The sequence below is a fragment of the Glutamicibacter sp. BW80 genome, assembly GCF_002332385.1.
Classification (GTDB): domain Bacteria; phylum Actinomycetota; class Actinomycetes; order Actinomycetales; family Micrococcaceae; genus Glutamicibacter.
Genome location: NZ_NRGV01000001.1, coordinates 56,885 through 172,227 on the forward strand (window position 1 = coordinate 56,885; position 115,343 = coordinate 172,227).

Genomic DNA, 115,343 nt, shown 5'->3' on the forward strand with positions numbered 1-115,343 from the left:
GACGTACACGGTGTGGATCGGCTGGCGCGCGCCGGAGTCTCCCGGGTAAGAGGTTTCCAGCAGCCGGTCGGTGGCGGCCAGCTTTGCTTCTACGCTGGCTAGCGTGGTCTCATCGAAGGTGCTGCTCATGGCTTGGTCACGTATTCCTTTTCCAATAGTTCGTAGGCACCGGTGGTGAGGAAGTCTGCGAAGTCCTCGTCCTTGCCGCTGGTCAGTTTGGCGATCAGCTCCGCTGCCGGCTGGTAGTAGGCATTGAAGTGCTCTTCATTGCCCACCTCGCCGCGCAGGCGTTCAACTTCTTCGGCAAGAATGCCAGCGACCAGTTCGGCGGTGATGGTGTTGCCGGTGTCGGCCGCGACCACCTTGTTGCGGATCTGCTGCCAGATCTGCGAGCGGGAGATCTCGGCGGTGGCGGCATCTTCCATCAGGTTGTGGATGGCGACCGCGCCGTTGCCCGAAAGCCAGACGGCCACGTAATTCACTGCCACGTAGAGGTTGGCTCGCACCCCGGCTTCGGTGACATCGCCCGGTGCACTGGCCACATCCAGCAGCTGGGCTGCGGTGACCTCTACCTCCGGGCGCTGGCGATCGAGCTGGTTCGGCTTTTCGCCCAGCTTCGCGTCGAAGATTTCCTTGCACAGTTCCACCAGGTCCGGGTGGGCCACCCACGAGCCGTCGAAACCGTCATTGGCCTCGCGGGTCTTGTCCTCGCGGACCTTGTCGAAGGCGGCAGCGGTGACTTCTGGTTCGCGGCGGTTCGGGATGAAGGCTGCCATGCCGCCCATGGCGAAGGCACCACGCTTGTGGCAGGTCTTGACCAGCAGTTCGGTGTAAGCGCGCATCATTGGCGCGGTCATCGAGACCGCGGAGCGGTCAGGCATGATGAACGCTTCGCCGGCTTCACGGAAGGTCTTGATAATCGAGAACAGGTAGTCCCAGCGCCCGGCGTTCAGTCCCGAAACGTGGTCGCGTAGTTCGTAGAGGAATTCTTCCATCTGGAAGGCTGCCGGGATGGTTTCAATGAGCATCGTGGCACGCACGGTACCGTAATCAATGCCGAGCTGTTCCTGAGCGAAGGTGAAGACCTCATTCCACAGGCGCGATTCCAGGTAGTGCTCCATTTTGGGCAGGTAGTAGAACGGGCCTTGGCCGGACTCGGCGAGCACCTTGGCGTTGTGGAAGAAGTGCAGACCGAAGTCCACCAGCGCGCCCACGGCCGGCTTGCCGTCGATGCGCACATTGTTCTCCGGCAGGTGCCAGCCGCGCGGGCGGACAACCACGACAGCACGTGGCGCGTCGGTGCGCAGCGCGTAGGACTTTCCGCTCTTCGCATCGGTGAAGGCCAAGGTGCCGCGGGCGGCGGCCGAGAGGTTGGAAATCGCGTCGATGACGTTGAACCAGCTCGGGGTCGAGGCATCTTCCAGGTCGGCCAACCAGACTTTCGCACCGGAGTTCAGTGCGTTGATGGCCATCTTGGCCGGGGAGGCCGGGCCTGTGATCTCCACGCGGCGGTCGCGCAGCGCCTCAGGGGCTTCGGCGACCTTCCAGTCGCCGGTGCGCACGGATTCTGTTTCCGGATCGAAGTCGATGGACTTGGCGGCGGAGAATTGCTGGCGACGCACGCCGCGTGCGGCCAGCAGCTCGTCGCGGGTGCCGACGAATTTCTGGTGCAGCTTCTCGATGAAGGCCAGTGCTTCGGGCGAGAGGATCTGCTTGGCATCTGCGACGTCGGGGATGGCGGTGATTTCAATACTCATGGATTGCTCCTTGCTTCTTGTGCTCTGTTCCAATGATCGGTGCGTTGACGTGCACCTTGAAGGTCTTGCGCGCGGGGCCTACTTGCCGGCCGCCGCTTCTTGCACCGCTGTAGCGACATCGGCAGCGACCTGTGGGTCGAACACCGACGGGATGATGAATCCGGGGTTGAGCTCTGATGCGCTGACCCGGGCGGCAATGGCATCCGCTGCGGCTAGGAGCATGGCGTCGGTGATCTCGATGACCCCTGCATCCAGCAGCCCGCGGAAGAAACCTGGGAATGCCAGGACGTTGTTGATCTGGTTGGGGAAGTCGCTGCGGCCGGTGGCGACGACCTCCGCATGGCGGCCGGCAATCTCCGGGTCCACCTCGGGATCCGGGTTAGCCATGGCGAACACGATTGCGCGCTCGTTCATGGCGGCAATGTCGTTCTCATCGAGCACATTCGGTGCCGAAACGCCGATGAAGACATCCGCGCCGACCATGGCTTCCTTGAGGGATCCGGTGAAGTTTTCCGGATTGGTGTGCTGCGCCAGCCAGCTGCGATGCGCATCGGCATAGCTTTCGCTGCGGTTGATCGCCCCAGCCCGTCCGCAGGCGATGATGTTCTTCGCCCCGCGGGCCATCAGCAGCTGGATAATCGCGTTGCCGGCGGCGCCCACGCCGGAGAGGACGATGCGCAGGTCGGCGATCTTCTTCTCCACGACCTTCACCGCATTGAGCAGGGCAGCCAGGGTAACGATGGCGGTGCCGTGCTGGTCGTCATGGAAGACCGGGATGTCCAGTTCTTCGCGCAGCCGGGCTTCGATTTCGAAGCAGCGCGGTGCCGCGATGTCCTCGAGATTCACCCCTCCGTAGACCGGGGCCAGAGCCTTGACGATCTTCACGATCTCATCGGTGTCCTGGGTGTCCAGGCAGACCGGCCAGGCATCGACGTCGGCGAACTGCTTGAACAGCGCGGCCTTGCCTTCCATGACCGGCAGGGCGGCGGCTGGGCCGATATTTCCCAGGCCAAGGACGGCTGAACCATCGGTGACCACAGCGATGGTGTTGCGCTTGATGGTCAGGTTGCGTGCATCGGCGGGGTTCTCGGCGATGGCCAAGCACACGCGGGCAACACCAGGGGTGTAGGCGCGGGAGAGGTCATCGCGGTTGCGCAGGGCCACCTTGGGGGTGACCGAGAGCTTTCCGCCCAGGTGCATCAGGAAGGTGCGGTCCGAAATGTTGCGCACGCTCACGCCGTCGAGGTTGTTCAGCGCATCGCGCACGATTTCGCCGTGGGAGACGTCGGTGGTGTTGCAGGAAACGTCGACCACCATGTGGGTGTGGTGCGATTCAGTGACGTCCAAGGCGGTGATGTGGGCGCCGGCCGAGCCAACAGCACTGGCCAGTTCGCTGGTCGCGGTGATCGAAGCTGGCGTCTGTACGCGAAGCGTCAATGAATACCCCGGGCTTGGTGCTGCCATCAGTTCCTCCTGTAAAAAGTTTCCGTATAGTGGATACTATTATCCTCAAAATGAAAATGCAAGAGTGTTTTGTGGTGCGGAGCACGATTTTTTGACGGCTCAATATCGGATCGTGGAAGAAATGGCTGTTTCTGCGCTATTCTTGGGACTAGGATTTCGCATCGTAGAAGAAAAGTGCAGTCCGTTTCCGAAAACCAAGGCCTTTACGAGGAGCAAAGATGACGCAGACTGCCAGCAAGTCCACCACCGGCGGCGTCCAGTCAGTCGAACGTGCTTTTGAGCTCCTGGAAGTCATCGCGCGGGCCGGCGGCGAAGCGGCGCTCAGCGAGCTTGCCGCCGACACTCCTCTGCCGCTGCCGACCATCCACCGGCTGCTGCGCACCCTGGTGGGCGTCGGCTATGTGCGCCAGCTGCCCAACCGCCGCTATTCGCTGGGCCCGCGGCTGATCCGGCTCGGCGAGGTAGCCAACCGCCAGCTGGGCGCCTTGGCCTCCCCTGCCTTGAAGGAACTGGTCGCGAAACTGGGCGAATCGGCGAATATCGCTGTGCTCGATGGCGACATGGTCACCTACATCGCCCAGGTCCAGTCAGCGCATTCGATGCGCATGATTACCGAGGTCGGCCGCCGCGCCATGCTGCACAATTCCGGGGTCGGCAAAGCCGTGCTCTCGGTCCTCGACGACGAGCGCGTGCAGCGCCTGGTCTCGCAGGCCGGCATGCCGCCGAAGACCGCCAACACCATCACCACCCTGGGCAAGCTGTTCACCGATGTCGAGGCCACCCGCGAACGTGGCTACGCCATCGACGAGGAAGAGCAGGAACTGGGCGTGCGCTGCATCGCGGTGCCGGTACCGGGCGCGCCAACGCCCATGGCCATCTCGGTGTCCGGCCCGGTGACCCGAGTTGATGAGGCCTTCACGAAGAGGGCCGTGCCGGTATTGCAGGAAGCCGCCCGTGAACTGGGCCGTCAGCTGGTGGCCGCCGCGGACTGATCCCGCATCCGGCAGTTCCAGCTGGTACCTGATCACCTCCGGAACCTCCGAACCGGCGCGCTACTGCGCGAACTGGGTGGCGTGCAGCTCGCTGTAGCGCCCGCCAAGTGCCAGCAGGTCGCTGTGGGTGCCGCGCTCGACGATGCGCCCGCCCTCCACGACCAGGATCTGGTCGGCGGAGCGGATGGTCGACAGGCGGTGGGCGATGATCAGCGCAGTGCGGTGCTCCAGCGCCTCGCCCAGAGCCGCCTGCACCGCCGCCTCATTCGACGAGTCCAACGCCGCGGTCGCCTCATCCAGGATGACCACCTGGGGCGCCGCCAGCAACAGGCGCGCAATGGTCATGCGCTGGCGTTCGCCGCCCGACAGCCGGTAGCCGCGTTCACCCACTACGGTATCCAGGCCGTCGGGCAGGGACTGGATGACCGGCTTGAGCCGGGCACGTTCCAGCGCTTCCCAAATCTGCTCTTCGGTAGCTTCGGGCCTGGCCAAGGTGAGGTTGGAGCGGATGCTCTCGTGGAACAGGTGGCCATCTTGGGTCACCATGGACACCGTGGACCGCAGCGATCCGAGTTGCAGCTGGCGGATATCCACGCCAGCCAATTCCACGCTGCCCGAATCCACGTCATACAGGCGTGCCAGCAGCGAAGCGATGGTGGACTTACCCGCGCCCGAGGAGCCGACCAGCGCAAAGGTCTGCCCGGCAGGAATCTCGAAATTAATGTCGTGCAGCACTTCTTCGCCCCCGCGGGTATCCAAGACCGCCACTTCTTCCAACGAAGCCAGCGAAACCTTATCCGCACTCGGGTAGGAGAAATTGACCTGGTTGAACTTCACGCTGACCGGGCCGGCGTCCAAGACGCGGGCATTGGGCGCATCGGCAATCAGCGGCTCAAGGTCAAGCACCTCGAAGACGCGGTCAAAGCTGACCAGTGCACTGGTGATTTCCACGCGGGCGTTGGCCAGCGCGGTCAGCGGAGTGTAGAGCCGAGTGAGCAGCATGCCCAGCACCACCACATCGCCGGCGGCCAAATCCCCGCGCACCGCGTACATGCCGCCCAGACCATAGACCAAGGCCAGGGCCAGCGCGGCAACGAGGGTCAGTGCTGCCACGAAGTAGAACTGGCGCATGGCCATCTTCACGCCGATGTCGCGGACCTTGCCCGCACGCAGGGCAAACTGCTCGGACTCGTCCTTGGGGCGGCCGAAGAGCTTGATCAAGGTGGCGCCGGGAGCAGAGAAGCGTTCGGTCATCTGGTTGCCCATGGTTGCATTCAGTTCCGCAGATTCACGACGAAGCAGTGCCACGGACTTGCCGAAGTGGCGGGCTGGAAGCAAGAAGATCGGCAAGAGCACCAGCGCGATGAGCGTGACCTGCCAGGAGGTGCTGAACATGACCGCCGCGGTGAGAATAAGCGCCACGGTATTGGACACCAAGCCCGAGAGGGTTCCGGCGAAAGCGGACTGCGCACCGATGACATCGTTGTTCAAGCGGCTGACCAGTGCACCGGTACGGGTTCTGGAAAAGAATGCGACCGGCATCTTCTGCACATGGTCGAAGACCGCGGTACGCAGGTCGTAGATGATTCCCTCGCCCAATCGCGACGAGAACCAGCGGACCACCACGGAAACCACTGAGTCCAGGATCGCGATGACCGCCATGATCAACGCGAGATTGATGATGATCCGAATCCCGGACTGGGCCACGATTTCATCGACTACTCGGCCGGCGAGCACCGGCGTGATGACGGCGAGCACTGCGGCCAGGATGGAGAAGAGCACGAATACCAGCAGGCGTGATTTGTAGCCGGCGGCGAAGCCGAGCACTCGTTTAGGAGTGGTGGAAGCGTAGGCCTTGCCCTTGTCGCCTGACAGTTTCCAAAGGGAATGCCAAGCGGCACTTTCCATGCTCATTCGTTGGTGCTCTCTATCATGCTTGGGAACTCGGTGGGATCCACCTTTGACCATAATCCCAGCAAGCCACCTGCGACTTCTAGGTAGGTTCAGCTTACGTGCGCAAGGTACCCAAGCACAGCGATCTTGCCTAGGGCGCAAAGATCCGATCATCAACCGTTTGTTCGGCGGAATTTCCGGTGCCTCAGGTCATGCCCAGCTGAGGATTCTCAACGGCCTACCCCTTTGACGAACGCCTTGGAAGTACTGCGCTTGCCTCGCTCAGCGTGCAGGATCAGGACTTCACGGCCCACTTGTCGTCAATCATCGCAGCGAAATCGAAGGCCTCATCCAAGACCTCGCGCAGGGTGCGCTGCGGAGAATCAAGCCAGCGTACAAGCGCATGATCGAACAGGGTCAGAGCCAGAAGGGCCGAAGTTTCGGCCAGTCGGTGATTCGCGCAAAAGGGCGAAAGCGCCTGAGCTAGGGACATCTGCTGTTCACGCCGGGATTCCTGCCAGCTGGATCGCAGCGCAGGGGTGCTCCAGACCAATTCAACGCGGCCGCGCATGCTCTGCGGATCTTGCTCCGCAGCCACGACGGTTGCTTCGAAACTACGGCGCAGCAGTTCGAGCAGGCTTTCACCCGAGTGCGAAGACATGGAGGCAACCATGTCGGAAAAGTGGACGTTCATCGAACGCAAGGCAGTTACTACGGCATCTTCCTTCGATGAGAAGTACCGGAAGAAAGTCGCCCGGGAAATGCCGATTGCCTGGGCGGCCTGCTGTGCGGTGACATTCTCCATGCCGCGCTCGGCGAACACGGCGTATGCCTGTTGCGCCAACTCGGCTTTCATCTTCTCGCGCACCCGATCGCGAACCACATTGCCCATGGGCAAAATTTTACGCTGAGATCATCACACCAAACTGAGACACCGTCTCTTACTCCATGTCAGAAGTTATTCAAGCACGGCGTGTCGCCAGGGTTAATGTTCATTAAGCTAAATAGTTTCGCAGATTAGTGCCATGTGTCCGCCCCTTCGCTAGGCTCGACTTCGGACTGAAATGACAACGAGAAGGATCCTCATGACCAATCAGCAGATCGCAACTCGCATCGACCTCGGCCAAGGGTTGAACGTCAACGCCTAGGGTTTTGGCTGCATGTCGCTGAGCGGACCCTACGGTTCTGCAGATGATCAAGAGTCCTTGCGCACGCTGAACCACGTGTTGGATCGCGGGGTCGCCTTCCTTGATACTGCCAATATCTACGGGGAGGGCCACAACGAGAAACTGCTCGCGCAGGTTCTGAAGATCCGACGCGAGGAAGTCACGCTGGCCACCAAAGCGGGAATCGTCAGGCCAAAGAATCCGGGTGATCCCCGCGCCAACGGCGATCCGGAATTCATCAAGAACTGCGTTGACGAAAGCCTGCAGCGGTTGGGTACAGAGCACATCGACCTCTACTACTACCACCGGGTGGATTCGCGCGTGCCGATCGAAGACACTGTCGGCGCATACAAGGAATTGGTTGAAGCTGGCAAGATCCGCCATATCGGCTTGTCCGAGGTGACTTCCAATGAACTGCGCCGCGCCCACCAAGTCCACCCGATTACCGCGATCCAGATGGAGTACTCGATCTTCAGCCGCGATATCGAACGCTGGCTGCTGCCGACCGCCAGCGAGCTCGGTGTGGGGCTGGTGTCCTATGCATCGCTGGGCCGCGGATACTTCACCAGCGAAGTGGATTCCCTCGCGCAGCTCGAAGCCCATGACATCCGGAGGAACTTCCCGCGTTTTGAAGCTGCCCGCATGGAGCAGAACGAACCCTTGCGCCAGGTAATCCGTGATGTCGCGCAGCGCGAGCAGATCACTGCCGCACAGGTGTCGCTGGCGTGGGTCTACGAGCAGGCCCGCCAGTATCAGGTCGACGTTTCCCCGATCCCGGGTACGCGCTTCATTGAGCATTTTGATGAGAATCTGCAGGCCTTGGACATCCGGTTGTCCAACGAATCAATGGGGCAGCTGAATGATCTGGCCGCCAAGGTTGACGGCGAGCGCCAGCAGGATGTCATGTCGGTGTCCAAGGGTCGCGAAGAACAGCAAATGGCCCAAATGTAGCTTCGCGCACCGCTACTGCGTAAAGTCGACAAGTGGGTGCATATCCCCTTATTAGCCGCAGGAAAGGAACCCACCATGAGAATCGCTTTGGCACAGGTGCTTAGCACCGCAGACCCGCAGCGCAATCTGGTGACGGTACGCGACTACGCACGCCAGGCCAAGGAGGTTGGTGCTTCACTGGTGGTCTTCCCCGAGGCCATGCAGGTGTCCTTTGCCCACGATATTTCCAAATACGCCCAGCCGCTGGATGGCCCGTGGGCAACCCTGCTGCGGCAGCAGGCCCGCGAAATCGGCATTACCATCGCGGCAGGAATGTTCACTCCCGGAGTTGATCAGCGGGTACGCAATACCCTGCTGGTTGCCGGCTCGCAGGTAGATACGCACTACGACAAGATCCATCTCTACGATGCGTTCGGCTACCTGGAATCGGACTCGGTAACCCCCGGGGATGCTCCGGTGCAGTTTGAGCATGAGGGCGCGAGCATCGGCCTGGCCACGTGCTACGACCTGCGTTTCCCGCAGCTTTTCGTGCATCACGCCAAAGCCGGAGCCAGTGTATGCATTGTCAGTGCATCGTGGGGTCAGGGCGAAGGCAAAGTCCAGCAGTGGACCACGCTGGCCCAGGCCCGCGCCCTGGACTCGACGACGTTCGTGCTGGCGGTAGACCAGGCGGATCCAGAAAGCGTGGGACGCAAGATCAGCGGTGCCGCGCCGCTGGGCGTGGGGCACTCCATCGCAGTGGATCCGCTGGGCCGGGTCATTGCCCAGGCTGGCACGCAGCCCGAGTTGCTGGTGGTTGATCTGGATCTGGATTTGATCGATACCGCGCGCAAGCAACTGCCGGTGCTGGCTAACGCGGTGCAGTTCTAGAAGCTACTGTGCCTTCTGGCTTGCATCCTGCAGCCAGGCAAGAATTTCATCTCAGGCTCCGGTGCCGACGCCTCGGCGCATCAGTCCGTGATGGCCGATGCTCTTGACCGAAAGATCTGCCGGCGTATAGGTCTTCCGCTCTACCTTCGCTGCGCTGAGCTGGGCGGTGAGAAGATCCATTTGCCGCGGTGAAGCCCAAAGGTCATCGCTGGCCCCTGCGGCGAGAATCGGAACGGTAGTCCGCGCGGCCCGTTGGGCAGCGTTCATGCTCGGATCATCGAAGAAGTAGTTCTTCTTGAGCGCCCAGCCAGACCATTCCATCATCGCCGCACGGGGCATGTCCTCGCCCAGTCCCAGCTTGGCACCGGGCATGTAGCCGAATATCGTGCTGAGTACCGGGCCAAGCACTTTCAGCACCATGATGACGCGCAGCCCTTCCTGCCATGGGTTGATGGTGCGGATTGAAACGACATGGCTGGAAATGATGGCCGCTGCATCCAGGTGCTCGGTGCCGAAGCCCAGCACCAGCGCGTGGCCGCCGAGGCTGTGCCCGATAGCGTAGTGCGGCAGGTCCGGGTACCGGTCTTTGGCCCAGTGCGCCACCGCCGGTGCGTCCTGCTGGATCCAGTCGCGCATTTTGAAGCGGCTGTTCTGCTTGGGCGGACCCGAGCGCCCGGTACCGCGGTAGTCATAGGTAATGGCCACCAGCCCGTTGGCCGCCGCATGCTGCGCAAAGGCGCGGTAGAAACCCTGCGGGGTGGCGGTGGCCGAGTGCACAAACCAGCACCGCCTTGGGAGCAACCGCGGGGACATACACCGTGGCTTGGACAGTGTCCTTGGCGGTGATCAGGATGCGCACCATTTCGGCGCTGGAGTACTGGGCCCGCATGCAGCCATCCTAGCCACAAGTTACCGACCGGTAAATAGTTGATCGGCGTTCAAAATCCCCTTTCCCGCATGGGCTGGCTGAACTAGTCTGAGTAGTAGTCACCCTGCTTTTCCTGCCATCGGAGATCCCCCGTGAGCCTAGCGCTGCCCCAGTCCGTTCTGCCCCATCCTTCTACGGCGCCGGCGCTGAACTGGGGGATCCTGGGGCCGGGCTGGATCGCCTCGCAGTTCGCCACGTCGCTCAAGGAGCTGACCAAGAGCAAGCTTGCCGCCATCGGATCGCGCACCCTGGCACGCTCGGAGGATTTCGCCCGCACCTACGGGGATGACGGCACGCGCGCCTACGGCTCCTACGCCCAGGTGCTCGAAGACCCGGCAGTAGATGTGCTCTACATTGCGGTCCCGCACAGCGGGCATGCAGATCTTGCGCTTCAGGCGATCGCGGCGGGCAAGCATGTGCTGGTGGAGAAGCCGTTGAGCCTGAACGCCCAGCAGAGTGCCCAGATCGTCCAAGCCGCCAAGGCCGCTGGGGTGTTTGCCATGGAAGCCATGTGGTCGCGCCTGCTGCCCATCGGCAATGTGGTTTCCCAGGTGATCGCCTCCGGGATGCTGGGGCAGGTCATCACCGTGCAAGCCGACTTCGGCGCCAAGTTCCCGGTTGACTACGAGTCGCGGATCTACGACCCGGCGCTGGGCGGCGGGGCCTTGCTGGATGTGGGCATCTACCCCATCGCCTTCAGCGCCATGGTCTCCCCCGCCAAGCAGCTCCTGCATGCCTCGGGGCGCCTGGCCAAAACCGGTGTTGATGCGTCCTTCACCGCGGTCCTTGCCAATGAAGACGGTTCTACGGCCACCGTGTTCAGCAGCATCGAAACGGAATCGCCGCAGAGCGCATGGATTGCCGGAACCGAGGGAACCTTGGAACTGCAGCGTCCGATTTGCTGCGGATCAGGTTTGGTCCTGCGAAGTGCCGACGGGAATATCGTAGATAGCCGCGAGTTCACCGAAACTTCCCCTGCCGCAGGCCTGGGCTGGGAGGCGGCCCACGTGGCCCAGTGCATTGCCGATGGCCTGGCCGAGTCCCCGGTCATGCCATTGGCTCAGTCTCTGGCCATCGCGCAGACCATGGATGAGATCGCCGCACGGCTGCGCGCCTAGGCCCAAGCAGGGCCCGGACGCGTCAGCCTCGTGCTGGGTGCGTCAGCGGCGGGCCGAAGCCTTCCACGCGCTGTGCACCATCTGCTCAAGACTATGGCGCATCTTCCAGTCCAGGTCGCGGGCGGCCAATGTGCCATCGGCAACGATGCGCGCCGGATCCCCGGGGCGGCGGGCCTCTTCGAGGGCGCTGAACTCGATGCCGGTCACCTTGGCCACCGCGTCCATGATCTGGCGCACCGAAACGCCATCGCCGGAACCCAGGTTGTAGACCGGCTCCAGCGGCGCATCGGCCTCAAGCTTCTTCGCGGCCTCGACATGGGCCAGCGCGAGGTCTGCCACGTGCACATAATCGCGCACGCAGGTGCCATCGGCAGTGCCGTAGTCGGTACCGAAGATCTTCGGAGTCTTCCCCGCATTCAATGCCTGGAAGACCAGTGGAAACAGGTTGTGCGGGCTGGCGTCGTAGAGCTCGTCGCTGCCCGAACCGACCACATTGAAGTAGCGCAGCGAGGTGTGCTTCAGCCCGGCGGCAACGCCCTGATCACGAATCAGCCATTCGCCCACCAGCTTGCTCTGCCCGTACGGGGATTCGGGGAAGGTGCCGGTGGCTTCGGTAACCAGGTCCTCATCCGGGGTGCCGTATACGGCGGCCGAAGAGGAGAAGACCATATTGTGCACGCGGGAGCTCTCCATGGCTTCCAGCAGATGCGCGGTGCCCGTGACGTTCTGCTCGAAGGCCAGCAACGGGTGCTTCACCGATTCGCCCGCGTACTTGTAGCCGGCCAGGTGGATGACCCCGGAAACGTCATGGCGCTTCATGATTTCCACGAGCTTTTCGGTCTGCAGGATGTTCAGCTGGTAGAACGGAACCTGATCGGGCACGAAGCCGCGCACGCCACTGGCCATCGAGTCCACGACCACCGGGTCAAGGCCCGCAGCGGACAGCGAGCGAACCACATGCGATCCGATATACCCGGCTCCGCCGGTCACTAGCCAACTCATGCTTTTCCTGCTCCCTCGTCTGCGATCACGGTGAAAATAGCCGGTTCAACATAGCCGGCCTGGTCAAATGCTTCACGCACCGCCTGGCTAACCTTATCGATGTGCTCGCGCTTGATCAATGCGATGGCGCTGCCGCCAAAACCTCCACCGGTCATGCGCGCGCCAATGGCTCCGGCGGCCATCGCAGCTTCCACGGCAACGTCCAGTTCCTCACTGGAGATCTCATAGTCATCGCGCATGGATTCGTGGGACTGGTACAGCAGTTTGCCCACGGCTTCCAGGTCCCCTTCGCGCAGTGCGAAGACGGTGTCCAGCACGCGGCGGTTCTCGGTCACGATGTGCATGGCCCTCCGCTTGGCTACCGGATCCTCGATGGCTTCAAGCTCGGCCACGACGGTGACTTCGCGCAGCGACTGGACTTCCAAGGCGGCGGCGGCCTGCTCGCAGCTGGCTCGCCGGGCGGCGTACCCGCCATCAACATGCGAATGCTCCACCCGGGTGTCCATCACCAGCACCACCGCATCGTGCTGTGCCAGCGGCAGTGGCACCGCCTGGGTTTCCATGGAACGGCAGTCCAGGAACAGGGCGTGCTGGGCGTGGGACATCAGCGAGGCGCTCTGGTCCATGATGCCTGTCGGGGCGCCGACGAATTCATTCTCGGCGCGCTGGGTCAACTGCGCCATCTGCACCTTGGACAGGCCCAACTCGTAGAGGTCATCCAACGCCACGATGGTTGCCACTTCCAGGGCGTGCGAGGAGGACAGTCCCGAACCCACCGGAACATCGGAGTCCACCAACAGCTGGATCCCGCCAAGTTCCACCCCGTCGAGCTGGTTCAGCGCCCAGAGCACGGCCGCCGGGTACGCTGCCCAGCCGGGAACCGCGCGCGGCACCAGCTCATCGAAGGTGATGGAGGTGATCGGCGGGTGTTCCCCTGACCCGTAGGTAGACGCGAAATCCAGTGTCTGGCGATCCGCGTCGAGCTGCGTCTTGCGGCGCACAGCCACCAGCGCATTCTTGTCGATGGCGAAGGGCAGCACAAAACCCATGTTGTAGTCGGTGTGCTCGCCGATCAGGTTAACCCGTCCCGGGGCGCGCCAGATGCCTTCTGGCTGGTGCCCGTAGATCTTGGCGAACTTCTGGTGCAAAGCGGCCATGCGCTGCGTGGTTTCCTTGGAGTCGCTGATGCTCATGGCATGACCTCGCGCAGTCGTGCCGCGGTCTGCTCGGCTGGAACGTCGTTGATGAATGCACCCATGGCCGCTTCGGAGCCGGCCAGGAACTTGAGCTTGTCGGCGGCCCGGCGCGGGCTGGTCAGCTGCAGGTGCAGGCGGGAAGCTTCACGTTCCTTGCCTGCCACCGGCGCCTGGTGCCAGGCGGAAATGTACGGGGTGGGAGTCTCATAGAGGGCATCGAATCCGCGCAACAGATCGCGGTACACCACGGCCAGCTCGTCTTTCTCCGCCTCATTGAGCGCGGCGAAGTCCGGCACGTGGCGATGCGGCACCAGGTGCGCTTCCAACGGCCAGCGTGCAGCGAAAGGCACGAACACGGAGAAGTGCTCGCCGGCAGCAACCATGCGCGTACCTTCCTTGCGTTCGAAGTCCAGGATGTCGCCCATCAGGGTGCGTCCGGTCTTCTCCAGGTGGCCCACCGCTTGGGCGGCCATCTTGGTGGCGGTCGGGGTCAGGTAGGGGTAGGCGTAGATCTGTCCGTGCGGGTGGTGCAGGGTCACGCCGATATCCTGGCCTCGGTTCTCGAATGGGAACACCTGGGCAATGCCTTCCATCGCCGACAGGGCCGCGGTACGCTGCGCCCACGCGTCGATGACGGTGCGCGCCCGGGCATCATCCAGCGAGGCGAAGGAACCCTCGTGCTCCGGGGTGAACACCACGACTTCGCAGCGGCCATAGGCCGGGGCAGGAACCTGCACCGGAGCAGCGGCCGGGATCCGGCCCAGATCCGGTCCCAGCGAGGGGAAGCGGTTCTCGAAAACCACCACGTGGAAATCCTCGGCCGGAATTTCGCTGTGGCGGCCCTGGGTACTAGGGCACAGCGGGCATTCTTCCTTGGGCGGAAGGTAGGTGCGCGACTGCCGGTGGGCCGCGACGGCTACCCAGTCTCCGGTCAACCGGTCGTAGCGCAGCTGTCCAGGTTCCCCACGCGGATCCAGCGCCCTGGCGTCGGGTGCCGGTTCGGGGGCGATGGCATTGGCATCGGCGAAGAAGATCGCCTCGCGGCCATCGGCCAGGTGATGGACCCGGTGTGATATCAGGCCAGAAGGGATCCTGCCGGTAACGCTCATGATTCGACCACCTTTTCAATTTTCAAGTTCTCGATGTGCTGGCGGAGTTCCTCGACGGCCGTCTCGTCCAAGCCGTCGTCGCTGACGAGTGTGTCGATTTCGTGCAATGGAGCACTGGAGTACAAACCGGCCAAGCACCATTTGCTGGAATCCGCGACGACCACGCGGCTGTCACAGCGTTCCAGGAAAAGTCGATTGACTTCCACCTCGAGCATGTTCGGTGTCGTGATTCCGTCCTGGACGCTGAACCCGTGGACCCCCATGAAGCATCGGTCGACGTGCAGTGTCCGCAGGGCCGCAGTGGCCAGTGGACCGACCAACGCGTCGGATACCGTTCGCAGGCCACCGGTGAGCTGCACGGTCTGGCCTGCAGCCGGGGCATCTTGTAGGAGGTCGGCGATGCGCGGAGAGTTGGTCACAATCGTGAGGTCGGGGACTGCCCGCAGCAGACGGGCCACCTCATAGGTCGTAGTCCCCGACGTAAGGGAGATGGACATTCCTGGTTCAACCATTTGCGCCGCCGCACGGGCAATGGCCGCCTTCTGCGGCAACTGCAGAGTTGACTTGCGCTGGAATCCCGGCTCTTCAGCAGACGCAGATTCCTGGAGCAGTGCGCCTCCGTGGACCTTATGCAATTCGCCGTCCTTGACCAGGCGGTCCAGGTCACGGCGCACTGTCATGTGCGAAACGCCAAATTCCTCAGCCAACTGGGCTACCTTGACGGCACCGTTGGCACGAACTCTATCCAGAATCCGCCGTCGACGCTGGGTTGGGAAGTTCTCGCTCATCGGGACTCCTTGGCAGACAGGTTGAAATAACACGCTTCGTAAAGCGATACACCCCTAATTCAAACACACTCAAACATATTTGAACACATTTGAACATATTTTCAACCAGACCCGTCCACTTGCCGGGCAGCCCGAGAACGTAGATATCAGCCCCGGAAATACTTCGGGACCATCGCTCCGGCGTGCCGCTGCAAGTGCTTCGCCCTGCTTGCGCCAAGTCCGCGCGCAGTGGGGAGCTGGATTTTCGCGCGGCTACGGCGCCCCGGAGCCAATTTCGGCAAACACCCCTCATGATTCAGGCAAAATGACCAGGTCCAGATACGCCTTGAGGGTGCCAGCCATGTCAACATCGTCGGGAGACAAGAGCCACTGCACTTGGATCCCGTCCCACAGGGCCAGCAGCGACGCTCCCGCCACATGCGGGTCCACCCCGGGGCGCAGCCGACCAATGCTCTTCATGAATTCGAATTCAGCGCCGTACTCGCCGCGCAAGCGCTCGAAGCGGGCCTCGAAATACGAGCGCGCCGGATGATCGGAAGTGGTTGATTCCCCGCAAAGGGCTGCGTAGAGCTCGATCAACTCCGCGGCACCCTCGTTGAATTGCGCTTGCTCGACAATGGACTGGGCAAAGCACTCACCAGTGCCCGGCGTGCCGTCGGTGACGGCGTCGCGGCGCTTGAGAGCGGCAATGAGAAGTTCCTGCTTGTTCGGATAGTGGTGCAAAACGCTGGTTTGGCTCATGCCTGCCGCGTCGGCAACATCCTGCACAGTTCCGCCGCGATACCCCCGCGCGCCGAATACCTGGAGGGCAGCCTGGGCGATCTGTTCCCTTCGGGCTGCAGATTTGGCATATGGACCGCGCCGGCGGCGGCCGGATTCATTGCTCGTCACAGTTACTCAGTGTAGGTAGGCCCAGCAGTATTCGAAAATGATGCATCGGCCTAGCAAGCCAGCATGATCGGCAAACAAGAAATTTGACCAAAACTGAGTAATCACTCTATTTTTGCAGTAACCTATTTCACATGCCCTCGTCCCGGGCACCATAAAGAAAACTACTTTTAAGTGAGCACGGATGCCATTGACAACAAGACGCCGCCTTCTCAAGGCCGGCCTGGGCGCCGCCGCCCTGGGCGTAATGACTGCATGCGGCACCGCAGGCCCCCGGTCTGCAGATGCCATGCCAACCATTGCGCCGGCCGCCCCAGGAGAAAAAGTCAGGCTGACATATTGGAGCTGGCTCAAGGATATCCAGCGAGTCGCAGATGCTTTCAACGCCATGCATCCGAATATCCATGTTGAGGCGGTTTGGATCCCCAGTGGAAATCAAGGCGGATACCCAAAGCTCTACTCTGCTCTCGCAGCAGGCGGAGGACCCGATCTGGCCCAAATCGAATTCCGCACCCTCCCGGAGTTCATGCTCGTCAATGGCGTCGTGGATCTCGCGGCGTACGGTGCGCAGCAGTACGCTCACCGATATGATCCGTCACTGTGGGGCCAGGTCAGTTTTCCCAACGGAATATTCGGCATGCCTCAGGATTCCGGGCCGATGGCAATGTTCTACCAGCCAGAAACTCTGGACAAAGTCGGCGCCGTCGCCCCGGAAACATGGGCGCAATGGGCCGAGATCGGGTCAGAACTGCGTCAAGCCAACAGCTACATCGACTGCTTCTCCCTCAGTGATGCCTCCTACTTCGTGTCCTACGCGGCACAAGCAGGAGCCCAATGGCTTCGGCCATCCGACGACGGCTGGGTCATTAATATGACCGACGACGCAACACTGGAAGTCGCCAGGTTCTTCGACCGGGCCATCGACGAAGATGTCGTAACTACCGCGATCTCGCCCTTCAGCCCGTCTTGGTATGCTGCGGCTGCATCCGGCCAGCTCGCCTCTGTCACCAGTGGGAACTGGGCTGATGCGCTTGTCAGCTCTGTCGCTGGCGGACAGGGCAAATGGAGGGTCGCATCGATGCCGAAGTGGACCCCGGGCGGATACGGCTCCAGCTACCTGGGCGGATCGACGGTTGCGGTTCTGGCTAATAGCCGCCATCCGCATGAGGCCTTGGAGTTCGCCGCCTGGATGACGTCCACGGAAGCCGGGATCAGCAACGAAATCGCGCACAGCGGCATTGGCTGGTCACCGGTTCCGGGCATCATCGGCGAGTCGCGCGAAGGCCCCTCCGAATTCTTCGGCGGGCAATCGTACAACAAGCAAGTAATTGTCCCAGCCAGCAAATCGCAGAATCCCAATTGGAGCTGGTGGCCGGTCACCCAGCAATCCTTCAATATCCTTTCCGACGGATTCCGCCGGAAAGCCGCCGGAACCAGCTTGGTCGATTCGGTGGTATCCGCAGAGCAGGAAATCATTGCGGTATTCCGCAACAAGGGCCTGAAGATCCGCAAGGAGGCATCGTGAGCACGCCGACCATCACCCGAGGCACCCGGAGAAAACGTGGTCCCTCACCAAGCAGGTTTGAGCTCGCCCCGTGGCTGTTGCTCGCGCCTTTCCTCGCGCTCTTCACCCTGACTTTCATCTTGCCCATCATTGCAGCCATACAAGCCAGCTTCACCCGTATCACACGGCGCGGATTGTTCGGCGAAGCCGGCGTGCACAGCGAATTCGCTGGATTCGGCAATTACGCGCAAGCCCTGGGAGACGAAGCCTTCGTTGCTTCGATTGGCCGCATGATCGTGTTCGGCATCGTGCAGGTTCCCATCATGATCCTTCTTTGCACGGTCCTGGCTCTGCTGCTTGAGTCGGCGAGCGCCAAATGGCCGGCCTTTTTCCGGGCGGCGTACTTCCTGCCCTACGGCGTGCCGGGGGTCATTGCCACTATCCTCTGGTCATTCCTCTATGTTCCCGGCCTGAGCCCGATCATCGATGCCGCCTCAGCCGTCGGCTTGGAAGTCGATTTCCTCGGGCCACAGAGCATCTTGTGGTCCATCGCCAACATCGTGACATGGAGCTACACGGGCTACAACATGCTGATCGTCATCGCGCAGCTCAAGGCAATTCCCGGCGAGATCTACGAAGCCGCACGCTTGGACGGGGCGGGTCCACTGCGTGTGGCATGGCATATCCAGCTGCCGCTCATCAGCCCGGCACTGGTCTTGACCACGGTCTTCTCCATCATTGGCACCTTGCAGCTTTTCGCCGAAGCGCAAGTTCTCATGAGTGTCGCACCCGCCATCGACAGCCAATACACCCCTAACCTTTCCGCCTACACAACCGCGTTCGCCTACAACGACTACAATGTTGCGGCTGCGCAATCCGTTCTCATTGCCTTGGCCGCATTCGCGCTCTCATTCGCCTTCCTGCGCCTGACCAATAGGAAGTCCTCATGACCCTGATCCGCCGCCAGTCCTTCGAAAAGCCCTCCTCTTCAAAACCAGCGGCTCTGATTGTCACGGCCTTGCTGACCATAGCCGCATTGTATTTCCTGGTCCCGGTCTACTGGGTCGTCGTTGCAGCAACGAAATCGACCCAGGACTTGTTCAGCACAAATGGTTTCCTCCTCTCCGGTGACTTCGTCCTATGGAAAAATCTGGGCCAGGTTCTGGCCTATGACGGCGGAATTTTCCTGCGCTGGTTCATGAACTCGTTGCTATACGCGGGGGCAGGGGCGCTGATTGCCGCTTACCTTGCTGCAGCTGGCGGATACGCCCTGGCCAAGTACCGTTTCCGCGGAAGCAATCTGGTCTTCGGTGTGGTCTTGGGAGGCGTTCTCGTGCCTGGAACCGCAACCGCCTTGCCCCTATTCCTGTTGTTCAGCGAAATGGGGCTGTCCAATACCTATTGGAGTGTCCTGCTGCCATCATTGGTGTCCCCGTTCGGCCTGTTCCTCTGCCGCGTTTACGCTTCCAGCACCGTGGATAGCGCGTTACTCGAAGCCGCGCGCCTGGATGGCGCAAGCGAACTGCGGATCTTCCACACGATAGGACTCAGAGTCCTGTCCCCTGCTCTGGTGACGGTATTCCTGTTCCAGCTTGTCGGAATCTGGAATAACTATTTCCTTCCCCTGGTGATGCTGTCCGATTCGGATCTCTATCCAATTACCCTGGGCCTGAACACCTGGCTGGGACAGGTTGACCGCCTGCCAGAATTCTACGAGCTGACCACCGGCGGCGTCTTGCTGTCCACTATTCCCTTGGCCATTGCCATGATCGTCCTGCAGCGCTTCTGGCGCGGGGGCCTGACCGAAGGATCCGTTAAATGACTTCCCCAACAGCCTATCTGTCCGATACCGCCCCGGGCGGAGGCCGGCGCCTGCCGGCAACGTCCTGGACCCACAGTGATGCCCCTGAACTGAGCCTCGATGGACAGTGGAAGTTCCGCTGGCTCCCTGGCGTACCGGGCACGCCCGGAGGGCGCGGACTGCTGCCGGCAGGCGAGCTTCCCGAGTCCATGGCAGATGCTGGCTATGACGACTCGAGCTGGGACAGCATCGCAGTCCCTGGGCACTGGGTATTGCAGGCCGATGGCGCCTACGGACGCCCTTCGTACACGAACGTCCAATTTCCCTTCCCTTGCGACCCGCCCTATCCACCGGATGAGAATCCTACCGGCGACTACCGGCGGACCTTCGAAGTGCCCCAGAGCTGGACTTCCGGAATGGAGCGGCTGGTGCTGCGCTTCGACGGCGTTGAATCCCGGTACAAGGTATGGGTCAATGGGCAAATGATTGGCTGGGGTACCGGTAGCCGCCTTGCCCAGGAATTCGATGTGAGCTCGGCCGTAGCCCCCGGTGAAAATACAATCGTTGTCCGCGTGCACCAATTCTCCGCTTCGAGCTACGTCGAGGACCAGGACCAGTGGTGGCTCCCGGGAATTTTCCGATCGGTAACGCTCAAGGCCCGTCCGCACGGCAGCATTGACGACCTCTGGATAAAAACCGGCTATTCCTCCGGTACCGGAATCATTACACCGGAAATCATGGCCGCTGACGATGCGTTTCCGCTACGTTTCGTTGTTCCCGAACTGGAAATCGACGAAGTGTGGCAAAGCCGCGAGGATATCCGAGAGGTGGAAGTGCCCGCCGTTTCCCCATGGAGCGCTGAGCGGCCAAAACTCTATGGAGCAACCGTTTCCAGCACTGGCGAGACCATCAGCCTGCGGCTAGGTTTCCGCACGGTAAGAATTGCAGGCGACCAGTTCCTGGTCAACGATCGCAAAGTGGTCTTCAACGGGGTGAACAGGCATGAAACCCACCCGCTCCTCGGCCGGGCGTTCGATGAGCAATTCGCACGAGAAGACCTGATGCTAATGAAGCGCTTCAATGTCAACGCCATTCGCACCAGCCACTATCCGCCGCATCCGCGGCTCCTGGACTTGGCCGACGAGCTCGGTTTCTGGGTCATACTCGAAAACGATCTGGAAACCCACGGATTTGAACGTCACGGCTGGCAGGGCAATCCCAGTGACGACCCGGCCTGGCGAAGTGCCTATCTTGATCGGATGGAGCGGACTTTCGAACGGGACAAGAACCATCCCTCAATCATCATGTGGTCGCTTGGCAACGAGTCCGGCACCGGGGCCAACCTTGCCGCGATGTCCGCATGGATCCATGCGCGGGATAGCAGCCGCCCGGTGCATTATGAAGGCGACTACACCGGAGAATACACCGATGTGTATTCGCGAATGTACGCTTCGTTCCCCGAAGTGCAGACAATTGGAGAGGACCGGATGACCGCTCCGCTGCTGGGATGCACCACCGCAGAGGCCGCGCGCCAGCGGACCAGGCCCTTCCTGTTGTGCGAGTATGCGCACGCCATGGGCAATGGGCCCGGAGGATTGCAACGGTATGCGGATCTGGTGGACCGCTATCCCCGGTTGCATGGAGGCTTCGTCTGGGAATGGCGTGACCACGGGCTGCAGGCCAGCACACCGGATGGCAAGAGCTTCTATGCTTACGGCGGCGATTTCGGCGAGGAGCTCCACGATGGCACCTTCGTCATGGACGGACTGGTCCTCTCCGATTCCACTGCCTCACCGGGGCTCCATGAGTTCAAGCATGTAGTCGCCCCGATCAAGTTCTCCCTGTCCTCCGTGGACGGGCACCGGGTGCGCTTGGGCATCCGGAATGACCGCCACAGTGCCGACAGCGGCGACCTCGCATTCAGCTGGCGCTTGGAAGCGGCCGGGCATCCGGTCGCTAGTGCAGAATTCTTGGTATCCGGCTCTGACGACGCGCTGGAAGCTGGCGAAACTGCCACGGTTGAATTCGCCTTGCCGTACCCCCTGCCCGCAGGCGAAAACTGGTTAACCGTGGAGGCGCGGCTGGCCGAGGATGCAGCGTGGGCGGCCGCGGGCCATGAGGTGGCCAGCGCCCAATGGCCGATAGCTGCTCCATCCACCGCAATGCCGGGGCCGCGACCCGCACGGTTGCCCTCTTCGGCTGATGCGGGCGGAGCATCGATCCCTCTGGACAATGGCCGGATGCAGCTTGGTGCCGCAGTTTTCGCCGAGGGCAAGCTCATGGAGTTGGCCGGGCAGCCGGTGCATGGGCCGCGGCTGGAGTTGTTCCGCGCACCCACCGACAATGACCGTGGCGCACACTTCGGCAGCTATAACCATTCTGATCCCTGGCAGGAAGATGAGCACGGAGTCCCGGGCAATGGAGAACCCGGTCCGTCAAATGCGGACCTCTGGACGGCGGCCGGATTGGACCGGCTGAAGGCGCGGGTGCTCAGTGTCGCTACCGGTCCGGGCCGTGTGCAGGTGGCGACCAGGTATTCAGCAGCGGACCAGGCCTGCTCCATCCGAGTCGACGAGCAATGGAGCCTGGACGAGTCCGGCCTGTGGCTTCGCATCGATATGGTTCCAAGCCGAGGCTGGACATCGGTGTGGCCCCGATTCGGCGTGCGTTTCCAACTGGGCAAGGAGGTCGATTCGGCATCCTGGTACGGCTTGGGCCCGCACGAATCCTACCCGGACAGCCGTCTGGCGGCACGAGTAGGCCGCTACAGTGCAAGCATTGACGATTTGCCGGTCGAATACGCACGTCCGCAGGAAACAGGGCACCGCAGCGATTTGCGCGAATTGGAGCTCGGCGTGGGCGGTGCGCCGTGGCTGCGCATCGAGGCCTGGCCCGACGGATTGGACCGCCGCCCCGGTTTCACGCTCAGCCGCCACACGGCACAGCAGCTTGCCGGCGCTGCCCATCCGCACGAGCTGCCGGAACCAACCAACTCCTGGCTGTACCTGGATGCGGCCCAGCATGGCGTAGGTTCCCGGGCCTGTGGTCCCGATGTCTGGCCGGAAGACGCGCTGCGCCCCGAGGCGCGCTCCTTGCTCCTGCGGATCACCGGATTGACAGGGAACGAAACCTCGCGGAGCGGGTAGCGCCGCGAACTTCCCTGCCGCTCATCGCGGCTGGACCGGGCCAATCAGCCAGCTGGCTTCATGGCTGGCGCCCGGGGCCAGCGCGATGACGTCCTGGCCGGAGTTGAAGCCGCCGGGCGGGCAGGTCATCGGCTCGATGGCCAGCCCGGTGCGGTCAAGCGCCGGGTCATCGCGGTCTGCCGTGTGGATCTGGACCCACGGGCAGGCTTCGTCCCAGGTGATCTGCGACCCGAGGCCCTTGGCGTCGGTGATCGACGCGCTGAACAAGCCGTCCGCGCCGGCGGCCAACCCGGTGTAGGCATGATCGATGAAGAGGTCCCCGATCGGCTTCGGGGTGCGGAAATCCAGCTCGGTGCCGGACACCTCCACCACTTCCTTCGGCAGCAGGCGCGCGCCGTCGGTGAGCTGCACCTTGCCGGCTGGCAGGGTGAAAGTCCATTCATCCGCCTTCTTGCCCGGTGCGACCAGGTAGGCGTGCGAACCCCAGGCGAAGGGCGCGGTGCCCTGCCCGAGGTTGGTGGCGGTGGCGATGGTGCGCAGCCCGCCGGCTTCCAGCCGGTAGTCGATCACCAGCTGCACCTCATAGGGGTAGCCGGGGTTCGGGACGATCACGGTGCGCAACTGGGCGGAGCTGCCGCGGCGCCCGGTGATCTCGAAGCTGGTATCGGCCACCAGGCCGTGCAGCGCGTGGCCGCGCTCCGGCTCGGTGATCTCAAGCTGCTGGTCCTGGCCCTGCCAGGAGTAGGCCCCGTCGATCACGCGGTTGGGCCAGGGTGCCAGGATGGCGCCGGAAAAGACCGGCCGCGGGCTGCGCGGGTCGAACGCACGCACCAGCGGGCGGCCACCGTAGTCCAGGGACACCAGTGTGGCGCCCACCGTGGCCAGCTGCGCGGTGAAGCCGTGGGCTCGCAGCGTGAGCACCGTTCCGTTGGCGGTGTCCTGCTGCGGCATTGCTTGGCGATCCATTTCGTCATCCTTCTGCTGTGCTGGGAAACCATCGGGCACGCACAGGCCCTCCCGCAATTGCGTGCGAGAGGGCCCCTGGCGCTAATCAAATGCTAGTTGCCCGCACCTGCGCGGCGCTTGTTGTAGATGTCGAAGGCGACTGCCAGAAGCAGCACGACGCCCTTGACGATCTGCTGGGTGGAAGCTCCCACGCCCATCAGCTGCATGCCGTTGGACAGCACTGCCATGACCAGGCCACCGACGATAGCGCCGGTAACGCGTCCGACACCGCCGGTGGTCGAGGCGCCGCCGATGAAGCAGGCCGCGATGGCGTCGAGCTCGAACATGTTACCCGCACCTGGCTGGGCGCCGTTGGAACGCGAGGAGAAGACCACTCCGGCCACGCCGGAGAGCAGGCCCATGTTGATGAAGATCCACATGTTGATGCGCTTCACGTTCACGCCTGAGAGCTTGGCTGCCGACAGGTTGCCGCCGATGGCGTAGACGTGGCGGCCGAAAACGGTCTTGGTGGTCAGCACGTGGTAGCCCAGGATCAGGGCAGCCAGGATGATCAGCACGATCGGCATGCCGCGGCTGGTGGCGATCTGCCAGAAGAACCAGAGGATGATGATGCCCGAGATGATGTTCTTGGCCAGGAACATGGCCATGGATTCAACGCTCTGGCCGTACTTGGCGCGTCCAGCGCGGTTGCGCCACTGCGAAACGAACAGTCCGGCCACGGCGATCACGCCGATGATCACGGTGAACAGGTCGAATCCGTTGCCGCCCAGCAGCCCGTTGAGGAAGCCGCCGGCGATCTGGCCGTATTCGCCGGGGAACGGCGAGAGCGAAACGTTGCTCAGCACTTCGTAGGTCAGGCCGCGGAAGAGCAGCATGCCGGCCAGGGTCACGATGAACGCGGGAATGCCCACGTACGCCACCCAGAAGCCCTGCCACAGGCCGCACAGGGCGCCCACGGCGATGCCGGCGAGCATTCCGACCCACCAGGGCAGATCCCCCTTGATGACAATGACCGCGGAGACCGCACCGGTCAGCGCCACGAGGGAGCCGACCGACAGGTCGATGTGCCCGGCGACGATCACCAGGATCATGCCCAGGGCGAGGATCAGAACGTAGGAGTACTGCAAGATGATGTTGGTGATGTTGATCGGGCTGAGCAGCAGCCCGTTGGTCAGGATGGTGAACAGCACCACGATGAGCACGAAGGCAATGTAAATGCCCGAGGTGCGCAGGTTCTTGGTGAAGATATCCTTCAGCTCGCTTGTGATGGTCATCGGGTGCTTTCCTTCTCGATGGTCATGAGTTCCATGAGGCGTTCCTGGGTGGCTTCGCTGCTGGGCAGCTGGCCGGTCATTCGGCCGTAGGCCAGGGTGTAGATGCGGTCGCAGATGCCCAAGAGCTCTGGCAGTTCGGAGGAGATCACCAGGACGGCCTTGCCGGCAGCCGCCAGCTCGTTGATGATGGTGTAGATCTCGTATTTGGCGCCGACGTCGATGCCGCGGGTGGGCTCGTCGAGGATCAGCAGCTCGGGTGCGGTGTGCAGCCATTTGCCCAGCACGACCTTCTGCTGGTTGCCGCCCGAGAGGTTCCCGACCTTCGCCATCACGTTCGGGGTCTTGATGCGCATGGACTTGCGGTAGTGCTCGGCAATCTGGATCTCCTTGTTGCCGTCCACGAAGCCCTTGGAAGAGATCTTGTCCAGGCCGGCCGCGGTGGTGTTCACGCGGATGTCCTCGATCAGGTTCAGCCCGAACTTCTTGCGGTCCTCGGAAACGTAGGCGATGCCGGCCTTGATGGCCTTGCCCACGGTGGAGGTGTCCACCGGCTTGCCGTCCATCTTGACCGTGCCGGTGATGTTCCGGCCATAGCTGTGGCCGAAGATGCTCATCGCCAATTCGGTGCGCCCGGCGCCCATCAGTCCTGCAATGCCGACGATTTCGCCGGCGCGGACCTCCAGGTTGGCGCCTTCCACCACGGTGCGGTCCTGCTGGACCGGGTGCTGGACCGACCAGTCCTGGACCTCGAAGACCACGTCGCCGATCTGCGGTACGCGTTCCGGGTAGCGGGAGGACAGTTCGCGGCCCACCATGCCGCGGATGATGCGGTTCTGGTTGGACCCGGGATCGGCCATGTCCAGCGCCTCGATGGACTGGCCATCGCGGATGATCGTGGTGGTGTTGGCAATGTCCTCGATCTCGCCGAGCTTGTGCGAAATGATGATCGAGGTGATGCCCTGTTCGCGCAGTCCGCGCAGCAGGTTCAGCAGGTGCTCGGAGTCGTCGTCATTCAGCGCGGCGGTCGGTTCGTCCAGGATCAGCAGCTTGACGTTCTTGCTCAGCGCCTTGGCGATTTCCACCAGCTGCTGCTTGCCCACGCCCAGCTGGCCTACCGGGGTGACCGGCAGTTCGTCCAGGCCCACGCGGGCCAGCAGGTCCGCGGCGCGGTGGTTGGTCTCGTTCCAGTCGATGAAGCCGCCGCGCGCGGTTTCGTTGCCGAGGAAGATGTTCTCGGCCACCGACAGGTACGGCACCAGCGCCAGCTCCTGGTGGATGATCACGATGCCCTGGGCTTCGGAGTCCTTGATGTTCGAGGCCTTGAGCTCTTCGCCTTCGAAAATGATCTGGCCCTCGTAGCTGCCGTGCGGGTAGACCCCGGAGAGCACCTTCATGAGGGTGGATTTTCCGGCGCCGTTCTCTCCGCAGATAGCGTGGATTTCGCCCTTGCTAACCGAAAGGTTGACGCCGTCCAGCGCCTTGACTCCGGGAAAAGTCTTGGTGATGTCCTGCATGTGCAGGATCGTGGTGTCCATAGTGCAGACGTCCTTGGTGTGTGCTGTGATCGGTGCATCCGGTGGGCGGGAGGGCGGCTTGCCCTCCCGCCCACCGGATTGCGGCCTGGGAGACTACTTGGTCTGGCCGGCCTTGACTTCCTCGGCCGTGTAGTACTCGGAGTCGACCAGCAGGGAGGTGATGTTGTCCTTGACGACGATGTCCGAATCCAGCAGGTAGGAAGGAACAACCTTCTTGCCGTTGTCGTAGGTTTCGGTGTCATTGGCTTCCGGCTCGCCGCCGCCTGCGTAGGACTTCACTGCCTCGACAGCCTGGGTAGCCAGCTTGCGGGTGTCCTTGAAGATGGTTGCGTACTGCACGCCATCGTCGATCAGCTTCACCGAAGCGATTTCTGCATCCTGGCCCGAGATGATCGGCAGGCCGGCCTCGATGGTCTTGCCGTAGCCGGCGTTGGACAGTGCGGTGATGATGCCGCGGGAGATGCCGTCGAATGGCGAGAGGATGCCGTCGATCTTGGTCTTGCCGCCCTGGTAGTGGGCGGTAATCAGGTCTTCCATGCGCGACTGGGCTTCTTCCTGGCTCCAGCGCAGGGTAGCTGCCTGCTCGATCTTGGTCTGCCCGGACTTGACCGTCAGGGTGCCGTCATCCAGGTAGGGCTTGAGGGTATCCATGGCGCCCTTCCAGAAGAAGTGCGCGTTGTTGTCGTCGATCGAACCGGCGAAGAGCTCGACGTTGAACTTGCCCTCCTTGCTGGTGCGCTTGCCTTCCTCATCGGCCAGGCCCATGCCGGTCAGCAGCGAGGTTGCCTGCTGGACGCCGACGTTGTAGTTGTCGAAGGTGACGTAGAAGTCGACGTTCTCGGTGCCGTTGATCAAGCGGTCGTAGGAGATGATCGGGATGTCCTGGTCCGCTGCGGCCTGCAGCTGGGTGGACAGCGCGGTGCCGTCGATGGAAGCGACCACGAGGATGTCTGCACCCTTGGTGATCATCTGGTCGATCTGCTGCTGCTGGGTCGGGATGTCATCGTTGGCGAACTGCATGAAGACCTCGTAGCCGGCTTCTTCAAGCTGCGACTTCACGGCCTCACCGTCGGCGATCCAACGCTCGGAGGTTTCGGTTGGCATTGCGACGCCTACCTGGATGTCCTCCGGGGCCGTGCTTTCGCCTTCGGCACCCGCGCCACCGCCGGCACCGCTGCCGCCACATGCTGCCAGTGCGCCAACGAGCGCGAGGGATCCAAACGTGGCTACCGCTCGACGAGCCCAGTTATTCCGTGCCATCTTTTCCTCCTGCGTATTCCGATTCATCCCGGCAGTGCGACCGGGCTCACACCATGTTAGCGCTAACAACGTGAGTTGCGCCACCCCAGATGATAACAATTTGATATTAACCGGACAAGACAGCCTAGAGGTTCCAGCATGTTGACGTGGATCATGAGCGAATGACCGCCTAACTGCCCCCGGGTGCAGTGCGGCCAAGGGGCTTGCCGAAGCGCCTTCAGCGTGTGTAATGGCAGGCTCGGAACACCCAAGGAACGACAAGGTAAAGCTACTACGGCCATGCTTGTCACGGCAGCCCTCGCAGTTAGCCCTGCGAGAATGGCCTTTGCAAGCCCGTCGACGCGCAGTGCGCGTGGCGGCAGGGATCCCGGACATAGTATTGGGCCATGACTACACAAAGGTCCAGCGTTCTTCCGGCACCCCCGGACGAGGTATCCGCCTGGTTTGCCCGGCCGGGCGCGATTCGCCGGCTGCTGCCGCCCTGGCTTCCGCTCAAGGTCATCGAAGAAGCCGGCTCCTTGCGTGGGGGAACCGCGGCACTGGGGCTGCCTGGCGGCCTGCGCTGGTACGCCCAGCACAAGCCCTCCGACTACCTCGAGAATCGGCGGTTCGTCGACGAGCTGCAGGCTCGCGGCGTGCGGGCGGCCCCCACGCGCGTGGCTCATTGGCGTCATGAACACCTCACCGAGCCCGCGGGATCCGGGCACACCACCGTCACCGACCGCGTCAGCTCCAATCTGCCCGCAACGCAGATCGAACGGATGCTGGACTACCGCCACCGCCAGCTCGCCGCCGATTTCGCCGCCCATGAGCGGGCGTCCGAGGCCGGACTGGAACCGTTGACCATCGCGGTCACCGGAAGCAATGGCATGGTCGGCACCGCGTTATGCGCCTTCTTGTCCACCGGCGGGCACCGAGTCATCAAGCTGGTGCGCCGCGCGCCGCAATCCACGGACGAACGACGTTGGGATCCGCTGGCTCCGGAGCACGACCTGCTAGACGATTGCGACGCGGTCATCCACCTCGCCGGAACAAGCATCTTCGGCAGGTTCAGCGACTCGCACCGGCAGGCGATCGAGGCAAGCCGCATCGAACCCACCCGGGCTCTGGCTGAGCTGGCGGATCGCTCCGGCGTCTCCCGATTCATCAGCGCCTCGGCCATCGGCATCTACGGTGCCTCGGCCGGAGCCGCCCCGATTGATGAGCAGTCGCCTCCTGAAGTAGGGGGCGCGGACTTCTTATCCGGCGTGGTCCAACGCTGGGAGCAAGCAACCGGGCAAGGCGAGACGAGCATGCGCCGGGTGCAGATCCGCACCGGCGTGGTGCTCAGCCCTTCGGGTGGCATGCTCGCGGTGCTGCGCCCGATCTTCGCCGCCGGCTTGGGTGGCCGCTTGGGCACGGGAGAACAGCGCCTGTCCTGGGTTGGCCTCGACGATCTCATTGATATCTACCATCGGGCTTTGTGGGACACGCAGCTGAGCGGCCCGGTGAACGCGGTGTCCCCTCACCCGGTCAGCAACGCCGAATTCACCAGCGCCTTGGCCAAGGCACTGCGCCGCCCGGCCATCATTCCGGTGCCTGCAGCCGCCCCGAAACTGCTGCTGGGAACCCAAGGCGCCAAGCTATTGGCCATGGCAGATCAACAGGTGGTCCCGCAGAAGCTGCTGGATGCCGCGCACCACTTCCGCTTCGCACAAATCGAGCAAACTCTGGCCCACTGCTTGGGTTCACCGACCCGGGGAGACCGAGCCGAGGCAAACTCGCTTCCGCCCAAGCCTTAATAGGCATTGGCCAGCACCCGGTGGTGCTGGCCAACCTAAGGTCCCTGTGCGCCTACAGGCCTTGAGCCAAGCGGTAGTACGCCTGGTTCAGCCGCACCTGTTCGGCAAAGCCGCGGCGCGTGGTGCTCTCGTCGATCACCAGCAGCTCGGTGCCGGCGATTTCGGCGAAGACCTCGAAGGCCTCGATTCCGGCGGCCGTGGACATGACCGTATGGTGGGCTCCGCCGGCGGTCAGCCAGGACTCCGCCGAGGTGGAGAAGTCAGGTCGCGGCTGCCACACGGCACGCGCCACCGGAAGGTTCGGCAGTTCCTGCGGCGGGGTCACCACGTCAACCACGTTTGCGGTCAAGCGGAAACGCTCGCGCATATCGGCCATCGAAACCACCACGGCGCCGGTGGTAGCCGCGGCGTTGAACACCATGCGCACCGGGTCCTCGCGTCCCCCAATGCCCAGCGGATGGATTTCGATACGCGGCTTGTCGGTGGTCAGCGACGGGCAGACCTCGAGCATGTGGGCGCCGAGGATCAGCTCCTTGCCCGGGGTCAGGTCATAGGTGTAGTCCTCCATCAGCGAAGCGCCACCGGGCAGCCCGGCGCCCATCACCTTCGCGGCACGCACCAGCACCGCGGTCTTCCAGTCGCCTTCGGCGCCGAAGCCGTAGCCCTTGCCCATCAGCCGCTGGACCGCGAGGCCCGGCAGCTGCTTGAGCCCGCCAAGGTCCTCGAAATTGGTGGTGAAAGCCCAAGCGCCCAGCGCACGCAGGAACGACTCGATGGCCAATTCCTGGCGTGCGGCGTAGCGCAGCGACTCGTGGCGGACTCCGCCGGCGCGCAGCTCCGCGGCGACATCGTATTCACGCTCGTATTCGACTACCAGCGCGTCCACATCGCCCTCGGCAACCGCTTCTACGGCTTCGACCAAGTCGTTGACCGCCCAGGTGTTGACCGAGACGCCAAACCGCAGTTCGGCCTCGGTTTTGTCCCCTTCGGTGACCGCGACGTTGCGCATATTGTCTCCGAAGCGGACCAGCTTCATCGACTGGGTGGCATTCCAGCCGGCGGCACCGCGAACCCAGGTGCCCACGCGTCCGGCAACCGCCGGATTGGAAACGTGGCCGACCACGGTAGTGCGGGTGGCCCCGATCCGGGTGGCCAGATAGGCGTATTCACGGTCGCCGTGGGCGGCCTGGTTCAGGTTCATGAAGTCGAAGTCGATGGTGTCCCACGGCAGCTCGACATTCGCCTGGGTGTGCAGGTGCAGCAGCGGCTTGGCCAGTGCCTTCAAACCCGAGATCCACATCTTGGCCGGGCTGAACGTGTGCATCCAGGTGATTACGCCCAGCACGTTGTCATTCGAGTTTGCATCCAGCATGGCCCGGCGGATCGATTCCGCGTCCTTGAGCACCGGCTTCCAGATGACCTTCGCCGGGACCTGCTCGGATCCGTCCAGGGCCTCGGCGACCTCGCGCGATTGCTCGGCGACCTGTCGCAGGGTTTCGTCGCCATACAGGTCCTGGCTTCCGGTGAAGAACCAGATTTCCTTGGATTCATATGCCTTGCTCATGGTGTCCTTTCGGATTGAAGTTTTTGGCCGCCAGCGAGCGGCTATTGTCCGTAAACGTTTTGGTAGCGCGCGTAGAGCGCGTCAATATCTTCGCCTCGCATCGGCAGTGGATCGCCGAGCTGGCGGGCAATATGGACCGTGCGGGCGACTTCCTCGCACATCACCGCGGCCTTGACCGCCGCTCGGGCGTCCTTGCCGATGGTGAAGGGGCCATGGTTTTGCATCAGCACGGCCGGACTGCGCGATTCGCTCAACGTTTGGACGATGCCGCGGCCGATGGAATCATCGCCAATGATCGCGAACGGGCCCACCGGGACTGGCCCACCGAACTCGTCGGCCATCATGGTCAGCACGCAGGGGATTTCCTCGCCGCGCGCGGCCCAGGCGGTGGCGTAGGTCGAGTGGGTGTGCACCACTCCCCCAACGTGGGGCATGTGCTGGTAGGTGTAGGCATGCGCCGCGGTATCCGAGGACGGAGCGCGCGTACCCTCCAACAGCTCTCCGTCCAACGTGCAGACCACCATGGATTCGGCCGTCAGCTCGTCGTAGGAGACTCCCGAGGGTTTGATCACGAACAGGTCCGCGCTGCCGTCGGGCACCTCCGGGTTCCGCACGCGCTGCGAGACATTGCCGGCGGTCCAGACGACCAGCTCATAACGAGGCAGTTCTCCATGCAGGGCCGCGACGACCTCACGGACTCGGGCAACTTCTTGACGCATGGTGTTCGGGTAGCTGGCTAAAGTTTGAGCGTGGCTCATCGGTTTCTCCTAAGTGCCGGGATGAAGGTGTTTTAGATGGCCTTGATGGCCGCGCGTTCGATGTCCAGACCGGCCTGATAGGCGCGCAGGTATTGTGCGTATCCGGCCACGTCCTGCTGCTGCGGGGCCAGCTCCTGCAATTCGGCGTTCGCGAAAACCTGCGAATTCAGGTACTCCGCGAGGCTGGCTGCCGAGTTCGTCGCGACGCGGTGCCGGTAGGCTGCCAACACCGCAATTCCCCAGGCACCGCCATGTTCCGCGGTGCTGCCTACCGATACCGGGACATTAAGCGCCGCCGCCAGGAGCCGCTGCGCTGCCTGCGCGGTCCGGAAGATGCCGCCATGGGCGAACAGCTTATGGATTTTCACGCCCTCGCCGGCGAGGATTTCCATGCCCAAGCTCAGCGTGGCGAATACCGAATACACCTGAGTGCGCATCAGATTCGCGAGGTTAAACGTTGAATCCGGGGTGCGTACCAGCAGTGGGCGCCCCTCGGGCAGCCCGGTCACCGGTTCTCCAGACAGGTAGTTGTAGGCGAGCAGTCCACCGCCGTCCGCTGCACCGTCCAGTGCCGCGGCAAGCAGCGTCTGGTAGACCTGATTCGTGGAGGCTTCATGTCCTAGCCCCTGGGCAAACTGGCCGAAAAGCGCGGCCCAGCTGGCTAGTTCACTGGCACCGTTATTGCAGTGCACCATGGCCACCGGATCTCCGGTGGGAGTGGTGACGATGTCAATTTCGGGGTGCACTTCACGCAGCGGGGCATCGAGGACAACCATCGCAAAGATGGAGGTTCCCACCGAGACGTTCGCGGTGCGTTGCGCTACGGAGTTGGTAGCAACCATTCCGGTGCCTGCGTCCCCTTCCGGCGGGCAGCAGATCGCTCCCGGCTGCAGCTGCCCGGTGGGGTCAAGCAAAAGTGCTCCGGCCTCAGTCAGGCTGCCGGCCTCGGTTCCAGCGGCAAGGACCTCCGGCAAGAGCTGCTCCAGCGAACCTGCAGCTCCCAATGGCTTCGCCAACCGGTCAAAAGTCTCTATAAAAGCCTTGTCGTAACCGAGGTCGGCGCTGTCCAGTGGGAACATTCCCGAGGCGTCACCAGCACCGAGCACCCGGCGCCCGGTGAGCTGATGATGGATGAACCCGGCCAGGGTATTCAAGCTTGAGACCGCGCCTACGTGTTCTTCGTGATCCAGCAGCGCCTGATAGTAGTGCGCAACCGACCAACGCAGTGGGATGTTGTAGCCAAAGGCCTCGCTGAGCTGATTGGAGGCCTGTTCGGTCGAGGTATTGCGCCAGGTGCGGAAGGGAACTAGCAGTTCATCGGATTTATCAAAGGCGAGGTAGCCGTGCATCATCGCCGAGACGCCAATGGCCGCAAAGGCAGTGGGGCGCACTCCATATTGGTGCTGGGTATCAACCAGCAGATCCGCAAAGCAGCTCTGCAGACCCGCAATCATTGCTTCGCGGGAATAGGTCCAGCGTCGATCCACGAACTGGTTTTCCCACCCGTGGTTGCCGGTGGCGAGTTGCTCGTGGTTGGGACCGATGAGACTAGCCTTGATATTCGTTGAACCAAATTCGATCCCCAGAACTGCCTGCCCCGAACCAATCACCTCGGGCGCGGACAAACCTGCTTGCTGGCCAGTCATGGATTCTCCGTCCTCGCACCCGCACGGCAGGTGGCTATCGTCGCGTCGCCGCACCGCTGTTCTTCGGAAGAAGAGATCACAGGGTTCGGTCGGAACATTTACATTATGTTAGCGCTAACAAAATGCGATGCGCAACACATGACGAAGATTAGCTACCTGTCGATTGGGCTGAACTCAGTTTCGCGGTGGTGGGGCGGTACTGGCTCGGACGACCATGGTGGGCGCGATCATGCGCGGCTCCTGCAGCCCTCGTTCGCCACCGAGCAGCTCGGTTAGCGCGGCGCGACCCACGTCGGCAAAGGGCTGGCGCACCGTGGTGAGCTTCGGGATGTAGAACTCGGCGATCTGCAGGTCATCAAAGCCAACCACCGATACGTCCTCCGGCACGCTCAGGCCGGCCTCCCAGAACGCCCGCAGCAGCCCGATGGCCAAATAGTCGTTGGAGGCAAAGACGGCGGTTATTTCCCCGGCCTTCACCCGAGGTGCGAGGCTGACCCCCGCGGCATAACCGCTGGGGGCCAGCCAGGATTCCGCCGGGAACTCCACCGCGTCATAGCCTGCTGCGGCCATGGCTTCACGCCAACCGATATTCCGCTCCGTGGCATCAAACCAACCGGATGGGCCTGAAACATGGACGATCTTTCGGTGCCCCAAGGAGAGCAAATGCTCCGTCGCCTGTCGAGCGCCGTCGCGCTGATCGACATAAACGTAGTGCACCGGATCCCCCGCCGGAACATCGGTCCGTGCGGCTACCACCACCACCGGCACTTTCAGCTTCAGGTCGTCAATCGCGGCGGTGACCTTGTCATGCGGGGCGACCACCACCACGCCGTCCACGCTCTGGTCGGTGAGGTGGTTCAGGGCCGTGACCGCACCGCCAAAGTCATAACTATCCATGGAGGTCATGGTGACAAAATATCCCTGTGCGCGAGCAGCGGCTTCCACCGCGAGCACGGTGGACTGCGGCCCAAAGAATTCGCTGCCGATGGTCAGGATGCCGATGGTGCGCGTCTGCGCCGTGGCCAGGGCGCGCGCGGCAAGGTTGCGCCGATAACCGAGCTCCTTGATGGCCTCCAGCACTCGCACTCGCGTGCCTTCGCGGACATTTGGGTGATCATTCAATACGCGCGACACGGTTTGGTGGGAGACCCCGGCGACGGCTGCCACGTCCGCCATCGAGGGCGGTCGATCCGATGCGTTGCCATCTTCAGGCTTGAATGTATTCACATCCGCCATTATTGCAAACACTAACCCGCGGGCCGGAGCAGCCTCTCTGAACTCGGATCGACTGGAGCATCGAAATTTATATTCTACGATAGGAATATATGTTCCGTGAAGGAATCAGACCTAGGTTTCATCTGGTTCAATGCTTCATTCTCGCAACTCGAGCATCTTCAGTTTCTTGACTCGTAATGGTTGAGACATTTAGTCAAATATGCCTTTCCCGGTCCCCCTGTACAGAACCAGAAGTACTCGAGGCACGCATTAAAAGGCGTCGGCAAGAGCACAAGGTGGTGGCCACTTCAAGACCGAAGTGGCCACCACCTTGGCAATTGGCTCGCAACTATCGAGCAACCTGAGGTCCAGCACCTGCCTCGGCTTCGGCCAACTCCTCGTCGTGGCCACCGAGCTGTTCCAGCTCATGTGCCAGCTCGGCCAGTTCAGCACCGCCGGCCATCTGGGCGGTCAACTCTTCCACGGTAATTTCCGATTTGGAATAGTAGCCAATAGCGCGGCCACGCTTGAGCAGCAGGAATGAGTCGCCGACCGGATAGGCGTGGTGCGGGTTATGCGTAATGAAGATGACCCCCAGCCCGCGGTCCCTGGCCTGGAGAATGTAGCGCAGCACCACACCAGACTGCTTAACACCCAGAGCAGCCGTGGGCTCGTCCAAGATCAGCACCTTCGCACCGAAATACACGGCTCTGGCGATGGCCACGCACTGTCGTTCGCCACCGGAAAGCTGCCCGATGGGCTGTTCCACATCACGCAGATCGATACCCATATCGGCCAGTTCCTGCTTGGTGATCTGCTTCATCCGCTGCACATCAAGCTTTTTGAAGGGACCTACGCCGGTAGTCAGTTCCGAGCCAAGGAAGAAGTTGCGCCAGATGGGCATCAGCGGGACGACCGCCAAATCCTGATATACCGCGGCGATCCCAGCATCCAAGGCGACTCGCGGGCTCTTGAGCTTGATGGCTGACCCGTGAAGCGTGAACTCGCCCTCATCATGCTGGTGCAGACCGGCGATGATCTTGATCAACGTGGACTTGCCCGCACCATTATCGCCCAGTACGCAGGTGACCCTTCCCGGATCGACTTCCATGTCAACACCGCGCAACGCGATAATGCTTCCGTAGTGCTTGCCTACACCTTTGAGCGTGAGCAGGTTGTCATTGGTCTTGGGTTCGAGCTTCTGCAGCAGCTCTTCGGCCTTCTTGTTCTTTCGAGTTTTCATGTTCATGTCCTTGGCTTCCTATTTACTGGATTCCGCGCGCTTCTTCACGACGATGTTCACAACCGTGGCCAGCAGCAGCATCAAGCCCAGGAAGAACTTGAACCAGTCCGGGTTCCACTCTGCGTACACAATGCCCTTGTTTGCCATGCCGAATATGAATGCCCCGATGGCCCCGCCAATGGCTGATCCGTAACCACCTGTGAGCAGGCAGCCGCCGATCACCGCAGCAATGATGTAGAGGAATTCATTGCCGATGCCTTCGCCTGACTGCACGGAGTCGAAGGCGAACAGGTTGTGCATGCCCAGTACCCAGCCACAGAATCCGACGGCCATGAAAAGCCCGATTTTGGTGCGGACCACGGGGACGCCGACGGCGCGGGCGGCTTTCTCGTCCCCGCCAATGGCGAAGATCCAGTTGCCAATCTTTGTTTGCAGCAAGACCCACGAAGCGATGATCACCAAGGCTAGCCAAATGAACACGGTGATCTTGACGTCGATCCCACCGATATTCACCGAAGAGGCGAAAACCGCCTTGGCGCTCTGGAATCCTTCCATGTCTGCAATGGATGGCGAGGACACCGATCCGCCAATGGCGCGCGTCAGGCCCAGATTCAGGCCCGTGAGCATCAAGAAACTGGCCAGCGTCACGATGAAGGATGGCAGTTTGGTCTTGATCAGGATGATTCCATTGATGAACCCGATCAGCAGTGAGACGACCAGAGCCAGGGCGATGCCGACCCAGACGTTGAGCCCGAAGTACCAGCTGATCAACGACGCGCTGAGTGCCGAGGAAATCACTGCCACACCTGTGGACAGGTCGAACTCGCCACCGATCATCAGCAAGGACACTCCAACGGCCATAATGCCGATGGTTGAAGCGCCGTAGAGGACGGTGGCCAAGGACGCGGGACTCAAGAAGACCGGTGCAACGATGGCGAAGAAGATGAACAGGGCGACGGCGCCCACGAGGGCACCGATCTCCGGACGTCCCAGGAGAATTGACAGCGTGCTTTTCTTGCCAACGCGTTCGTCTTGGGTGAGGGATGGTTTCTTATGCGTGGGTGAGGCTGTTGTTGAAGACATGAGTTTTCCTCCATGTCCTGGCTGCGCGCCGGCTCGCCGCTACCGGCAGGCTCGGCGCGCACCGAGGATCGTTGCTAGCGGACGCCTTCTTCGGCGAAACTGGTGATCTTTTCGGCCACGGTCTTGTCAACGATGGCCGGGCCGGTCAGAGTCGCCTGTCCACCGCCGATCGTGAAGCCACCGCGGTGGTTCTGCCACAGCGCATCAACTGCCATGTAGCCCTGCAACCATGGCTGCTGGTCAACGGTGAACAGCACGTTGCCCTTGGTGATTTCTTGGACTAGTTGCGAGTTCATGTCGAAGGAGGCTACCTCGACCTTTGAGTTGGCCGTAGCCTTGGCTTTGATCAGCGTCATGGTAAATGGCGCGCCCAGCCCGATGATTGCATCGGCTTGCTTGTCCGCTTGGAGCTTGGCAGTTGCTGTTGACTCGACCTGGGTCATGTCAGTGCCCTGCACGTAGAGGATTTCGGTGCCTGGGACAACTTTCTTCACGCCGGCGCAGCGGGCTTCAAGGCCAACGTGCCCCTGTTCCTGGATGACGCATATCGGCTTCTTGATGCCCGAATCCTTCAGCTTTTCGCCGGCGGCCTGGCCTGCGAGCTGCTCATTGGACCCGAAGTGGGCGAACGCGCCCATGTCCTTAAACCGGTCTTCGCCGGCGTTCAGGCTGACGATGGGAATTCCTGCGTCCGTGGCCTTTTTCAGCGCTCCGGCCATGGCGTCCGGCTTAGCCAGGGTTACGGCAATGCCGTCCACTCCCTGGTCAATGGCCTGCTCAATCAGCTGGGATTGGCGCCCGCCATCGGGGTCGCTCAAGTACTGCAGGTCAACGTTGTCCTTGGCCGCAGCTTCTTCGGCACCCTTGCGGATGATGTCCCAGAAGGTATCCCCCGGAGCCGCATGGGTGATCACTGCGACTTTGATGCGATCGGTGGCCGCAACAGCCCCACCGCCCGCACTGCTTTCCGGTTCTGGTGCACGCCCGCCCGTTGATGAGCAAGCCGCCAATCCCAGGGCTGGAATGATGGCGAGTGTGATTGCGAGTTTGCGCCAAGTTGGCTTTCCCATATTCGTTTTCCCCTTCAGGGCTACGTCGACGCACCCCGATAGTCCCCTGGAGCGGGCCGCCTTAGCAAGATTTCCGTGACTTGAATCACAAGATGTCTAAAGTCTGCGCGACAAAAAGCGATCCGTCAAGACTTTGTAAAGACATGAGGATGTGAAGACGAGAACTTTGCGACCTTCAACAGGCGAAGCCAGGTGCTGCTTCCTCCTGGTTCAACGGCGCGGAAGGGATGAAGAACGCACGATAAGCCGTGGCGGAATCATCAATTGACGTGCAAATTTTCCGTCCGGATTCCGCATCAACTGGAGAAGCAGCCGCACGCTGCTGCGACCGAGGTCTTGCGAATCCGAGTCGACGCTGGTCAACGAGATTCTCCCCAGCGACGATAGAGAAATATTGTCGTAGCCAGTCACCGCCGCAGACAAGCCAGCCTCATCAAGAGCCTGCAGCGCGCCAAATGCGGAAAGATCATTGAAACAGGCCAGCGCTTCAGGCCGTGCCCCCGAGGCCAGCAACCGCACCACGGCTTCATAGCCGGCCTGAACCGTTGGTCCGGCTTCCACCACCTGCACTTGCTGGCGCAACCCATGGCGCAGCATCGCCCGATGATAGGCAGCTTCGCGCACCGCCGAAACCGGCCCAGCGCCACCGGCGATATGGGTGATCCGCTCATTCCCGCAGTGAACCAAGTGGTCAATCACCAAGCCAAAGCCCTGCTCATCATCTACTGAAACCGCAGCAGTATTTGATTGCGCCTGACGCCCGCTGCCCACAAATACCGCGGGAGTCTCACCCAACGCGGCTTCGAAGCTGGCTGCATCATCGGCTGATCCAACGACGAGGATTCCACTGACCCGCAAATCGCGCAGGGCCTGCAATTCCGCGGGGCCAACACCCAGACCATCGTGGATCGCGGCCGCACTGAACAGCACGTCACACCCCACTGCTTGCAACTGTTCGCGAACCACTTCCGCGACGGTCAGAACCCAGGGATTATGCAGTTCCCCTAGGACGACACCAATGGCATGCCGGTTCGCGGCAACCAGCGAGCGAGCCGCCAGGTTGGGCTGATAGCCCAACTCGCGGATGGAGTCCTCGACCAGCGAACGCCGCAGCGAACTGACCCTGCTCGGATCCGAGAGCACCAGGGACACCAATGATTTGGAGACCCCGGCCCGCTTGGCGACGTCTCGGATCGTGGGGCGGCGGCGCGGCGAGTCAGGCATGGCGGTCAGTATTGCACATTCGCAGCGCGCACCGACTCATCCAGCGCCTGCCATGTGCCGCTTGCGGCAGATGCTTCGGCCGCTTCCACCAGTGCGGCCGCGGCCACCGCATCGGCGATGGTGGAGTTCGCTTTCTCGCCACCGCAGACAGCCAGCAGGAACTTCTTAGCCTCGATGGTCTTGAGGTCATCAAAGCCCATCGCATTCCCCGGGCCAGGCTGGAACCGGGAGTATTCGCCATGTTTTGGCGAGCCAATGACCGTCGTGAATCCCTGTTCGTCATTGTCTCGACCGAGCACGACCTCCAGTTCATTCAAGCGTTCAAAATCCCACTTGACCGAACCTTCCGTGCCGTAGACTTCGAGTCGATAGCCGCACTGCGGACCCACGGCCACTCGGGATGCCTCAATAGTTCCGATGGCGCGGCCCGCCACGCCTTCTGGGCTGAAACGCAGCAACGCGGCGGCGTAGTCCTCATTCTCGACTTCACCTTGCTCACCGCCTTCGATCAGGTCGAAGTGCGTGCCCTGGCCCATGGACAGTTTCGGCCGGGATGGGATCATGACGTTGGTTGATGCGGAAATGCTCCGGATGGGGCCGACAACATGGCTGCATAGATCTGCTGCATGGCTGAACAGGTCAGCGAGCACGCCGCTGCCGGCAAGTTCCCGGTTGAAGCGCCACGACAGAGCCGCACGGGGGTCTGCCGCATATCCGGCAAGGAAGCTGGCGCGGACATTGGTGATGGATCCCAACCGGCCCTCGCGCACCAGCTGGCGCGCTCGTTCTATAGCTGGCGCATGGCGGTAGTTGAAGCCGATGGAGGTGACTACGCCGTTGCGGATGGCGGCTTGCTCGATAGCCTGCGTTTCGGCCAGGCTTCGACCAGCGGGCTTTTCGATCCAGAAGTGCTTACCGGCCCCAGCTGCGGCGATCGCCATTTCGGCGTGCAGGAAGTTCGGTGCGCAAATCGAGACGACATCCACTTCGGGATCTGCGAGCACCTGGTGGTAGTCCAGCGTTCCGCGTTCAAAGCCCAGCGTCGAGATCGCGAAGTCGACTCGTGACTGCTCGGTATCCGCGGCTGCGACCAGCCTTGGCTTGATTCCCAACTCTGGATAGACATAGGGCACTGAGCTGTAGGCGCGAGCGTGCAGCTTGCCCATCCAACCCACCGAGATCAGCCCCACGCCGATGCTGCGCTGTTCGTTCATGATTTTCTCCTGTCTGTGGCGCTTCACGCCGTGATTCCCTGCGGCCGCCGCGGCTTGTTCCAAGTCTTGGACCGTTCCAAAAACCATATGTTCCGCTCGAAGCCTTGGGCAATGAAATTCGGCAGAATTTTTGTCAGGACAATTGGACAAGCGAACTTTATTGTCCAAATCCCCTTGTCGCGATCGCATTTCAGGTCCAAAGCAACGCTTGGCCAAGCGTTTGGCCTTCATCACCGCGCAGCGAAAAAGCCATGGATCGCGAAGATATCCAGCCAAGAGATGCCCAAATCATGAACTTTCATATAGAGTTTGTCCTGTCAAAGCGACATATCCAGACAAGGTCGCCGGCAAGGAGCAACTGTGAGCACACCCCTGAGCATCAAGATCGACCGATCTTCACCGATTCCCCTCTACCACCAGGTAGCGCAAGGCATCGAGGGCGCGATCCGCGACGGTTCGCTGGCCTCGGGCACTCGACTGGAAAATGAGATCGAGCTCGCCCAGCGACTGCGGCTTTCACGCCCCACCATTCGCAAGGCCATGGACGACCTCGTCCAGTCCGGCCTTCTGGTGCGCAAGCGCGGTGTGGGAACGCAGGTTGTTTCCAGCCAGATCCGGCGGCACCTTGAACTATCCAGCCTGAATGATGACCTTGAGCGCGCCGGAAAGAAGCCTTCTACCAGCTTGCTCAGCTTTGAACATATTCCAGCTCCAACGGAGATCCAGGAACTTCTCTCACTGCCCAAGGATGTTTCCGTTTACCACTTCACCCGGCTGCGTTCTGCCAGCGGAAGCCCACTGGCACTGATGGAGAACTGGGTTCGCGACGACATTGTTGAGCTGGATGAAAAGTCCCTGCAAGCACATGGCCTGTACGAGCTTCTGCGTGAAGCAGGGGTCAACTTCCGGCTGGCCCAGCAGCGCATCGGGGCGACCACCGCCGACGATATCCAAGCCAAGGCCTTGGACACGGCGGCAGGTTCGGCCCTGGTGACCATGCAGCGCACTGCCGTGGATGACACCGGGCGCAACGTGGAGACCGGTGCCCACGTATATCGCGCTGATGCCTACAGCTTTGAAATGACCTTGGTGCAACGCTAGGCACCTGGCACCGCCGTCGAAAGGAATGACTGATGACCGATTGGATTTACCCTGCAGGTTCCGCCGCCAACGGAGACTGGAGCATCTCGCTCGGCGCCCATGACTCGACCGCTTCCATCGAGGGCTGGGCCCACACCGGGCTCAAGGTAGCCGAGCTGGCTCCCGGTCAAACAGTCGAACTGGCGGCCACCGCCGAAGAACGCATTGTCGTCCCGCTCAGCGGCGCATCATTCAACGTCGCTATCGCAGGCGAAGAATATGTTCTCAGCGGTCGCGAATCAGTCTTTGCCGGACCAGCCGATGTCCTCTACACCGGAGTCAACACAGCGCTGTCCATCAGCTCAGCCGAGGGGGGCCGGGTCGCCGTGGCACTGGCCCCGGCCAAGCAGTCCTACCCAACCCGCCTGATCAAGGCAGAAGAGATTCCGGTGGAGCTGCGCGGAGCAGGAAACTGCTCCCGCCAAGTCCATAACTTCGGCACCCCGGCCGCACTGGAAGCAGACCGTTTCATCGTCTGCGAAGTCATTACTCCGGCGGGCAACTGGTCTTCCTATCCACCGCATAAGCATGATCAGGAGAAGGAAGGCGAGACCAGCCTCGAGGAAATCTATTACTTCGAGACGCAACTAGCCCAGGGCATGCCCGCCGAAGCGGCCACCGATCCCATCGGCTATGCGCGCGTTTATGCCTCGGATGAACGCCCCATTGACGTTAATGCCGAAGTCCGCACCGGGGACGTTGTCTTGGTCCCCTACGGCTGGCATGGTCCAGCCATGGCGGGACCGGGTTATGACCTTTACTATCTGAACGTCATGGCCGGCCCGGGACGCGTGCGCGATTGGCTGATCAGCGATGATCCCCACCATGGCTGGATCCGCCAGACTTGGGATTCGCAGAGCATGGATCCGCGATTGCCCTTCGGAGCCGGCGCGTAGCCACCCGGGTTGCAAAGCCCAGCGGCGGCAGCANNTGCTGCCGCCGCTGGGCTTTAACTCTCAACCCTCCGCCCGGTACATGATCCCCTAGCGCGCCACGGGCCTGGCCAGCGGTTCAAAAGCCTGGGCAAAGGCTGCGATGGCAGCATTGGAATCTGCGCTGGCATAGGCTTCCATGCCGATCGGGCCAGAGTAATCCAGATCCGCCAGAGCTTGGGCAACAGCCAGGTAGTTGATTTCCCCGGTGCCCGGCTCGCAACGCCCGGGAACGTCTGCGACCTGGATTTCTCCGATATGCGGCAGTGCCGAACGCACCAGTTCGATGAGGTTTCCCTCGCCAATTTGGGCGTGGTACAGATCAAGCATCATCTTCACGTTCGGGTGACCTACGGCCTTGACCAGAGACATCGTGTCCTTGGCGCGTCCCAGCGGGATGCCCGGGTGATCCAGAATCGTATTCAGGTTCTCCAGCATGAAAGTGACCTGATGTTCTTCCCCGATCCGGCCCAGCTCCTCCAGGGTTCGCGCTGCGGTGAGCCACATGTCTCCGGTAGCCCGAAAACGTGGGATGGCGGCCTGCCCATCAATGAGCTGAGCCGGATGCACTACCAGCCGGTTGATGCCCAGCTGCCGGGCTGCCGGGATCAATTCCTTGGCGGTGCGAACCACTTCGTGCGCGCTGTCCGGATCGCAGAGGCTTCCTTCGCTGTAGCCTGTCATGGAGCCGAAGCGGGCCCCGGTGGCCGCCAACGCAGCAAGGTCCTTGTCCCTGATATCCCAGAGCTCGATTTCAAAGCCGGCCTCATCCAGGCGCTTGACCCGGTCGATCAGCGGAAGATCCAGGAAGACCATTTCGGCACAGACCGCCAGTTGCGCACTCATGCGTTCACCGCAAGGCGGGTGGCCGATTCCAGCTTCACCGGCAGACCGGTTTCCGAGGATTCCAAGGCCGCCAGGGCCACGCGCAGCGCCGCGCGTGCGTCCGCTCCGGTGGGGACCGCCAGGCCCGCGTCGGCCGAACCGTCGCGCAGGCCACGGATCTTGCGGGCGAAGATCGAGAGCTGCTCGCGGTAGGCCTGGGCGAAGAGCTCGATGTTCAGCCGTTCGGTTGGCGCATGGGCCCCCGCGCTGTCAAAGCTGGCCGCTGCCAGCTGCACTGGGTTCCCTGCCTGCACCATGCCCTTTGAACCAAAGACTTCTCCGCGCACGTCGTATCCATAACTGGCCGAGAAGTTCGCCTCGGCCACTGCAATTGCTCCGTTCGAGTAGCGCAGGCTCACCACGGCGGTATCCAGCAAACCGGAATCCCGGTGCTCTGGCGCCACCAAGGCATCCGCCATGACATGGACTTCTACAACCTCAGCACCCGGGTTCAACCAGTTCAAGGTGTCAAAATCGTGGATCAGCGTCTCGGTGAAGATCACGTGCGAGCGGATCTTCGCCACGTTGGGCAACCCACCTGCAACTTCAGGATCGCGGGTCAGCGACCGCAGCAGCTGAGGGGTGCCGATTGCACCGGAATACACCTGTTCTGCCACGGCAGCGAAGTCGCGGGAGAAGCGCCGGTTGAAACCGATCTGCAGCAGCACTCCGGAATCTTCCACGGCTTTCAAGGCGGTGTCGAGATCTGACAGCGCGTGCGCTGCCGGCTTTTCGCAGAAGATGTGCTTTCCCGCCGCGGCGGCCTGGGCGATCAAGCCGGCATGGAAGCTTGAAGGCGCGCCGATGACCACAGCGTCCACGGTTTCGTCGGCAAACACGTCCGCAATGTCTTCGGTGTAATTCGTGCAACCCAGTTCTGCCGCCAGTTCGGCGGCGCGGCCTGGTGCCGGATCTGCCACGACGTGCAGTTGTGCATCTGGCAGGTGCTGTGCCACAGTGCGGGCGTGGAATGCGCCGATCCACCCGGTGCCGATGACCGCAATGCGCAGTGGCCGTGCGGAATTTTCTGGCAGGGATTGGTAAGCCATGGAGTATCTCCTAGAACGTTCTAGATAAAGTGTTCAGGAAAATCATGGCACACTGGATAGCAGGTGTCTATAACGTTCTAGAAGAAAGTTCCGCCAATGCCGCATGCATCTGCGCCACGCCCCGCCAAACGCCCTACGTTGGCCGACGTCGCCCGCGCCTCAGGGGTCTCGGTAGCACTGGCCTCGATCGTGCTGCGCGAGGCTGAGGGCGCCAGCGGAGAATCCCGGGCTCGGGTCAAGCAGGCCGCCGCGGATTTGGGCTACCGCCCGGACTCGCGCGCACGGTCGCTGCGCAGCAGCCGCAGCAGAACGCTTGGCCTGGCCCTGGCGCTAGGAGAGCCGCTGCACGCGGAGCTGGCAGATGCTTTATACGCGCAGGCGGACCAGAGCGGATTTGAAATCATTCTGGGCGCCACCGGCAGACACCGAGATGAACGCCGTGTGCTCAATACCCTCATCGATGCCGGCGTCGAGGCGGTGATCGGGGTGTTCCCCGAACTGCCAGCCGCGCAGCTGGTCCAGGTGTCCAAGCAGCTTCCCGTCATCAGCCTGCTGCGCAAGGTCAAAGGCATCCCCTCGGTCATTACCGACGAGGCTGCCGGCGTTGAACAAGTCGTCAGCCATTTGGTGCAGCGCGGCCACACACGGCTGCTGCATCTGGATGGCGGTTCCGCCGTCTCGGCGAAACAGCGGCGAGATGCCTTCATCGAATCCGCTGCCCGCGCCAACGCCAGCGGCCAGATCCTTCCAGCGGGTTCTGACGAGGCGACCGCTTTTGCGGTCCTGCGAGAGTATCTGGAGAAAACGCCCCAGGCCGAACGCGCCACGGCGGTACTGGCCTTTAATGACCGCGCGGCGCTCGGCGCCCGGCAAGCCATAGATCTTGCGGGCCTGCAGGTTCCCGAGCAGATCTGCCTTGCCGGATATGACGACAGCGAATTCGCCAGGCTTGCGCATGCCGATCTGACCAGCGTTCGCCAAGATGTCGCAGCCCTGGCTCAGGCCGCCATGCAGGCAGCCCTGAATTCCCCGGGAGCATCCAGCACCCATGCGCCGCAGCTGGTGGTGCGCGGCAGTACCGGACAGCGCCGGGCATAGCAGGGGGCCCAGCCCTGCCAAGTGGCGGGGCTGGGCTCACTAGCTCAGCGAATGGTCGTGCCTTAGGCGTTGACCGCCGGCTTGACTTGGTAGATCGCTCCTGTGGAGACGTCCTCTTCCAGGGCTTCCAGTGAGCGTCCGCGGGTTTCGGGAACCTGGGTGGCCACGAAGATCAGCGCCAGCACACCGATGCCTGCGAAGATGAAGAAAGATCCGGTAATTCCGACACCGGAGACCAAAGAGGGGAAGAACAGCGCCAGCACACCGTTGGTGGCCCACCCGAAGAACACCGAGATGCCAATTCCCAGCCCACGCATATGCAGCGGGAAGACTTCAGCCAGCCACACCCAGACAGCCACGTTGAGGAATGTCTGCATGGACATCACGAAGGCAACCACCAAGATCAGGATCACCACCGGTCGGATAGGGCTGCCGACCGGCAGCAGCATGCCCGCGATGGCTACCAGCAGGTGGCAGGTGGTGGTCAGCGCCAAGCCGATCAGGAAGGTCTTGCGGCGGTCCATACGGTCCATATTGCGCAGGGCGATGATGCCGCCAATCACGGCAACCACGCCGAAGGCGATATTCGCCAGGACTGCCTGCTGCTCTGACATGCCGGACTCTTCCAGCACGCGTGTTCCGTAGTACATGATCGAGTTGATGCCGGTGAGCTGCTGAGTCATGGAAACGCCGATGCCGATGGCGACGATGCGCATCAACCACTTGTTTTTCAGCACGGCCTTGATGCCCACCGGCTTGTTGTTCCGCTTTTCCTCGTCGGCAACGATCTCGATCTCGTGGACTTCGGCCAGTGCACGCTCAGGCGAACGCACTGTCTTGAGCACTCGCAGCGCCTCGGCATAGCGGCGCTTTTCCACGAGCCAGCGCGGAGATTCAGGCATGCGCAGCATGCCGAAGAACAACGCCAGCGCTGGCAGTGCGCAAATTGCGAACATGATGCGCCAGACGCCATCCACGGTTCCACCCAGGACGGTTCCAATGATCGCGTTCATCACGAAGGCGGCCAACTGACCCGAGACAATGGCCAGCTCATTGCGACCGGTGATGGATCCGCGAATTTCATACGGGGCCAATTCGGCCAAGTAGATCGGCACGACCGTGGATGCGCCACCCACGGCCAATCCGAGCATGATGCGTCCGGCGATCAAAACACCAAAACCCAGTGGCGAGAAAGTTCCCGCTTCCGGGCCGGCAGGCGAGAAGACTACGAGCAAGGTTCCGGCAAAGAACAGGACTGCCAGCAAGATGATGGTCTTGCGCCGACCCCATACATCGGCAATTTGTCCGCCGATGAGCGCTCCGAACGCGGCGGCGAAGACCAGTGAGCTGATCACCACGCCAACTTGCAGAAGGTCCAGGCCGAGTTCCGCTGCCATGGGACCTTCGGCGCCATTGGCAACACCGGTGTCGTATCCGAAAAGCAATCCGCCAAAACAGGCGATGATGGAGATCAAACCGAGTCGCTTAACATGAGGCCCCGCGGTGAGGGGCGGCAGGCTTGACTCTGCAGAAGCTTGCTGCGCACTAGACATGGGAACTCCTTTGGATTGCCCGGGTGAAAGCATTACTGGCCTTGGGCCATCCATCGGATCGACTGCGATCCGGCTTCCTCCACTCGGTTCGGCGGGAACCAATTCGCATCATTCTGGTTCCTTGCCGATAACTGAAAGTGATGGGCTTCACAGCCCATATGTAAGGACAATACGTCATCAGTGTTTAGCGGGCAAGCATTATTGGCTATTAAGTCCTGACAAATGCCGTTTTTCTTGCCGCACCGGCCCTGCCGACCGCTAGTTCCCGAGACTGTACGCACGAATCAATCTGGAATTCTGCGAGCTCTTCTCGAGCCGTCCTGTGCACAGGATGACTCCCGGGCCGGATGACGAAAGCCGAANNTTCGGCTTTCGTCATCCGGCAACTCAACTCGGCGTTGCCTGATTTGCTAGGAACGCGCAGCTTGGGCGGAAGCTACACGGCTGCGCATCTGCTCCAACTGGAATTTGGAGACCTCGACGGCGTTCTCGTTCTCGGCAAATACGCTGGAGACCATGACGCTCTCCTCGCGGTCGGCAAAACCGTTGGCCACGAGACCGGAGAAGAATCCATCCCAGTCCACGTCCCCATCACCAAGCTTCAGGTGCTGGTGCACGCGCACCGGATTGCCCGGCGGATTGGTGATGTAGCGCAACCCGTGCGAGGCATGATGGTTCATCGTGTCAGACACATGCACCACCCGCAGTCTCTCCCCCACGGTCTGCATGATTTCCAGCGGTTCGTCCTTCATGTGGAAGGAATGAGAGGCGACGTAGACAAAGGACAGATTCGGCGAATTCACCCCGCGGATGACCCGCCAAGCTGCCAAGCCCTCTTCGACGAAATCATCCGGATGCGGGTCAATGGCCACGTTAATGCCCTCGCGCTCAATGATTGGCACGAGCTCCTCCATGGAACGGTAGAACGCGGCCTCGGACTCCTCAGCGCGTTCCGGCCGTCCGGAAAATTCCGTGTTCATCTGGTTCACGCCCAAATCCACGGCGATCTGGATGGCGCGCTTCCAATAGCGCACCGCGGCCTGGCGCAAATTCTCCTCGGGCGAGGACCAGCGCAGCACCGGAAGCACCGAAGCGATCCCCACCCCGGTGGCCTTGCACCGGGCCGCGAGTTGCGCGACCAGGTCATCGTCGGCCTTGGGGTGGGTGAAGAACGGAATCATATCCGCATGCGGGGTCAGCTGTATGCAGTCATAGCCCAGCTCCGCTGCCAGTTCCGGGAACTGGAGCAGCGAGTGCGTGGAATGGAACGGGGTCGGGTCCAATGCGTATTTCATGATGCCCCTAGCTGTAGAGATCCGGCTTGCTGTTCAGCTTGACTGCCACCTTTTCGCCGGTGCGCTGGGCCTCGACTCCAGCCTCGCAGCACGCCGCGGTGGCGTAGCCGTCCCAGGCGCTCGGCCCGCCCAATTCCCCACGCAGCGCGGCGTCAACCCACGACTGGATTTCGGTGTCGTAGGCGGCGCCGAAACGCTCCTCGAAGCCCGGGGTGACCTTGCCGCCCCACTGCCCGGCGGTACGCACATACGGTCCGGCGTCATTGCCGATGGACACGATGCCATCTTCAAAGGATGCCTGGGTCGCCACCTCGTAGCCGAACTTCGCGTTGACGTAGATCTCCACGTCGGCGAGCACTCCGGCAGAAGTTTCCAGCAGCACATGCTGTGGGTCATGCTGGCCGTTGGGTGCATTGCGGGTGGCTTTGCCCAAGCGCACCTGCACCGAGGTGATCTCTGCGCCGGTGAAGTAGCGAATGGCATCGAACTCGTGGACCACCGAGTCGTTGATCAGCATCTCATTGGTGAAGCCTTCCGGGGTGGATGGGTTGCGGTGCTGGTGGTGCAGCACCAGCAATTCACCCAGGCTCTCGTCCTCGATCAGCTGGCGCAGCTGCCGGTACTCGGCGTCAAAGCGGCGCATGAAGCCCACCTGGATGCGCTTGCGGCCCAGTCTGGCCTCCGCCTCGACAATCTCCCATGAGGAAGCGGCATCCGGGGTCAGCGGCTTTTCGCACAGCACCGGAATATCGGCAGCAAGCACCGTCAGCAGCGCATCGTGGTGCAAGAAACCGGGGGTCGCCAGCAGTACGGCGTTGACCTCGCCGTCGGCGAGCGCCGCGGGCAGGTCGGTGTAGCCCTTGGCGCCCGGGATGTCTGCGATGGCAGCGTTGACCCGGTCGGTGTCAATATCGACAACGGCCGCCAGCTTGGCGCCGGAGATGCGGTGGTGGATGCGCTGGATGTGGTCGGCGCCCATGCGTCCGGCTCCGACGACGGCGACGCGCAGGATTTCTGGCACGATGAGTCCTTTCAAGATTTTTTGGTGGTCCTGGTTTGAGTTAGGCAAGTTGGCCTAGACGCGGGTGTGCGAGCCGCAGCTGAGCAGGTAGTCGCGCGTGCGGGTGGCGATGGGCAGCGGCACCGTGAAGTCGGCGACCGGGTACATGTCCTGTTCGACAATGCCGAAGATCGGGCGGCCCAGCTTCTCCACTTCCGCCAAGACCTCATTGAGGTCAGGCAGGCCCGAAGGTGGTTCGCACATGACCCCGGCGAGGTTGGCCGCGGCCCAGGTCAGGTCCTGCGCGCGCACCGTGGCCAAGATGTCCGGGTTGATCTGCTTCAGATGCAGGTAGCCGATGCGCTCCGGGAAGCGGCGGATCAGATCCACGCTGGACGCCCCACCGTATTCGGCATGCCCGGTATCCAGGCACAGGGTGGTGAACTGCGGGTCGGTGAGCTCAAGGAACTTCTCGATATCGCTCTGGCCGCAGACATGCGAGTCGGCGTGGGAGTGGAACTGCTGTTTCAGGCCAAATTCTTCCTGCAGGATCTTGCCCAACCGGTCATGGCCCTGGGCCAGCGAGTCCCAGGCCGCGGCATCCAGTGTGCCGGATTCGACGGCTTGCCCGGTGACGTCATCGCGCCACATGGCCGGGATCACCACAATATGCTCCCCGCCCATGGCGGCGGTCAGCTCGGCCACCTTGCGGGCAGGCTCCCAGGCTTGATCCCAGGCACTGGCGCTGCCGTCGATGCCGCGGTGGAAAGCGGTGAATACCGTTCCGGCGCAGACGTTCAGGTCGCGGGCGGCCAGCTCGTCGGCCAGCTTGGCGGGGTCGGTGGGCAGGTACCCGTAGGGACCCAGCTCGATGGTTTTGTAGCCGGCCTCGGCTACCTCATCGAGGAAGCGCTGCCAGGGGGTCTGCTTGGGGTCATCGGCAAACCAGACGCCCCAGGAGTCGGGGGCAGTTCCAATGGTGATGTTCTGTGCCATGGCATGTACCAGAATCTTTCGATGCTCATTGCCGATGCCGACTGATTACTGGCCGGCATCGGCACGATGGAAATTAGTTGCAGTGCAGGAACCTAGTTTGAGGGGAAGCTGTACGATGCGGTGGACAGCTGTGCCGGCTCCGGCCACCGCTGCGTTACCGCCTTGCCGCGGGTGTAGAAACGCACACCGTCCGGGCCATAGATGTGGTGCTCGCCAAATAGCGAATTCTTCCACCCACCAAATGAGTGCCATGCCACCGGTACCGGCAGCGGAACGTTTACCCCGACCATGCCCACATGAATACGTCGGGTGTAGTTGCGCGCGTGCGAACCCGAGGAGGTGAAGATTGCGGTGCCGTTGCCGTATGGGTTGGCGTTCACCGTGTCGATGGCTTCATCTAAGGAATCAACGCGAAGCACCACGAGTACCGGGCCGAAAATTTCCTCGGTGTAGGCACTCATTTCTCGGTTCACCCGGTCCAAGATGGTCGGGCCAACGAAGAACCCGTTTTCATGGTCCTTGACCACTAGGTCCCGACCGTCCAAGATGAGCGCGGCACCGGCTTGTTCGGCCTCGCCAACAATCTTCTGAAGGCGAGTCTTTGATGCCGGTGTGATGACCGGTCCCATATCTGCTTTTTCATCAAAGCCGTGGGAGACGTTCACGCCACGGGCTCGTTCGGCTAGCTTGTCCACGAGGATGTCAGCGGCCTCGCCAACGGCCACGGCCACGGAGATCGCCATGCAACGCTGGCCTGCCGAGCCGAATGCCGCAGCATTGATATGGTCTGCAGCCTGCTCCATATCCGCATCCGGCATGATGACCGCGTGGTTCTTGGCACCGCCCAATGCCTGGACGCGCTTTCCGTACTTGGTTGCGGTCTCGTGTACGTACTTGGCAATGGGTGTTGACCCGACAAATGAAATTCCGTCCACATCTGGGTGGGACAGCAAACCATCTACAGTTTCCTTGCCGCCATGCAGCACCTGGAATACTCCGTCGGGAAGCCCCGCCTGCTTGAAAAGCTCGGCAATCAACAGCGCAGCCGAAGGGTCACGCTCGGAAGGCTTGAGGATGAAGGCATTGCCGGTAGCGATGGCAACTGGCGCCATCCACAAGGGAACCATGACCGGGAAGTTGAACGGGGTAATTCCGGCAACTACGCCTAGTGGCTGACGGAATGAGAACACGTCTATGCCGGTGGATACCTGGTCCGAGTATTCCCCCTTGAGTGACTGGGAGATTCCGGCGGCGTATTCCACCACCTCGATACCGCGGGCTACTTCGCCGGCCGCGTCCGAGAGTACCTTGCCGTGCTCGCTGGTTACCAAGCGGGCCAGGTCATCGGTGTGTTCGGTGAGCAGTTGCTGGAAGCGGAACATGACCTTGGTGCGCTTGACGATGGAGACTTCGCCCCAGCTGTCGGCGGCGGCGCGGGCCGCTGCCACGGTCTGGGCCAGGTCTTCGGGGCTAGCCAAATGCAGCTGACCGGTAATTTCGCCGGTTGCCGGGTCGTAAACCGGCTGGGTGGCTGTTCCGCTGCCCGCGGTTGGCTGCCCGTTGATGAAGTGCTTGATGTCGGTAATTTCGGTGGCGGTTGTGCTCATGATTAGCTCTCGTCTTCCTTTAGTAGCGAAAAAGTGTTGGGCCGGCGATAACGTGCGGCGATTCAGCCTAGGTAAGGCTTCTGCCGCGCCTTGTGGCTTTCGTAGACTTCACGGGCCTTCGTCGTGGAATCCAGCTCGGATGTTTCACTGACCGGCACGTCCCACCAAGACTGGCTGGAAGGTGCATCGGCGTAGAGATCCGATTCAATATGGATGAGGATTGGGCCGGATCCTTCCGGCGCTGCCTTTGCGGTGGCGATGGCGGCCGCCAGGTCCTCGATGGCCCGATCTCCGGGGGCGATTCTTATGACCTTGACTCCCAATGATTCGGCGTTCAGCGCCAAATCGATTGGCAGCGTTTGCCCCTCGTCGAAGGAGTGCGTTTGGGCGTCCAGTGCACGGTATTTGGTGCCGAAGCGCTGGGATCCCAATGATTCGGAGAGCGACCCGATGGAGGCATAACCGTGGTTCTGGATGAGCACCGTGATCAGTTTGATCCCCTCGGCCACTGCGGTGACCAGTTCGGTGTGCATCATCAGATAGGAGCCGTCGCCGACCATGACCACTACGTCACGGTTCTCCGCGCCGCGCGCGGTCTCCGCAAGCACCGCACGCTTCAGTCCCAGCCCACCGGCGATTTCGTAACCCATGCAGGAGAAGCCGTATTCCACGTGATATCCGAAGGGGTCCGAAACCCGCCACATCTTATGCAGGTCTCCGGGCAAAGATCCTGCCGCGCACACTACAACGTCGCGGGAATCCATGGCCTGGTTGGTTGCGCCGATAATGGCATTCTGGCTGACTAACGGGCTTAGCCTTTCGGCGAATGCCTCATCCACGGTCGCATCCCAACGTTGTTTCTCTTGGGCGGTGAACACCTCAAGAGCGCCTTCCACCCGATACCCGGTGAGCGCTTCGCGCAGGGCAATGAGCGCCTTGCGAGCATCCGCGACGATCGGCAGCACGGTGGCGTGCTTGTACGCATCAAGTGCGGCAACGTTGATATTTACGAACTTCGCTCCGGGGTTTTGGAAGGCCGTACGGCTGGCCGTGGTGAAGTCCTCATAACGGGTACCAATACCGATGATCAGATCGGCTTCTGCGGCCAACGCGTTGGCCGCAGAAGTACCGGTGGAACCAATGGCTCCTAGCGAATGCTTCGAGTCCCAAGGCAGGGCGCCAACGCCGGCTTGGGTATTGCCCACCGGAATTCCGGTGGCCTCAGCGAAGGCCGCAAGCTCCTCGGTCGCATAGGCATAGAGCACTCCGCCACCGGCAACGATCAACGGGCGCTTGGCAGCACGAATCAGCTGCGCAGCCTGGGCTATGTCTTCGGTTTCCGGGGCCGGGCGGCGGATCTTCCAGTCGCGTTCGGCAAAGAACTCTTCCGGGAAATCAAAGGCCTCGGCCTGGACGTCCTGCGGCAAGGAGATGGTCACCGCGCCAGTTTCGGCCGGATCGGTGAGCACGCGCAGACCGTGGTGCAGTGCGCTGGCCAACTGTTCCGGCCGGGTGACCCGGTCAAAGTACTTGGATAGCGGGCGGAAGGCATCGTTAACGGTGATGTCGTAGCCGTGCGGCATTTCCAGTTGCTGGAGTACTGGATCGGCGGCACGGGTGGCGAAGGTATCGCTGGGCAAGAGCAATACCGGCAAACGGTTAGCGGTGGCCAGCGCGGCACCGGTGAGCAGGTTGGAGGAGCCAGGCCCGATGGAGGTGGAGACCGCATAGGTGGCGCGGCGGCGGGTATGCCGGGCATAGGCCACCGCCTGATGCGACTGCGCCTGCTCGTTGCGACCTTGGTAGTACGGCATGAGGCTCGGGTCTTTGAGCTGCCATTGCTTCAGGGCCTGCCCCACCCCGGCGACATTGCCGTGGCCGAAGATGCCGAACATTCCTGGAATCAGGCGCTCTCGATAGGCAGCTCCACCGATGTTGTCCACCGTGTACTGTCGTCCCAGGAATTCTACGACCGCCTGAGCAACGGTCATTCTGCGTGTAGTCATCGAGCTTTGTCCTTCTCAGCTGCGTACAGGAGTGGTGGTGTTCAAGAGCGATGCGGCGGTGGCCACGGCGGCGGCCACATCCCCGTCCTCGGGATACAGCAGGGTCCGGCCCACGGTCAGTCCCTGTACCCCGGGCAGGGCCAGGGCATCCTGCCAGGAGGCGAACACCTTATCGGGACTGCCTGCGGGATCTCCGCCGAGCAGGACCGTGGGCAGGGTGGTGGCGGCCATAACCCGCTCCATTTCCTGGACCACGGGGATTTTCAGCCAGGTGTAGGCGCTGGTTTCGCCCAGTCCGGAGGCGATGCCCATGGACTTGATCACTGCCTCCGGGCGCAGGTCGTTGACTACCTTGCCCTCGGCCCGCTTGGAGATGAACGGTTCGACCATGGCGACCAGCTGGTGCCGAGCCAAATCGGAGACGGCATCGGCGGTGGCAGCCAGGGTTTTCACGGTGTCCGGATCCTCGTAGCTGATCCGGGTGAGCATCTTGCCGCCGTCTGCGCCCAAGGCGGCCAGGGCCGCAGCGCTATGCCCGGTGAAGCGGTCATCAATCTCGTTGACCAGGCCGGCGAGCCCGCCGCGGTTCATCGAGCCGAAAACCAGCTTGCCTTCCAGTGCGCCCAGCAGCAGCAGGTCATCGAGGATATCCGGCGAGGCCAGGACCCCATCGCAGGCGGGGTTCTGCAAGGCGATCCGCAGCCGGTCCAGCAGTTCGCGGCGGTCGGCCATGGCCGTGGCGCGCTTGCCTACGGATAGCGCCCCGCGGGCCGGGTGGTCGGCGGCGATGATGAAGTTCTGCCGGCCCAGCACCGGGCCGGCATGCTTCTGGCGCAGCGAGGCGGCGCGCTGCACCGCTGCCGGGTCTTCTAGCCGCTGGCGGGTGATGGATTCGTAGCGGCGCGGGTCTTCGCGGTCCACGTGCAGGTCGGATGCCTGTTTCATAACTAGACCAGGTCTTTCTGGGAGGCGGGTACGGTGCGGCCGCGCTCGGCCAGCAGGGCGTTCACTTCTTCTGGGTCCGGCATCGCATCGGAGCAAGCGACCTTCGAGGCCACGATCGCCCCAGCGGCATTGGCGTAGTCCAAGACCTCCTCCAGCGGCCAACCGGAGAGCAGGCCGTGGCAGAAGGCGCCGCCGAAGGAGTCGCCGGCGCCCAGTCCGTTGGCGGTCTGCACCGGAACCGGCGCGGAAACCACACGTTCGGTGCGGGTTTTGGCCATGACGCCTTCGGGGCCGAGCTTGACCACGGCGATCTGCACTCCGGCCTCCAGCAGGCGGTCGGCCTGCTCATCCGGGGTTCCTTCTCCAACGGCTACCGAGCATTCGGTATCGTTGCCGATGGCCACCGTGGCCGAGGGCAGAGCCCGGGCTACCTGCTCGCGGGCTTGCTCAACGGAGTCCCAGAACATTGGGCGGTAGTCCAAATCCAGGATGGTGAACTGCCCTGGGGCCAGCGAACCGGCCGGGCGGGCCTCGTAGGCTTCCAGCTGCGCGGTGCGCGAAGGCTCACGGCTCAAGCCGGTGACGGTGCTCCAGAAAATCTTGGAGTTCTTGACCGTGTCGAGGTCGATATCGCTGCTTTTGATATTCCAGTCCGGTGCCATCGGGAAGCGTCCGTAGAAGTACAGCGGGAAGTCATCTGGTGGCATGATGGCGCAAAAGGTGACTGGGGTCTGCAAGCTGGCATCGCGGGTGACCTGTGCGCGGTCCACGCCGTAGCGGTCCAATTCGCGTTCCAGGAACGTGCCGAAGTCGTCGTCGCCGATTTTGGTGATCACCCCGGCCGCGCGGCCGTGCCGGGCAGCTGCCACAGCGACGTTGGTGGCAGAGCCACCGAGATACTTGCTGAAGGAGTTCACGTCGGCGAGGGAAACGCCGATGTCGTTCGGGTAGACGTCAACGCTGATGCGTCCGAGGGTGAGTACGTCGTAAGTCACGCAGATCGACGTCCTTTCGAGTCAGAAGTTCAGGGATCGGCCAGCTGCCGAAGATGTGAACGGTGCCACAAGAAATACTTTGCACCATGAATCTAGCTCTGTCAAAGGTTTGTACTGACATATTTACAACATGAGTAACACTGCGAGTGGAAAACCGTGGAATTCTGCGGATATCAACCAGGCCAAGTCGACAAAAGTTTATGATCTTCTCGAGAACTATGTCCTGACGTTAAGATCTGACTAGTTTGGAATTCCTGCTCCGAAGCTGACGTTGCCGCATTCGAAGCAGGCGGAACGCTAGGCTCTTAACAAGAACCCGGACCAAGCCCAGGAGGCACCATGGCACTAGAACGCCGCCGCGCGACAATCTACGATGTCGCCCAAGCTGCCGGTGTCTCCAAATCGCTGGTATCCCTGGTGCTGCGCGGCTCCCCCAGCGTCTCCGAACCACGCCGCGCCGCGGTGCTGGCTGCCATCGAGCAGCTGGACTACCGCCCGAGCCAAGCCGCGGCCGCACTGGCCGGCGGCACCAGCCAGACCGTCGGCGTGGTGATCGACGACTACACCAACGTCTGGTTTGTCGAATTGCTTCGCGGGCTGCAAGAGGGGCTGGGCAAGGCCGGACTGCGCATCGCCGTCTCGGACCGCACGCTGAACGCGCATGTGGAGTCGGACCCGCTGGATGGATTTCTCAGCACCCGCGTCGAGGCCTTGGTCCTGGCCACCGAACCTACACCGGCCATGCGCTTCCCCTCCCAGATCCCGGTGATCGTGGCAGGTAATCGAGCAACACAGGTGACCGGAGCGGATATTTCAGCAAGCGACGACCGGTTTGGCGCACGCCGAGCCATCGAATACCTGATTTCACTGGGGCATCGGCACATCGGGCACATCGGTGGCGGCGGAGGCGCATCAAGGCTCAGGCGCAACGGATACCAAGATGCGATGAGCGCGGCGGACCTGGACGAGCGCATCGTCATCCTCACCCCGCACACCACCGAGGACAGCGGCTATCAGTGCACGAATCAGCTTCTGCGCGAAACCCCGGAAATTACCGCCATCCTGGCCGGCAATGATTCGATGGCCATGGGTGCCCTGGCCTCGGCCCGCGAGAACGGCCGCTCGGTCCCCGAGGATCTGTCAATTATCGGCTACGACAACTCGCCGCTCTCCGACACGCACCTGCTCCGCTTGACCACCGTAGACAGCCGCAACCGCGAGCTCGGCATGCACGTGGCCGAGCAGGTGCTCTCCCGGCTCGCGGACCCTGAACGCGCCGCGCAACAGGTCTCGCTGGAGCCGGCACTCGTTGAGCGCGGCACCTGCGCCCCAGTTCGCACCGCCTAGATAATCCCCGCTCAAGACCCCTTGACCGCCACTTGGATTCGCCTTTACACTTTTTTGGAGCGCTCCAAAATCCCCCTGAATAACTTCCACCCAGGAGAATCCGTGACAAAAAGCATCGGAATCGCAGTCATCGGCGCAGGCATGGCCGGCTTGTCCCACATCGCCGGCTACCGCACCGCCCCCACCCTCTACGAATCCAACCTGCCACCGCTGCGCTACGTCGCGGTGGCCGATGTGAACACCGAGCTCGCAGCCAAAGTTGCCAAGCGTTACGGCTACGAAAAGGCACTGGGCTCCTGGCAAGAGGTGGCCAACGATCCGGACATTGATGTCGTTTCGGTAGTGATTGCCAACCGCTTCCACCGCGAAGCCGTTGAAGGTCTGCTGGCCGCCGGCAAGCACGTATTGTGCGAAAAGCCGCTGGCCGACACCCTAGAAGAAGCCCAGGCCATGGCCACCGCGGCCCGCAACGCTGACTCCATTGCCCGCGTCGGATTCACCTTTCGCCGCACCCCGGGTATCGCCACGATCCGCAACCTAATCACCGATGGCACCCTGGGCAAGGTATTGCATTTTTCTGGTCGCTATTGGACCGACTACGGCCACAATCCACAGGCTCCAATGAGCTGGCGCTTCAAGGGTGAGGCCGGCTCTGGCGCACTGGCCGATGTGGGAAGCCACCTGTCCTATGTCGCCGAATTCCTGGCAGGCGACATCGTTACGGTCAGCGGCGGGCAGCTGAGCACCAGCATCACCGAACGCTTCCTGCCGGCCGGCGCCGTGACCGGACACGACCTGGTGAAACTAAGTGATAAATCGGAACCGGTGGAGAACGACGACTACGCGGCGTTCAACGTCCAGTTCGCCGAGGCCTCCGGCAGCCTGGAGGTCTCCCGTGTCGCCGCCGGCCACCCGAACTCGCTGGCCTTCGAGGTCTTTTGCGAGAAGGGCGCGGCACGCTTCAGCCAGCTGCGTCCGTCGGAAATCGAAATCATGCTCACCGAAGGACCTTCGGCAACCAACGGCTATCGCACGGTGAACCTCGGTCCGGAGCATGCTTACATCGGCGGCGGGTTGCCCATGGACGCACCAGGTGTCGGCTTTGGCCAAAACGATGCCTTCGGCTATCAGGCCCGCGCCTTCCTCGACGAGGTCTACGGCCTGGACACCGCACTTCCCACCAACGCAACATTCGACGAGGGCGTGCGCAATATGCAAATCCTGCAGGCGGTCGTTCAGTCCGCCAACAATGACGGAAAGAAGGTCACCCTGTGAAGCTCGGTGTCTACAACGCAATCCTCCACGACCGCCCACTGCCCGAAGCGCTCAAGATCATCAAAGACCTGGGACTGACCGGCATCGAGCTGAACACTGGCGGATTTTTGCCTCCGGTACACGTGCCAAACATCGATGAGATCTTGGAAAGTGACAGCGCTCGGGATGACTTCCTCGCCCAATTTGAGGGCAGTGGCGTGGAAATCTATGGGCTGAACTGCAACGGCAATCCGTTGCACCCAAACCCGGAAATCGGTGCGAAGCACGCCGAAGACCTTCGCCGGTCAATCAAGTTGGCGGCACGCCTTGGCCAGACCCGCGTCGTCACGATGTCCGGCCTGCCCGGTGGAGAACCCAACGCCTCCGGCCCAAATTGGGTGGTTAATGCCTGGAATTCGGCAGCCCTTGACCAGTTGGACTACCAATTCGGCATCGCCGCGGAATTTTGGAAAGACATTGACGCGCTGGCCATCGAGCATGGAGTTAAGGTCGCTCTAGAACTACACCCCCAAAACCTGGTGTTCAACCCTGCCAGCTTCCGCGAGCTCATCAGCAGGGCCGGCACCAGCAACATCGGCGTTGAGCTCGATGCCTCACACCTGTTCTGGCAGCAGATGGATCCGGTAGCCGTCGTCCGTGACTTGGGCGAATGGATCTTCCACGCCGCAGCCAAAGACGTGCGCATCAATGCCAATGCCGCAATCCAAGGAGTGCTGGACAACAGCTTCCGTAAGTTGCGCGAGGACGAACCGCGAACCAACCTCGGCGGGGACGAGTGGGCCAACGAATGGCCGGAAAACTCGGCCTGGGACTTCGTAGCCTTGGGCAAGGGACACGGCACCGCATTCTGGACCGAGTTCCTGCGCGCCCTGCACGAGGTGGATCCCGACATGCTCGTGAACATCGAGCATGAGGATACCGAATTGGGGGCAGTAGAAGGCCTCGAAGTGGCTGCCAACGTGCTGCTCGAAGCCGATGCTGCGCTGAGGTCTTCGCTGGCTACCCGCTAGCAAACTGGCTCAACAACTAGCGAAGCCCGGAATTCACGAAAATGAATTCCGGGCTTCGCTTGTGCGTTGCTAAAGTTCGTCGAGCGGCCTCTAGACAGTGCGGACGACTGCTTCGTAGTCGAAGCGGTCCTTTGGTGCACCGATTTCGCCTTCGGCTGGTTGGCCGATATTCAGGACCAAGAAGCTCTTCTGGTCGCCTTCTGGGAAGAAGGAAGCATCAATGGCGGAGAAGTCTGCACCGGTCATGGGACCAACGGCGAAGCCCAGACTGCGTGCAGCCAGGATGAAGTAGCCTGCCTGCAGGTGGGCGTTGTTGTTGCCGGTGGAGGCAGTGAAGTCGGCATCGGCGTCGTACATGGCCTTGGGTGCGTTGTAGCCTGGCAGGAAGTTATCCCACTGCTCGTGCCATGCGGTGTCATAGCTGAGGATTGCCACCAGCGGAGCTGCGGCAGTCTTGGCCCTGTTGCCATGCGACAGCGCGTCGACCAGGTTTGCGCGTGCCGCGTCGGACCGTACGTAGGTCACGCGCAGCGGCTGGGAGTTGAAGGCAGTTGGGCCGAACTTGGCCAGCTCGTAGATCTCCTGGGCCTGTGCCTCGGTGACCTCGCCGGCGAAGGCGTTGGCGGTGCGTGAGTCGCCAAAGATGGAGTTGATCGCGCCGGAGCCGATCTGGGTTTCGTCAGATGCAATAGTCATACTCATACCTTTCGGATCGGCCCGCGGCCACTGGATTGGGCCACTGCCGGACTCGGTCTTCTTCTACCGATATCCAACTAAGAACAGCTTCGCCTCATTCCAATTTTTAGCGTGTTTTATGCAACATGGAGAACAGCGGCAAGCCTGAACCACCGCTTCCGGGCCAGCATCGGCCGAACCTAAGCAGGCCTTAAAAACTAGTTGAGATCACTCAATTCCCAGGACCGGCCCAGCGGCGATGCAGCTTGGCACAGCCGAGCGCACACAGCGCGATGGCTGCACCAAAGTAGGATACCGCCATCGATTCGCCGCTGATCTGGCCTACCCAGCCCAGCCCCAATGCACCCAGTGCAGTCAGTGCGTAGCCCAGCACCCAAAAGGCTGAGCTGGCGCTGCCTCGATGTCGCGGCTCAATGCGGCGCAACACGATCCCCAGGCCTACCGGGAACAATGCACCGTGGCTCAGTCCCGCAACGATCAAGCCGGCAAGATACACCGCCATCGCCAAGCTTCCGCCAAGTCTTGGTGCTAGAGCTATCAGCACCGCACCAATCGCCAAGCCGGCATACCCTAGATGAATTTTTTCGCTCACCAGCTTCCCTCCGGCCTTCTGGCCCACCGCCGTGGCGACAAAAATCAATGATCCGATGAGCCCCAGCAATCGCAGGTCCGTAATGCCGAAGGCACGGACCACCAAAATGGAAGTCATCGCGGTGCAACCGCCCATCACCGCGAAGCCCAAGGTCATCAGCCCGCCCATGCAGAAGTCGCGCAATGCGAAGCGTGGCACCAGCGGAAGGCTGAGTTTCAATCCGTGTCCGCGGTGCATCACGCTGTCCGGGGTCATGGCAAGCAATACGATGCACAGACCTGAAAGTACTGCGTGAACGCTGAAAGCCGTCATTGGCATGGATGGGAAGAAAAAGGTCAGAAATGCAGCCAGGGCTGGTCCGCTGCCCAGACCCACCATATTGGCCACGCTGGAAATGCTGGCACCGCGTCCGGAGCTGGAGACCAGATCAGTCAGATAGGCGGTCGCCGTTCCAGTGACCAGCCCGGCACACACCCCGGAAAGGGCGCGGGCAATGAACAGCATGGGTGCCTCGGCGGCCACTGCATAGAGTATTCCGCTGGCGGCCGAAGCGAGAAGCCCCAGGATCATGACGAGTTTTCGGCCAATGGCATCAGATAGGGAACCGAAGATGCACAATACCGCGAGCACCACGATGGCGTATATCGCAAAAAGTTGCGTTGAGGCGGCGGTGCTTAGGCCATATTCATCCTGAAGCATCGGATACAACGCGGTGGGCATCGTGGTACCGCACATGGCGACCGCATAGGTCCCCAAAACGACGATTAAGGGCCAGCCGCGGATTCGGCTTGGTTTTGTGCGCAGGACCATGCCAAGACCTCGCTCCTATGTTGCGTAACAACCCGAGCCTAGATAAGTCCTAATGTCCTGTCAATGTTTTTCATTATTGTTGCTGATTAAACCGCGCTAAATCAGCAGCCCCAATCAGTCCGGCCACCGGGCCCAATTCCGCCTGGCTGATCTTCGCAAAGGGACGGTATCCCCTGCCAGGCAGGGTGCGGCGATAGGTCTCCTCCGCCGTGGAAACCAGTTGCTTCGACGCAGCACCCAAACCGCCACCGATAACGACGGTTCCCGGGTCCAGAACCGAGACCAGATTCGAGATGCCCAGACCAAGCCATTCGCCCATATCCGCAATGAGATCGGCACAGGCCGGGTCGCCCTCTGCAGCAAGTCGAGTTACCTCCGCGCCGGTGACGGCCTCCGGGTCATCCCCCACGGCCTCGCGCAGCCGGAAGGCCACCGGCGATTTGCTGCGCACAAGTTCGGCTCCTTCTCGGCCCAAGGCATTGCCAGAAGCGTATTGCTCCCAGCAGCCGCGGTTGCCGCAGGCGCACCGATGGCCGCCGGGAACGATCACCTGGTGCCCGAATTCTCCAGCAATGCCGGACTTGCCTCGGTGGATCTGCCCTCCGAGGATCACCGCCCCGCCGATTCCCGTTCCGAGAGTCAGGCACACCATATCGCTCTCACCACGGCCCGCGCCGAAACGGTGCTCGGCCCAGCCGGCAGCGTCAGCGTCATTTACCAGAGTCACCTCGTGTCCAACGAGCTTCATCAGACGGTCGCGCACCGGTTCATTTCGCCAGGACAGGTGAGGGCTGAACAGCACATTCTGCCCCTTGCGGTCCATCCAGCCAGCAGCGCCAATACCCACAGGCAACTCTTCGCTGCCCTCCGAGAGCTCGCGAATCATCTCAGCCAGGGCACGTTCTGTCCCCGCCACATCGTGGTCGGGTGTCTCGCGGCGGATCTGACCGAAGGCGTTCCCCTCTTCGTCGACGAGGGCTGCAAGGATTTTGGTGCCACCGATGTCAACGCCGATGGAAAGATTTGCTGGACTCACAGTCATCCAGCTTAGACCCTCGCAAAGCGCCGACAGTTCCAATGCGCTGCTGGTGCCTAGGACTGTTCACGCGCAGGCGTGACCTTCCACGCGTTGCCCACCATCTGGCATCCCTGCGAATTCAGGACTCATGCAGGCTATTTACCGCCAGCTACGATTCTTTTCGACCCGCCCCCGCCAAGCGGGCTGCTCCCGAACGATTCAGGGTCTAAATTCCGAGTTAAATGATTGGCTACAAGGTAGCATCCGCTCGCGAGATGTCGCAGTCCGGGAAGACACCCAACGGCTATGGGCTGAATTGGGGTTTGTACCATTTCCGAGATTTCCCTCGCTTACCATGCCGACTGCTCATAGTGCGGAAAACGTCGAGCGGAACGTGGCCGCACCAGGTTCGAATTCGTGCAGCATGCACCGGAAGGATCCGTCCCAGGGCCTCCATAGGAAATCGGTTCACTGCGCCCATCGACCAAGGAATTCAATGCATTGCTTGTTTCCATGGGAACGCCCGAATTCAATGCCCTCGGGGTCCGCTGGTAGACCATCTTCGCTGCCGCGGGCATCATCGCCCGCGCAAGTGCGGCCGGAGAATAGTTGGAGCACAAATGAAAGTGCTCGCAAACCGGGGTTTGCGAGCACTATCCGCTGATGGTTATTTCTCGTCATCGAGCACTTCGTCGACGCTGGGGGCAGGTTCAGCCGTTTCCTCAGTGTTCCGCGGTTTTGGCAACTCTGGGTACAGGCATCTCGATGGCCCCCGTCTGGATCTGCTCGAATTCTTCCGGCGTGACCACGGGGATCTCGTAACCCTCTTTGTCGATGAGCTTTCCACCTTCATAGTGGTCTCCCTCTATCAGCCCGCAGATTTCTTCGCGCTTCACCATGCGCGGCGGGGCGGCGGAGAACACCGAAGAGTTCTTCGAATTCCCGAATTTCAGTTCGTTGAATAGCAGGTTCAACAGCACCGCCATGATCGCGGCCGAAGAGATCCCCGAGTGGAAGATCGTTTCGAACCAGCTTGGGAAGCTCGCATAGAAGTCAGGTTTGACGATCGGGACGCAGCCAAAGGAGATCGATGCTGCCACGATGACTAGGTTCATCCCGTCATATTTGATCTTGGACAGGGTTCGAATTCCGGAGGCGGCCACGGTGCCGAAGAGCACGATTCCGGCACCGCCGAGCACCGGGGTGGGAATCGCGGCGACCACACGCCCCAGGATCGGCAGCAGGCCGAGCACCACCAGAATGCCGCCGCCGGCCGCGACCACGAAGCGGCTGGTGATCCCGGTGATGGCCACCAAACCGACATTCTGCGCGAAGGCCGACTGCGTGAAGGTGTTGAACAACGGAGCCACGGCAGAGGAGGCCATATCGGCACGCAGCCCGTCGGCAATGCGCTTTGAATCCACCCGGGATCCGGCGATCTCACCGACTGCCAGAATATCGGCGGTGGTTTCGGTCAGGATAACCAGGACCACGATGGTCATGGAAATGATTCCGCCCAGCTCAAAGACCGGCATGCCAAAGGCCAGCGGCTGCGGGAAGGCGAAGACCGAGCCGGTACCGACCGCGGAGAAATCTGCCATCCCGAGCAGGGCCGCGGCCACGGTGCCGAAGACGATAGCCAAAAGAATCGACATCCGCGAAATTGCGGCGTTGCCGACCTTGGAAAGCAGCAGCACGGCTAGCAGCGTACCGGCGGCGAGCCCGATGTTCGGCAAGGAACCGTAATCGGGAGCCTCGGCACTTCCTCCCATGGCCCAGTTCGCCGCGACCGGAGTCAGCGAGATGCCGATCATCGTAATGACCACCCCGGTGACCACCGGCGGGAAGTACCTAATCACCCGCGCGAAGAACGGCGCGATGAGGAACCCGATGAGCGCGGCAACGAGAACCGCGCCGAAGACGGCCTGGATGCCTCCTCCCCCGTTGACGATGGCAACCATCGTGGCGACCGAGGCAAAGGAGGTTCCCTGGACCAGCGGCAGCTGAGCTCCGAAGAAGGGAATTCCTACAGTCTGCAAGATAGTTGCCAGCCCGCCAATGAACAGGCAGCTGGCCACGAGCAATCCGACTTCCTCGCTGCTCAACCCCGCCGCACCGCCGATGATCAAGGGCGGGGCGATGATTCCCCCGTACATGGTCAGGACATGCTGAAGCCCGTAGGCCAGTGACTTGCCAAATGGTAATTTAGCGTCCTCTGGCCGTAATGCTTTGATAGATTCATCAGGTGTAGCACTCAAGGCTGACCTCCTACGTCAGTCGCTGCCATAAAGGGTGTGCCGGTGTGTCCGCACCGGCACACCCTTTTCACATCGGGTTAGATAAATGCAGGGATATTGGCCCACACCGGATGGTTGACCTCGGTTCCCTCGCGGGAGAGGGTAGCTTCGATCAGCCCATAGGGCCGATCTGCGGCAAAGAACACTTCATTTGGGTTGTCCTGGCCGAAGACTTCCAGGTCCACCAGGAAGTGGTGCTTGTTCGGCAGGGACATCTTGATCTCCGCAATTTCCGGATGCGCCTCAAGAACCGCTTGGCCCATGTTGTACATGCTCTGCTGCAGCGCGTACGAGTGGGTCTGCGCAAACTGGGTGAGCATCAGCGAACGCACCGAGCTGTACACGGCGTCGTAGTCGATGCCGGCCGCCACGGCCTCCGGGTTATAGCGCCAGCGGGCGGTGACATCGGTGGCCAGGATGCGGTCGGTGGTTTCCTTCAGCGTCGTGTACCGATCAACCGGGAATCCGTGGAACTCGCTGCCCGTGGACTTCAGGACGGTGAGGCCTTCCAGCCCCGCGACGATGCTCTTTTCTCCGTCGGACCCGATTTCCAGGACGGCCGTGCGAATTTCGGACTTGTTCTGCGAGAAGGCGTGGTCGTGATCGTTGATGCGGTCCCAGAAGAACTGCTGCGCCGCCCATCGGCCACCGGTGATCCAGTCGAATTCGCCGGTGAAATGATTTCCCAGCTGAACCAGGAAGTCTTCGATGGCCCCCACGCCGTTGCGGGCCAATCCGTAGACGGTGTTCTTCTGGGTGTCGGTGGGTACGACTCGGGCGTTGTCTCCGTCGATGTGGGCGGCCGTGAAGTCGCCGTGCAGCTGGCTGGTGACGTTCAGATCCTGGATCTGGTGGCGATCGGTGTCGCGGGTGATTTTTACCAGGCGGACCTCGGCCTTGCCATACTGGTTGGATCCAAGCACGATCTTGGTTCCTGCTGGGGCATTGATTTCGGTAGTCATGGTTCTAACTTCCTCGGTACGTGGAATATGCAAACGGGCTGATAAGAAGAGGTACGTGGTAATGCTGGTCGACTTCATTGACGTAAAAGTCGATGCTTACCGCGGGGAAGAAGCTTTCCGTTCCCTGCTTCCCGAAGTAGTCGCCGGTTTCGAAGGAAATCCGGTAGCGTCCTGCTTCAACCTGAGCCGGCCCCAGAGTCTTGATGCGGCCGTCCGCATCGGTGAGTCCGGATCCGATTTCTTGCCAGCCGGATGCCCTGTTGGCTTCCAGCGTGGCCTTGACACCGGAGGCAGGCCTCCCGGTCCCGGTGTCGAGAATGTGGGTGGTGATGTGACTGCGTGCTGCGGTCGATTCATCCATGAAGTACTCCTTAGCTCAAGGGTTGGCTTTAGCCTCTGACCGCGCTGGACATGCGGAGCAGCGCAATCGCACGCAACTGCTCGGCTACTTCGCGCAATTCGGTGTCCTGGTCATTGCCGAGGCGGCGTTCGCATTCGGCGAGGATTTCATTGCTGCTCCGCCCCGCGGCACGGATGAGGAAAACCCTGTTGAAGCGGGCTTCATAGCGGCGGTTGGCTTCGGCCAGACGGGAGGTGACATCGTCATCGAGCCGCAGGCTTGCTTGCTCGCCCCGGGAGAGCGAGGCTTCGGCGGAATCTCCCTGGGCTCGTTCGCCGATGCGGGGGTGATGCGCCAGCGCCGCAGCGATTTCTGACTCGCCAAAGGGCGCGGCACTGCGTTGGGCTGCGGCCGTTAGCGCAGCACTGTCTGCATAGGGGCGTGCGGCCACAAGCTCGTTGATCCAACGTTCCACATCGAGGCATGGCCGCAAGACGGCGGCAGCGTCTGCCTCGGGTAAGTTGTTAAAAACATGCAGGTCCATCGGGTGATCAGCTCTTTTCTTACACCACGATCCGATGGCTGAACACCCTTACCACCGATGGTTCTATCGGCTTCGACTCGATGTTTTTGGATCGTGGAATCTTCGTTCCACTACTGTAAGCCAACTCACACTACCTCCGTCAAGTGGTTTTCGAGGGAAATTTTTTGAAGTGTGATTTATTGTCGGAAATTTCGGTCGCAGGGAAGTTTTTAGGCCGATCCCCTTGCCAGGAGCCGCGCTCGCCCGACATACTGTTTTCGTAGGACAAAAATAAACTTCCGTATTACGGAATCAACTTATCGCAAAAGGAGGGTCGCCATGACCGCCAACCAGTCGGCAAGCATCAACTACTCACCTAAGGAAGCGCGGGTCCTCTCGGCGACCGCGGCGCTCCAGACGGGCATGTTCCAGCCAATCGAGAATCTGGACCCTGACATGTCCCCGCGGGCACGCATCAACACTTCGGCACCGAGCTTCCTGGACCGCCTGCTGCGCAGAAACTAGTTCGCCGACCCCTAGGGGTGCAAAACTTCATAAAGGCCATGTTCCGGAGGCGCCGAGCATGGCCTTTATGTTCTTAAATGGCCCACGTCAAACGGACGTGGGGCTCAAGGGAGGCATCGAAAGATCATTGCGCTGCGTGCTTGGCGCCAGGATCGTTCCACGAACCCGCTTCGGCGCGAGCTTCAACCATGAAGAGAAGTGCTGCCCGCGAGGATCTACTTGAGCACCAGCTGCGCCAAGACCGGAAGCGCGATTGCCGACAGGGCGCAGGTAATGACGATGGCCAGCGCCGTCGGCTCACCGTCGCCGGTGTCATTGTGAGCCATGATGTAGGCCGTGGCGGAGGTCGGCATAGCTGCCATAAGCACCGCGGTGTTGAACCACATCGATTCGAGATCCGGCGCGAAAATCCAGAGCATCGAAACGGTCAGCAGAGGCAATGCCGCCAGCTTGCCAACCACCATGACCAGCATGGTTCGCTTGGCTCCACGCACCTTGGTATGCGCCGTCCCCGCCCGCCGGTCCAGGGTGCGCTGAACGGTGCGCCGCAAGGATAGACCGATTACGAACAAGGCTCCGGGGGCTGCCGCGGCGGCAATGAGGTCTACGGTGTCATCAAGCGGTTTTGGAATGGGGATCCCCCACATCACCACTGCTCCGCCAAACACCATGGCCCAGGTAACCGGGCTATAAAGCAGTGCATTGCGAACCGTCAACGCGATCCGGCGACCGCTGGGCTTATGCCTGTTTCCCGGGCCTGCCGGCATCATCAGCTGGGCCAAGATGGGAAAACCCACCATAAAAATAACGTTGTGGACCAGCTGCCCCATGCCTGCGGCGAGACCGGCCTGGCTGCCGAGCACCCCGAGAACTACCGGAATTCCCAGATAGGAGACGTTGCCAAAGCTGGTGCTGAGCATGCCAGCCAGGCTCCGCCCGCGCTCTACGCGCAACACATAGCGGAAAAGGACCCAACAGATGAGGGCGAATGCCAACGTCGAGGCGATGCTGACCCACAGGAAATCGAACGGAACTCCCCGACTAACATCGGCCCGGGCAACCACCTTGTACAGCAATGCAGGCAGTGCCACGTAAAAGACAAAAACGTTCAGAGCCGGTTCCACGCTGGGCGGGAATTTCGGTGAATAACTGACCGCGTAGCCAATGAGCATCACGAAGAACAGCGGCAGGACACCGAACAGCACGTCGAGGAACACAAGACTCCTTCAAAGTTCATTTTTGAGTCTTTCCAAGCCTAGTTGTCCTTCCCGCGGCAACCTGCATCGGCTTCGCTGGACCTGCCGAACTTCAGGCATGCTCCGGCGGATTCACATACGCGGCTGCCATGGCACCTGCGACTAGGCTAGATGCCAAAAGGAGTTAATATGCCATCTGCAAACATGCCGACGTCCAGCATCCTGATCACCGGAGCCGGCACCGGCATAGGTCGGGCCACCGCACGGCTGCTACTAGCCCAAGGCTGGAATGTGGTCTTGGCCGGACGCACCGAACAGACACTGCAGGAAGCAGCACAAGGCCACGGCAACGCTCTAGTGGTCCAAGCCGATGTCTCCTCCGCCGAAGAGGTTCGATGCCTATTTGCGAAGGCGACCGAGCATTTTGGTCGTCTCGATACGCTATTCAACAATGCCGGAACGTTCGGTCCCGCAGTCTCCATCGATGAGCTAAGCGCGGAGGACTGGGAGAAAGTCTGCCAGGTGAACCTGACCGGAGCGATGAATTGTGCCCGCGAAGCTTTTAAGCATATGAAGCTGCATGGCGGCGGAAGAATTATCAACAATGGATCAATTTCCGCTCAAGTGCCCCGACCACGGTCGGTGGCCTATGCAGTTACCAAGCACGCCATCACGGGGCTGACTAAGTCCATTGAACTCGATGGCCGCCCGTTTGGCATCTGCGCTTCACAGATCGACATCGGCAACACTGCTAGCGACATCATGGACGAACTCGGCACCTCGCAAGGAGCCTTGCAAGCCGACGGCTCGCGCAAGGTTGAGCCAACATTCGACCTGCAACAGGCAGCGCAAGCCGTAGCCTTCCTGGCTAACAGCCCACTCACCGTCTCCGTCAATCAGCTCACCATTACCGCTGCAGGGATGCCCTATATTGGCCGCGGTTAGTTCGCTTTGCGCGCGGAGTTCAGCTGGTGGCTATAGTGGGACGAACCATTTAGAGTCCAAATTCAGGCAAGTGAGAAGATGAGCGCCGAACCGTCAGCAATGCAAGTGAGCTATCCGGAGAATTGCGGTAATGCCCCACGGCATCTGGTGATTCAGGAAGTGATCGTGGCGCTGCACGGGCGAGATCTGGATCATCTCAGGCTGTGGCTCACCGAGGACATTGAATGGGAAATAGTTGGCTTTGAAACGCTGCACGGGATCGACGCGCTCTGTAGCTGGGTAATGATTTCAGGAGATACGAAATCACTCGAATTCAAAAGCGTGCTCACTCACGGTCGCGAAGGAAGCACCGATGGAAATATCACCAACGGTCAGGATATCTCCGCGGCTTTTAGCCATGTGCTGCGCTTTACCGGAGCAGCGAAAACCGCACGGATCAAGTCCGCGCGCAGTTATCTGGTGTCGAAGCCAATTTAGAAGTACTCGGCCAAGAGCGATTCAAGCTTTGCAAACGCGGAATTCCAGGCCTTTTGGCTGCTCTCGATGACTTCATGTGGCAATGGGCCCTGCGTCAAGGTCACATAGGTCTGGCCGGCAAATTCCTTGAAGTCCAGCTTGGTGTGAATGACCAGATCCAGCGTCATCTCATGCGGACCATCGGCGCTGGCCAGGCATACCTGTTCGTCAAAGATCGTGACCACTGCCTTGAGCGGCACCTGAGCTTCCGGGTTATCGCTTTGTGCCATGGTCAGCTCATGGCGTCCCCCGACCTTCGGCTCGAGAATTACCGAGCCCTCCTGCACCGTCCAGCCATGCGGTCCCCACCACTGCGTAATAATCTCCGGTTCGACGAATGCGGCCCAGACCGCAGCACGAGGAGCGGCGAATTGCCGGGACAAGACAAGTTCATTCATTTCCTGCATACTCGGATTTTACCGTGCTCTCGGCGGGGAATCTAAAGCCGGCTATTTGGGGCGACGGGATTCCATGCGGCTAGCGGTATATACGGTTAGCTCATCGGCCTGAGTTCCGGCGGCCTCGTGGGCGCGCAGCACCATCATGGCGCGGTCCCATTTAATGCGTTCGCGTGGGCTGGTCATGATCGAGCGTTCGGCCGGGCCGAAAATACTCAACCCCAAATACTTCAGGCGCCATCGGGCACGATATCCAAGACTCAAGCCGGTGGTGTCGCTGATGATGGGCAGTGGTGACTCGTCCATGGGGAAACCTCAATTTGTCAGGGCGCCGGAGCCAATTGCGTCCGTGACTTAAGCCTACTCCAATAGTTGGTGCACCAACTATATCCTTAATCACTCGGCGGGCGCCGCGATTCCCGCATCCACCACATCGCCCAGAATCTCGCACAATTCAACGACTTTTTGCTCGCTTAAGTTCAGCCGACTCAGCATCTCATGGGGAATATCCAACGCCTGCTCACGCAGCATTTCCCCCTTCTGCGTAGTCTCAATCAAGATCGCGCGTTCATCGCGCGGATTCTTTCTGCGCTCGAGCAATCCGGCTTTTTCAAGGCGCTTGACCAGCGGGGAGAGCGTCCCGGGATCCAGATGCAGCTTTTCGCTGAGCTCCCGCGCACCGATTGGAGCAGATTCCCACAGGGCCAGCATCACCAGGTATTGCGGGTGGGTCAGCCCCAATGGGTCGAGCACCGGCTTATAAGCTGAAATCACCGATCGTGAGGCGACGGCCAGTCCAAAACACAACTGCCGCTCAAGCTTGAGCAGATCATCACGACGAAGATTGGAGCTGTCCACGATGTTTTGTTCTCCTTGGGGTTCATGCCGGTACCGACACTAAGATCGTACGCCAGCATCCTGAGTCGGGGCTTGGCGGCAGAGCGCCACAGGCGTTAGCCTCAACATCTCGGCAAAGAAGAATTCAAGGAGACCTAGGTGAACCCAGAACTGCGTGCTAGCCGCTCACGATTCACCCGATGGGTAGCCACCCTTGCCCCGTCGGTATTCTCCAGCGTGATGGCCACCGGCATCGTAGGCATGGGTCTGCTGCTTTCCGGGTTCTCCGCCCTCGGCCAGGCTTTCTGCATCCTGGCCGGTATCATGTTCCTCGGACTACTCACGGTGCTGGTCCTGCGCGTCGTGCGCTATCCGACGGCGGTGCAAATTGATGCGCTGAACCCGGCCCTTGGTTTTGGGTTCTTCACCGTGGTCGCAGCCTCGAATGTCCTAGCCCTCGCACTGGCGGTTTTGAAGCTCCCGGGCGCCGCACTGACCGCGCTGATATTCGGGACGCTCATTTGGCTGATCACCACCTACGCGATTCCCGCCGGGCTGGTGCTGCATGAACGTCCGGAACCGGCACTGACCCACGCAAATGGGTCGTGGTTCCTCTGGGTGGTGGCCACCCAATCCGTTGCCGGCGGATTAGCGCATCATACAAGCTTCGGCGCCTGGGCCGCCATGCTTGCCTTAGCTATCTGGCTGCTAGGCTGCGCGCTCTATCTGCTGACCGCTACCCTCGTGACGGTGCGCATGATCCGCTATCCGAACCGCGCCGAGACGCTTTCACCGACGTATTGGATCTTCATGGGGTCCACCGCGATCAGCGTATTGACCGGTTCGCAACTACTCGGCTTGGCAAACCGCGGTGAGATTCCGAACTGGCTGCAAGCAAATATCGCCTTTACCACCTTGGCGTTGCTCGCCATAGGGTTGTGGTTCATCCCCCTGCTGCTGGTCTTCGGAATCTGGCGGCACATCATCCACCGCCACCCGCTGAGCTATGAAACCAGCCTTTGGGCGATTGTCTTCCCGCTGGGCATGCTCGCCACCGCATGTCTTTCCCTGGGATCAATACCGGATTTCTCGGCTCTCTTTACGCTGGGGCAGATAGTGATTTGGGTGGCCGTGGCCAGCTGGGTGGGAACCATCGCCCTATGGGTGGCACGAATCAGGCATCCTGCCTAGTCTTAGGTTATGAGCAACCTTGAACAGGCACCGGCGGAAATCGACTGCAGCAACCTCGATGCACGCTCAGAGGTTCAGGCGCTGGAGCCCCGCCCAGTCCCCCTCGGTGGCCCGCGAGCCATGACGGTCTCCCGGACTCTTCCGCAGAAACAGCGCAGCCTGATCGGCGCGTGGTGCTTCCTCGACCACTACGGACCGGACGACGTAGCGCTCACCGGCGGGATGAACGTTCCACGGCATCCGCACACCGGACTGCAGACCGTCTCCTGGCTTTTCTCCGGCGAAATCGAACACATCGACTCGGCCGGGCATAAGGCCAAAGTGCGCCCCGGTGAATTGAACCTCATGACCGCTGGATACGGAATCACGCATTCCGAAATGCTCTGCGAAGAAACCACGATCTTGCACGGAGCCCAGCTATGGACCGCCCTGCCTGACCGGGTGCGCAATATGGAACCAACCTTCGAAAATTACCGTCCCGAACCGATATACGGCCAAGGATGGATGCTCAACGTTTTCCTCGGCACTCTCGCGATTGGCGAGCAGAGCCTCACCTCCCCGGTGAAGACGCATACCGAACTCAGCGGGGCCGAACTGCATCTGGACCCGCATACCGAGGTCGAAATCGTGGTCCCCGCACATCACGAACACGGTGTACTCGTTGATCAGGGCCGCCCGACGGTCAACGGCAAACCACTTGAGCACCGCGAACTGGGCTTCGTCCGGGCCGGATGCACCACGCTGCGCATCACTGCCGGCGAGCAGCCGGTCCGCGCTTTGCTGATCGGCGGAGAGCCGCTTAAAGAGGAGATCCTCATGTGGTGGAACTTCGTGGGACGCAGCCATGAAGAAGTCCTCGCATTCCGCGCGCAGTACCAAGCGGAAATCGGCGCCGAACCAGGAGACAGCTCGGAGGACCGCTTTGGCCCATTCCCGGAAAACACTCCCGCGCCATTGCCGGCGCCGGCGCTACCTACCGTCCGACTACGTACACGAGTTAACCCCTCCTAGAAAGCGGCCACCAAATGAGCGAAATCACACCTGTTTTCCTGCCCGAACGTCGGCGATATGCACTGGACGATGATGGAAAGGTCATTGGCGCAACCCACTTTCGAGAATTCACCGGTTCCGCTGGCACCGAGCGGATCTTTTTCCACACGACCGTGGACGAAGAATACGGCGGACAAGGACTGGCCAGTGTGCTGGTGAAATTCGCGTTGGACAACACCATCGCCGGTGGAGCCAAGATCGTGGCAGTTTGCCCGTACGTCAAGGCCTATGTCGCTAAGCACGCCGAATACCAGCCACACCTCGTCGCGACGACCCCAGAGCACCTGAAAGTCCTGCCACGCGCCTAGCTGCGCAGCTCAAGACCCTGCTTGTCCAGGGCTTCACGGAGGATGCGCAGCGCTTTTGGTCCGACGCCATGCAACCGAAGCAGCGCTTTCTCGCCGGTTTCGCCCGCTTGTTCGAGGCTCGTGATACCAGCGCTTAGCAGCGCCCTGGTGGCCGGTGCGCCGATGGCTGGGAGCTCAGTTTCCATACGCCTGGGCTACTTAGGGCCAGCCGCCGCCGGGGATTCGATCCGCGGCGTAACGACCAGCAGTACGATGATCAGGAACAACGAGAAGGCGAAGACCGCGGCGAAGCCCAGCCCCACTGCCACCGTGGCGAAGATGACCCCGCCAAGCGCGGTCACTCCCGCGTTGCCCAGCGCATCCGCCATGGTCATCGCCGAGGAGTTGAATCCTTGTTCCTGCTTGCCGGAGAGGGCCAGCATATTCACGTTTTGGCGTGGGAAGATCATTCCCATTCCAAATCCGCCTATCGCCCAACCAACCACGATGATGGCCACCGGCGGGTGGAACAACGCGGCATAAAGCGCGGTGGAGATGCCAAACGCCCCGGCCAGGGCGCCGATTCCGATGCATGCGGAATTGCTTAAACGTTCACCGGCTTTCCCCTGCAGCCACGAGCCCAGGGCCCAGGACAATGCGGAGGCGGTGAGCACCAGACCCGCGCGGTCCGGAGGCAGAAAATAGTCTTCGCGCAGCAAATACGGCAGGTAGACCTCTGTGCCGAAAAATGCTCCAGCCACCAGCGATCGGGTCAGCACCGTGGCTGGCATTCCACGCCGGGCGCTGAAGGTCCCTACGGGCAGCAGCGGCCGGATCGCTAACAGGGCGAGCGCCAACGCTGACAGCAGGGCGACGACGGAGGGCCACCCATTGTCCATGAGCCCAAGCAGGTTCATGGCGATCACCGAAGCCCCGGTGAACCCCGCGAGCAGTAGCCGCTTGATGGAGACCGGACCGAGGGTTGCATCGCGTGCAGAATCCATGCGATGCAGGGTCGGGATGACCGCCACGATCGCGAAGGCGATGAAGATCAGCACCCCAAGGAATACCCAACGCCAACCGAGGTATGTGGCGATCAGGCCCGCAATCCACGGTCCGAGCAACGCCGGGATCACCCCGGCGGCGGCGAAAAGTGCGAAAATTTTGCTGTGCAATTTTGCCGGATATGCCCGAGCGATCAGCACAAAGATTGCCACGGTCACGGCGCCGCCACCGATGCCTTGCAAAATTCTTCCGAGGATCAGCACCTGCATATCCGCCGCGGTGCCGCAGATAAGCAGGCCGCCGGCAAAAATAGCCACGGAAGCGTACAGCGGAATCTTCGGGCCTCTTCGGTCCGAAACCTCTCCCGCAGCAACCATGCCAAGCATCGCGCTGGCAATCGGTGCGGCAAAGGCCAGCGCGAAGTACTTCTGTCCATCGAGCAGCTCACTGACCAGCGGCATGATCGTGGAAACCGCCAACGCTTCGAAACCCACCGAGAAGACCAGGACGAACATGCCCAGGGTGGTCGCCAAATATTTGGCGGCATAGATCGACTCAACCGTTGCGGAATCTACCGCAGAGTCACGTGGTGATGGCATGCGGCCATTCTTTCATTGAACGTCTCGGACGCCGATTCGGCACCGATGGTTAGTGGATGCACCGCATGGCTTTGTAAGCTGAACCCATGCTTAACGAAGATACGCGTCGCCGACTGGTCAAGATCACCGCGCTCTGCCTAGCGCTGATGGTGGGAGCTACCGGGATACTCTCCAGCGGTGTTCTTGGCCTTTTCTAGGCAGCCAGCCCCAGGTGCGGCGCGAATGGACGGCGCTTTCAGCACTATCAACGGCACGCAGCGATGCACGGAGAACGCAGCTGAACCAAGGGGCAGGGCCAAGAAATCTTGCGGATTTCTGGACCCTTCCCTGTGCCGTAGGCCTGCCTCGGCAGGCTAGCCGTCGTTCTGCATGTTGCTGAAGCGCGAATAGTGGCCCTGGAACGCCACGGTGATGGTCTTGGTGGGGCCGGCACGGTGCTTTGCGATGATCACGTCGGCTTCACCCGGACGGTTTTCCTTGTCGTAGACATCGTCACGGTGCAGCAGGATTACCATATCGGCGTCCTGCTCGATCGATCCCGATTCACGAAGGTCCGAGATCATAGGCTTCTTGTCGGTGCGCTGCTCGGAACCACGGTTCAGCTGCGAGAGGGCAACCAGCGGAACATCGAGTTCCTTGGCCAGCAGCTTGAGGTTACGCGAGAACTCGGACACTTCCTGCTGGCGCGATTCCACGCGCTTGCCCGAGCTCATCAGCTGCAGGTAGTCGAGGATGATCATGCGCAGCTCGTTGCGCTGCTTCAGCCGTCGGCACTTGGCGCGGATTTCCATCATGGACATATTCGGCGAATCGTCGATGAACAGCGGAGCTTCGTTCAAGCGACCCATCGTGGTCGCAATCTTCGTCCATTGTGCGTCTTCCACCGAACCCTTGCGCAGATCCTGCAGCTGGATGGATGCTTCTGCCGAGAGCAGGCGCATCGCAATTTCGTTGCGGCCCATTTCCAGCGAGAAGAAGACGGTGGCCATGTTGTTCTTAATTGCCGCGGAACGGGCGAAGTCCAGGGCGAAGGTCGACTTACCCACTGCGGGGCGGGCGGCGATGATGATCATCTGACCACCCTTCAACCCCTGGGTCAGTTCGTCGAATTCGTAGAACCCGGTTGGCACGCCGGTAATTCCGTCGCCGGCGTTCGCCGCATTCTCGATCTCATCGACGGTTCCCTCGATGATGTCGCTCAGGCGCACGTAGTCTTCGCTGTTGCGGTTCTCGGCGACCTTGTACACCTCGGCCTGCGCCTCGTTGACGATCGCGTCAACCTCACCATCGGGCGAATAGCCCATCTGGACGATCCGGGTCCCGGCATCGACCAGGCGGCGCAATACGGCGCGTTCGCGCACGATTTCGGCGTAGTAGCCGGCGTTCGCGGCGGTGGGCACCTGCTGGATGAGGTTGTGCAGATAGGCGGCGCCACCCACGCGGGCGATCTCGCTGCGCTTGGTGAGCAGATCGGAGACCGTCACGGCATCGGCTGGTTCGCCTCGTCCGTAGAGATCGATGATTGCGTCAAAAATGGATTCATGGGCCGGGCGATAGAAATCTGTTCCGCGCAGCGCCTCGACCACGTCGGCGATCGCATCCTTCGACAGCATCATGCCGCCAAGAACCGACATTTCGGCAGGAATATCCTGCGGCGGGGTGCGACCCGCTTCCGAACCCTGACTCTCGTAGACCGGCTCCGCGCTCATAACTGACACTTCCATCCCCTATTGACCCTCTGGGAAATACCCTTGTGCCATGATGGCAACACTCAAGCATGTCACCGCCAACCGACGTTATCGTGTCGGCGGTACCTGTGGATATATCAGTCCCAAAGCCAACAGTAGGTCTCTTATCCATAGCCGCAAACTCTGTTATCCACAAGATCTGTGGATAATCCCCCTCTAGCTGTGGATGACCCTGTGTGCGACTTGGGGAGAAGCTTGTGGATTACCCCACTTAAGTTGTGCTAATGACTATCTGACTTGGAGTTTGTTGTTTGCACACCTGTGGATAGAAAGTTAATTTCTTTGTAGAGTCAACCTTCGCAAATGACGTTATCCACAGCATAACTCGCGGGATTCCGGTGTATTCAACCTGCTGCACCGACTTATCAACGTACCATCCACAGAGGTGTGGATAGTTTTGTGGAAAGAATCTTCGTGAAGAACGCGGTAGTCACCGCTCCAAAAAGCTACTGAAACGTAACTTCGAGGCGAGTAATCCACAATTCGATGCAGAGCACCCCTCTGCGGTCATATGAACTTAACGCGCCCGCGCGGTCCGAGCCCGCCGGGCCAGTTAAACGACTGCGCGCCACATGTCAGCGAAAATGACAGGTGGCGCGAAGCGACGACAACTATTTAGACGAGTTCCGGGACTGGTAACGAGTGAAATCGTGAATCATGGAAAATCGACGGTAAATGCTCGGCGACCTTATGGCCATGGACCTGCAACAGGATGACCCAATGGTCTCCGGCCTCAACCTCACTGTAGATCGTCGTGTCGAGCCACAGCGTTGAGTCATGGATGAACAACGAGCCGTCGTCGCTGGTGTGGGTGTCCACACCGCGGAATCGATCTCCGCTCTTGGAAGCGATCTGCCTGCAGACCCCTTCATTGCGCTCGCTGAGCACCGAAACGCCGATTCGATTTGCGTCCCGCAGCTTCGGCCAAGTGTTCGAGGTTTTCTGCACGGCAAACATCACCAACGCCGGTTCCAAGGAAACCCCTACGGTGAATGAGGAGGCGACGATTCCCGTCTTTTCCCCGTTGACTTCGGCGCACAGAGTGGCAATTCCCGATGGGTGCTGGGCGAAAACCTTGCGCAGCGTCAGTGCGTCAAGTTCTTGATTCAAAGACATGCCTTGACTTCCTTTGCTTCATGCCCACCGGTACGGCGACGGTCGGCGGCAGGCTAAAGCAGCTTTGACTTGCTCTTACCCGCCGTCGAAGGTTTAACGCCTCGATGTGCGGTACTTGTATCGTGCGGTGTTGCGCGACACCGAATCTTCACCTGGAGCACCCCGCTACCGTATAGAGGGTTGCCGGCCAGCTAGCCAGGGCCTTTAGCTGACGCTCATGATTCTGATTAAAACGATATTGGCCTAAGCTCCCGCGCGTCAAACAAATTGCTTCGCAAATCGAAATATTCAACCCAAAATTCGATGAGCCACAAGTATTCGAGGGTCCATCGGAAATTTATTCAATCACCGGAGGGTTCGGATGCGGCTGCGCGGCCCGCTGATACCGCTCCCCTTCGGTGCGATACGAAGCGCCCAGCCTCTTGCATAGCGAACGGATCTTGCTAGCCTGAAACCATGCGGCCTCGAATAGCTGGTAATCCGAAGATCACGGTTTTCCTTGGAATTCTCGCCTGCGCCGCGATGCTCACCGGATGCGCCGCCGAAGCACCGCGTTCCCCCGGCGCCACGTCAAGCAGCAGGGCAGTCGATACCAAGTCGCCCGAACCGCGAAGGATCGCAGCCGAGCTAGCCGCCCCCTGGTCCATGGTCTTCGCCGAAAATACGCTGATCGTTTCAGAACGCGATTCGGGGCGGATCGTGGAAATAGATTCAGCGGGCACTGCCCGGCAAATCATCCGCTTGGACGACGTAGTTCATGGTGGCGAAGGCGGACTGCTTGGGCTGGCCTTTCAACAGCCCTACCTTTTCGCCTACTCCACCGCAGAAGACGGCAACCGCATCCAGCGATTCGAACTTTCCGGCGACAGCGGTGCGCTCGCGCTGAGTCATCCGCGGACGATCCTGTCCGAATTGCCATCGGCAGGAATTCACAACGGGGGGCGTCTAGCCATCGGACCGGATTCGATGCTCTACGCGACCGTGGGAGACGCTGGAAATGAATCCTCGGCTCAAGATCTGGAAAGTCTAGGCGGAAAGATCCTGCGGCTGACCATTCAGGGCGAGGTCCCCGGCGACAACCCCTTCCCCGGTTCGCCGGTATTCAGTTTCGGCCATCGCAATCCACAAGGTATCGCTTGGGCTCCCGACGGAACCATGTATGCCAGCGAGTTTGGGCAGAACCGCTGGGATGAATTGAACATTATTGAGCCCGGAGCCAACTACGGCTGGCCGGCGCACGAAGGCATTGCGGAAGATCCCGAATACCGCGACCCGATCCAGCAATGGAGCACGCAGTCCGCGAGCCCCAGCGGCATCACCATTTACGACGGGGTCCTCTACATCGCCAACCTGCGCGGGGAGCGCCTGCGAACCGTGGAGCTGAGCACGCCTCACGATTCCACCGAGTTCCTCGTAGGTGACCATGGGCGCCTGCGGGACGTGAAGGTCAGCGAGACCGGCGAGCTCTGGGTGCTGACGAATAACACCGACGGTCGCGGCACCCCGCAAGAGGGTGACGACAGGATTCTCGGCATCTCCCCGGAGACGCTCATCGACCGAACTGCCACCCGGCGCTGAATTTCGGCCACTGAACGAATTGATACTGCGGTTCTTGGATTGAACCCGAGGTCCATGCCACCATGAAGGTCGCAAGTGCTTCAGCTCACAGGCGCAGGCTGAAGGAAACCACGGATACGAATCGAAGGATATCGCACACATGGTCATGACTCAGGCTAACCACTCGGAACTCACACCCCTGCGATTCCTGCAGCGTTCGGCCGAGGTCTATCCGTCGAAGACCGCGGTGATCCACGGGACCCGCAGGTACAGCTACGCCGAATTCGAGCGGCGCGTGCAACGCTTCGCCCAGGTCGTCAAGGCGCGGATCGCGCCCGGGGACCGCGTCGCGGTACTTGCGCCGAATACTCCCGAGATGCTCATGGCCCACTACGCGGTTCCGCTGGCCGGGGGCGTGCTGATCGCACTGAACACCCGCCTGTCGGCGCCCGAGCTGCGCTATATTATGGATCATTCCGAGTCGAAGCTGCTGTTCGCCGATACCGAATTGTTGGCAAATACTTCGACCCTGCGTTCCGAGATTCCGAGCTTGGAAGCGTTGATCGAGATCACCGATGACCAATACGCCGGTACGCGCCCGACCGTCGCCGTGGACGCGGTGCTCTCCGAGCTGCTGGACGCGGCCGGCGAGGAACGCCTGAACTACGAGGTGGCAGATGAGCGCGCCCCGATCACGTTGAACTACACCTCGGGCACCACCGGCAAACCCAAGGGCGTGCTGTACTCGCACCGCGGCAGCTACCTGAACTCGCTGAGCGAGGCCCATCACCAAGGCTTCACCGCAAAGACCCGTTACCTGTGGACCCTGCCGATGTTCCACTGCAACGGCTGGTGCACCCCTTGGGCGGTCACCGCCGCGGGTGGCACGCACCTGTGCTTGCGCGGCGTGCGCGAGGATGCGGTGTGGGACGCCATTGAGAATCTTTGCGCCACACATCTGTGCGGAGCCCCCACGGTCTGCTCGATCATTGCCGACTCACCGCGCGCCCACGCCCTGTGCGATCCGCTGCGTATCACCACCGCCGGCGCCCCGCCGTCCCCGGCAATCATCACGAAGCTGCAGAAGCTGGGCATCGAGGTGGTCCATGTATATGGGCTCACCGAGGTCTATGGCCCCTACACCATCTGTGAATACCAGGATGACTGGGATCAACTGGATGCGGACGCACGAGCCGCAATGCTCTCCCGCCAAGGCGTGGGCATGCTGACCGCCGAAAGCGCACGCATCGTCGACGAGAATATGGTGGACGTTCCCGCCGATGGGCAAACCATGGGTGAGATCGTCTTGCGCGGCAACAACGTGATGATTGGCTACTACCGCGATGAGGCAGCCACCGAGCAGGCCTTTTTCGGCGGTTACTTCCATACCGGCGATCTGGGAGTGATGCACCCGGACGGCTACATCCAGGTGCGTGACCGCGCCAAGGACATCATCATTTCAGGTGGAGAGAACATCTCCACCATTGAGGTCGAACAGGCTCTCGCCGCGCACCCGCAGGTGCTGGATCTTGCGGTGGTGGGCGTCCCCGACGACAAATGGGGCGAGCGTCCGGTCGCCTATGTCATTCGCACCACCGGTTCGAGCCTGGACGAGGCGACCCTGATCAATTTTGCCCGCGAACGGCTGGCTGGGTTTAAAGTGCCACGCACCATCGTGTTCCCGCAGGATCTGCCGCGCACCTCTACCGGCAAGGTGCAAAAGAACGTGCTGCGCAATCGAAGCCTTGCAGCGCATTCAGAGAACGCCTGACTTGATGCCTGCTTTGGGTTCCCCCGCGCACCTGCGAGGCGTAAGGTGAGGTGCACTTAGCGCCGATTTCACGGGGAGTTCCCATGGCAGCGACATATACCTTCGACATCTTCTCCAGCCTCGACGGCTTCGGCAGCGCCACCGGAAATTGGGGCGGCTACTGGGGCAAACAGGGCCCGGAGCTGCTCGCTCGGCGGCTCGAGCACTACTCGCCACCCTGCCGGATGGTCTTCGGCGCAAACACCTATCGGCTCTTTGCCCAGTTCTGGGCCGAGGCGGAGAAATATACGGATGTGGATGACCCTTGGGGCGAGGCCATGCACAAGCAGCCTGCCACCGTCATTTCCAACTCCCTCGTCGGCCCGCTGGACTGGCCCGACGCGGCCATTGAGCGCGGTGATGCCCTTGCCGTAGTTCCGCGGCTGAAAGCCGAGTCGCTGGTGCCGCTGCGCTCTCACGGTTCGCTGTCCATGAATCGTTCGCTGTTGGCAGCCGGCCTCGTCGACTATATCCAAGTCACCATCTTCCCGGTGCTCACCGGACTGACCGGGCAATCACCGATCTTCGAGGGGGCCGAGGACTTCGACCTGGAACTCGTAGAGTCCCGACTGCTCGATGGCCGGACGCAAGAGCTCATCTATCGCCCGAGCCTGCATCACTAGCGCCGGTGAACCGGCAAAAAGTCGTCGTTGGCTACCGGAAATACGGCCATCAGAGGGCTGCTTGCCCGGCGGCATGCGCGGCGCGAATCGGCTCTCCAGCCGCAGTCCGGTACCCCGGATAAACTATTGACCGGGCGGTCAATCAAACATAAATTGGAACTTGACTCCCAAAGGGAGCACTCCGACCTCTAGGAAGGTGATTTTCAATGAAGAAGTGGACTCGGTGGCAAGATTGGGTTGTCGTGGTGGCTGGCGCATACGCCGCACTGTCGACAACATGGGTCGCGGGCACCACGATGTCCATGAACCTGATGGTGGGCCTTGGCGCCCTGATGGTCGTAGTCGGCATATGGAGTGTCGCCATGCCACGGCTGGTCAGCTTGGAGTGGGTGCTGGCCGCGGTCAGCGCGCTCTTGGTCGTCTCCCCTTGGCTCGGATCCTATGCAAGCGGCTATGCCACTGCTTCTTGGGTCTCGTGGATCTGTGGCGCCGTCGGCCTGGTTGCTTCTCTCTGGGCAATAGCACCGGCGATGCACATGCGCCACGAAGCCCACGGCGGCACGCGGGCAGCGCACTGATAACCATCTGCAACACGCAACCGGACGCGTGCGGGACAACGGGCAGAGCCCGCTGAGTCGCACGCGTCATTCTTGCCCGCAGCTCAACCGCGGAAGGATCTCCCCAATGCCCCTGCGCACCCCGGCCCACGGCGGCAAGCACTCTCCTCGTGCCAACGGCGAAACCGGAGCCTCCGCACGCACCCGCATCCTGAATGCAGCCGAACAGCTGTTCGCGGCGCAAGGCTTCGATGGGACCCCTACCTCGCATATCGCCAGGGATGCCGGGGTACCCAAAGGGCTCCTGTTCTACTATTTCCCGGCGAAGTTCGCCCTGCTCACGGCCTTGCTGGAGGAACGCCTCCAGGGCACGGAGATCGATTCCGGCGCGCTGGCAGTTCCCGGCGATCCTGCCTCGGGCCTCGTGATGATCGCCGAACGCTACTGCGCGGAGCAGGCGCGCTCCACCATGCTCCGGGTGGTGCTGTGGCGCGAACAGCATACCCACGCGGAGGTGGCGGCAGCCTTGGCAAGCTATCTGCATGATTTGGAGCAGTCAATCGAGCAGCTGCTGAGCCTGAGCGTGAGTTCCGCGGTGGATCAGCGATTTCTGCAGGCCGCCAGCCGGCTCTGGGCCGGCTATTTGAGGACTCTGCCGTTGCCGGGCGCGGCAACCGGCGGGCAGCGGTCCGCCATGGAGCTGCGCCTGGCCGCGGACCTGGTCTGCTCCGGGATGAGCTCGGGGCAGTGAACGCGCGCGAGCCCGCGAGAACCCAAGGGTTTTCGCGGGCTCGTTGCACGGTATGCGGCGGACTACTGGGCCAGGCGCATATCCCCGGTTTCGTAGTAGCGCTGGTGCCAGCTCAAGGCCTCGCCCAGCAGGTGCGGGGTGTGCTTGCCGTAGCTTTCGCTCCGGGCCCGGTCGAAGTAGTCCTGGAGCATCGGACGGTACGTGGGGTGCGCGCACTTGTCGATAACCAGCTGGGCGCGCTGCTTCGGTGACAGCCCGCGCAGATCGGCCAGTCCCTGTTCGGTAATCAGGATCATGGTGTCGTGCTCGGTGTGGTCCACGTGGCTGGCCATGGGCACGATGCCCGAGATCTTGCCGCCCTTGGCCATCGAGGGAGACATGAACACCGACAGGTAGCCATTGCGGGCAAAGTCGCCCGAGCCGCCGATTCCGTTCATCACATGGGAGCCGAGCACATTGGTGGAGTTCACGTTGCCGTAGATATCCGCCTCGATCATGCCATTCAGCGCGATGCAGCCCAGCCGGCGGATGATCTCCGGATGGTTGGAGATCTCCTGGGCGCGCAGCAAGATGCGTTCGCGGTAGTGGGCCACGTGCTTGTTGAACTCCTCGATGCCCGCTGCCGACAGGGAGAAGCTGGTGGCGGAGGCGAACTCGATGGTGCCGTCCTTGATCAGCTCCAGCATGCCGTCCTGGATGACCTCGGTGTAGGCGGTCAAGCCCTTGTAGCCGCCGCGGGCCAGCCCTGCGAGCACCGCGTTGGCGATGTTTCCCACACCAGACTGCAGTGGCAGCAGCTTCTCGGTGAGCCGTCCGGCGCGGATCTCGTAATCCAGGAAGTCGAGCAGGTGATCGGCAATCTGCGTGCTGGTCTCATCCACCGGGGCAAAGGGGCTCAACCGGTCGGGCGCGTCGGTTTCGACGACCGCGACCACCTTGGTGACGTCGATATCCATGTATTTCTGGCCGATGCGGTCGCGCACCGTGGTCAGGTCGATGGGTTTGCGGTGCGGTGGCAGCGCGGTGCCGTAGTAGATATCGTGCATGCCGTCCAAGGAGGCGGACTGCTGGGTGTTGACCTCGATGATGATCCGGTCTGCCATCTCCAGCCAGGTCTTGTTATTGCCCACCGAGCTGGAAGGGATCAGGTCGCCTTCTGCGGTCACCCCGACTACCTCGACGATAGCTACATCGATCTTGCCGTAGAAGCCGAACCAGGCGTGCTGGGCGACGTGGGACAGGTGAATGTCCATGTACTCCATGTTGCCGTCGTTGATGCGGCGGCGCAGTTCCGGATCGGACATATACGGTAGGCGCAGATTCATGCCCTCGGCCTTGGCCAGCACTCCGTCAAGCTCGGGGGCGGTCGAGGCGCCGGTGAGCACGTTGATCTTGAAGTCCTTGCCTTCGCCATGCTGGTGTTCCATCTGCGCCGCGAGCGCGCCCGGTACCGCCTTGGGGTATCCCGCACCGGTGAAGCCACTCATGGCCACTGTCATGCCGGGTTTGATAAAAGTTGCCGCCTGTTCGGCACTCATCAAACGGTCAACAAAGGCTCGGTGGTGAATACGCTCGTGCAAAATAACCCCTTCTAAACTTCCTTGTGATGCAGGTCTATAACCTGCATCTCACCGGAATACTTTAGCCGTTATTCGCCCGCAGTTGGACCTCTACTAGGCCTTATGCGCGATAGGTGGGGATACTAGCGACGAGGTGTGTCCAATTTGCGCTGACCGGTCTGGTCCCAGGTGACCTCGTGACCTAGCTCAGCTCCACATGAACGACTTCGCCTACAACCCTTGCCTGCAGCCTGCCACCCATCGCTTCGACGTAACGGCGCAAGGTGGCGAATTGCACGCGGTCGATATCCCCCGTTTCCATGCGGGCGACGCGATCAACGCTGAGCTTCAGCATTGCGGCTAGTTCCACCTGGCTCAATTGCGCTTCTTCACGCATTTCGCGCAGCGACAGCTTGCGGGATTCCTCCTGCACGGTACGCCGATGCTCGGCAACCGCGTCGCGCTGGGAGTCAGTTAATACATCCGGATCGGCATACGCAAAGCCCATGTGTTCCACCGCTTCTCTTGTTTTCGTCAACCATAGCCACTCTCACATTCGAGGCTATGGGCGGCGGCAGCGTTCCCCAATGATTATGACGGCATTCGTGCGGGTCATTTCGATGAATTATGGACCAACACAGGGTTTCGACATGGCATTAAATACCGGCAAGCGGTACTGACTAGGGGACACCGGGAAATTTCATCCAAAAGCGGGATGAGATCCTGGCTATGTAGGAATCATGCTTAAGTCATGGACGAAAATAAGGTAGTTCATCAGATCAAGCGTTCCATGCTGCCCGTGGTGATCTTGGGCCAATTGCTCCAGGGGCCAAGCCACGGTTATTCCATGCTTTCAAAACTCGATGAGCTCGGCATCACCGGGATCAAGAGCGGCACCTTGTATCCGCTGCTACGCGGCATGGAAGAGGCCGGAGATATCGCAGCCGAATGGGAACTCGCCGACCGCGGACCGGCGCGCAAGAACTTCACAATCACCGAACAGGGCCAACAGACCCTGCGAGAAATTCGACTCTGGCTACGCCAGATTGCCTAGGAGCACCACATGAGCAGCGTTGCAACTTACATCGATGAACTCCGCACGAGCCTGACATCACGCCATATTGCCATCGATACCATTCGTGACATCGTGCGCGAAGTCGACTCCGAGAGCAGCAGCTACGAAGAAGCCACCAGCAGTTTCGGCACGCCCGGGGAATACGCGAAAAGCTTCCCCGAGGGCAAGAAGCCAAAAGGAAGTGCCGCGTTTCTCGCTGCCGCCGTGATCCTCGCCGTGCTCTGGGTGCTCATTCAGCTAATTACGCGTGATAAAAATTCCGAAGGCCTGGCCAACTTTGCGATGACCTGGCTCCCGGCTTGGGGGTTGATCGCACTTGGAATCACTATCGACTTCTCACGTTTCTTGGCGCGTGTGCGGAAAAGCCGCTAAACGCCAATGGGCGGTGCACTCCCCTTGCGGAGAATGCACCACCCATTGAAAAGAGGTGAGTCTAAGCAGACTTACTTCTTGGCAGCAGCTACAACCTGAAGCTTCAGGTTTGCAACAACATCCGCGTGAATGCGAACGGTTGCGCTGTAGTTGCCAGTCGACTTGATGTGGTCGTTGACCTCAACGTTGCGCTTGTCGATCTTACCCAGACCGGCAGCCTCAACTGCGTCAGCGATGTCAGCGGTCTTAACGGTGCCGAACAGGCGGCCGTTAGCGCCAGCCTTGACGGTGATCTTCACCGGCTGGGACTTCAGCTTCGCCGCAATTGCCTGAGCTTCCTCAAGGTTTGCAACGGCACGAGCGGCACGAGCAGCCTTGATGGACTCAACCTGCTTCTCACCGCCCTTGGTCCACACGAGTGCGAACCCGCGTGGAAGGAGGTAGTTACGGGCGTAGCCGTTCTTTACCTCAACAATGTCGCCCGCAGCACCCAGACCGGATACTTCGTGAGTCAGAATGATCTTTGCCATTTTGCTATCCCTCTTCCTTAGCCTCGGCCAGCGCCGGAGTAAGGCAGCAGGGCTACTTCACGTGCGTTCTTGATTGCCTGTGCGATCTTGCGCTGTTCCTGAACCGATACGCCGGTCACGCGACGAGCGCGGATCTTTCCGCGATCAGAGATGAACTTGCGCAGCAACGCTACGTCCTTGTAGTCGATGACGGTGATGTCAGCGGCCTTCAAGGGATTGGACTTTGGTTTGGGCTTACGGATTTCAGCCTTAGCCATCGTGGAGCTCCTTAGGTTTGGAGCCCGCAGAGAGATCTGCGGGATGGTGAATAAATAATTGTTAGAAAGGTGGCTCGTCGTTGCCCGGGTTACCCCAGCCACCGCCGCCGCCATTGTTACCGCCGGAGTTGCCGCCGGTGCTCCACGGGTCGTTGGATGGAGCATTCCATCCACCGCCCTGCTGCGGCTGCTGTTGCTGCGGCTGCTGTGGGGCATTTTGCTGCGGCGCGTTGGAGAAACCTCCACCGCCGGCGTTGTTGCCAAAGCCGCCCTGGCCACCGCCGGAGCGCTGGGTGCGGGTTACCTTGGCGGATGCAAAACGGAGCGACGGGCCGATTTCATCGACCTCTAGCTCCATGACGGTGCGACGTTCGCCTTCCTTGGTGTCGTACGAACGCGAGCGCAGACGACCCTGGGCGATGACTCGCATGCCCTTGGTGAACGTCTCGGCTACGTTTTCTGCAGCCTCTCGCCACACCGATGCACGCAAGAACAGGGCTTCCCCGTCCTTCCATTCATTGGACTGGCGATCGAAGGTGCGAGGAGTCGAAGCGATCGTGAAGTTCGCTACGGCTGAACCGGATGGCGTGAATCGCAGCTCCGGATCGGCGGTCAGATTTCCGATGACGGTAATAACAGTCTCGCCTGCCATTGACTCTCCTTACTCAGAATGAACGTTTGTCGTACAACGGAAGATGTTGCCAGCGTAATTAAACGCGGGCTTCTTCCGGACGGGTGACCTTGTGGCGCAGGATCTGCTCGTTGATCTTGAGCTGGCGCTCAAGCTCGAACGAAGTAGCTGGATCCGCGGTGTAGTTCACCACGATGTAGATGGCTTCTGCCTTCTTCTGGATCTCGTAAGACATCTTGCGACGTCCCCAGATATCGACCTTCTCGATCGATCCACCAGCAGCGCGAACAACCTCGAGGTACTTCTCGATGGTTGGTTCTACGGTGCGGTCATCGACCTCTGGATCGATGAGGACCATAAGTTCATAAGCACGCATGTGAACCCACCTCCTTTGGGCTAAACGGTCGCGGCATTTCCGCAACAGGAGGTTCTTGCGTTATCCGTGCTCCGCGGCACCCAAGTTTCGGGCGTGCAGTAGCACAGACCTTTCAATCCTACCCGAGATGTCGGTCTAGGCAGAACCCTTGGTGTCCTAGATCATGAACTCTTTATTGCTCGCCGTCCATCGCAGCTTCCAGACGATCGCCGAACACCGGCGCCAACGTGCGCATATAGGTGTCCGAAACATGATGCTTATCCCGGTAGACCAGTACATTTCCGATGACCGCCGGGCAGCGCTGGTCGATGCAGAACTGATCGCTGAAATCCAGCACCTGAACCCGGGGTTCAAGCTTCGCGGCCTGCCGGGTGGCATCCCCCTCTTCGAAGGCGGACTCCTTTTCGAAGGAGCATTGCTCCGGGTTAGAGGAGTGCTGCTCCACGCAGTCCCGCGCATAGGAATCCTGCGGCGGCCGCGGCGTATCGACCACCGCGTACACCTGGCGTCCCGCGTCTTCGAGCTTGCCCCACTGCTCGGCGTATCCGCGCCCCGCATCCCCCACGAAACTCGCTCCGCCCCAATTAGCCGCAACGATCGCGTTGAGGTCCTCGCGTTCGCTCAGTTTCTTCAGCGTCTGCTCATTGGCTTCGGCGCAGTTGATCCCTCCCTCGCGTTCTGCGGTTCGGCTCTCGGCGCTGAACGGGCAGGAGTTCTTCAAATAGGTCACGACCTTCCAACCGCGCTCCTTGGCGTGGCCGGCGAGCGCCTCGAACCAGTGGGCCGCGTGGGAGTCGCCGACCAGGGCCACCGCAAAAGTGGCATCCTCGCTGCCGAATTCGCATTCCTTGATCCGGGTGGATTGCGGGTCCTGCACGCATTCGCCTAAATCCGGCTGATCGTCTTCGGCCGTTGCCGGCACCGGAATGATCTGGGGCTGATCCGCCAGATAGGCCGGGGCGCCAACGGATACGGAGGCGGCGCCGAAGCCGGCCGGCGGGTTCGCCAGCAGCGCCGCGACTTCTTGCTGCTCGCGTTCGATCGATTCGCGCTGCGCAACGCCCGGAACCAGCGCCACCGATGCAACCACCGCGATCACCGTGGCCCCTGCGAGCAGCGAGCGCTTCGCGGAGGCCGCCACTGGCCGCCAATGGCGTGCCGGGGTTTCGACGAAACGCAGGCTGGCCCAGGCCAATGCAAGGGATCCTGCCAAGAGAGCCAATGATTCCACCGGGGTCGGATCATGCCCGGTGAGGTGGATGGCGAAAACTATCAGTGGCCAGTGCCAGAGATACAAAGAGTATGAGGCCAAGCCGACCCACTGCACCGGAGCAAAATTCACCAGCGCGTGCAACGAACCGGGACCCGAGGTGCTGCCTGCGGCAATGATGGCCGCACAGCCAAGCACCGGGAGGGCGGCTGCGATGCCGGGGAATACGGTCTGCGCGTCATAGCTGAAGGCCGCACCGAGAATTGCCGTCAGCGCGAGCAGCACCAGGGCATTGCGCACCGACCAGGAACCGGCCCAGCGCGGCAGCCTGAAGGCACCGTGCGCATGCCCATCCGCGGCAAGGGCGAGCAGCCCGCCGGCCGCCAGTTCCCAGATGCGGGTGGTTGTGATGAAGTAGCCGGCCGGGTTCCCGGAATACCCGGTGAAGATCGAGTAGCCCAAGGAGATCAGGGCAGTAGCCGTAAAGACGATCCACAGCATCCGCCGGCGGGACGCAAAGCGATCGGCTCGCGGGCCGGGAAGGTTGTGTTTGACCAGCATGCAGACCGCCAGCACGAGCAGCGGCCAGAACAGGTAGAACTGCTCCTCAACCCCTAGGGACCAGAAGTGCTGCAGCGGTCCGGGTGCCTGTTCGGCCGCCAGGTAGTCCACGGAATCCGCGGCCAACACCCAGTTCTGCACCGAGAAGGCCGAGGCGAGGGCCTGCACGCCGACTGTCCCCCATAGGGTTTTGGGGAAGATGGCCAGGGCCGCCGCAACGACCACCAGAATGACGAGCATTGCGGCCGGCAAGATCCTGCGGGCACGCCCGGCGAAGAAGGACGCCAGGTTCACCGTTCCGGTACGCTGCGCCTCCCGCAAAAGGTGCGAGGTGATCAAGAAGCCGGAGATCACGAAAAAGATATCCACGCCAATATAACCACCGGGCAATAGTCCAGGCTCCAGGTGGTAGGCAACCACCAAAAGGACCGCGAGGGCGCGCAACGCCTGGATCTCGGGCCGGAAATTCTTGGGGGCAGCAGAAGGAGAACTCATAGAGTCCTATCCGACCACCGCCGGGTTAACGGATAGCAACCATCCGATGACCCGCAGGCCATCGGCAGGTACCAATCCCCTGTGCGGCAGCCGCAAGAAGCCAAAAAATCCGTATCGCCATCCACCTGCCGATCCGGGGCGCTGTTGGCTCGCTACCAAGCTGCTACGCCTCGCCGATGAACGTGCCAGGGAGTATAAGACGCGGAACTCTCATCAGCTGCTACGTTTTTGCTTCTCCCGAATAAGATCGAGGGCCAAGATCGAACCGATGACGGCCTGACGCTGCCCAATCGTGAGGCTTGGGGCAAGCCGCAAGGCATAGGTGGACTTTCCGAGCAGGGCATTGCCCATACCCGACCATTCGCGCGAAACGCTGGCGAGCGCACCCACAGCCCCGGTGACCTGGAAATCGAATCCCCAGATATCGCCTGACATTTCCAGCTCTTCGCCCTGGAAATCGATGGTGATTCGAGTTTTGAAGAAGGTGATTCGCTTGACCAGACTAGCCAGCGGATTGCCCTGCCCATCAAGGATTTCCAAGCGGTCGCGGCCCAAGGTCATGGTGTCTTGCACCTGTAGGACCGGATTGCCTGGACCATCAAAGACCGTAAGCTGCCGGGCCCCGGCAAACATTCGGCCCAGCGCGCTGCCACCCGTTTCAACGTGGGCAACCTGCACGCCAGCGCCGTCCCTGATGGCGAAGTCATTCTTCGAGATGTTTTTGGTCTGCTGGAACACCAACAGGTCTTGAGCGAAGATCGTCATGCAGGCGATTATGCCATCAAGTGCCGCGGTACCCCGAGGTTCGAAGCTGCCCACGGACTCAGCGGCAACGACTAACTCAAACTCCAAATGAACTCAGAATCAGAGCAAGATTTTGAGTTCATTTGGAGCTGAGATCATTATTGCCTAGGCTCCGAAGAACTCGCGGGAAACCTTCGAGAGGTACCAAGGATCGTCAACGCCGCACATCTCGCGTGCCGAATGCATGGAAAGCAGCGCGACGCCTACGTCCAGGGTGCGGATGCCCAAACGGGTGGCGGTCAGCGGGCCGATGGTCGAACCGCACGGTACCCGGTTGTTCGAGACGAACTCTTGGTATGGAACTCCTGCGTTCTCGCACCAATTCGCGAAGGCAGCCGCCCCGACCGCGTCGGTGGCGTAGCGCTGATTGGCATTGATCTTCAGCAACGGACCGCCGTTGAGCTGCGGTCGGTTGGCCGGGTCGTGACGCTCCGCATAGTTCGGGTGCACCGCGTGGCCGGCATCCGCGGAGAGGCAGACCGAGGCCGACATCGCCCGGGCGGTATCCTCGGTGCTCGCGCCGAAGGATGCCTGGATCCGGCCCAGCAGTTCTTCCAAGAATGGTCCACTGGCACCGGAACGCGATGCCGAACCAATTTCCTCGTGGTCGAAGGCGGCGAGCATGGCGATGTGGTTGCCCGAGGGATTCCGGGAGTAACCGGTCAATGCGATCAGCCCGGCATGCACGCTGGTGAGGTTGTCCAGTCGCGAACTGGCGAAGAAGTCCTTGCCGTGGCCGAAGACCTCGCCGCGCTGAGCCGGAGCGGTGAGCACGTCATAGCCCGCAACCAAGGCCGGGTCCACGCCCGCTGAGGCCGCCAGAATGCCTAGGATGTCCGCGTCTGCCAGATCCCCGGCGCCGAATATCGGGTTGGTGTGGGACTGCTTGTCCAAGGTCAGGCCTTCGTTGACCTGCCGGTCCAGGTGAATCGCGAGCTGCGGGATGCGCAGCAGCGGTTCGGTCTGAGCCAGGTGCACGGACCCGTCGCGCAGCACCAGACGTCCGGCGAGCACCAGTTCGCGGTCCAGCCAGGAGTTCAGCAGCGGACCGCCGTAAACCTCGACGCCTGCCTGCCACCATCCGTTGGAGCTGGTGGTCGGTTTGGGCTTGAGCTTAAAACCGGGTGAATCGGTGTGGGCACCGAGGATGTGGAAACCGCTGGTCGCGGTGGCTGCATCGGGCTGAACCCAGGCGATGACGGCGCCGTCGCGCACCACGTAGTAGGAGCCCGCGCTGAGGTTCCACGCGGCTGATTCGTCCAAGGCGGTGAAGCCCGCGGCCTCCAATCGTTTGGCAGCGCTGGCTGCCGCGTGGAAGCTCGACGGGGAGGTCGCTACGTATTCGGCCAGGTCTGCAATGTGGGCCATTGCTGCGGCTTGTGCCATAACTGGGTGCTCACTTCTTTCATCAGGTTGCGGTGTCGGCCTGAATTGCCGAGCTTTGTCCAGCTTAGTGGGCTTCTGCCGTGACCGGCTATGCCAACGAAGACACCATGGAGTTTTCGGCAACTTGCCTGCTGACTTTTGGAGTCCGCGCCGGATTGGGGACCCGCGGACTGACTCGATGCATGGCTCACCTTCGGCATTCGTGAACATCGAAGGGCTCTGACCAGCGAATCAAAAGGTATTGCACTTGACGAAGTGCCTGTATTCGGGCAATGCTGGCAGAAAGTAGCCAACTAGGAAACGAGCGAAATCATGACATCGACTCCTCACAGCCCAGATGAGATCCCGGTTGGTCACGAACCAACACCAGATCCAGCTGAGGTTGCCGTAGCAAAACCGGTTGCCGACCCGGTCGGCAAACCGAGAAAATCCAAGACCAAGACCCCGCCGCCCGAACCGGAGTCCAAGTTGCCCGCCACCAGGCTCGGACGGATCTGGACGGCATCCGTGCTGGGGCTCATTGTGCTGGTGCTGCTCATCATTTTCATTGCCCAGAATCAGGACCAGGTGACGCTGCGCTACTTCAGCTACGAAGGCCAGGTGAATCTGGGACTGGCGCTGTTCATTGCCGCCGTCGGTGGCGGCTTGCTCATCGCGGCAGCCGGGGCTGCCCGCGTGATCCAGCTGCGTGCCACCGCCAGGAGAGAGCGCAAGGCGCAGAAGCGCCGCTAGGCTCAAAAGCGCTGCGGGCGGCACCNNGGTGCCGCCCGCAGCGCTTTGCTTTGCTTTGCTTTGCTTTGCTTTGCTTTGCAAAAACCTTAGAAGTCCAGCCCCTGCGAAGGGATCACCAATCCGGTCTCGTAGGCGTAGACCACGGCCTGCACCCTATCTCGCAGATGCAGCTTGGTCAGGATGCGTCGCACATGTGTTTTGACCGTCGCCTCGGAGAGGAAGAACCGATGCGCAATCTCCGCATTGGACAGCCCCTCGGACAGGGCGCGCAGCACTTCCTGCTCCCGAGGTGTCAGATCATCGAGTAGCGGATCGCGTTCCGGAGCCTCCGCATTCTTCGCAGGCTGGCCTTTAGCGCCGTTGCGCACATAGGTCTCGAGCAGTCGCGCGGTCACGCGCGGTGCAACAACGGCATCCCCCGAAGCAACCAGCCGCACCGCGGAGACCAGCTCCTCGGGTGCCACATCCTTGAGCAAGAAGGCACTGGCACCGGCCTGCAAACCGGAAAAAGCGTACTCATCCAGGTCGAAGGTGGTCAAGATGATGATCTTCGTTTCCGGATGCTGCTTGGCGATCCGTTCGGTCGCCTCGAGGCCATCCATCTTCGGCATGCGCACATCCATCAGCACCACGTCCGGGGTCAACGCCGCGGTCTGTGTCAACGCTTCCAGGCCATCTGCTGCCTCCCCCACGATATGCATATCGGTTTCGCCTTCGAGTATCAGCCGGAAGCCCATGCGCAGCAGCGGCTGATCATCGACCAGCAGCACTTTAATATTTTCTTCCATGAGCTACTCCTTGGACCTTGGATTCTGCGTGCTGTATTCGGGCAATTGCAAGGTGGCTTTGACAATCCAACCGCCATTGGCCGCCGGCCCTGCGTTCACCGTTCCGTCAAAAAGCGCCACGCGTTCACGCATTCCGCGCAGTCCCTGACCGGTGCCGACGCTTGGCACACGGGTTGCATCACCGTCATCGATGATTTCGATCCGCACCTGGCTCGCACAGCGTTCCATTCGCACCTGCACGTTGCTGACATTGTGGGCGTAGCGCAGGGAGTTGGTCAACGACTCTTGGATAATGCGGAAGATCGTCAGCTGGAAGGCGGCGTCTTCGGGAAGTTGCTTGCCGGTGTATGTGTAGGTCAGTGGCAATCCTGCAACACGGAAGCCCTCAAGCAATTGGTCGAGGCTGCCGCCGGTTGGTTTAAGCTCTGGCTCACCGGTCTCATTCTGGCGTAGTACCCCGAGCATGCGGCGCATGTCGGCGAGCGCCGCCCGGCCGGTGCCCGAGAGCTCCTTGAGCACCTGCTCGGAACGTTCCTGGTCACGCCGCCCGACCACGCGCGCCCCTTCGGACAACGCAATCATCACCGAAAGCGAGTGGGCGACCACGTCATGCATTTCGCGGGCGATACGGTTCCGTTCCTGCACCTGGGCCAGGCGCGAGACCTGTGAGGCCCAGTGGTTGAGCTCGGCCTCGTGGATGCGCGCATTGCGGATGTTCGTACCGATAGCCGCGGCCGCGGCGTAAATGCCAATCAGGAATCCGCCGGTGACACCGATGAGAATACCGGAAGCCGCAGCGTCATCGAGGTTTTCTTCATCTGGTTGCGCGCTCAGATCCGAAAGGTCCGGGTAACCCATCAGCACCATCATCAACAGTTGGAAGCAGCCGGCGAGCAGCGCGATGGGGATCGCACGCCGGCCAGAATAACTGGTTCCCACCGTATACAGGGCGATGGTCATGCCGACCCCGCCCATTCCGCCGCCTTGGCCGGCAATCAATATGCCAACGAATTCAAGGACAAAAACGATGCTCAGCACGGTGAGCGGCGCTTTACGACGCCAGAGCAGCACCAGCCCGATACTCACCGTCAGCAGCAAATACAGCGCCGGAGGTACCTGTGGCAGATAGGCCATCATGACGGTGTTGGGGAGCGCCAAGAAGAAGTAGATTACTACGGTTCCCACAACGACCACACGCGGATGGGTGCGCAGGTACCTGCGTACCCGGCCCATCCGCTTGGCCGCCAGCTCGTCGAAGGAGACTATCGGCTCCTGCAGCGATGTTTGGCTCATATCATCCAGTCTAGTTTGCTCAGCTGCTGCAACTCTTCTTAGACGTCTCGGCTCTTCAACAGCCAAGCGGCCAGAATGAGCGGAATCAGCGTCCATCCGGCTACCCCGAGCAGCTGCTGCCACTGCTCAAGCTCGCTGGGGTAGGACAGCGGCATAGCCAATGACATGCTCAGATTATCCGGGAGGAAACGGACGATGTCCTGGACCCAGTCGGCAAGCAAGGTGAGCAGCCCGGTGACCGCGGGAAGCACAAAGAACAACGCCACTAGCGAGGTAATCCCACCTGCAGAGTTGCGCAGCAGTGCGCCCAGGGCCAAACCGATCAGCGCGGCCATCACCACAGCCAAGACTCCGAACCAGAGCACGTTCTGGAAATCACCGCCGAAGTAGTCCAGCTCCATGTTGTAGTTCTTGGCCAATGGCATGCATACCAGGTAGGCAAGTGTGCTTCCGATGACCTGGACTACGGCGCATAGCAGGGTAATCAGCGTAGCCTTGGCGGCGAATACGCGCAGACGCTGCGGACTGGCCAAGAAGGTGCTCACCGCCGAACCGGTGGTGAATTCTCCGCTGATGAGCAGCACGCCCAAAACGCCGAGGATCAGCTGGGAGAACGCCAGGCCGGAACCCACGAGTTCTGCGGTAAAGGCCGCACTTGACATGTCGGGGGCGCCTGGCATCGGCGGGGCCTCGCCGGCAAAGGAGCCAACTCCCCACACGCCAAGGGCGGCAATGCCCATATTGAGCACGATCGCCACAAGCAGCAGAATACGGGTGGAATTCAGGGAGAAGAAGCGAATGGATTCCGAACGCAGCACACCACCGAAGGTGACCTTGCCGCGTGTTGGGGTTGCGAGCTGAGTACTCATTAGTTCGTTCCTCCGGCAACTGCTTCGTTGAGAATTCGTGATTTGTATTCGACCTCGTCGCGGGTCAATTCCATGTACGCGTCTTCCAGGGTCCGTTGCAGTGGACGCAACTCGCTCAGCACGACTCCGGCTTCCAGGGCACGGCGGCCGATCGATTCGGAATCCGGGCCGGCGACGCGCAAGGTATCCGCATCCAGACGGGTCAATTGCACCCCATCGGCCGCCAAGCTGCTCATCAGCAGCTCCAGATCGCTGGAGCGGACAATGGTTTGCGATAGCCCGTCATCGATGAACTCGTTGATCGGAGCATCCGCGAGGATCCGGCCGCGGCCGATCACGATCAGATGATCGGCGGTCTGCGCCATCTCACTCATCAGGTGCGAGGAGATGAATACGGTCTTCCCCTCGGCCGCCTGCTGGCGGGCCAGATTGCGCACCCAGGCGACACCTTCGGGGTCCAGTCCGTTAACCGGTTCGTCCAAGATCAGCACCTGCGGGTCCCCGAGCAAGGCCGAGGCGATCCCCAGACGCTGTCCCATGCCCAGCGAGAAGCCACCGACCTTCTTGCGGTTGAGCTGGCTCAGGCCGGTGAGTTCCAGAACTTCGTCAACTCGGGAGGCCGGAATTCCGCCGGTGGCCGCCATGGCTCGCAGGTGGGATCGCGCGGAGAGCGACTTATGTACCGATTTAGCCTCAAGTAGCGCGCCCACCTCGGTCAGCGGGTGCTTGGAGGAGGCGAATTTTTTTGCCATTGACGGTGACCTGCCCGCCAGTTGGCTTGGCTAGGCCCACGATCATGCGCATGGTCGTTGACTTGCCCGCGCCGTTAGGGCCAAGGAATCCGGTCACCATTCCCGGCTGCACCGTAAACGACACGTTGTCGACTACGGTTTTCGCACCATATTTTTTGGTTAACTCATGTGCCTGAATCATACTTCCAGTTTAGAAACCGAACAGCTGGAAAGCACCGCCCCGAATGCTGATTTTGGCTCTCACTCCAAAGACTGAGCCGGCAGCTCAGCGGCAATCCGCATACACCTATAGGTGCACGTATGTGCTGTTTAGCGTACCTGGTCGTAGTTCAACAGAAGCACCAGGGCACCGATGACCACCGCGGCGAAAGGCAGCGCTAGCAACCCCACGACCAGCTTGTGATCCCGCACGATGGCCACGCATTCACGCAAGAAGGCGCTCGGCCGATAATAGGCCGCGGTCTTGCCGCCGAAGGCGCGTGCATCCAACCCGAGCTGGCGAGAAGCAAAGCCCGCCCGCAGCGCATGGTAGTCGCTGGTCACCACCCACAGCCGGCCTTCGACTTTCTGCTGACGCACCAACGCATCGGAGAAGGTCAGATTCTGGAGTGTATCCTTCGCCTGGTCTTCAACCATGATTTGCGCTTCGGGTATCCCCTGCTCCTGCAGGTAGCGCGCCATGCTCACGCCTTCGGGCTCCACCTCGTCGCCACCTTGCCCGCCGCTCGGAACCAACAAGGGCTTAGGCTCGGAAGCGGTTTCGTAAAGCGAGATTCCCCTATCCAATCGCCCGCGCAGCAAGGGAGTGACTTTGCCTTGAATGGTGCGTGCCCCCAGCACTACCACCGCGGCGCCCTGCCCCTTGGAGGGGAACTTCGCCTGCACCCAGGCATAGAGCAGCAGCATTGAGAAGAGGCAAGCGGCCAGGGAGGAGGACATGAACAGGACAAAGGCGAACGCATAGGCCCACCAGGTATTAATAGACAAGATCGCAAACGCCAAGACAGGCAGGCCAAGAACCGCCAGCCCCGCGACCAGCGAGAGCAGGTTCGACATCCTTGGACCTTCACGCCGCCACATCACGACACCGTTGTGGATCAGCGCGCCGGCAAACACGAGATAGATCAGTGGCGCCAGCAGGAAGACCAGCACAAGCACTAAGCCGAGGCCGGGCACCAGACTGGTCAGCAGGTTGATGCTCAGCGAGATACTCCCCAGCACCAGCGGAAAGAGCAGTATCGCGTTGCTCAACCGGCGCGGATCCTTGCGGTACCGAACAATGAAGACCGCCCACAAGATCAGCAAGATGAATGCCGGGAAAACCCCGAAGTACGTCGAATCCATCAAAGTCCTTAAGTCTCAGATTCCCAGAGAGTATTCGCGACGGAGCATTGCCTTGGCGCCGAGGTAGCCGGCCATGCCATGTACCGACGGTCCCGGAGGCGTCGCCGAAGAAATCAGGTACAGCCCCTTGGACTGCAGGTACCACGGCTCCGGGGAGAGCCGGGGACGCATGATGCTGCCGAGCAGATCCATGGTTCCGCCCGATAGGTCACCACCCACCAGCGCGGCATTCTGCCGTTCTAACCCGGTGGCCGGAACGACATAGCTTTCCTTGACCAGGTCGCCGAATCCCGGGGCCGCGGCCTCGATTTGAGCGGTGATTTGGCGTCTCATATCCGCGGCAGAGCCCAATGGCACATGGCAGTAGGCCCAGATGACCTGTTCTCCATCCGGGGCCCGCGAATCGTCGAAGACCGAGGGTTGGGCAACGATCAGGTATGGATGCTCGGCGGTACGCCGGTTGGCGGTGCGTTCGGCCCGGCCGATCTGGCGGGCGGTCCCGCCTAGGTGGACGGTACCGGTTTGGCCAAGAACCGGGTCCTTCCATGGAACCGCTTCACGAAGCACAAAATGTATCAGGCAGCTCCCCGGCGAGCGCCGGGTCTGGTTCAACGCCTTGGCCAGTTTCTCGGGAATTCTTCCGCGGCCCAACCTCGCCGCGTCTTCGGCGGAGGTATCGAGCAGGACCGATTCGGCATTCAGCTCGTCGACATGCGACACCTTGTGCCCGGTATGGATTTTGCCCCCATGGGCGGTGACTTCCGCGGCGAGCGCGTCCGAGATGGCCTGCGACCCTCCGCGCGGGATGGCCCATCCCTGGCTGTGGGCCGCGGCCGCGAGAAATAGCCCGGCCCCGGCGTTGGCCGGACCGCGCGATCCGCCAGCCACATGTGCGGCGCAACCGGCATAGAGTGCGGCCGCCTGCGGGAACTTCCCTGAGAGCACATCTTTGAGCGCCATGCCGCCGAGCGTTGCGGCGCCAAAGATGCCCAGGGTCACCGGATGCGCCGGTACCTTCAGCAACGGGTTCAGCAAGGTGTCCCCCAGCTGCGTCATTCGGTCCACCAACGGGCCAAGCAGCCGGGTATAGGCGACCCCGTCTCGTGCGCCCAGGTCCTCACCGGTGCGCTTCAAATCCCGCCAAGCGTAGGCCGTGCGTTCGCCAAGGACATGAGCAAAAGATAGCTCCGGGACAATGAAGTCGACCCGTTTATGCACGTTGAGCTCATGCATCGCCTCGGAGAGCATCGCCATCGGATGCACCGCGCTACCCAGGTCGAACTTCGCGCTCGAGCCCTCCAAGGTCTGGGTTCGCGCGGCCCCGCCGATCGTCTCGTTCGCCTCGTAGACCTCTACTCGCAGTCCCGCTCGGGCGGCCACCGCGGCGGCGGCCAGGCCATTGGGTCCCGAACCAACCACTGCAATCGAGCTCATAGCTGTTGCTCCTGAGAAGTATTAGCGGGCTTGCGCAGTCCGCGCAAGGTGAAAACGTCTTTGGCTCCGGCGAAGGCACCAGCCAGCGGGTCGTCCTGGCCTACCGCACGGATTGGATCGCGGCGCGGGTCAAGGATCGAGCGCACCACCTGGAACATCAAGTAGGCAAGCATGCCCATATGCGCGAGCACCAGCACCACGTAGCCGATTTCCGGGAAGGTTTTATGTGGGTCTTGCTCTCCGGAGAATGCATCGAGATAGTTCCATAGCCCGTAGAAGTGGGCGACCTCCACCATCATCCAGACCAGGAACAACCGCCAGCGTGGCAGTGCCAGCGCGAACAACGGAATCAGCCAGACGATGAACTGCGGAGAGTAGACCTTATTGACCAGCACGAAGGATGCGATGATCAGGAATGCCAGCGACCCCAGGCGCGGAGTACGCTTGGCCAGCAGACCGAGCACCGCAACACCGGCGCAGCAGATGAAGAACAGAATCAGGCCGTAACGGGAGATCTGTTCTGCCTCGAAGGTGCCCATGGAGTCGGTTTTTGCTGCCACCGCGTTCCACGCATGCCAGAAACTTGAAAGCCCGGCACCGCGTTCCGAGGAAAAGGTGAAGAAGTGCCTAAAGGAGTCCGGATAGGCCAGTGCGTAGGGCAGATTTACCAGGACCCAGGTGGCCGCGGCGGCGCCGCCGGTCACCCAGAAGACCTTGAGTTTTCCGGTGCGAAGCGCGATCACCAGTATCGCTCCGAGGATGAAGAACGGGTAGATCTTCATCGCCGCGCCCAAGCCAATCAGCACCCCGGCAAGTAGTATGCGTCCGCGGGCGAAGGACAGCATGCCCATGGCAAGCAGTGCCACGGCCCACATATCCCAATTGATGCTCGCGGTCAGGATGATGCCCGGGGCGATCGCCACCATCGCCGCGTCCCAGGGACGGCGCCCGCCCATGCGCAGCGTGCACACCACGGTCACCACCCAGAGGATCGCCACGATGGCCAGGTTCATATCGAAGTAGAGCAGCGAGCGGTTCTCCAGACCCTGCGGGACCAGCGCGGCAACCGCCGAGGCCACCGCGCTCATCAGCACCGGGTATTCGAATTCGGCCCCGCTGCTGAACGGAACCCACGGGTTGTCGGCGAATCCGCGGGCCCCGAAGAGCGGCACCCAGTCGGTGTAGCAGGCATATACGTAGGGGTTGGAACCGCCCCAACCATTAAGCCTGCAGGGGTTCTTTGCCAAGAGCATGAACAGTGCGCCGAGGGTAGTCAGCAGGATCATGACTCGTTCAACGCTGAAGAATCCGGGACTGACTCGCCCCGGATCGCTGTGACGGCCCAACGGGCCACCGACCAGCGCGGTGAACTGACGCAGGAATCCGTCAGCCCTCGAGGGGACGGTGATCCGCAGCGGACCACGCTGGCTCGGCTTATTCGGGGCACTCATAGGTTCCAGCCTAGTTCGCCGGGGCCCCGCACTGCACCATTTAGTCCGTTGATTCGGTTATTCGCATCGCTTCCATCGCCTTCGCGCAGGTGGCAGGATGCCACTATGCATAGTCAATCCAAGGAAAGCCTGGGCCGGTCGCTGCAGCTCCTCCAGGCGCTGGCCCAAGCCATCGACCGGCGTGCGGAAGTTTTCGCGGCAATCGAAAAAACCGATTCCCACGCCGCTGCCGTGGCGAGCCTGGGCGACCTGTTGCAGGTAGACGAGTCTGGCGCCCGGGCCGTCCTTGATATGCAGGTCCGCCGCTTCACCGGTGAAGAACGCCAAAAACTGGACGAACACTTGACAGTGCTGCGCGCCCAACTAGCGGCCGGAGAACCGTAAAACGACTGGATAAGCTCAATGACATGGGCATACAGGGTTTTCCCAGCAAGCTAAACCTGCTCTTCACCCTGCGTTAACCTGATGTAGGGCAGGTGGCCAACTGGGCTTCCTAGGCTCATGGATGTGAGTAAAACCGACAAGCCCAGCGTCCTAGCGATCATCCCAGCCCGGGGTGGCTCCAAGGGCGTCAAGCTCAAAAATCTACGCACCATCGGGGGCATCTCCCTGGTGGGCAGGGCCATCCTTGCGGCGCGTTCTGCGACGACAGTCAGCGAAGTCGTGGTCAGCACCGATCATGAACAAATCAAGGCCGAAGCCCTCGCCTACGGGGCCACCGTGATCAGCCGACCGGCAGATATCGCCGGAGACACGGCTAGCAGCGAAGCGGTGCTTCTCGATGTTTTGTCCAAGGTCTCCGATACTCCGGATATCACCTTGTTCATTCAGTGCACCAGCCCGCTGATCGATCCTGCGGACCTGGACGCTGCAGTGGGAGCGGTCCGCGACGGCGAAGCCGAAGTCAGCTTCGCCGCGGTACCCGACCACGGATTCCATTGGACCGCCGATCCCCAGGGGCTCGCGCTGGCCAGCGGACATGACGCGGCGAACCGGCCGCGCCGACAAGACCGCGAGGCCCGCTGGCTGGAGACCGGAGCGTTCTACGCCATGCAAACCGCCGGATTCCAGGCAGCCAAGCACCGGTTCTTCGGCCGGGTTCGCATCTGCGAGGTCGCCGCGGAACACGGGATGGACATCGATACCGAAGCGGACCTGGCGCTGGCGCAACTGCGCGTCCCGCAGCACAGCGAACCGATCCTGGTTGATGCGGTCGTCACCGATTTTGATGGGGTGCATACCCCGGACACCGCCTACGTGGACGAACACGGGACCGAAACCGTGCGCGTCTCGCGCTCCGATGGCATGGGCGTGGCCCGGCTACGAGCGGCCGGCGTGAAGTTCCTGATCCTGTCCAAGGAACGCAATCCGGTAGTCGCCGCCCGAGCGGCAAAACTGAATGTCGAGGTAGCCCACGGCATCGACAACAAGGCCGAATACCTGGCCCGCTGGCTGGTCGACGAGTCGATCAACCCGGCCCGCGTTGCCTATGTAGGCAATGACATCAATGATCTGGCACCTATGGAGCTGGTCGGCTGGCCGATCACGGTCGCCGACGCCAGCGACGAGGTGCATCGAGCCGCACGGCACCGCCTGACCCGCCCCGGCGGGAATGGTGCGGTCCGTGAGCTCGCCGAGCTGGTCCTCGCGGCCCGCTCCAATCCTCAAGTTTGAATTCCCAAGTTTTCCCAATGAAAGGCAAGTCAATGACCTCTGTGAACACCGAAATCAAGCCAGTAGCCATCGGCGAATCCCTGCTCGGCACCGGCCAGCAGGTTTACGTCATCGGCGAGATCGGCATCAACCACAATGGCGACATCGAGATCGCCAAGCAGTTGATCGACGTCTCGGCCGAGGCCGGCGCCAACGCGGTCAAGTTCCAGAAGCGCACCCCGGAGATCTCCACCCCGATGGACATGCGCGACAAGATCCGCTCCACCCCATGGGGCGACATGACCTACCTGGACTACCGCTACCGCGTCGAGTTCGACCAGGCACAGTACAAGGAGCTCATCTCCTACGCTGCTTCCAAGGGCCTGCACGCCTTCGCTTCCCCATGGGACGTTCCTTCGGTTGAGTTCATGGAAGAGCAGGGTGCAGTCACCCACAAGGTCGCCTCGGCCTCGGTCACCGACATCGAGCTGCTCAAGGCCCTCGCGCAGACCGGCAAGCCAATCATCCTGTCCACCGGCATGTCCACCATCGAGCAGATCGATACCGCGGTGGAGACCCTGGGCACCGACAAGCTGGTTATGATGCACGCAACTTCCACCTACCCATTGCCTCCAGAAGAGGCAAACCTGCGCATGGTCGAGACCCTGCGCGAGCGCTACCAGGTGCCGGTAGGCTACTCGGGCCACGAGCGCGGCCTGCAGATCTCGCTGGCAGCCGTCGCCTTGGGCGCGGTCACCGTCGAGCGCCACATCACCCTGGACCGCACCATGTGGGGTTCGGATCAGGCTTCTTCGCTGGAGCCAAAGGGCTTCGAATCGCTGATCCGCGACATCCGCATCCTCGAGCAGGCCATGGGCGACGGCGTGAAGAAGGTCTTCCCGGGCGAGCTGGCACCGCTTTCGCGCCTGCGCCGCGTCGACGCCTAGCCACGGCACACAACCGGCGGTTGGACTCGCCATTGGGTCCAACCGCCGTTTATTTTTGCCCCGCCTAGCCCAGAAGGAACCATGAGTTTGATCCCCGGTCGTATATCAGTGGTGATTCCCGCCTATAACCAGGAGGAATACATCTGCGATGCCCTCACCTCGCTGACCCGCCAAAAGCTGGGCAAGTGGGAACTAGAGGTGCTGGTGGTCGATGATGCTTCCACCGATCAGACCGCGAATCTGGTGCTCGGCTACCAGCAGAAGCTCGAGGGCCTCGAGCTGGTCAGCCTCACCGAAAACGCCGGAGTCTCCGCGGCCCGCAACGCCGGGCTCGAGCGGGCCACCGGCGAATTCTTCACCTTCCTGGACCCGGACGACTGGTACGCTCCGGAACACCTCGCCACCCTGGCCGCGGCCTTGGAAGACCTGCACGTGGACTTCGTCCGCACCGACCACGTGCGGGTGACCGGAACTAACCGGGTGCTGCACCGCGCCCCGCAGGCGCTGCGCGGCCTGCCCCTGAACCCGGCAGATGATATCGAGCCGATCGACTCCCCCTCGATGGTGGACTATGCCTTCGTTTGGGCGGGAATGTATCGCACCGAACTGATGCGCAGCAAGGACACCTACCTGTTCGACGCGGACTTGCACAGCGCCGAGGACCGGCTGTGGCTTTGGAAGCTGCATCTGCGCACCAGCCGCTACGCGGTGATCTCCTACCCCGGAGTGTTCTACCGCCGCGGGTTGCCCGGTTCGCTCACCCAGGTCTTCGACCAGCGCCAGCTCGGCTTCATTCCGGCCTATGCGCGGATCCTGGAGGAGGTGCGTGCCCATGAGCACGCCGACCGCCACCTGCCCAAGGCGATGCGCCAGTTCTTCGCGATCGTGTGCCATCACGAGAAACGCGCCAAGCACTACCCGCCACAGGTGCGGCTAGAAATGAAACAGCAGCTACGAAAGATATTCACCACCATCGACGTTAATATTGCACAACAGGTAGCGCTCGAAATGGATATTGCGCGCCGCCGCCACATCCTTTCCTTCCTTCAGGTCGGGGCCGCTAAATGATCGCTTTAGTCGAGGCCAGCAGCTATTTTCAGTTAGCTTCCCTGGCCGCCATGGCCGACGCCGGACTGCTGCCGCAGGCAGATGAATATGTTCTGGTGCTCGCCAATGGCTCGCAGCTGCCCGAACTGACCACGCCCCTTCACGAAGCCCCGGGATTCGCCGAGCTTGCCGCCCGATTCGATCGGGTGGTGGATTTCGCCGCGCTGATCTCCCCGCGCCGGCCTGCCCAGTTCAACCCGCGCGAAGACGAATTGCTCATCTTCGAACGCTTGCTGCGCAGTGCCTGGGATCTGGGAGACGAACGGCTGACGCTAGTTCTCGAATCGATCCAGGTAAACCCGGCTCGGGCGCTGGCGCGGATCTTCTTCGACGCGTCGATCTGGGTGCATTCGGACGGTCTGATGTCCTACGGTCCGACGCGCAATAAGCTGCAGGTCCCAATGGCCCAGCGCCTGGCCGGGACCATACACGTCGATCTGGTGCCGGGCCTCGAGCCGCAGCTGCTCGCCGAGCAGCAACCATCACGCTTGGTCTTGCAGGGAACCGCGCTGGCGCCGGTCTTTGCGCAACTTGCACGGGAGGCGCAGCTGCAGCTGCCCGAGGGCGCCGCCCTGATCCTCGGCCAGTATCTGGGTTCCCTCGGCCTGATGGATGCCGAGGAAGAACTAGAGCTGCACGAGCAGATGCTCCGAGCCGCCAAGGACCGAGGGCTGCACACCATCTTGTTCAAGGCCCACCCGTCGGCCAGCGCCACCTCGGCGGCCCGATTGCGCGCCCGCGCCCAAGACCTCGAGCTGGATTTCCATCTGCTCGATACCGATCATCTGGCCGAAACCGTGATCCTCGCGGCGAAGCCGGAAGTTGTCATCTCCTGCTTCTCCACGGCGCTGGTCACCGCCCACTATGTGCTCGGTACGCCGGTTCAGGCCGTGGGTACCGCCAAGATGCTGCAGCTTCTCGCCCCCTATGAGAACTCGAACCGTATTCCGCTATCGATCATCCACGGGCTCTTTGTCCAGGACCTGCCGGCTCCCGCTCGCGCCGGAAGCATCGACATGCTCAGCGACTTGCTCGGTGCCATTTCTTATTGCATGCAGTCCACGCAGCTCCCGCATTTGCGCCCGGTCGCCGAGGCTTTCCTCGCCGAACACTACGGCGTGTTTTCCGCCCACTTCAAGCGTCGACGCATCACCAAGCTTGCGCTGCCACCGCAGTGGGCCCACTTGCAAGCACGTCGTTCGGTGCCGGCCAAGGTCCGTGGCGTATCCCGCCACATGCTGCGCCACGGCTCACGGACCTTGGACACCATGTCCAAATCCCTGAGTCGACTGGCAAAATGAACGATACGATGATCAAAATTTCCCAACCCGACACCCAGGAAGTGCCACGGCCACGCTTTGGCACCGCCCATGTGTGGGTGGAATCTCCCCTGCAGCTGCTCTCGGCCGTGGAAACTCACGCCGCCGGATTGCTCGGCGATGAGGTGCGCATCATTCCGCGGCGCGGGATGCCGCTGGAGGCAACCACCGGCGCACTGCTGAGAAATTCGCCGGCTGGTTTGCACTTCATGCCCGCGGCCAAAAGGCCACCGCAGCCTAGCTCGGCGCGAGACAGGTACGTCACCGGCGATGCCTATTCGGGCCGGATACAGCGCACCATGCTGACCGGGGTCAAGGCCAAGGAAATTGTCATCATCGATGATGGGCTGGCCACGTTGGCGCTGATCCGGCAGCTGGTCAGCGAGGAACCTACCGCTGTGGTGCGCGCCCGCGCGAAGAACACCGCTGCCCGCGTGGGCCTGGGCTTGGCGATGTGGCACCGGCTGCGCGGCTTGGCTCGAGAGGGACGTCTGCTGATCGTCTCTGCCTTGCAGGCTGAACCGGAAATCAGGAAGCGCATGGATGCGCTGGGCATCAAGTTCGCCCAGCACAGGTTCGAGTGGCTAGCTACTCAACCCGTCGCCGAACGATTCACCGAACCGACCTTGCTCATCGGCTCGGCCATGGCGGCGGACGGAATTATTCATGCCGCGCCGTATCTGCAATGGATTCGTTCCATTGCCGCAGAAGGGCCAGTAGCCTTCTTCCCGCACCGCCGAGAGACTCCGCAGATATTGGAAGAACTACAGCAGATTCCCAACGTGGTGCTGAAGGAGCATACGATTCCGATCGAGATGCGATTGCGCGATTTGCGTCCCGGACAAGAAATCAGGGCGCTTCCTTCTACCGTCATTCCCTCCTTGCGCCTCCTGCTCGGTAATGAAGCACGTAACCTGTACGCGCAACCGGTGCCGGGTCATTGGTGGACGCCGAGCACCTCGCAAGATCTTCGTGACCATCTATCAAGCTCGTTGAGGGTGTGACGATCCTCGTGAAACCAGCAATTCTTGCGGTCGCGGATTCAGACTCGTATCTGAAACTCGCCACCACATTCCTGCACCGTCTGGGCCCGAGTTGGGACCGTCGCGTCGTATTGGCGCGCACCCCTGTCATGCCCACCGAAGAACAGATCGCCGCAGCATTCGAGGGAACCGACCTCGACCCCGCAGATCTAGAGGTCTTAGCCTTGAATCAGTTCAATGCGCAAACCGTTGGCGAAGATGTCGTCTTCGCCGCCGCCACTGGGCCAGTGGTCGCCGAGTTGTATGCTCGAATGCTGCGCACCGAGCCGGTGGACCAACGACGCACCGCGCTGATCTCCGCGCTTCCCGGGGTCGCCTATCCTGCCACCCGCAAAGGATGGAATTACCGCCGGCCAGGTGACGCATTCATCTGCCATTCACACGCCGAGGCGCGCGATTTTTCATTTATGAACCTCGACCACGAGGGTCATCAGCCAACGATCATGGTCAGCAAGCTTCCCTTTCTGCGTTCCTCGGGTTTTCCCACCAGTTCATCTGCCCCGATCAAGCGACTGGTCTTTGCACCGCAGGCCAAGGTGCCTGTCGGTAAATCCGAACGCGAGAGCATTCTGGTCTCGCTCGAGCAGGCCGCTCGGCTCAATCCGGGACTGGAAGTCATGGTCAAATTGCGAGCGCGCGCTGGCGAACCGCAGACGCATCTCGAGGCCTACCCCTATGACCTACTTTTTGAAGAGCTTGTTCGCTCTGGCCGGTTGGGAAAGTCCACGCATCTGCGCTTCGTGACCGGCAGCATGTCTGAAGTGCTTACGGAGCATAGCGCGCTCGTGACCGTTTCATCCACGGCAGCGCTCGAGTCGATCGATCGCGGATTGCCGACCATGGTGCTCTCCGACTTCGGCGTAAATGCCCAGATGATCAACGTCGTTTTCGAATCCTCCGGATTGCTCGGTACTCTGCAGGACCTCGAGGACCTGAACTTTGAACCGGCAAACAAGCCCTGGCTACGAGAAAACTATTTTCACCGTGTGGACAACACGTTCAATGAATCTTTGACCATCCTCGCGCATCGTGCCCGGGGCGGTCAGCTAAAAACAGATCCCGAGATTCTGGCTTTCATCAAGCACCAACCACTTCGTCAACGGGTCCGGACGGCACTTCCGACACCAGTGCTCAGGGTATTGCTGAAAATTCGCAGACACATGAAGTTGTCACGACAATCAAACCCAAGGTCCATGTCATGATCAAAATTATCTATGCGAGTGACGTAGGAAATTCGTTATTCTTTCAGTAGCAGTCATAGGCATAATTGGCTTTGCTCTTGTACAAGAATAGCTCCTTGATCCGCCTTTTCCCGGATTGCTGCATGCCAAACTCACCACGATCAGCCTGCCTTCCGTTGAAACATCCGGTGATTGCAACCACTATGGGAATGTTTCTTGGCCAAAAGGTCTTAAGATCATTAAGGGCCCATTAATAGACTGTGCTATCGCGCGGTCATTTTGCCCACAGATTTGTATATTTCATTAGGAGTTCATGTGTCGGCGAGCCCGATTCGCGTTGCCATTGTTGGTGTGGGTAACTGCGCCACTTCCCTTATCCAAGGTGTCGAGTACTACCGAAGTGCCGACGAAAATGCCTCTATTCCGGGCCTGATGCACGTGCGATTCGGTGATTACCACGTGGCCGACGTTGAATTCGTTGCGGCATTCGATGTGGATGCGAAAAAGGTCGGCCTCGACCTATCCGACGCTATCCTGGCCAGCGAAAACAACACCATCAAGATCGCCGACGTACCAGCCACCGGTGTCACCGTGCAGCGCGGGCCCACCCTGGACGGTCTGGGCAAGTACTACCGGGAGACCATTGAAGAGTCGACCACCGACCCTGTTGACGTCGTCAAGGCGTTGAAGGAAAACAAGGTCGACGTCATGGTCTGCTACCTGCCGGTGGGTTCCGAAGACGCAGCAAAGTTCTACGCTCAGTGCGCTATCGATGCAGGCGTTGGCTTCGTCAACGCCCTGCCGGTCTTCATTGCCGGCACCCCGGAGTGGGCACAGAAGTTCACCGATGCAGGCGTGCCAATCGTGGGCGACGACATCAAGTCGCAGATCGGCGCCACCATCACACACCGTGTGATGGCCAAGCTCTTCGAAGACCGTGGCGTGGTGCTTGATCGCACCTACCAGCTGAACGTCGGCGGCAACATGGACTTCAAGAACATGTTGGAACGCGATCGTTTGGAATCCAAGAAGATCTCCAAGACTCAGGCAGTCACCTCGAACACCTCGGCCAAGCTCACCGCTGACGACGTGCACATCGGACCTAGCGACTACGTTGCCTGGCTCGATGACCGCAAGTGGGCGTTCGTTCGCCTCGAGGGACGCAACTTCGGTGATGCTCCGGTGAATCTGGAATACAAGCTAGAGGTTTGGGACTCGCCAAACTCGGCCGGTGTCATCATTGATGCTGTGCGTGCAGCCAAGATCGCGCTTGACCGCGGCATTGGCGGCCCGATCCTGTCGGCTTCGAGCTACTTCATGAAGTCCCCACCAGAGCAGTACGACGACGAGTCGGCTCGCGCAAAGGTCGAAGCCTTCATCCGCGGCGACATCGAACGCTAGAAAGTCCCCCGGGACGAAGCAAAAAAGATCCGTGCGTGGAATTCTGGAATAGAGTTCCATGCACGGATCTTTTTGTATGCTCCTTCTATAGCGCGCGGCTTGCCCCGGACGCGGAGAAGCCCGCCGGCTGATAGGCCGGCGGGCCTCTGCTGAATTGTTTGCGAGTTCATTTCGCACCCCTTCCTGTAGTTGGCAACAACGGTAATGGCGTTGAGCTCAACTATCGGATACGGAGGTACATTTCCGGTGGCACATGGTTGACCAACTCCCGCTGACTTAGTCGGCGGTTTAATTCGGCACTATCAAGTTGCTTCCGGTTCTTAGCAAAACGCTTTTTCATTATTGTTCCCTCCCTTCTAAACAGATCGGGGAGGTGGGAAGGTCCTGGTGCGTAGTAGAAACTGCGCGAGCTTTCAGGCTTTCGGGACCTGCGAAGATGAGTTCCGAGGTTCGAACGGCCCGTTGAACAGAGCTATCAAAAAGTGGAGCAGACATGAAAAAAGTTCCTAAGGGAGAATGTCGATTACTGACTGACCGCCCCAGGAACTTTTGCTTGAATTCGTAGAAGTCTAGGAATCCATCATTCCGGAGGCAGGGGAAACGCCATGGCGCGCGGCAAAGCCGAACCAGCAATTTGAAAAGGCCATTTTGCCTGATCGCATGCCGCCATAATTCCAGTTATCTCGATTTGTAATCACGTTTCCCACCTCCTAAAAATCTGTCCGAGTCAATCGCGCAAAAGCCCGAGACTCACTTAGTATTGTCTTTTTGATCCGCAAGTCTCATTGAGACTTCCCAATCACAATATTCAGCATACATGGAGAATTTCGCACGCGCCAGTGATTTACTCAAATTCTTCAATAAGTTTCTTTAAAGCCGTGTAGGGACGCTCTGGGCCTGCCCCAAAACGTCCCTACCTGCGCTAATTGCAACTACTATTCGGCTGCTGGTTGCTGAGATTCCGGTTGTTCCGCCCACCATGCACGGAGTCTTTCTGCGGCGACTTGCTCTCCCAGCGGCCCGTCATCCAAACGCAGGTTGAGCATGAAATTGTAGGCGCGACCTACCAATGGCCCGGCTTTAATGTCCAGCAAAGCCATAATCTGTTCACCATTCAAATCTGGACGAATGGACTTCAGCTCTTCCTGCTCGGTAATTTCAGCTATCCGCGTCTCTAGATCGTCATAGGCAAATCCGAGGCGCTCGGCCTTACGGCGGTTGCGGGTCGTGACATCCGACCGGGTCAGGCGGTGCAATCGCTCAAGCAGTTCGCCCGCGTCGGTCACATAGCGGCGCACAGCCGAATCGGTCCAACCGGCGTCTCCATAGCCGTAAAAGCGCATGTGCAGTTCAACCAGGCGCGCCACCGCTTTGGTGGTGTCCTTGTCGAATCGCAGGGCGCGCATGCGCTGTTTCACCAATTTCGAACCGACCATGTCATGGTGGCGGAATGAAACCGCGCCATTGGACTCGAACTTACGAGTTGCAGGCTTTCCAGCGTCATGCAGCAACGCCGCGAAGCGAAGAATGAAATCTGGCCCTGGAACGGGGCCCTCGCTATCGGTTTCATGTCCTATGGCTTGTTCAAGCACGGTCAGCGAATGCTGATAGACATCCTTGTGCCGGTGGTGCTCATCGATTTCCAAGCGCAGCGCTGAAACCTCGGGCAGCACCTTGTCTGCCAAACCCGAATCGACCAGCAAATCTATGCCCGCACGCGGGTCGGCTCCGTTGATCAGCTTGATCAATTCGTCGCGTACTCGTTCGGCAGAAATGATATCGATGCGCTCGGTCATTTCGCTCATCGCCTGGCGAACCTCGGAGGACACCTCGATGCGAAGCTGCGATGCGAATCGTGCGGCTCGCATCATGCGCAACGGGTCATCCGAGAAGGAGATATCGGGGGAACCTGGAGTGCGGATTAGTTCATCGCGCAGCGAACTGACCCCGTCGAAGGGATCCACCAGTTCCAAATCGGGCAGACGTAACGCCATGGCATTCATGGTGAAGTCTCGGCGGTACAGGTCATCATGCAGGTTATCGCCAAAGGCAACGATTGGCTTGCGCGAATCCTTGTCATAGGCGTCAGCCCGGTAAGTCGTGACCTCTAATGTGTGCTCACCCTTTTTCAAGGCGATGGTCCCGAATTCGCGTCCCACATCCCAGATGTTGTCGGCCCATCCCGAGATCACCTTAACGGTTTGCTCCGGCTTCGCGCTGGTGGTGAAATCCAGGTCGGGAGAGACACGGCCAAGATAAAGATCGCGGACCGGACCACCAACCAGGGAAATCTCATGACCGGCACGAACGAAACGATCGGCGAGCTCGAAAATGACCGAAGGCAGGATCTGGCGCAGGGCGTCATGAGATGGAAGTGCGTACATAGTTCCTTAAGCGTGCCAGATTTCTGGTGTTCTCGCTTGAAAAATCGCTGCACTTCCTTGCGAGATACCTCTCTTGTCCAAGTCGCTAAGGCGTAGATCGCCAAAAAGTCGATAGAGTGGTTTCATGAACCGTCCGATCCCGTCTGCCCCAAAGCGCACGCCATTGACTGCGTCAATGGCTTCTGCGCAGGCGTCCGGCGGTCCTCAGACACTTCCAACGGTCGAAGAAGTTTCCTCCGGCGGCATTGTTATTGACTTTGACAACCCTGATTTTCCAGTCGCAATCATTGCACGGTACAACCGCGGTGGACGTTTGGAATGGTGCCTTCCTAAGGGGCACCCAGAAGGCGAAGAGGTCAATGAGGAAGCAGCCGTCCGTGAGATCGAAGAAGAAACCGGTATCGCCGGCCGTATTCTCGCTCCGCTGGGCTCTGTGGATTACTGGTTCACAGTAACCAATTACCGGGTTCATAAGACCGTGCACCATTTCCTCCTGGAAGCCACCGGCGGACACCTCACGATCGAGAACGACCCAGACCATGAGGCGGTAGATGTCGCATGGGTACCCTTGAATGCGCTCGGTAAGCGTCTTTCCTTCCCTAATGAACGCCGGATCGCTGACCTGGCACGCGAGGTCCTTACGAAGTATGTCTCAGGTTCCTAATTCACCGCTCAGCCCCGATCAGCCGAATACCGGAACCCACGAACAGGTTACTGAACTAGCGACACCAGCGGCCCCGGCATCCGGTGGAAGATCAAAAACCTATGCACTGATGGCTTCGGGCACGTTGGTTTCGCGCATGCTCGGCTTCGTCCGCACCGCAATGCTGGCCATGGCCATTGGTTCGGTCACCTCGGTGGCAGATATCTTCGAGAAGGCGAACGTCATCCCGACGATCATCTTCATGCTGCTAGCTGGCGGCGTCTTCAACGTGGTGTTGATTCCACAACTTATCAAGGCCTCCAAGGCCAAGGACCGTGGAGCCGCATACACCTCCAAGCTAGTCACTCTCACCATCGTGGTGATGGGTGCGCTGACGGTTGTGCTGACTGTGTGCGCCCAACCAATTATCATTGCGCTCACTAATAACTGGACCGATCCGATGATCGCGCTCGGCACGGCATTCGCCTATTGGTCTTTGCCGCAGATCTTCTTCTACGGGCTCTATGCGGTGCTTGGGCAGGTCCTCAACGCGCATGGCAGGTTCGCCGCCTTCATGTGGGCTCCTGCGGCCAATAACCTGATCCAACTGTTGGTCATCGGCTCGTTCATGCTGGTCTTCGGCGCCTATTCTTCGGGCGATCCGATGGATTCGTGGAGCACCGGAAAAACTATATGGCTTGCCGGCGGTGCGACCCTAGGCATCATCATGCAATCTCTCGTACTGCTCTGGCCATTGAAGAAGACTCACCTCAAGCTCCGCTTCGATTTCTCCTGGCGTGGGATGGGACTGCGCCGGGTCGGCCGGCTAGCTATCTGGACGCTGGCGGCGATGGTCATCGGCAACATCTCTTCGTTGATCTACTCGAAAATCGTCTCCGGAGCGACGGCGGCCCGTACCGAACTATCTGCCGAACAGGCCGCCTCAGTAGCCGGCGAATACGCGCTGAATACCTCGCAGCTAATCACCGTGTTGCCACATTCACTTTTCGCACTGACCGTGGCCACGGTCCTTTTTAATGACTTCACTCGTGCCTTTGCCGACCGCCGGCGCAAAGATATCGGACCACTGCTCAACCAGGGCATGCGTTCTACCGCGATCCCTATCATTTTCTTCACCGTGGTCTTCATAGTATTGGCCGGCCCGTTGGGGCGGCTCTTCGCCGGCAGTTCCGAAAATTCCGTTCAAGCGGCAGCCGCCATCGGCCAGTTGCTGGTGCTCACTGCTCTGGGACTTCCTTTCAAGTCGATCCAGTTCTTCATGTTGCGCGTCTTTTTCGCCGATGAAGACACCCGCACTCCTATGCTGATCCAGAGCAGCATTGCCGCGATCGGTCTGATCGGTGCCGTGTTGGCAGCCTGGCTGGTCGACCCGATAAATATTGCCGCAGCGATTGCCTTCATCTACGGCATCACCAATGTCATATCGGCAGTCATCACGCATTACCTGATCAAACGACGCTACGGCGACTATGGCGTCACCAAGGTCATCGACACCTATATACGAATCGGTTGGATGGCCACCCTGTCGGCAATTATTGGCTGCATTCCCCTGGCCTTATTGGGTGGTTTCAGCTTCGGATTCGCTTATGATTCGCTGTTCAGCGCCGCTGTCACGATCTGCGTTGTGGGCCTGATTATGGCCATAAGTTTTGTGTTGTTGTTGCATCGGACTAAGGTCCCGGAGCTCGCCGGATTCCTCGGCCCGCTACTGCGCAGAATTCCGGGCCTCCCCAAGCCGTGATTCTGCTCAAATGACCAACAAATGAAGGGTTTGGGCAGGTAACATGAAGGATGGTGGGTCTGCCTGCCGTTCGAAGCAATCAAACCTTGGAGATGCACGTGTCGCAGCCCATCGATGTCGGTTCTGTCCTTAGCGGGCGCTACCAGGTCACCGAAACCGTTCTGACCACAGCCGAGGGAGATCTGGTGCTTGGCGGCATCGATCAGGTGCTCAACCGATCGGTCAGCATCGTGGTCGCTTCCGCGGCCAACTCCTCGCAGCTGGCCACCAGCGCGCGTGAAATTGCCATGGGCGAGCGTCAGGCCAACGTCCAGGTACTAGACCTAGGCATCACCGAAACGAATCAAAGCTACTTAGTGGCGAACGTCGCCCGCTCGGCCGACCTGCTGGATCTGGTGCTCGAGGCTCAAGACGCGCCGTACGTCGAACCATTCTTCACTGACACTCTGGGCACCGAGCTATTCGGCGAGTCCCGTCAGTCGGTACCCGAGACCTA

General features: G+C 61.0%; 105 protein-coding genes, 1 pseudogene and 1 riboswitch (2 of these 107 running past the window's edge). Of the genes and pseudogenes, 40 read left to right on the forward strand and 66 right to left on the reverse strand.

Features of this window, described 5'->3' with window-relative positions; all coding sequences use genetic code 11:
* The 3 genes from CIK76_RS00260 to CIK76_RS00270 form a co-directional block, all read right to left on the reverse strand.
* Positions 1-129, reverse strand: partial view of an aldolase/citrate lyase family protein gene (locus tag CIK76_RS00260; protein ID WP_096282718.1) — the start only. It extends 1,125 nt beyond the left edge of the window; 129 of the gene's 1,254 nt are visible here — the first part of the coding sequence; its start codon is at positions 127-129; the stop codon falls past the left edge of the window.
* A complete protein-coding gene (aceB, locus tag CIK76_RS00265) occupies positions 126-1,757 on the reverse strand; it encodes a malate synthase A (protein ID WP_096282720.1) in 1,632 nt (543 codons plus the stop codon). Before aceB ends, CIK76_RS00260 begins: the two co-directional genes overlap by 4 nt.
* Before the next feature lie 78 nt (positions 1,758-1,835).
* Positions 1,836-3,221 carry an NAD-dependent malic enzyme gene (locus CIK76_RS00270; RefSeq protein ID WP_096282722.1) on the reverse strand — a complete coding sequence of 462 codons (1,386 nt, stop codon included), beginning with the start codon at positions 3,219-3,221 and terminating at the stop codon, positions 1,836-1,838.
* A 218-nt stretch (positions 3,222-3,439) separates the two neighbouring features.
* Between CIK76_RS00270 and CIK76_RS00275 the strand changes: the two genes are divergently transcribed.
* A complete protein-coding gene (locus CIK76_RS00275) occupies positions 3,440-4,213 on the forward strand; it encodes an IclR family transcriptional regulator (RefSeq protein WP_096282724.1) in 774 nt (257 codons plus the stop codon).
* A 60-nt stretch (positions 4,214-4,273) separates the two neighbouring features.
* On the opposite strand, the gene CIK76_RS00280 is transcribed toward CIK76_RS00275, so the two are convergent.
* Complete coding sequence (locus CIK76_RS00280; RefSeq protein WP_096282726.1) at positions 4,274-6,127, reverse strand: ABC transporter ATP-binding protein; 1,854 nt, start codon at positions 6,125-6,127, stop codon at positions 4,274-4,276.
* A 274-nt stretch (positions 6,128-6,401) separates the two neighbouring features.
* Positions 6,402-6,998, reverse strand: a complete 597-nt coding sequence (locus tag CIK76_RS00285; RefSeq protein WP_096282728.1) for a TetR family transcriptional regulator — start codon at positions 6,996-6,998, stop codon at positions 6,402-6,404.
* 268 nt (positions 6,999-7,266) lie between these two features.
* Here CIK76_RS00285 and CIK76_RS00290 point away from each other — a divergent pair, with 268 nt between their 5' ends.
* Both CIK76_RS00290 and CIK76_RS00295 read left to right on the forward strand, forming a co-directional pair.
* A complete protein-coding gene (locus tag CIK76_RS00290; protein WP_217990316.1) occupies positions 7,267-8,223 on the forward strand; it encodes an aldo/keto reductase in 957 nt (318 codons plus the stop codon).
* 75 nt (positions 8,224-8,298) lie between these two features.
* Positions 8,299-9,093 carry a carbon-nitrogen hydrolase family protein gene (locus CIK76_RS00295; RefSeq protein WP_096282730.1) on the forward strand — a complete coding sequence of 265 codons (795 nt, stop codon included), beginning with the start codon at positions 8,299-8,301 and terminating at the stop codon, positions 9,091-9,093.
* A 51-nt stretch (positions 9,094-9,144) separates the two neighbouring features.
* On the opposite strand, the gene CIK76_RS00300 is transcribed toward CIK76_RS00295, so the two are convergent.
* On the reverse strand, positions 9,145-9,870 hold the full coding sequence (locus CIK76_RS00300; protein ID WP_255248286.1) for an alpha/beta fold hydrolase: 726 nt from the start codon (positions 9,868-9,870) through the stop codon (positions 9,145-9,147).
* Positions 9,871-10,113: 243 nt separating this feature from the next.
* Between CIK76_RS00300 and CIK76_RS00305 the strand changes: the two genes are divergently transcribed.
* Positions 10,114-11,139 carry a Gfo/Idh/MocA family oxidoreductase gene (locus CIK76_RS00305; RefSeq protein WP_096282732.1) on the forward strand — a complete coding sequence of 342 codons (1,026 nt, stop codon included), beginning with the start codon at positions 10,114-10,116 and terminating at the stop codon, positions 11,137-11,139.
* Positions 11,140-11,181: 42 nt separating this feature from the next.
* On the opposite strand, the gene galE is transcribed toward CIK76_RS00305, so the two are convergent.
* From galE to CIK76_RS00330, 5 genes are all read right to left on the reverse strand, one after another.
* Positions 11,182-12,141, reverse strand: coding sequence for a UDP-glucose 4-epimerase GalE (gene galE / locus CIK76_RS00310; RefSeq protein ID WP_096282734.1), 960 nt, complete (start codon positions 12,139-12,141; stop codon positions 11,182-11,184).
* Positions 12,138-13,334 carry a galactokinase gene (galK, locus tag CIK76_RS00315; protein WP_096282736.1) on the reverse strand — a complete coding sequence of 399 codons (1,197 nt, stop codon included), beginning with the start codon at positions 13,332-13,334 and terminating at the stop codon, positions 12,138-12,140. Before galK ends, galE begins: the two co-directional genes overlap by 4 nt.
* Positions 13,331-14,446: a galactose-1-phosphate uridylyltransferase gene (gene galT, locus CIK76_RS00320; RefSeq protein WP_096282738.1), complete on the reverse strand. Its 1,116-nt coding sequence runs from the start codon at positions 14,444-14,446 to the stop codon at positions 13,331-13,333. The genes galK and galT overlap by 4 nt, the downstream gene beginning before the upstream one ends.
* A complete protein-coding gene (locus CIK76_RS00325) occupies positions 14,443-15,234 on the reverse strand; it encodes a DeoR/GlpR family DNA-binding transcription regulator (protein ID WP_096282740.1) in 792 nt (263 codons plus the stop codon). Before CIK76_RS00325 ends, galT begins: the two co-directional genes overlap by 4 nt.
* A gap of 288 nt (positions 15,235-15,522) precedes the next feature.
* Complete coding sequence (locus CIK76_RS00330; protein ID WP_013350642.1) at positions 15,523-16,125, reverse strand: TetR/AcrR family transcriptional regulator; 603 nt, start codon at positions 16,123-16,125, stop codon at positions 15,523-15,525.
* A gap of 286 nt (positions 16,126-16,411) precedes the next feature.
* Between CIK76_RS00330 and CIK76_RS00335 the strand changes: the two genes are divergently transcribed.
* Genes CIK76_RS00335 through CIK76_RS00350 form a run of 4 tightly spaced genes read left to right on the forward strand, consistent with a single transcriptional unit; the run spans position 16,412 to position 22,573 of the window.
* A complete protein-coding gene (locus CIK76_RS00335) occupies positions 16,412-17,647 on the forward strand; it encodes an extracellular solute-binding protein (protein ID WP_255248287.1) in 1,236 nt (411 codons plus the stop codon).
* An 11-nt stretch (positions 17,648-17,658) separates the two neighbouring features.
* On the forward strand, positions 17,659-18,576 hold the full coding sequence (locus CIK76_RS00340) for a sugar ABC transporter permease (RefSeq protein WP_049862759.1): 918 nt from the start codon (positions 17,659-17,661) through the stop codon (positions 18,574-18,576).
* On the forward strand, positions 18,573-19,448 hold the full coding sequence (locus CIK76_RS00345; RefSeq protein ID WP_096282743.1) for a carbohydrate ABC transporter permease: 876 nt from the start codon (positions 18,573-18,575) through the stop codon (positions 19,446-19,448). The genes CIK76_RS00340 and CIK76_RS00345 overlap by 4 nt, the downstream gene beginning before the upstream one ends.
* Positions 19,445-22,573 carry a glycoside hydrolase family 2 TIM barrel-domain containing protein gene (locus CIK76_RS00350; RefSeq protein ID WP_176484038.1) on the forward strand — a complete coding sequence of 1,043 codons (3,129 nt, stop codon included), beginning with the start codon at positions 19,445-19,447 and terminating at the stop codon, positions 22,571-22,573. Before CIK76_RS00345 ends, CIK76_RS00350 begins: the two co-directional genes overlap by 4 nt.
* Positions 22,574-22,594: 21 nt before the next feature.
* Here CIK76_RS00350 and CIK76_RS00355 read toward each other — a convergent pair whose 3' ends face one another.
* From CIK76_RS00355 to chvE, 4 genes are all read right to left on the reverse strand, one after another.
* Positions 22,595-23,539, reverse strand: coding sequence for an aldose 1-epimerase family protein (locus CIK76_RS00355; protein ID WP_096282746.1), 945 nt, complete (start codon positions 23,537-23,539; stop codon positions 22,595-22,597).
* Between the two features lie 92 nt (positions 23,540-23,631).
* Positions 23,632-24,813, reverse strand: a complete 1,182-nt coding sequence (gene mmsB / locus CIK76_RS00360) for a multiple monosaccharide ABC transporter permease (protein ID WP_096282748.1) — start codon at positions 24,811-24,813, stop codon at positions 23,632-23,634.
* A complete protein-coding gene (gene mmsA / locus CIK76_RS00365; RefSeq protein ID WP_096282750.1) occupies positions 24,810-26,348 on the reverse strand; it encodes a multiple monosaccharide ABC transporter ATP-binding protein in 1,539 nt (512 codons plus the stop codon). The genes mmsB and mmsA overlap by 4 nt, the downstream gene beginning before the upstream one ends.
* 93 nt (positions 26,349-26,441) lie before the next feature.
* On the reverse strand, positions 26,442-27,608 hold the full coding sequence (gene chvE, locus CIK76_RS00370) for a multiple monosaccharide ABC transporter substrate-binding protein (protein WP_096282752.1): 1,167 nt from the start codon (positions 27,606-27,608) through the stop codon (positions 26,442-26,444).
* Positions 27,609-27,994: 386 nt separating this feature from the next.
* Here chvE and CIK76_RS00375 point away from each other — a divergent pair, with 386 nt between their 5' ends.
* The gene (locus CIK76_RS00375; RefSeq protein WP_096282753.1) at positions 27,995-29,389 is read left to right on the forward strand and encodes a TIGR01777 family oxidoreductase; all 1,395 of its coding nucleotides are present in this window, start codon (positions 27,995-27,997) and stop codon (positions 29,387-29,389) included.
* Positions 29,390-29,441: 52 nt separating this feature from the next.
* Here the strand turns inward: CIK76_RS00375 and araA are convergent, their stop codons facing one another.
* From araA to CIK76_RS00420, 9 genes are all read right to left on the reverse strand, one after another.
* Positions 29,442-30,953 (reverse strand): L-arabinose isomerase, encoded by a 1,512-nt coding sequence (gene araA, locus CIK76_RS00380; protein ID WP_096282755.1) that lies wholly within the window; start codon positions 30,951-30,953, stop codon positions 29,442-29,444.
* 41 nt (positions 30,954-30,994) lie between these two features.
* On the reverse strand, positions 30,995-31,711 hold the full coding sequence (locus CIK76_RS00385; protein ID WP_096282757.1) for an L-ribulose-5-phosphate 4-epimerase: 717 nt from the start codon (positions 31,709-31,711) through the stop codon (positions 30,995-30,997).
* A gap of 32 nt (positions 31,712-31,743) precedes the next feature.
* The gene (locus CIK76_RS00390) at positions 31,744-33,357 is read right to left on the reverse strand and encodes an FGGY-family carbohydrate kinase (RefSeq protein WP_096282759.1); all 1,614 of its coding nucleotides are present in this window, start codon (positions 33,355-33,357) and stop codon (positions 31,744-31,746) included.
* 174 nt (positions 33,358-33,531) lie between these two features.
* Positions 33,532-34,584, reverse strand: a complete 1,053-nt coding sequence (locus tag CIK76_RS00395) for a LacI family DNA-binding transcriptional regulator (protein ID WP_255248288.1) — start codon at positions 34,582-34,584, stop codon at positions 33,532-33,534.
* Positions 34,585-34,921: 337 nt separating this feature from the next.
* Entirely contained in the window at positions 34,922-35,815 is an 894-nt protein-coding gene (locus CIK76_RS00400) for an ATP-binding cassette domain-containing protein (protein WP_096282994.1), read from the reverse strand.
* Positions 35,816-35,833: 18 nt separating this feature from the next.
* Positions 35,834-36,898: an ABC transporter permease gene (locus tag CIK76_RS00405; RefSeq protein WP_096282761.1), complete on the reverse strand. Its 1,065-nt coding sequence runs from the start codon at positions 36,896-36,898 to the stop codon at positions 35,834-35,836.
* Positions 36,899-36,972: 74 nt separating this feature from the next.
* Positions 36,973-37,968 carry a substrate-binding domain-containing protein gene (locus tag CIK76_RS00410; protein ID WP_096282763.1) on the reverse strand — a complete coding sequence of 332 codons (996 nt, stop codon included), beginning with the start codon at positions 37,966-37,968 and terminating at the stop codon, positions 36,973-36,975.
* Positions 37,969-38,178: 210 nt separating this feature from the next.
* Positions 38,179-39,192, reverse strand: a complete 1,014-nt coding sequence (locus CIK76_RS00415) for a LacI family DNA-binding transcriptional regulator (RefSeq protein ID WP_096282764.1) — start codon at positions 39,190-39,192, stop codon at positions 38,179-38,181.
* A gap of 5 nt (positions 39,193-39,197) precedes the next feature.
* Positions 39,198-40,406 (reverse strand): Gfo/Idh/MocA family oxidoreductase, encoded by a 1,209-nt coding sequence (locus CIK76_RS00420; protein ID WP_096282995.1) that lies wholly within the window; start codon positions 40,404-40,406, stop codon positions 39,198-39,200.
* Positions 40,407-40,766: 360 nt separating this feature from the next.
* Between CIK76_RS00420 and CIK76_RS00425 the strand changes: the two genes are divergently transcribed.
* Together CIK76_RS00425 and iolB are read left to right on the forward strand one after the other, a co-directional pair.
* Positions 40,767-41,507, forward strand: coding sequence for a GntR family transcriptional regulator (locus tag CIK76_RS00425; RefSeq protein WP_096282766.1), 741 nt, complete (start codon positions 40,767-40,769; stop codon positions 41,505-41,507).
* Positions 41,508-41,539: 32 nt separating this feature from the next.
* Entirely contained in the window at positions 41,540-42,442 is a 903-nt protein-coding gene (iolB, locus tag CIK76_RS00430; RefSeq protein WP_096282768.1) for a 5-deoxy-glucuronate isomerase, read from the forward strand.
* An 87-nt stretch (positions 42,443-42,529) separates the two neighbouring features.
* Here the strand turns inward: iolB and CIK76_RS00435 are convergent, their stop codons facing one another.
* Positions 42,530-43,324 (reverse strand): TIM barrel protein, encoded by a 795-nt coding sequence (locus CIK76_RS00435; protein WP_096282770.1) that lies wholly within the window; start codon positions 43,322-43,324, stop codon positions 42,530-42,532.
* The gene (locus CIK76_RS00440; RefSeq protein WP_096282772.1) at positions 43,321-44,412 is read right to left on the reverse strand and encodes a Gfo/Idh/MocA family oxidoreductase; all 1,092 of its coding nucleotides are present in this window, start codon (positions 44,410-44,412) and stop codon (positions 43,321-43,323) included. The genes CIK76_RS00435 and CIK76_RS00440 overlap by 4 nt, the downstream gene beginning before the upstream one ends.
* A 96-nt stretch (positions 44,413-44,508) precedes the next feature.
* Between CIK76_RS00440 and CIK76_RS00445 the strand changes: the two genes are divergently transcribed.
* On the forward strand, positions 44,509-45,510 hold the full coding sequence (locus tag CIK76_RS00445; RefSeq protein ID WP_096282774.1) for a LacI family DNA-binding transcriptional regulator: 1,002 nt from the start codon (positions 44,509-44,511) through the stop codon (positions 45,508-45,510).
* A 62-nt stretch (positions 45,511-45,572) separates the two neighbouring features.
* On the opposite strand, the gene CIK76_RS00450 is transcribed toward CIK76_RS00445, so the two are convergent.
* The 8 genes from CIK76_RS00450 to iolC all read right to left on the reverse strand — a co-directional run bounded on the left by CIK76_RS00450 (position 45,573) and on the right by iolC (position 55,907).
* Entirely contained in the window at positions 45,573-47,063 is a 1,491-nt protein-coding gene (locus tag CIK76_RS00450) for a sugar porter family MFS transporter (protein ID WP_096282775.1), read from the reverse strand.
* 410 nt (positions 47,064-47,473) lie between these two features.
* Positions 47,474-48,358: a sugar phosphate isomerase/epimerase family protein gene (locus tag CIK76_RS00455; RefSeq protein ID WP_096282778.1), complete on the reverse strand. Its 885-nt coding sequence runs from the start codon at positions 48,356-48,358 to the stop codon at positions 47,474-47,476.
* Positions 48,359-48,365: 7 nt separating this feature from the next.
* Entirely contained in the window at positions 48,366-49,379 is a 1,014-nt protein-coding gene (locus CIK76_RS00460; RefSeq protein WP_096282780.1) for a Gfo/Idh/MocA family oxidoreductase, read from the reverse strand.
* A gap of 54 nt (positions 49,380-49,433) precedes the next feature.
* On the reverse strand, positions 49,434-50,354 hold the full coding sequence (locus CIK76_RS00465; protein WP_096282782.1) for a sugar phosphate isomerase/epimerase: 921 nt from the start codon (positions 50,352-50,354) through the stop codon (positions 49,434-49,436).
* Positions 50,355-50,446: 92 nt separating this feature from the next.
* Positions 50,447-51,961, reverse strand: a complete 1,515-nt coding sequence (locus tag CIK76_RS00470) for a CoA-acylating methylmalonate-semialdehyde dehydrogenase (RefSeq protein WP_096282783.1) — start codon at positions 51,959-51,961, stop codon at positions 50,447-50,449.
* Positions 51,962-52,023: 62 nt separating this feature from the next.
* Positions 52,024-53,952: a 3D-(3,5/4)-trihydroxycyclohexane-1,2-dione acylhydrolase (decyclizing) gene (gene iolD, locus CIK76_RS00475; protein ID WP_096282785.1), complete on the reverse strand. Its 1,929-nt coding sequence runs from the start codon at positions 53,950-53,952 to the stop codon at positions 52,024-52,026.
* 30 nt (positions 53,953-53,982) lie between these two features.
* Positions 53,983-54,912, reverse strand: a complete 930-nt coding sequence (locus tag CIK76_RS00480) for a deoxyribose-phosphate aldolase (RefSeq protein ID WP_096282787.1) — start codon at positions 54,910-54,912, stop codon at positions 53,983-53,985.
* Positions 54,913-54,914: 2 nt separating this feature from the next.
* Positions 54,915-55,907, reverse strand: a complete 993-nt coding sequence (iolC, locus tag CIK76_RS00485) for a 5-dehydro-2-deoxygluconokinase (RefSeq protein WP_096282789.1) — start codon at positions 55,905-55,907, stop codon at positions 54,915-54,917.
* 339 nt (positions 55,908-56,246) lie between these two features.
* On the opposite strand from iolC, the gene CIK76_RS00490 reads away from it, so the two are divergent.
* From CIK76_RS00490 to CIK76_RS00500, 3 genes are all read left to right on the forward strand, one after another.
* Positions 56,247-57,254, forward strand: a complete 1,008-nt coding sequence (locus CIK76_RS00490; protein ID WP_096282791.1) for a LacI family DNA-binding transcriptional regulator — start codon at positions 56,247-56,249, stop codon at positions 57,252-57,254.
* A 102-nt stretch (positions 57,255-57,356) separates the two neighbouring features.
* Positions 57,357-58,529, forward strand: coding sequence for a Gfo/Idh/MocA family oxidoreductase (locus CIK76_RS00495; protein WP_176484039.1), 1,173 nt, complete (start codon positions 57,357-57,359; stop codon positions 58,527-58,529).
* Positions 58,526-59,539: a sugar phosphate isomerase/epimerase gene (locus CIK76_RS00500; protein ID WP_096282793.1), complete on the forward strand. Its 1,014-nt coding sequence runs from the start codon at positions 58,526-58,528 to the stop codon at positions 59,537-59,539. Before CIK76_RS00495 ends, CIK76_RS00500 begins: the two co-directional genes overlap by 4 nt.
* Before the next feature lie 90 nt (positions 59,540-59,629).
* On the opposite strand, the gene CIK76_RS00505 is transcribed toward CIK76_RS00500, so the two are convergent.
* The 7 genes from CIK76_RS00505 to uraD form a co-directional block, all read right to left on the reverse strand.
* The gene (locus CIK76_RS00505) at positions 59,630-60,235 is read right to left on the reverse strand and encodes a malonic semialdehyde reductase (RefSeq protein ID WP_096282795.1); all 606 of its coding nucleotides are present in this window, start codon (positions 60,233-60,235) and stop codon (positions 59,630-59,632) included.
* A gap of 211 nt (positions 60,236-60,446) precedes the next feature.
* On the reverse strand, positions 60,447-61,637 hold the full coding sequence (locus CIK76_RS00510) for an MFS transporter (protein ID WP_096282797.1): 1,191 nt from the start codon (positions 61,635-61,637) through the stop codon (positions 60,447-60,449).
* A gap of 73 nt (positions 61,638-61,710) precedes the next feature.
* Complete coding sequence (locus CIK76_RS00515; RefSeq protein ID WP_255248289.1) at positions 61,711-62,673, reverse strand: ROK family protein; 963 nt, start codon at positions 62,671-62,673, stop codon at positions 61,711-61,713.
* A gap of 704 nt (positions 62,674-63,377) precedes the next feature.
* Complete coding sequence (locus CIK76_RS00520) at positions 63,378-64,913, reverse strand: nucleobase:cation symporter-2 family protein (protein ID WP_176484040.1); 1,536 nt, start codon at positions 64,911-64,913, stop codon at positions 63,378-63,380.
* A gap of 77 nt (positions 64,914-64,990) precedes the next feature.
* Complete coding sequence (pucL, locus tag CIK76_RS00525) at positions 64,991-65,914, reverse strand: factor-independent urate hydroxylase (protein WP_096282801.1); 924 nt, start codon at positions 65,912-65,914, stop codon at positions 64,991-64,993.
* Positions 65,915-65,918: 4 nt separating this feature from the next.
* A complete protein-coding gene (gene uraH, locus CIK76_RS00530) occupies positions 65,919-66,275 on the reverse strand; it encodes a hydroxyisourate hydrolase (protein WP_096282803.1) in 357 nt (118 codons plus the stop codon).
* Positions 66,276-66,303: 28 nt separating this feature from the next.
* Positions 66,304-66,798 carry a 2-oxo-4-hydroxy-4-carboxy-5-ureidoimidazoline decarboxylase gene (gene uraD, locus CIK76_RS00535; RefSeq protein WP_096282805.1) on the reverse strand — a complete coding sequence of 165 codons (495 nt, stop codon included), beginning with the start codon at positions 66,796-66,798 and terminating at the stop codon, positions 66,304-66,306.
* Positions 66,799-67,116: 318 nt separating this feature from the next.
* Here uraD and CIK76_RS00540 point away from each other — a divergent pair, with 318 nt between their 5' ends.
* Positions 67,117-67,302: a hypothetical protein gene (locus CIK76_RS00540; protein WP_096282807.1), complete on the forward strand. Its 186-nt coding sequence runs from the start codon at positions 67,117-67,119 to the stop codon at positions 67,300-67,302.
* 215 nt (positions 67,303-67,517) lie between these two features.
* Here the strand turns inward: CIK76_RS00540 and CIK76_RS00545 are convergent, their stop codons facing one another.
* Positions 67,518-68,519, reverse strand: a complete 1,002-nt coding sequence (locus tag CIK76_RS00545) for an AEC family transporter (RefSeq protein WP_096282809.1) — start codon at positions 68,517-68,519, stop codon at positions 67,518-67,520.
* 168 nt (positions 68,520-68,687) lie between these two features.
* Between CIK76_RS00545 and CIK76_RS00550 the strand changes: the two genes are divergently transcribed.
* Positions 68,688-69,443, forward strand: coding sequence for an SDR family oxidoreductase (locus CIK76_RS00550; protein WP_096282811.1), 756 nt, complete (start codon positions 68,688-68,690; stop codon positions 69,441-69,443).
* A gap of 78 nt (positions 69,444-69,521) precedes the next feature.
* A complete protein-coding gene (locus CIK76_RS00555) occupies positions 69,522-69,920 on the forward strand; it encodes a hypothetical protein (RefSeq protein ID WP_141393420.1) in 399 nt (132 codons plus the stop codon).
* Here CIK76_RS00555 and CIK76_RS00560 read toward each other — a convergent pair.
* The 3 genes from CIK76_RS00560 to CIK76_RS00570 all read right to left on the reverse strand — a co-directional run bounded on the left by CIK76_RS00560 (position 69,917) and on the right by CIK76_RS00570 (position 71,215).
* Complete coding sequence (locus tag CIK76_RS00560) at positions 69,917-70,366, reverse strand: SRPBCC domain-containing protein (RefSeq protein WP_096282815.1); 450 nt, start codon at positions 70,364-70,366, stop codon at positions 69,917-69,919. The two genes, CIK76_RS00555 and CIK76_RS00560, sit on opposite strands and share 4 nt — an antisense overlap.
* A gap of 42 nt (positions 70,367-70,408) precedes the next feature.
* The gene (locus CIK76_RS00565; RefSeq protein ID WP_096282817.1) at positions 70,409-70,663 is read right to left on the reverse strand and encodes a hypothetical protein; all 255 of its coding nucleotides are present in this window, start codon (positions 70,661-70,663) and stop codon (positions 70,409-70,411) included.
* Between the two features lie 90 nt (positions 70,664-70,753).
* A complete protein-coding gene (locus CIK76_RS00570; protein WP_096282819.1) occupies positions 70,754-71,215 on the reverse strand; it encodes a MarR family transcriptional regulator in 462 nt (153 codons plus the stop codon).
* Between the two features lie 138 nt (positions 71,216-71,353).
* Here CIK76_RS00570 and CIK76_RS00575 point away from each other — a divergent pair, with 138 nt between their 5' ends.
* The 3 genes from CIK76_RS00575 to CIK76_RS00585 are packed head-to-tail and all read left to right on the forward strand — an operon-like array spanning position 71,354 to position 73,743.
* The gene (locus CIK76_RS00575) at positions 71,354-72,385 is read left to right on the forward strand and encodes a tellurite resistance/C4-dicarboxylate transporter family protein (RefSeq protein WP_096282821.1); all 1,032 of its coding nucleotides are present in this window, start codon (positions 71,354-71,356) and stop codon (positions 72,383-72,385) included.
* A gap of 9 nt (positions 72,386-72,394) precedes the next feature.
* A complete protein-coding gene (locus CIK76_RS00580; protein ID WP_096282823.1) occupies positions 72,395-73,396 on the forward strand; it encodes a pirin family protein in 1,002 nt (333 codons plus the stop codon).
* 14 nt (positions 73,397-73,410) lie between these two features.
* A complete protein-coding gene (locus CIK76_RS00585) occupies positions 73,411-73,743 on the forward strand; it encodes a GNAT family N-acetyltransferase (RefSeq protein WP_096282825.1) in 333 nt (110 codons plus the stop codon).
* Here CIK76_RS00585 and CIK76_RS00590 read toward each other — a convergent pair.
* The 4 genes from CIK76_RS00590 to CIK76_RS00605 form a co-directional block, all read right to left on the reverse strand.
* The gene (locus CIK76_RS00590) at positions 73,740-73,928 is read right to left on the reverse strand and encodes a DNA-binding protein (protein WP_096282827.1); all 189 of its coding nucleotides are present in this window, start codon (positions 73,926-73,928) and stop codon (positions 73,740-73,742) included. The genes CIK76_RS00585 and CIK76_RS00590 overlap by 4 nt on opposite strands.
* Before the next feature lie 9 nt (positions 73,929-73,937).
* A complete protein-coding gene (locus CIK76_RS00595) occupies positions 73,938-75,326 on the reverse strand; it encodes an MFS transporter (protein WP_096282828.1) in 1,389 nt (462 codons plus the stop codon).
* 353 nt (positions 75,327-75,679) lie between these two features.
* Positions 75,680-77,035, reverse strand: coding sequence for a replicative DNA helicase (gene dnaB / locus CIK76_RS00600; protein ID WP_096282830.1), 1,356 nt, complete (start codon positions 77,033-77,035; stop codon positions 75,680-75,682).
* A 654-nt stretch (positions 77,036-77,689) separates the two neighbouring features.
* Positions 77,690-78,190 (reverse strand): flavin reductase family protein, encoded by a 501-nt coding sequence (locus tag CIK76_RS00605; RefSeq protein ID WP_096282832.1) that lies wholly within the window; start codon positions 78,188-78,190, stop codon positions 77,690-77,692.
* 106 nt (positions 78,191-78,296) lie between these two features.
* Positions 78,297-78,413: riboswitch (SAM riboswitch) on the reverse strand.
* Between the two features lie 233 nt (positions 78,414-78,646).
* Here CIK76_RS00605 and CIK76_RS00610 point away from each other — a divergent pair.
* From CIK76_RS00610 to CIK76_RS00630, 5 genes are all read left to right on the forward strand, one after another.
* The gene (locus tag CIK76_RS00610; protein ID WP_096282834.1) at positions 78,647-79,768 is read left to right on the forward strand and encodes a PQQ-dependent sugar dehydrogenase; all 1,122 of its coding nucleotides are present in this window, start codon (positions 78,647-78,649) and stop codon (positions 79,766-79,768) included.
* Positions 79,769-79,907: 139 nt separating this feature from the next.
* Complete coding sequence (locus tag CIK76_RS00615) at positions 79,908-81,518, forward strand: AMP-binding protein (RefSeq protein WP_096282836.1); 1,611 nt, start codon at positions 79,908-79,910, stop codon at positions 81,516-81,518.
* A gap of 83 nt (positions 81,519-81,601) precedes the next feature.
* A complete protein-coding gene (locus CIK76_RS00620) occupies positions 81,602-82,180 on the forward strand; it encodes a dihydrofolate reductase family protein (RefSeq protein ID WP_096282838.1) in 579 nt (192 codons plus the stop codon).
* A 206-nt stretch (positions 82,181-82,386) separates the two neighbouring features.
* Positions 82,387-82,758: a hypothetical protein gene (locus CIK76_RS00625; RefSeq protein ID WP_096282839.1), complete on the forward strand. Its 372-nt coding sequence runs from the start codon at positions 82,387-82,389 to the stop codon at positions 82,756-82,758.
* Between the two features lie 106 nt (positions 82,759-82,864).
* Positions 82,865-83,488 carry a TetR/AcrR family transcriptional regulator gene (locus CIK76_RS00630; protein ID WP_096282841.1) on the forward strand — a complete coding sequence of 208 codons (624 nt, stop codon included), beginning with the start codon at positions 82,865-82,867 and terminating at the stop codon, positions 83,486-83,488.
* Positions 83,489-83,550: 62 nt separating this feature from the next.
* Here the strand turns inward: CIK76_RS00630 and CIK76_RS00635 are convergent, their stop codons facing one another.
* Together CIK76_RS00635 and CIK76_RS00640 are read right to left on the reverse strand one after the other, a co-directional pair.
* On the reverse strand, positions 83,551-85,026 hold the full coding sequence (locus CIK76_RS00635) for an acetyl-CoA hydrolase/transferase family protein (RefSeq protein WP_096282998.1): 1,476 nt from the start codon (positions 85,024-85,026) through the stop codon (positions 83,551-83,553).
* 223 nt (positions 85,027-85,249) lie between these two features.
* On the reverse strand, positions 85,250-85,585 hold the full coding sequence (locus CIK76_RS00640; RefSeq protein WP_217990317.1) for a helix-turn-helix domain-containing protein: 336 nt from the start codon (positions 85,583-85,585) through the stop codon (positions 85,250-85,252).
* Positions 85,586-85,798: 213 nt separating this feature from the next.
* Here CIK76_RS00640 and CIK76_RS00645 point away from each other — a divergent pair, with 213 nt between their 5' ends.
* Positions 85,799-86,101 (forward strand): PadR family transcriptional regulator, encoded by a 303-nt coding sequence (locus CIK76_RS00645; RefSeq protein WP_096282845.1) that lies wholly within the window; start codon positions 85,799-85,801, stop codon positions 86,099-86,101.
* A gap of 9 nt (positions 86,102-86,110) precedes the next feature.
* Complete coding sequence (locus CIK76_RS00650) at positions 86,111-86,494, forward strand: hypothetical protein (RefSeq protein WP_096282847.1); 384 nt, start codon at positions 86,111-86,113, stop codon at positions 86,492-86,494.
* Between the two features lie 71 nt (positions 86,495-86,565).
* Here the strand turns inward: CIK76_RS00650 and rplI are convergent, their stop codons facing one another.
* The 7 genes from rplI to CIK76_RS00685 form a co-directional block, all read right to left on the reverse strand.
* A complete protein-coding gene (gene rplI, locus CIK76_RS00655; RefSeq protein ID WP_096282849.1) occupies positions 86,566-87,024 on the reverse strand; it encodes a 50S ribosomal protein L9 in 459 nt (152 codons plus the stop codon).
* A gap of 17 nt (positions 87,025-87,041) precedes the next feature.
* On the reverse strand, positions 87,042-87,281 hold the full coding sequence (gene rpsR / locus CIK76_RS00660) for a 30S ribosomal protein S18 (RefSeq protein WP_026820365.1): 240 nt from the start codon (positions 87,279-87,281) through the stop codon (positions 87,042-87,044).
* 61 nt (positions 87,282-87,342) lie between these two features.
* Positions 87,343-87,933 (reverse strand): single-stranded DNA-binding protein, encoded by a 591-nt coding sequence (locus tag CIK76_RS00665; protein ID WP_096282851.1) that lies wholly within the window; start codon positions 87,931-87,933, stop codon positions 87,343-87,345.
* 58 nt (positions 87,934-87,991) lie between these two features.
* Entirely contained in the window at positions 87,992-88,288 is a 297-nt protein-coding gene (gene rpsF, locus CIK76_RS00670; RefSeq protein WP_096282853.1) for a 30S ribosomal protein S6, read from the reverse strand.
* A 172-nt stretch (positions 88,289-88,460) separates the two neighbouring features.
* Complete coding sequence (locus tag CIK76_RS00675; protein ID WP_096282855.1) at positions 88,461-90,554, reverse strand: acyltransferase family protein; 2,094 nt, start codon at positions 90,552-90,554, stop codon at positions 88,461-88,463.
* Positions 90,555-90,767: 213 nt separating this feature from the next.
* Entirely contained in the window at positions 90,768-91,319 is a 552-nt protein-coding gene (locus CIK76_RS00680; RefSeq protein ID WP_141393421.1) for an LURP-one-related family protein, read from the reverse strand.
* Between the two features lie 144 nt (positions 91,320-91,463).
* Positions 91,464-92,744: a M18 family aminopeptidase gene (locus CIK76_RS00685; protein ID WP_096282859.1), complete on the reverse strand. Its 1,281-nt coding sequence runs from the start codon at positions 92,742-92,744 to the stop codon at positions 91,464-91,466.
* 312 nt (positions 92,745-93,056) lie between these two features.
* Here CIK76_RS00685 and CIK76_RS00690 point away from each other — a divergent pair, with 312 nt between their 5' ends.
* Positions 93,057-93,476 (forward strand): lipopolysaccharide assembly protein LapA domain-containing protein, encoded by a 420-nt coding sequence (locus CIK76_RS00690; RefSeq protein WP_096282861.1) that lies wholly within the window; start codon positions 93,057-93,059, stop codon positions 93,474-93,476.
* A gap of 86 nt (positions 93,477-93,562) precedes the next feature.
* Here CIK76_RS00690 and CIK76_RS00695 read toward each other — a convergent pair whose 3' ends face one another.
* From CIK76_RS00695 to CIK76_RS00725, 7 genes and pseudogenes are all read right to left on the reverse strand, one after another.
* The gene (locus tag CIK76_RS00695) at positions 93,563-94,264 is read right to left on the reverse strand and encodes a response regulator transcription factor (RefSeq protein ID WP_096282863.1); all 702 of its coding nucleotides are present in this window, start codon (positions 94,262-94,264) and stop codon (positions 93,563-93,565) included.
* 3 nt (positions 94,265-94,267) lie between these two features.
* Positions 94,268-95,557, reverse strand: a complete 1,290-nt coding sequence (locus CIK76_RS00700) for a sensor histidine kinase (protein WP_176484041.1) — start codon at positions 95,555-95,557, stop codon at positions 94,268-94,270.
* A 38-nt stretch (positions 95,558-95,595) separates the two neighbouring features.
* Complete coding sequence (locus CIK76_RS00705; RefSeq protein WP_096282868.1) at positions 95,596-96,426, reverse strand: ABC transporter; 831 nt, start codon at positions 96,424-96,426, stop codon at positions 95,596-95,598.
* Positions 96,426-97,359, reverse strand: a pseudogene (locus tag CIK76_RS00710) (ATP-binding cassette domain-containing protein). The gene CIK76_RS00705 and the pseudogene CIK76_RS00710 overlap by 1 nt, the downstream one beginning before the upstream one ends.
* A 128-nt stretch (positions 97,360-97,487) precedes the next feature.
* Positions 97,488-98,522 (reverse strand): YdcF family protein, encoded by a 1,035-nt coding sequence (locus CIK76_RS00715; RefSeq protein WP_096282870.1) that lies wholly within the window; start codon positions 98,520-98,522, stop codon positions 97,488-97,490.
* Positions 98,523-98,537: 15 nt separating this feature from the next.
* Entirely contained in the window at positions 98,538-99,956 is a 1,419-nt protein-coding gene (locus tag CIK76_RS00720) for an NAD(P)/FAD-dependent oxidoreductase (protein ID WP_096282872.1), read from the reverse strand.
* Positions 99,953-101,407 carry a glycosyltransferase 87 family protein gene (locus tag CIK76_RS00725; protein ID WP_096282873.1) on the reverse strand — a complete coding sequence of 485 codons (1,455 nt, stop codon included), beginning with the start codon at positions 101,405-101,407 and terminating at the stop codon, positions 99,953-99,955. Before CIK76_RS00725 ends, CIK76_RS00720 begins: the two co-directional genes overlap by 4 nt.
* A 105-nt stretch (positions 101,408-101,512) precedes the next feature.
* Here CIK76_RS00725 and CIK76_RS00730 point away from each other — a divergent pair, with 105 nt between their 5' ends.
* The 8 genes from CIK76_RS00730 to CIK76_RS00765 all read left to right on the forward strand — a co-directional run bounded on the left by CIK76_RS00730 (position 101,513) and on the right by CIK76_RS00765 (position 110,058).
* Positions 101,513-101,791 carry a DNA gyrase subunit A gene (locus CIK76_RS00730; protein ID WP_096282875.1) on the forward strand — a complete coding sequence of 93 codons (279 nt, stop codon included), beginning with the start codon at positions 101,513-101,515 and terminating at the stop codon, positions 101,789-101,791.
* 117 nt (positions 101,792-101,908) lie between these two features.
* Entirely contained in the window at positions 101,909-103,081 is a 1,173-nt protein-coding gene (locus CIK76_RS00735; RefSeq protein WP_096282876.1) for an acylneuraminate cytidylyltransferase, read from the forward strand.
* Between the two features lie 32 nt (positions 103,082-103,113).
* Entirely contained in the window at positions 103,114-104,007 is an 894-nt protein-coding gene (locus tag CIK76_RS00740; protein WP_096282878.1) for an N-acetylneuraminate synthase family protein, read from the forward strand.
* 81 nt (positions 104,008-104,088) lie between these two features.
* Entirely contained in the window at positions 104,089-105,075 is a 987-nt protein-coding gene (locus CIK76_RS00745; protein ID WP_096282880.1) for a glycosyltransferase family 2 protein, read from the forward strand.
* The gene (locus CIK76_RS00750) at positions 105,072-106,415 is read left to right on the forward strand and encodes a polysialyltransferase family glycosyltransferase (protein ID WP_096282882.1); all 1,344 of its coding nucleotides are present in this window, start codon (positions 105,072-105,074) and stop codon (positions 106,413-106,415) included. The genes CIK76_RS00745 and CIK76_RS00750 overlap by 4 nt, the downstream gene beginning before the upstream one ends.
* A complete protein-coding gene (locus tag CIK76_RS00755) occupies positions 106,412-107,437 on the forward strand; it encodes a hypothetical protein (protein WP_096282883.1) in 1,026 nt (341 codons plus the stop codon). Before CIK76_RS00750 ends, CIK76_RS00755 begins: the two co-directional genes overlap by 4 nt.
* An 8-nt stretch (positions 107,438-107,445) precedes the next feature.
* Positions 107,446-108,678 carry a DUF6716 putative glycosyltransferase gene (locus tag CIK76_RS00760; protein WP_255248290.1) on the forward strand — a complete coding sequence of 411 codons (1,233 nt, stop codon included), beginning with the start codon at positions 107,446-107,448 and terminating at the stop codon, positions 108,676-108,678.
* 294 nt (positions 108,679-108,972) lie between these two features.
* Complete coding sequence (locus CIK76_RS00765; RefSeq protein WP_096282887.1) at positions 108,973-110,058, forward strand: inositol-3-phosphate synthase; 1,086 nt, start codon at positions 108,973-108,975, stop codon at positions 110,056-110,058.
* Positions 110,059-110,993: 935 nt separating this feature from the next.
* On the opposite strand, the gene CIK76_RS00770 is transcribed toward CIK76_RS00765, so the two are convergent.
* Positions 110,994-112,442 carry a CCA tRNA nucleotidyltransferase gene (locus tag CIK76_RS00770; RefSeq protein WP_096282889.1) on the reverse strand — a complete coding sequence of 483 codons (1,449 nt, stop codon included), beginning with the start codon at positions 112,440-112,442 and terminating at the stop codon, positions 110,994-110,996.
* 124 nt (positions 112,443-112,566) lie between these two features.
* On the opposite strand from CIK76_RS00770, the gene CIK76_RS00775 reads away from it, so the two are divergent.
* The 3 genes from CIK76_RS00775 to CIK76_RS00785 form a co-directional block, all read left to right on the forward strand.
* Positions 112,567-113,106, forward strand: coding sequence for an NUDIX hydrolase (locus CIK76_RS00775; protein ID WP_096282891.1), 540 nt, complete (start codon positions 112,567-112,569; stop codon positions 113,104-113,106).
* Positions 113,090-114,847, forward strand: a complete 1,758-nt coding sequence (murJ, locus tag CIK76_RS00780) for a murein biosynthesis integral membrane protein MurJ (protein WP_255248291.1) — start codon at positions 113,090-113,092, stop codon at positions 114,845-114,847. Before CIK76_RS00775 ends, murJ begins: the two co-directional genes overlap by 17 nt.
* Positions 114,848-114,945: 98 nt before the next feature.
* Positions 114,946-115,343, forward strand: partial view of a hypothetical protein gene (locus CIK76_RS00785; RefSeq protein WP_141393422.1) — the 5' portion only. Its footprint extends 1,189 nt past the window's final position; 398 of the gene's 1,587 nt are visible here — the first part of the coding sequence; it begins with the start codon at positions 114,946-114,948; its stop codon lies off the right edge, out of view.

Excerpts from the sequence above, each read along its gene's own strand:
- CIK76_RS00725 (WP_096282873.1), bottom strand. The coding sequence starts at position 101,407 with ATGAGTGCCCCGAATAAGCCGAGCCAGCGTGGTCCGCTGCGGATCACC.
- CIK76_RS00595 (WP_096282828.1), bottom strand. The coding sequence starts at position 75,326 with ATGCCATCACCACGTGACTCTGCGGTAGATTCCGCAACGGTTGAGTCG.
- CIK76_RS00440 (WP_096282772.1), bottom strand. The coding sequence starts at position 44,412 with ATGGCTTACCAATCCCTGCCAGAAAATTCCGCACGGCCACTGCGCATT.
- aceB (WP_096282720.1), bottom strand. The coding sequence starts at position 1,757 with ATGAGTATTGAAATCACCGCCATCCCCGACGTCGCAGATGCCAAGCAG.
- CIK76_RS00410 (WP_096282763.1), bottom strand. The coding sequence starts at position 37,968 with ATGGGAAAGCCAACTTGGCGCAAACTCGCAATCACACTCGCCATCATT.
- CIK76_RS00590 (WP_096282827.1), bottom strand. The coding sequence starts at position 73,928 with ATGGAAACTGAGCTCCCAGCCATCGGCGCACCGGCCACCAGGGCGCTG.
- CIK76_RS00465 (WP_096282782.1), bottom strand. The coding sequence starts at position 50,354 with ATGGCACAGAACATCACCATTGGAACTGCCCCCGACTCCTGGGGCGTC.
- CIK76_RS00285 (WP_096282728.1), bottom strand. The coding sequence starts at position 6,998 with ATGGGCAATGTGGTTCGCGATCGGGTGCGCGAGAAGATGAAAGCCGAG.
- CIK76_RS00555 (WP_141393420.1), top strand. The coding sequence starts at position 69,522 with ATGAGCGCCGAACCGTCAGCAATGCAAGTGAGCTATCCGGAGAATTGC.
- CIK76_RS00375 (WP_096282753.1), top strand. The coding sequence starts at position 27,995 with ATGACTACACAAAGGTCCAGCGTTCTTCCGGCACCCCCGGACGAGGTA.
- iolD (WP_096282785.1), bottom strand. The coding sequence starts at position 53,952 with ATGACCGTTGCTCAGGCGGTCGTAGAATTCCTGGGACGACAGTACACG.
- murJ (WP_255248291.1), top strand. The coding sequence starts at position 113,090 with ATGTCTCAGGTTCCTAATTCACCGCTCAGCCCCGATCAGCCGAATACC.
- CIK76_RS00490 (WP_096282791.1), top strand. The coding sequence starts at position 56,247 with ATGGCACTAGAACGCCGCCGCGCGACAATCTACGATGTCGCCCAAGCT.
- CIK76_RS00560 (WP_096282815.1), bottom strand. The coding sequence starts at position 70,366 with ATGCAGGAAATGAATGAACTTGTCTTGTCCCGGCAATTCGCCGCTCCT.
- CIK76_RS00735 (WP_096282876.1), top strand. The coding sequence starts at position 101,909 with ATGGATGTGAGTAAAACCGACAAGCCCAGCGTCCTAGCGATCATCCCA.
- CIK76_RS00695 (WP_096282863.1), bottom strand. The coding sequence starts at position 94,264 with ATGGAAGAAAATATTAAAGTGCTGCTGGTCGATGATCAGCCGCTGCTG.
- CIK76_RS00680 (WP_141393421.1), bottom strand. The coding sequence starts at position 91,319 with ATGACGATCTTCGCTCAAGACCTGTTGGTGTTCCAGCAGACCAAAAAC.
- CIK76_RS00625 (WP_096282839.1), top strand. The coding sequence starts at position 82,387 with ATGAAGAAGTGGACTCGGTGGCAAGATTGGGTTGTCGTGGTGGCTGGC.
- CIK76_RS00675 (WP_096282855.1), bottom strand. The coding sequence starts at position 90,554 with ATGAGTTCTCCTTCTGCTGCCCCCAAGAATTTCCGGCCCGAGATCCAG.
- CIK76_RS00280 (WP_096282726.1), bottom strand. The coding sequence starts at position 6,127 with ATGAGCATGGAAAGTGCCGCTTGGCATTCCCTTTGGAAACTGTCAGGC.
- iolB (WP_096282768.1), top strand. The coding sequence starts at position 41,540 with ATGACCGATTGGATTTACCCTGCAGGTTCCGCCGCCAACGGAGACTGG.
- CIK76_RS00740 (WP_096282878.1), top strand. The coding sequence starts at position 103,114 with ATGACCTCTGTGAACACCGAAATCAAGCCAGTAGCCATCGGCGAATCC.
- galT (WP_096282738.1), bottom strand. The coding sequence starts at position 14,446 with ATGAGCGTTACCGGCAGGATCCCTTCTGGCCTGATATCACACCGGGTC.
- rpsF (WP_096282853.1), bottom strand. The coding sequence starts at position 88,288 with ATGCGTGCTTATGAACTTATGGTCCTCATCGATCCAGAGGTCGATGAC.
- CIK76_RS00610 (WP_096282834.1), top strand. The coding sequence starts at position 78,647 with ATGCGGCCTCGAATAGCTGGTAATCCGAAGATCACGGTTTTCCTTGGA.
- CIK76_RS00295 (WP_096282730.1), top strand. The coding sequence starts at position 8,299 with ATGAGAATCGCTTTGGCACAGGTGCTTAGCACCGCAGACCCGCAGCGC.
- CIK76_RS00615 (WP_096282836.1), top strand. The coding sequence starts at position 79,908 with ATGGTCATGACTCAGGCTAACCACTCGGAACTCACACCCCTGCGATTC.
- CIK76_RS00470 (WP_096282783.1), bottom strand. The coding sequence starts at position 51,961 with ATGAGCACAACCGCCACCGAAATTACCGACATCAAGCACTTCATCAAC.
- CIK76_RS00585 (WP_096282825.1), top strand. The coding sequence starts at position 73,411 with ATGAGCGAAATCACACCTGTTTTCCTGCCCGAACGTCGGCGATATGCA.
- CIK76_RS00450 (WP_096282775.1), bottom strand. The coding sequence starts at position 47,063 with ATGTCTAGTGCGCAGCAAGCTTCTGCAGAGTCAAGCCTGCCGCCCCTC.
- CIK76_RS00745 (WP_096282880.1), top strand. The coding sequence starts at position 104,089 with ATGAGTTTGATCCCCGGTCGTATATCAGTGGTGATTCCCGCCTATAAC.
- CIK76_RS00455 (WP_096282778.1), bottom strand. The coding sequence starts at position 48,358 with ATGAAATACGCATTGGACCCGACCCCGTTCCATTCCACGCACTCGCTG.
- dnaB (WP_096282830.1), bottom strand. The coding sequence starts at position 77,035 with ATGAGCGCGGAGCCGGTCTACGAGAGTCAGGGTTCGGAAGCGGGTCGC.
- CIK76_RS00290 (WP_217990316.1), top strand. The coding sequence starts at position 7,267 with ATGTCGCTGAGCGGACCCTACGGTTCTGCAGATGATCAAGAGTCCTTG.
- CIK76_RS00705 (WP_096282868.1), bottom strand. The coding sequence starts at position 96,426 with ATGAGTACTCAGCTCGCAACCCCAACACGCGGCAAGGTCACCTTCGGT.
- uraH (WP_096282803.1), bottom strand. The coding sequence starts at position 66,275 with ATGGATGAATCGACCGCAGCACGCAGTCACATCACCACCCACATTCTC.
- chvE (WP_096282752.1), bottom strand. The coding sequence starts at position 27,608 with ATGGCACGGAATAACTGGGCTCGTCGAGCGGTAGCCACGTTTGGATCC.
- CIK76_RS00550 (WP_096282811.1), top strand. The coding sequence starts at position 68,688 with ATGCCATCTGCAAACATGCCGACGTCCAGCATCCTGATCACCGGAGCC.
- CIK76_RS00665 (WP_096282851.1), bottom strand. The coding sequence starts at position 87,933 with ATGGCAGGCGAGACTGTTATTACCGTCATCGGAAATCTGACCGCCGAT.
- CIK76_RS00700 (WP_176484041.1), bottom strand. The coding sequence starts at position 95,557 with ATGAGCCAAACATCGCTGCAGGAGCCGATAGTCTCCTTCGACGAGCTG.
- CIK76_RS00505 (WP_096282795.1), bottom strand. The coding sequence starts at position 60,235 with ATGACTATTGCATCTGACGAAACCCAGATCGGCTCCGGCGCGATCAAC.
- CIK76_RS00620 (WP_096282838.1), top strand. The coding sequence starts at position 81,602 with ATGGCAGCGACATATACCTTCGACATCTTCTCCAGCCTCGACGGCTTC.
- CIK76_RS00720 (WP_096282872.1), bottom strand. The coding sequence starts at position 99,956 with ATGAGCTCGATTGCAGTGGTTGGTTCGGGACCCAATGGCCTGGCCGCC.
- CIK76_RS00435 (WP_096282770.1), bottom strand. The coding sequence starts at position 43,324 with ATGAGTGCGCAACTGGCGGTCTGTGCCGAAATGGTCTTCCTGGATCTT.
- CIK76_RS00580 (WP_096282823.1), top strand. The coding sequence starts at position 72,395 with ATGAGCAACCTTGAACAGGCACCGGCGGAAATCGACTGCAGCAACCTC.
- CIK76_RS00355 (WP_096282746.1), bottom strand. The coding sequence starts at position 23,539 with ATGGATCGCCAAGCAATGCCGCAGCAGGACACCGCCAACGGAACGGTG.
- CIK76_RS00420 (WP_096282995.1), bottom strand. The coding sequence starts at position 40,406 with ATGAACGAACAGCGCAGCATCGGCGTGGGGCTGATCTCGGTGGGTTGG.
- rpsR (WP_026820365.1), bottom strand. The coding sequence starts at position 87,281 with ATGGCTAAGGCTGAAATCCGTAAGCCCAAACCAAAGTCCAATCCCTTG.
- CIK76_RS00750 (WP_096282882.1), top strand. The coding sequence starts at position 105,072 with ATGATCGCTTTAGTCGAGGCCAGCAGCTATTTTCAGTTAGCTTCCCTG.
- CIK76_RS00390 (WP_096282759.1), bottom strand. The coding sequence starts at position 33,357 with ATGACTGGCCAGCAAGCAGGTTTGTCCGCGCCCGAGGTGATTGGTTCG.
- CIK76_RS00540 (WP_096282807.1), top strand. The coding sequence starts at position 67,117 with ATGACCGCCAACCAGTCGGCAAGCATCAACTACTCACCTAAGGAAGCG.
- CIK76_RS00630 (WP_096282841.1), top strand. The coding sequence starts at position 82,865 with ATGCCCCTGCGCACCCCGGCCCACGGCGGCAAGCACTCTCCTCGTGCC.
- CIK76_RS00350 (WP_176484038.1), top strand. The coding sequence starts at position 19,445 with ATGACTTCCCCAACAGCCTATCTGTCCGATACCGCCCCGGGCGGAGGC.
- CIK76_RS00445 (WP_096282774.1), top strand. The coding sequence starts at position 44,509 with ATGCCGCATGCATCTGCGCCACGCCCCGCCAAACGCCCTACGTTGGCC.
- CIK76_RS00755 (WP_096282883.1), top strand. The coding sequence starts at position 106,412 with ATGAACGATACGATGATCAAAATTTCCCAACCCGACACCCAGGAAGTG.
- CIK76_RS00385 (WP_096282757.1), bottom strand. The coding sequence starts at position 31,711 with ATGAGCCACGCTCAAACTTTAGCCAGCTACCCGAACACCATGCGTCAA.
- mmsA (WP_096282750.1), bottom strand. The coding sequence starts at position 26,348 with ATGGACACCACGATCCTGCACATGCAGGACATCACCAAGACTTTTCCC.
- pucL (WP_096282801.1), bottom strand. The coding sequence starts at position 65,914 with ATGACTACCGAAATCAATGCCCCAGCAGGAACCAAGATCGTGCTTGGA.
- CIK76_RS00345 (WP_096282743.1), top strand. The coding sequence starts at position 18,573 with ATGACCCTGATCCGCCGCCAGTCCTTCGAAAAGCCCTCCTCTTCAAAA.
- CIK76_RS00645 (WP_096282845.1), top strand. The coding sequence starts at position 85,799 with ATGGACGAAAATAAGGTAGTTCATCAGATCAAGCGTTCCATGCTGCCC.
- CIK76_RS00730 (WP_096282875.1), top strand. The coding sequence starts at position 101,513 with ATGCATAGTCAATCCAAGGAAAGCCTGGGCCGGTCGCTGCAGCTCCTC.
- galK (WP_096282736.1), bottom strand. The coding sequence starts at position 13,334 with ATGAGCATCAGCGACTCCAAGGAAACCACGCAGCGCATGGCCGCTTTG.
- CIK76_RS00635 (WP_096282998.1), bottom strand. The coding sequence starts at position 85,026 with ATGAGTGCCGAACAGGCGGCAACTTTTATCAAACCCGGCATGACAGTG.
- CIK76_RS00400 (WP_096282994.1), bottom strand. The coding sequence starts at position 35,815 with ATGAAAACTCGAAAGAACAAGAAGGCCGAAGAGCTGCTGCAGAAGCTC.
- CIK76_RS00480 (WP_096282787.1), bottom strand. The coding sequence starts at position 54,912 with ATGAAACAGGCATCCGACCTGCACGTGGACCGCGAAGACCCGCGCCGC.
- CIK76_RS00275 (WP_096282724.1), top strand. The coding sequence starts at position 3,440 with ATGACGCAGACTGCCAGCAAGTCCACCACCGGCGGCGTCCAGTCAGTC.
- CIK76_RS00685 (WP_096282859.1), bottom strand. The coding sequence starts at position 92,744 with ATGGCACAAGCCGCAGCAATGGCCCACATTGCAGACCTGGCCGAATAC.
- CIK76_RS00605 (WP_096282832.1), bottom strand. The coding sequence starts at position 78,190 with ATGTCTTTGAATCAAGAACTTGACGCACTGACGCTGCGCAAGGTTTTC.
- CIK76_RS00325 (WP_096282740.1), bottom strand. The coding sequence starts at position 15,234 with ATGAGCGAGAACTTCCCAACCCAGCGTCGACGGCGGATTCTGGATAGA.
- CIK76_RS00510 (WP_096282797.1), bottom strand. The coding sequence starts at position 61,637 with ATGGTCCTGCGCACAAAACCAAGCCGAATCCGCGGCTGGCCCTTAATC.
- CIK76_RS00415 (WP_096282764.1), bottom strand. The coding sequence starts at position 39,192 with ATGCCTGACTCGCCGCGCCGCCGCCCCACGATCCGAGACGTCGCCAAG.
- CIK76_RS00690 (WP_096282861.1), top strand. The coding sequence starts at position 93,057 with ATGACATCGACTCCTCACAGCCCAGATGAGATCCCGGTTGGTCACGAA.
- CIK76_RS00335 (WP_255248287.1), top strand. The coding sequence starts at position 16,412 with ATGCCAACCATTGCGCCGGCCGCCCCAGGAGAAAAAGTCAGGCTGACA.
- CIK76_RS00775 (WP_096282891.1), top strand. The coding sequence starts at position 112,567 with ATGAACCGTCCGATCCCGTCTGCCCCAAAGCGCACGCCATTGACTGCG.
- uraD (WP_096282805.1), bottom strand. The coding sequence starts at position 66,798 with ATGGACCTGCATGTTTTTAACAACTTACCCGAGGCAGACGCTGCCGCC.
- CIK76_RS00405 (WP_096282761.1), bottom strand. The coding sequence starts at position 36,898 with ATGTCTTCAACAACAGCCTCACCCACGCATAAGAAACCATCCCTCACC.
- galE (WP_096282734.1), bottom strand. The coding sequence starts at position 12,141 with ATGAGTTGGCTAGTGACCGGCGGAGCCGGGTATATCGGATCGCATGTG.
- CIK76_RS00715 (WP_096282870.1), bottom strand. The coding sequence starts at position 98,522 with ATGGATTCGACGTACTTCGGGGTTTTCCCGGCATTCATCTTGCTGATC.
- CIK76_RS00270 (WP_096282722.1), bottom strand. The coding sequence starts at position 3,221 with ATGGCAGCACCAAGCCCGGGGTATTCATTGACGCTTCGCGTACAGACG.
- mmsB (WP_096282748.1), bottom strand. The coding sequence starts at position 24,813 with ATGACCATCACAAGCGAGCTGAAGGATATCTTCACCAAGAACCTGCGC.
- araA (WP_096282755.1), bottom strand. The coding sequence starts at position 30,953 with ATGAGCAAGGCATATGAATCCAAGGAAATCTGGTTCTTCACCGGAAGC.
- CIK76_RS00650 (WP_096282847.1), top strand. The coding sequence starts at position 86,111 with ATGAGCAGCGTTGCAACTTACATCGATGAACTCCGCACGAGCCTGACA.
- CIK76_RS00770 (WP_096282889.1), bottom strand. The coding sequence starts at position 112,442 with ATGTACGCACTTCCATCTCATGACGCCCTGCGCCAGATCCTGCCTTCG.
- CIK76_RS00565 (WP_096282817.1), bottom strand. The coding sequence starts at position 70,663 with ATGGACGAGTCACCACTGCCCATCATCAGCGACACCACCGGCTTGAGT.
- rplI (WP_096282849.1), bottom strand. The coding sequence starts at position 87,024 with ATGGCAAAGATCATTCTGACTCACGAAGTATCCGGTCTGGGTGCTGCG.